The organism is Kitasatospora sp. NPDC001159, assembly GCF_053598235.1.
The window spans coordinates 1-115,343 of the sequence record NZ_JBSFJV010000006.1 but is presented as its reverse complement, the minus strand read 5'-3'; the positions used below and the strand labels follow the sequence as shown (position 1 = coordinate 115,343).

Genomic DNA, 115,343 nt, shown 5'->3' with positions numbered 1-115,343 from the left:
CCGGACGTCCGGCGGCTGGGCGGGGCGGTGGGTGGAGGCGGCGATCACGTCCTCGCCGATGGCCTCCGGGCCGGGGCCCAGGGTGAGGACCGTCGGCACGTCGACCAGGGCGAGCAACTCGGGTGCCGTCGCGTACCGTTCGACGTCCACCAGCAGGACGGCGGTGTCGACGCTGGTCACGATCTCGGCCAGGATCGGGGCGCTCATGCCGTCGTACAGGTTCACCAGGCGGGCGCCCGCGATGCCGGCGGCGTAGCGGGCGCTGAGCGCCTCGGCGGTGTTGCCGGTGAGCAGGGCGACGGTCATGCCCCGGGTCACGCCGCGGGCGATGAGCTCGTGGGCGAGGCGGTAGGTGGCGGCGGCGAACTCGCCGGCGGTGATCCTGACCCCGTCGGCGGTGGTGATGGCCGACCGGCCGGGGTCGGCGGAGAGAGACCGGAGGATCAGGGCGGGGGCGCTGATGAACTCCGCGTCGGGCATGGCCACTTCTTCTTTGTAGTTTGCAACCATGTCGACAGCCTAACCCCATCCTCCGCACCGGGGCGGGTAGTTGGTGATCAGGACGGTATCGGTGAACGCCAGGTCCGGGTGGAACTCGTCGGCGAACTCGTAGCCGGGCCCGCCGGTGCCGTTGCCCAGGGGGTCGCCGCCTTGGATCACGAGGCCGTCGATGATCCGGTGGAAGACCATGCCGTGGTACAGCGGCTCCCTGCTCGGCCGGCCCGTGTTCGGGTCGACCCACTGCCGGTTGCCCTGGGCGAGATCCACGAAGTTCCGGACGGTCTTGGGGGCGTGGTTCGGCGGCAGCCGGATCACGATGTCGCTCTGGTTGGTCTTCAGCGTCGCGTACAGCTCGTCGGCCATGACATTCCTTCGCCACGTCCAACTGGTCCGGCCAGTCTCCAGACCGGACGGCGGGCCCCGAAGCGGCGACACGGCAGCTCACCCGCACGGGTGGCACCGGGGCGAACAGGTGTCCGGCCCTGACACCTTCGGCGCCATCTCGGCGAGCATCCCCGCGACCGGGGGCCGGGGCGGGGATGGTGGCGTGGGCGGCCGGAGCTTCGGGGCCGCCGATCAACATTCGAGCGAGATTGGCGACAGCGTGAGCGAGCGAGTGACCGGCGTGGTGAAGTGGTTCAACGCGGAGAAGGGGTTCGGGTTCATCAGCCCGGACAGTGGTGGCGCCGATGTGTTCGTGCACTTCAGGGCCATCAAGAAGCAGGGGTTCAAGAGCCTTGAGGAGGGGGAGGCCGTCTCCTTCGAGATCACCCAGGGCCAGAAGGGGCCCCAGGCGGAGAACGTCGAGGGCGTGAACCCGTAGGCGCTTTCGCGGACGCTGCGCAGGAAGTCGGCCGCGCCGACTTCCTGCGCGCGGTGCGTCCTGCGCGTGCGGTCCCGGGCCACGAGCTGGTCGATGACGCGGCGGTCGCCCTCGGTCTTCAGGGAGTCCGGCGGAACACGGCCGTAGTTGTGGCCCAGGTGCCGAGCCAGGTCGAACAGCGATCATCTCCGCTGCTCAGGAGGCGAGTTCGGCTTGGCGAAGGCTGTGGAACATCGCGGGTGCCGCCCAGCCGCGCAGGGCAGCCTGGATCGCCGCTCGGAACGCGACGTCGGCCGTGCGGGCGTCGAGGGCTCCGGCCAGTTCGAGCGTCACAAGGCCGTGCAGGGTGACCCAGAGTGAGAGGGCGATCGACGTCGCCTCGCCGGCGAGGACGGAACGGGCCACGGCCCGGTCGATCGCCGCGATGAGCGGCCGGATGGGGTCACGGGTGCCGACGGCGCCCGACGGATCGAAGGATTGCGCCCCTCCGAACAGCACCGTGTACAGGTGGCTGTGTCCGCATCCCCATCGCCGGTAGGCGATGGCCAGGGCATAGAGGTCGTTGAGGGGTTCCTCCGAGGCCGGCACCGCTGACAAGTCCTGGAACAGGCCGGCGACAGCCCGGTCGCGCACCGCTCCGATCAGTCCGTCCTTGCCGCCGAACAGCGAGTACACCGCCGTCGTCGACGTGTCGGCGGCAGCCGCCACGGCGCGGACCGTGACCGACTCCCGCGGGCCCGTGGCCAGCATCTCGGTCGCACACGCCACAAGCCGCTCTTTGACCGCTTCGTCGTTCGTTCTCGGTCTGCCCATGAGGAGAAGCCTACCCTCTCTGATAACGTTGTTTTGAAACAGTGTTCTGAAACTTGGGGGGCACCATGGACACATTCGGCATGCGCCTCGTCCGCTTCGCCGGACGCTCACTGCTGGCGCTGACTGCCGTCGCGGCACTGGCTGTTGTCTTTCTCGCGTTGATCGTCCTCACGGACGGGGCCGGCTCGGGACTCGCCGCTTGGCTGACGACGCTCGGAGTCGCTTCTGCCGCCGCACTGTGGCGGAGCCGGGGCCGTAGCCGGGCGGCGAAGCTCAGGCTGTTCGGGTCAGTGGCCGTCGCGGCGGCGTTGACGGCGACGGTCTGTGTCCCGACCGCGCCCACGACCCGGCAGTACCCGCCCGACCTGCCCTTCGTGGCCGTACAGCACTGGACCCTGGACACCGGCAGCAGGGTCGCCGTGTACCACTACCCGCCTGCGGGCTCCGGCACCCGACACCCGATCCCGCTCGTGTACCTCAACGGGGGGCCGGTTCGCGGCGTGTCGCTGCTCGACCACCGGTTCCTGCAACTCCTGGCCGGCCGGGGCTACGACGTCTACGCCTACGAACAGGCCGGCGGCGGACGCAGCGACCTGCTCCCCATGGAGCAGTACACGATCTCCAGGTCGGTCCGTGACCTGGACGCCTTCATCCACCGCCTGGGCAACGGCGAGGCCGACGTCCTCGGATTCTCGTCAGGCGGGGTCGTACTCACCCGAGCCCTGGCCGACCCCTCCGTCGCCGCACAACTGCACCGGGCGATCATCGCCGAGCCCGGCCCGATGGACGGCCCCACATCGCGAATCACCGGAAACACGGGGCGTCCGTCCGCGCGCGACCTCGCACCGGGCGTGACCGGCCCGCGATCGACGCGCATCCCCCGGTACGCCGTGGCGTTCGGCCTCATGAAGCTCGGACTCCTCACCCCCGACACCGGACTGATCGGCCAGGCCGAAGGCGACAACGCGTTCACCGCCGCTGACCTCGGCAGCGATACCGCATCCGACTACTGCGCGCGCGACGCGCATCGCATCCCGTCCGAAGACACGCCACGGAACTTCTCCTTCAGCCCCGTCGCCAGCATGCGCGTCCAGCAGACGGTGAAGGACTCCCCCTCCATCGCCCCGCAACTGGGGCGATCGAAGACGCCCACCATGCTGATGATCGCTGAGTGCTCCCCCAAGGTGCGCCAACAGGAGACCACCATTCTCGCCGACGACCCCGCCGTCCAGCGCACCCAGTACATGCCCGGAGTCGGGCATCACATGTGGAACGGCCTGGACGACAACAACGACCGAGCCGCCGCTGTCATCACCGCTTTCCTCCAGGACGAGCCGGCACCTCTGCCGAACTACCCCACTCGCGAGGAAATCCCCGCCTTCCTGAGTGATCACAGGTGACGCGCCGGTAGACCGCCATCGGCATGAGGCGGCGAAGCCCGGAGCTGCGGGGCCCGGAACTGCCAACCGCAGTGCGCGGTCGACCCGCTGTCGGGGCCGGGTAGCGCGGTGCGGGTTCCTCCGGTGGCCACCCGGGACGTGACCACCGGTTGGACGGGCGCCCCTCGACCAGCATCGCGAGCCCTTCCCGTGATTCGAACGGGACCGGTTCTGCCCCCGTTCTCGGCCTTGCAGCGGATCAGCCGACGGCATCGAGGATCGGTGCCCAGGTGGCACCGGTGAGTGCGGCCACCACCTGCTGGTCGGAGAGCGGGGGAGCGGCACGGGTCGGCTTGGGTGCGTCGGCGTTACTGCCACCGCCGGTGCTGTTCCACTGCACCAGCTGAAGCTGCGCGCCGGTCGACTTCAGGGTCACCGTCACCGTCCAGCGGCGGGCGGTGTCGGCACGGGCCGGGTGCTGGGCGGCGTTCTGCTCCGACATCACCACGGCCCCGCCGGGAATCGCGGCACTGCTCGGCAGCTCGCTCAGCGTGCAGGTGTCACCTGCGGCACGCGCGGGCGTCCGCTCGCAGCTCAGCCCGTCGCCGTCCCTGAGCGGCAGCTTGAGCCGCACGGCCGAGACGCCGACCATGGCGGCGCCGTGCCCGTCGTCGACGACCAGTTCGCCGTTGGCGACGTACCCGCCGGACGGATCCGAGGGGTTGTTGCTCTGCCCGCTCTCCTGGCTGAACCGGCCCCCGGGGAACGTCAGCTCCAGAGCCCGGATCATCTGGGTGTCGGTGATCGCGGAACGGGGCATCGCCAGCGCCGCCGGCTCGATGTCGGACCCTGCGGAGTGGGTCCCGGCGAGCGCGCCGGGAATGACCAGGCCGGCTGCCGCGATCGCGGCGCAGGCGCCGACCCCGGCGATGACGCCGACGCTGCGCCGACGCCGACGGCTGCGCCCGCGCTCGACGGCTCCGCTCAGGAGCGTGGTGAGATCGGGTTCGAGGGAGTCGGTCGTGCGGTCCAGGGCATGGGCGAGGTCTGCTTCGAACGGCATGCTGGCGTCACCTTCTCTGTTGCTGATGGGGGCTTCGTGATGGTGTTGACCTGCGGGCACCGGTGCTCAGTGCGGAACCAGGTCGGACAGGCTGTCGCCGAGCAGCGCACGCACCCTGCCGAGTGCGCGGGTGCCCTGGGAGCGGACCGCGCTGCTGCTCAGCCTGAGCATCCGGGCGGTCTCCTCGATGCTGCGGTCCTCCCAGTAGCGCAGCAGCAGCACCGCCCGGTCACGGGGCGGCAGTTGGCCGAGCGCGTCCAGCAGGGTGAGCCGCAGCGCGGTGTCCGGGCCGGAGGCCGCACTGTCGGGCATGTTTCCGATGGGGCGCTCGGCGGTGCTGCGCCGACGCCGCAGGCTGAGGAAGGTGCGGACCAGTACCGTCTGGGCGTAGGCAACCGGATTGTCCGCACGGGCCACCCGCTTCCAGTGCACGTACACCCGGCTGAGGGTCTCCTGGACCAGGTCCTCGGCAAGGTGCGTGTCGCCGGCCGCGAGGACGTACGCCGAGCGGTACAGCGCCTTCGCCCTCGCTGCCACGAACTCCAGGTACTCGTCCTCCTGTGCTGATTTCACTCGGTTCCCGCCCGTTCGCTCGTCCTGTGATCGCCGTGCATACCCTTCATGACTACGTGAGGCGTCAGGATGTCGTGCGGGCAGCCGATTTCTCTTTCAGGGGGTGGTGGCCTGGGCGGCGCGGGCGCGGCAGTGGGTGAGGGCCGACTCGATGCGGGGGTCGGGGGTGGGGGTGTCGGAGAGCAGTTCGCCGGCGGTGACGAGGGCGGTCCAGTAGTGGGCCGGGTCGCCGGTGCGGGGGAGGGGCTGGGCAGCAGCCAGGGAGAGGTAGGCGGCGGTCAGGTTGCCGGTGGTGAACCAGCGGGCCAGGCCGTGCTGGTGGCCGGCCCGGATGCCGCCCATGGCGTCGATCGCGGCGAGGAAGAGGTCGACGACGGCGAGGTCGCGGGCGTCGAGCTGCTTGGGGACGTCGAACACCCCGAGGGCTTCCAGGAGTTCGCCCGTGTCGGCCTCGGAGTCGGGGCGGGGGTTGGCGAGCAGGGCGCCGTAGCAGTCGTCGAGGCGGCGGGTGGTGTCGGCCGCCGGGATGTCGAGGGCGGCGCAGATCGCACGGGCGGAACGCAGGGGGTCGCCGGTCCGGCGGGCGAGGGAGGCATAGGCCTCGGCGGGGGTGCGGCCAGTGCCGAGGAGGTGCCGGGCGGTGAGGGCGAGTCGCATGGGGGACACCTCCGTTCAGACCGCGAGGGCGGTGGCGGTGGCGGTGGCGGCGGCGGGGGAGAGCGAGGGCGCGACGAGGGCCCAGACGAACTTGCCGATGCCGCCGGCTCGGGGGCAGCAACCCCAGCGCTCGGCAAGCTCGTTGACGAGGAAGAGGCCACGGCCGTGCTCGTCGTCGGGGGAGGCGGAGTGGAGGGTGGGGCGACCGCTCCCGGCGTCGTGGACTTCCAGGCGCAGACGGGAGTTGACGAGGGCGAAGCGGATCTCGATCAGGCGGTCGGCCGGCGCGTCGGAGTGCTGGACGGCGTTGGCGAACAGCTCGCCGAGGAGGAGCTCGGCGATGTCGGAGTAGCGGTCGCCGGTGGGGAGCGCGGAGAGGTACGCGCGGAGGAGGTGGCGGGCGAGCGGGGTGCACTCCGTACGGGAGCCGAGGCGCGCGGCGAACGTGCGGGGGCGGTGGGTTTTGAGCATGGCGAAGTTCCTCAGGGGGCGGATGGGGGAGCGCGAAAGGCGCGCGTAATCACGCTACGCATGCAAATGATTGCGTTCTGGTGTCAATCATCGAGGCTGGAGAGGTACCGTGACGCCAGATCGACGTGCGGGACGTGCGGCGCACAACTGGGGGCAGCGATGGCACAGCGGAAGACCAGGCGGGGGACGACGGCGAGCTCCGCGATCATGTTCGGCGAGGAGATCCGCTTCGCGCGGGAGGCGGCGGGCTACACGCAGGAGGACGTGGGCAAGCTCCTGCACTGCGACCGGACGGTGATCTCGCGGACCGAGAGCGGAAAGCGGAAGCCGTCGATCGAGGAAGTAGAGGAGCTCGATCGCCTGTACAACACCGGCGACCTGTTGAAGCGGCTGTACGGTCGGGTCGACTGGAATGCATCGATCGAGTACCCGGACTGGTTCCAGGAATATGTGGACCTGGAGGCCATCGTCGTCGGGATGCGGGCGTACCAGGACGGCACGATGTATGGCCTGTTGCAGTGTCATCAGTACGCCCGTGCGCTCTTCGCCACTGGTGATGCAGCCGGAAACTTGGAGGAGATCGAGGAGCTGACTAGAGCCCGACTCAGTCGGCAGAGTCGATTCCTCGTGCCCGACGGGCCGTTGCTGCTCGTCATCCTTGACGAGAGCGCCATCCGTTCGGTCATCGGCGGACCTGGCGTGATGCGGTGCCAGATGGAGCACTTGCTGCGGGTGGCTCAGCTCCCGAACATCGTCATTCACGTGGCGCCGTTCTCGAATCGGCGGGCTCTCATCAAGACGGCTATGGTGTTGCTGGAGCTGCCGGACGGGCAGCGCTTGGTGTACTCGGAGAGCCTCGAACGAGGGCATCTGAGCGATGCTTCCGACGCCGTGGTCAGGAACCAGCGTCGCTATGATCAGCTCCGTGGCGAATGCCTGTCAGAGGTCGACTCGCTTCGGCTGATCGCCGACGCGCTGGAGGGGTTCAGAGATGATGAGCAACGAATTCGCCGCAGCCGCCTGGCGGAAGAGCAGCTACAGCGGCAACGACGGGGGCAACTGCATCGAGGTAGCCCTCGGATCCCTCCCCGGCGCCGTCCCAGTGCGTGACTCCAAGGACCCGAGCGGCCCGGCCCTCGTTTTCTCGACCTCCGCCTGGGAAGCCTTCGTAACGGCCGTCCGCGAGGGCGACCTTCCGGCGTAAGGCCTCCGAGGAGCTGGCTACGGTGACCTGGCGGAAGAGCAGCTACAGCGGCGACAACGGCGGCAACTGCATCGAGGTGGCCTTCGCCTGGCGGAAGAGCAGCTGCAGCGGGGACAACGCGGGCGAGTGCATCGAGGTGGCCCCCGGATTTCTCCCCGGCGCCGTCCCAGTGCGTGACTCCAAGGATCCGCATGGCCTGGTCCTCGTCTTTCCCGCCTCAGCCTGGGAGTCCTTCGTCTCCGGTGTCCAGGCCGGCGACTTCCCGGCGTAGCGACATTGTCGAGGCCGGTCAATCCGCTGGATTGACCGGCCTCTTCGCTTTCTCACACGCGGAAGCTCTCGATCTCCGACGTCGTACTGGTGAAGCCGTTGGTCGAGATGACCCTCACCCTCACCTCCGTCCCGGGCGGGAACTGAGTCCGATCAACCGTGAACTCGCACATGTCCTGGTGTCCACGAAGAAGACGTCATGGTTCTGCAGCAGCAGGTCCTGGGTGTCGGCCTCGGTGTAGCCCTCCAGCAGCTTCGGGCCGGGCACGCCGAACAGCTTGAGGCCGACGCCGAGGGTGGTCTTGAGGTCGGGCAGGCCGGCACTCCAATCGGCCAGCAGCGCTCGCCCGGGGGCGGGTGCAGGTGGCAGCGTCGTCGGTGACCGGCGTCGCCTGCTGGTCGTTCCAGGGTGGTCAGAGGCACCCCTCCAGATGGTCTATGCTTAACCCATCACCCAGATGCGCGGGTGGCGGAATAGGCAGACGCGCTGGATTCAGGTTCCAGTGCCCGAAAGGGCGTGGGGGTTCAACTCCCCCCTCGCGCACAGAGAGCGGCCGGTTGACTTTCGAGTCGACCGGCCGCTTCTTTTTCTTCGTCTTCTCTTTGGCCGCCCCTTCTCTTCGGCCCCGCCGTGGTTGGTCCGACGTCTCCCGGCTCAGCCGGCGCGGTGCAGGTCGCACTCCTGGTGGATGGCGGAGGGGGCGTCACTGCTGACGATCGCGATCCTCGGCGCCGGGCCGGCGGTCGGGGCGTCCTCGGCGGTGCAGACGAGCTGCTGGACGGCCGGGGCGGACAGCGACGCGGCGGACCAGGACAGCCGCAGGGTGACCGTGTCGGGGGTGACGGTGGCCTGGACGCGGCCGTTCGGCGGGAGGTTGCTGTAGAGGCCGGAGCGCTTCTCCGCCTGGTCGGGCCCGGCGACCAGGGTGTCCAGGGTCTGCTGGAGGTCCTCGCGCCGGGCGCTGGAGCGGATGGCCAGCCGGATGCCGTGCTGGTCGAGGAAGTACAGCCGGGTGCCCGGGTCGATGCCGGTGGCCGGCTGGCCGCTGCGCACCGGGCCGGTGGTGGAGATCGAGCAGCCGCAGGTGCCCAGCAGCAGGGCGGTGGCGGCTCCGGCCAGGCGAAGGCGTCGGCGGGTGGTCACTGGTCCTCCTCGGTGTCCAGACCGCGGGGCAGGAGGAGGGTGAAAACCGCGCCGCTGCCGGGCGAGTTGGCGGCCTCGATGACGCCACCGTGCAGCCGGGCGTTCTCCTGGGCGATGGCGAGGCCGAGACCGCTGCCCTCGGAGCGGGCGCGGGACTTGTCGGCCTTGTAGAACCGGTCGAACAGGTGCGGGAGTTCGGCGGGCGGGATGCCCGGACCGCTGTCCGTGACGGTGAGCACGAGGTCGTCGTCCGAGCCGCGCAGGGCGACCCGGACGGGCGGGCGGCCGTGCCGCAGGGCGTTGCCGACCAAGTTGGCGACGATGACGTCGAAGCGCCGCGGGTCCAGCCGTACGGGCAGGGCGGCGGGCAGCTCCAGCTCGACCTGGTCGATCCAGCCGCGCAGGTCGAGGGTCTCCCGGACGGCGGTGGCCGCGTCGATGGACTCGGCGCGCAGCGGGGCGGCCCCGGCGTCCAGGCGGGAGATCTCGATCAGGTCGTTGACCAGCCGGGTCAGGCGCAGTGTTTCGTTGCTGACCATGCGTAGGGCGGCGGCGGTGTCGGGCGGGAGCTGTTCGGCGTCCTCGTCGAGGATGTCGGTGACGGCGAGCATCGCGGCCAGCGGGGTGCGCAGTTCGTGCGAGACGTCGGCGGCGAACCGCCGGCCCTGGGACTCGACGGCGCGCAGCTCCTCGATGGTGCCCTGGAGGGTGCGGGCGGTGTGGTTGAAGGTCTTGGAGAGCTGGGCGAGTTCGTCGTGCCCGGTGACGGTCAGCCGGGTGTCCAGCTTGCCCTGGGCGAGGGCGTGGGCGGCGTCGCGCAGGGCCCGGACCGGGTGCAGGACCTGGCGGGCTCCCAGCAGCGCCAGCGCGGCGGCCAGGACCGCGACCAGCACCCCGGCCCCGGCGGCTCCGGCGAGCAGCGCGTTGGCGGCGCTCTGCTCGCGGTCGAGCGGCAGCAGGGCGTAGACGGTCAGCCCGGAGGGGGCGCCGGCCGGACCGGCGGGGCCGGAGGTGGCGTAGGTGACGGGGACGCCGACGGCGAGCCAGGGGTGGTCGTCGTCCGCGGTGAAGCGCTGGAACGCGGCGTGGCCGCGGCCGACGGTGGCCTCCAGGGTGGGCGGGACGGCCACGGGCTGGGTCCACTGGGAGTGCTCGGCGCCCGCGCCGGTGCCGTAGGAGGCCAGCACGCGCCAGTCGCGGAAGCCGCCGGTGCCGGACAACTGGCTCGCCAGGCGGTCCAGTTCGCCCTGGTTCGGGGGGAAGGGCAGGGCCGGCGCGAGGATGTCGATGCGGCGGCGCAGCTCGTCCAGGGCGGTGTCCTTGGTCAGGTCCAGGGTGGAGGTGGTCGCGGCCCGGTAGGTGAGCACGGCGGTGGCCAGGGCGCTCAGGGCGGCGACGGCGACGAAGGCGACCACCAGGCGCGGGCGCAGCCCGGCGACGGCGCGGCGAAGGCGGACCAGGCGGGGCGGGTGCGGGTCCGGGTGTGGCTTGGGACGCTCGGGTGGGGGAGCGGGGGTGTCGGCGATGGTCACAGCGGTCCGAAACGGTAGCCGAAACCGCGTTCGGAGTCGTCATCGATCAGCAGTGCCCGTGCCATGGCAGCCAGTATCGGGCCTTGACCTGAGAAGACGTGCCCTGGGGTGCCGTGCGGGCGCGGTCCTGGGCCGGTTCGGGCACCGGGCCGAGGCGCAGGGGGTTCTCGGCGGCGGGCTCTTATTGTACTGTCCGTCTAATAAGCGGGTGAGCGGGAACCCGCGGGGCAGGCACCTGGAGGCAGCCATGGCTCTCACCCGGCAGGCGGAGCACGGCCACACCGCGGCCGACGACGACGTCTCGAAGCGGCTGCTGGAGTCGGCCGCCACCCTCTCCTTCGACCCCTCCACCGAGATCAACTGGGACGCGCCCCTCCCCGAGGAGCACTACGGCCTCAACCCCGAGTGGAGCACGCTCTACGGCACCCGGCTCTGGGGCGAGATGACCGAGCAGCAGCGGATCACGCTCACCCGGCACGAGGTCTGCTCGATCATGAACACCGGCATCTGGTTCGAGATGATCCTCCAGCAGATGGTGCTGCGCGACCAGTACCTCAAGAACCCCGCCAGCGCCGAGTTCCAGTTCGCGCTCACCGAGATCGCCGACGAGTGCCGCCACTCGATCATGTTCGCCCGCGCCTGCGAGAAGATGGGCGTCCCCGCCTACCGGCCGAACAAGGTGATCGCCCAGGCCGGCCGTGCGTTCAAGGCGCTCGCCAAGGGCGAGCTCGCCTACGGCGGCATCCTGGTGGCCGAGGAGGTGCTGGACGTCATGCAACGCGACTGGATGCGCGGCGAGAACGTCCTGGAGATCGTCCGCGGCACCTCCCGGATCCACGTGGTCGAGGAGTCGCGGCACATGAAGTTCGCCCGGCAGGAGATCCGCGAGCGGATGCGCCACGCCGGCCCGGCCCGCCGCCGGACCTCGGCCACCGGCATCGCCGTCGGCGCGTACGTCATCGTCAGCAGCATGGTCCACCCGGGCGTGTACAAGGCCGCCGGGCTGGACGTCGGACGGGCGCTCGCCGAGGTGAAGGGCAGCGAGCACCGCAAGGCGATGATGCGCAACAGCTCCCGGCACCTGATGGCCTTCCTCGCCGAGGCCGGGCTGATCACCAGTCGCGCGGCGGCCGTCTACCGCCGCGTGCACATGCTCTGACGGACAATCAGTCGCGACGAGGGGCCCAACCCGGCCATGGCCTACGCAATCACCCAGACCTGCTGCAACGACGCCTCGTGCGTGTCGGTCTGCCCGGTCAACTGCATCCACCCGACCCCGGACGAGCCGGAGTTCGGCACCACCGACATGCTCCACATCGATCCGGATGCGTGCATCGACTGCGGCGCCTGCGCGGACGCCTGCCCGGTGGACGCGGTGTTCCCGGTCGACCGGCTGCGCGGGCCGGACACCGTGTTCGGCGACCTCAACCGGGGCTGGTTCCGCGACCACCCCACCGACCACGCCTGGGGCGCGCCCAGTTTCCCGCGCAGCCTGCCCGGCGAGCTCGGCACGCTGCGGATCGCCGTGGTCGGCACCGGGCCCTCCGCCGGGTACACCGCGCAGGAGCTGCTGCGCTGCACCAGCGCCGAGCTCACCATGATCGACCGGCTGCCGGTCACCGGCGGCCTGCTGCGGCACGGCGTCGCCCCCGACCACCAGTCCACCAAGCGGATCGCGGAGAGCTTCGCGAGCGTCTTCCACGACCCGCGGCTGCGGATGCACCTCAACCTGGAGGTCGGCACCGACGTCACCCACGAGGAGCTGGCCGCGCACCACCACGCGGTGGTGTACGCGGTCGGCGCCGCCTCCGACCGGCGGCTCGGCATCCCCGGCGAGGACCTGCCGGGCAGCCTGCCCGCGACCGCCTTCGTCGGCTGGTACAACGCCGACCCGACGGTGCCGGCCGACGCCGTGGAGCTGTCCGCCGAGCGCGTGATCGTGGTCGGTAATGGCAACGTCGCGGTGGACATCGCCCGGATCCTGCTCACCGACCCCGACCGGCTCGCCGCCACCGACATCGCCGACCACGCGCTGGCCGCGCTGCGCCGCAGCCGGGTGCGGGAGGTCGTGCTGCTGGCCCGGCGCGGGCCCGGGCAGGCGGCCTGGACCAGGCCGGAGTTCCTGGCGCTGCGTCGGCTGCCCGGCGTCGAGCTGGTGGTCGAGGACCACCCGCAGGTGCAGGCGGCGATCGAGACGGCAGCGCCGGACTCGCGGGCCGCACTGCTGGCCGGGCTGCCGCGGGTGCCGTACGACGGGGGCGCGGAGCCGGGGCCGGGACGGCGGATCGTGCTGCGCTTCCTGTCCGCGCCGGTCGCACTGACCGGGGACGGGCGGGTCGAGTCGGTGACCGTCGAACGGACGAGGATGACGGCGGCGGGGCGGCCCGAGGCCACCGGGGAGACCGACGCCCTGCGGGCCGCGCTGGTGGTGCGCTCCATCGGGCACCGGGGCGTGCCGGTGCCGGGGCTGCCCTTCGACGAACGGACCGGGACGGTCGCGCAGCGCGGCGGGCGGGTCGTCGACCCGGCGACCGGGCGGGCGCTGCCCGGGGCGTACGTGGTCGGGTGGGCCAAGCGCGGGCCGTCCGGCGGGATCGGCGCCAACCGGGCCTGCGCGCGGGAGACGGTGGACGCGCTGCTGGACGACGCGGTGGCCCGGGCGCTGCCCGTCCCGGCGGCGGGGCACCAGGACTTCGAGCGGCTGGTGCGACGGCGCCGGCCGGACGCGGTCGGGCTGCGGGAGCTGCGCGCGGTGGAGCGGGCGGAGCGCGAGCGGGGCGAGGCGCAGGGGCGGCCGCGGGTGAAGCTGGCCACGGTGGCGGAGCTGCTGGCGGCGGGGCGGCGGCGGTAGGCCGTACGGCCTGCGCGGGAGGTCGGCCGGTCCGACTTCCCGCGCACGGTCGGGAGCCCGGCCCGCGTGGGGTGTTAATTGGAACGGTTGATGCGCGTGCCGTCGGGTTGACGCGGCCGTGACCCGGGGCGCGTGGGGCGCGTTGGGCGAATGTGAGTAGTTCTGGGGTGATGCCGGTCCCGTGCTGTTGGCCGGCCGAGGAAACGATCCTGCAGGAATCGGGGCGCCCTCCGGAATGCGACCCGGAGGTGCCCATCTATGTCGAGCTGGCCCGGTTGTGGTTGTCGAAGGGGCGGACGGTCCCCGGGCTGCCCGACCCGCTCTGGGAGTCGCTGGCCGCCTCGGCGACGTCGTCGACCTCGGAGCCCTCGGGATAGAACTACTGTGCCCAGTGCCGGAACAGCCCGATCGCGCGCACCGCGCACCGCCCGGTCCGGTACGGCACCGCGTCCTCGCCCATCAGCCGGGCCGTGCGCACCCGGTCGTGGCGGCAGGTCCCGGGCGCGGCCGACGCAGAACCAGCCGCTCGGGTGCGGCGGCGGGGCGGAGCGCTCGTCGAGGCGGGGGTCACCTCGGTGGCTTGACGGCCGTGTGAACGTACCAGGCGACGTACTCGCGCACGTCGTACATCTCCACCGTGGAACGGAGATTGAGCCACTTCGCCGGGTCGCCGAAGCGGCGCAGCAGCTCCCAGGGCAGTCGGAAGTAGGTGTGCACGGCCTCGGTGGTGGGTGTGTAGTACGCCGTCGCGTCCAGTGCCTCCTCGATTTCGAAGCCGGCCTCGGTGAGCAGGCGCGGCAGGTTGCGGGCGTGGTAGAGCTTGGCGCCCGTCATCACCATGGCGTCCAGGTACGGTTCGAGCACCGCCCGGGCGCGCGGCGGCAGTTCGTCCAGCGGGGCGGTGCTCATCGGGCCGAGCAGCACCAGCCGGCCGCCGGGGCGCAGCACCCGGTGCAGCTCGGCCAGCGCGCGGGGCGGGTCGTAGGAGTGGACCAGCGTCTCCATCGAGTAGGCGCCGGTGAACTCATCATCGGGGAACGGAAGTTGATGGTAGTCGCCCCAGGAGAAGGCGGTCCGGTCGGCGAGTGCGGTGCGGGCGCTGAGGCGCCGGGCCTCGGCGAGGTGGAAGTCCAGCACGTCGACCCCGGTGACCCGCAGTCCGAACCGGTCCGCCATCGCCCGGGCCACCACGCCCGCCCCGCAGCCGGCGTCCAGCACCCGCGAACCGGGCGGCAGCGCCAGCTTGCGGCCGAGCACGTCCTCCAGCTGTCGCTGTGCCCGCCACAGCCGCCACTTCGACTGGCCCGGCTCCGTCCACCCCCAGTGCCGGGCGTTGCGGGCCACCCGGGTGTAGAACCAGCGGCTCCCGGCCCGCCCGTACACCCGGCGCAGTCCGGAGAGATCGAGTTCCTGAGCGCCCATGCGGACACGCTAGCGGCGGGCCCGCGGCTGCTCCCGGCGGCGCCACGGGGCCCACCCCGCCGGGAGCAGCCGTACGGTCGTAGGACTTGAGTGATCAGCTGACCAGGGGGCCTCGACCAGTCGGTCGAGGGCTCAGGCCGCCCCCGCCGCCCCGCGCAGGATGCCCTGCCCGGCCCGCCCGCGCAGCGCCAGCGCCGCCGGGAGCACCGCCGCCGGCAGCGCGGATCAGCGCCCGGGCGATGGCGACCCGCTGCTGCTGGCCGCCGGAGAGCTCGCCCGGCCGGTGCCCGGCCCGGTCGGCGAGGCCGACCGCGGCCAGCGCGGCGGTCACCTCGGCCGGTGCGGGGCGGCGGCCGGACAGCTTGGCCGGGAGCGCCACGTTCTGCGCCGCGGTCAGGGCGGGCAGCAGGTTGAAGGACTGGAAGACGAAGCCGATCCGCTCCCGGCGCAGGATCGTCAGTTCCTTGTCGCGCAGCCCGCCCAGGACGGTGCCGTCCACCCCACCTCGCCCCGGTCGATCGCCTCCAGCCCGGCGGCCGAGCGCAGCAGGGTCGACTTGCCGGAGCCGGAGGGGCCCATGACGGCGGTGAAGGTGCCGAAGGGGAACCCGACACTCACCTCGTCCAGGCCGACGACCGGCTCGGGCCCGCGCCGGCAGGTCCGGTGGACGGAGCGGAGTTCAACGGCAAAGTCCGTGGCGTTCATGATCACATCCCACCGCACGGGACCGGGGCGGCCCAATGACCGGGGGTTCAGTTCCGGGGGTGCAAAAGCCAACTACACCCCCGGAGCCGATGGGCGGTGGAGTCACCCGACGTCGCGGGCGGTGGTCCCCCGTGCTGCCAGGTTCCAGGTGATGACCCGGCGGGGGTGCACCCGGATGACGTCCTTGCTGAACGCGTCCGGTTGCACCGGCGGCACATCGATGGTCAGGAGCTCCGCGCGGCCCCTGATCTCGATGCCGCGGCCCCAACCGGCCGCCACCGGATCGTCGACGGGGGCCAGGTCGTCCACCAGCACGGAGACGTCGGGGCGGGCCTGGGCGTTGAGGTACTTGCGGCTGCGGGCGTTGTTCGGGCCGCCGATGTCGATGGTGCCGTCGGCGTTGAGCCGGAATCCCACCGGGCGGACGTGGGGGCCGCCGTCGGGGCCGATGGTGGCCAGGCGGGCCAACGGCTGGCCGATGAGGTACTCGTGCTCGCGTTCGGTGAAGGTCATGCGGTTGACCGTAGAACCTGAAGTGCACGTGAGATCAAGGCCGTTCGATCCGGTCCGTGTCACGCCAGGCGCGCTTCAGCTCCTCCCAGCGCTGCGCCTGCTCCGGCGTCAGGGCGCCGCGTAGCTCCGCGAGCTTCAGCAGCTGGGCCTCGGCGTCGGCGCCCAGCGGCTGGGCCTCGGCGCGGTAGTGGTCGGTGAGCAGGGCGTCGAGCTCGGGGCGGGTGAGCGCGGGGTCGAGGCGCTGGGCGAGCTTGGCCATGTTGCGGTAGGAGCCCTGGAGCAGGAACGGCGGCTCGGTGCGGCCGCGGTCGTCCTGGGCGGCGGAGGCGAGGTAGGCGCGGTTGACGGCCAGCACGGTGCCGCGCAGGTGCAGCAGCCCGGCCAGGACGGCGGTCATCCGCTCGACCTCGGCGCCCGGCCAGGCGCCCGCGAGCTGCCCGCCCGGGGTGCCGGCCGCGCGGGCCAGCAGGGTGTCCAGGTCGGCCCGCTCGGCATCGGCGAGCGGGGCCAGGTGCGGGTTGGCGGGCAGGGCGTTCTCGACGAAGCTGAGCGCGAAGAGGTCCTCGCGTCCGGCGACGGTGTCGCCGAGGTTCCACACGTCGGCGCGGTTGGCGAGCATGTCGGGCAGCCGGAAGAGCCGGCCGGACTCGGTGTACGGGTTGGCGGCCATCACCACGGCGAAGCGCTTGCCGCGCAGGTCCCACTCGCGGGCCTCGCCGTCCCAGACGCCGTCGATCCGGCGCTGGGCGTCGCACAGCGGGATGAAGCGCTGCAGGAACTCGGGCGAGGTGTGCTGGACGTCGTCCAGGTAGAGCAGCACGTTGTCGCCCGCGTGCAGCGCGAAGTTGAGCTTCTCCAGCTCGCGCCGGGCGGTGGCGTCCGGGGCCTCGGCCGGGTCCAGCGAGGTGACGCGGTGCCCGAGCGCGGGGCCGCTGACGGTGACCAGCAGCAGGCCGAGCCGCTCGGCGAGGTACTCGACCAGGGTGGTCTTGCCGTAGCCGGGCGGGGAGACCAGGAACAGTAGGCCGCTGCGGTCCACCGGCCCGCCGGAGCCCGCCGTACCGAGCTGCTTGGCGAGGTTGTCGCCGACCAGAGGCAGGTACACCTGGTCGATCAGCCGGTTGCGGACGAAGCCGTTGAGCGGTGCGGGCCGGTACTGGTCGAGCCGCAGCCGGGTGTGCTCGGCGGCCAGCAGCTCGCCGCGCAGCCGCTGGTAGGCCCGGTAGCCGGGGACCTCAACGGCCTCGAACTCCCGGACCCGGCCGAGCAGTTCGTCCAGTCGAAGGTCGAGCGAGCCGCCGGTCAGCCGCGGGTGGTCGCCGAGCAGCCCGGTCAGCCGGGCGGCGACGGCGCCCTCGGCGGCGCGGCGCGGCAGCGTCGGACAGAGCAGTACGGCCGCGGCCTCGGTGAGGTCGCCCGGGTCGGCGTCGGCGGCGCTCGACTCCAGCCAGGCCGCGGCGAGTTGGCGTCGCACCGGCAGCAGTGCCGGGTCCTCGGGCAGAGCGGCCAGCGCCTCGGTGAGCCCGGCCGACTCGGGGGCGGCGTGAAACTTGTCGAGCAGCGCGGCCGCTCCCGCCGAGTAGGCGAAGGCCGGTTCGTCGGCGGCGAGTTCGGCCACCAGGTAGGCGCCGGCCTGCTCCGCGCCGGGGACGAACCGGGCGACGGCGGCGCCGAGTTCGGCGGCCAGCGCGTCCAGCGCCGGGACCGGGCCGTACGCCTGCCGGGCGAGGTTTAGCGAGCGGGCCCGGGTGTGCCAGACCAGCCGCTGCCGCGGGTCCGTCCCGTGTGCCCAGTACAGCTGGGCCGCCGCCCGGGCGTCCGCCGGGTGGCGCAGCAGGCCGGCCTCGGCGCCGAGTTCGAGCAGGGCGCGGAGCACCAGCGCGGCGTCGTGGTCGTGCACCCCGCGCTGGTAGCCCTCGTCGGGTCGCTGCTCGACGGCCCGACGGACGTGCTCCAGCAGGTCCGCGTCCGGCGACAGGGTGCCCGGTTCGGCGGCCAGCAGCAGGCTCGCGGCCAGGTATTCGGCGCGGTAGAGCGCCGGGGTCTCCGAGGGCAGCGGCCGGGCCCAGTAGCGCTCGGTGGCGGCGAAGGCCGGGTCGGCGACGGGGGAGCGGTAGTCGGTGCCGGTGAGGGTGAAGGCGGGGCGGCCGCGCCAGGGCAGCAGGGTGAGTTCGGGCCGCTGGGTGGTGACGGCGAACAGGTGGCGGCCCAGCCGCAGGGTGCCGGGGCCGTCCCCGGCGAGTTCGGCCCGGTCGCGCAGCACGCGGTGGGCGCGGCCGCGGGCGGCGCGCACCCGTCCGGTCAGCTCCTCGGCCCGGACCCGGTCGCCCAGACCGGTCAACTGCCGGGCCAGGTCGCGGAGTTTGACGGCGCTGGGGTCGGCGGCCAGGGCGGCGTCGATCTCGACGGTGGTGTCGAGGGCGGCCAGGCGCCGGTGCAGGGTGTCCAGGATGCGCCCGGCGGAGGCGGCCAGCCGGTCGGCCCGGCGGGCCCGCTCCTCCAGCAGGTGCTGGCGGCGGCCGGTGAGCGCGTCGTGGATCTCGGTGCGCCGGTCGGCGAGCTGGTCGCCGAGCGCCGGGTCGGCGTCGGCGAAGCGGGTCTCCAACTGCTCGATCCGCAGCAGGAGTCGGCCGAGCTGGTCGTCGCAGGCCTGGGGGGTGTCGGCGGCGGCGAGCGCGGCGGTGGTGGCCTGGGCGAGCAGTGCGGTCTCGGCGGCGAACTCGGCGGCCGCCTCGCGGGTGCGCAGCTCCCGGCGCCGGACGGTCAGCGTGCTGCGGGCCCGGTTGAGCAGCCCGAGCACGTCGGCGAGCCGGTCCAGGATCGCGGTGCGGGTGGTGGCGTCGGCCAGGTCGAGGGTGCCGACCAGCTCCGAGACGGTCTGCAGGGCCTCGCTCTGCTCGCCGAGCCGGGCGAGCAGCGGCTCGGCCTCGGCCGCGGTGGCGATGGCCGCGCAGTGCTCGGCCAGCTCGCCCGCCCGCCGCCGGTGCGGCTCGAAGGCGGCGGGCGCGGCGAGTTGGACCACCGCCCGGTCGGCGGCCTCGGCCAGCCCCTGGGTGAGGTGCTCGGCGAGCGCGTCGATCCGCTCCTGGTCCGCCCGCGGCAGCTCGCGCAGCGCCTCGACCCGGCCCTGGGCGCGGCGCAGCCCGGCGAGCCGGTCGACCCACTCGGCGGCGTCGGCCAGGGTCTCGCCGCGCGCGGTGCGCAGCAGGCCCTCGACGTGCTCGGCGGTCTCCGCGGTCTGTCCGGCGGCGTGCGCGGTGAGTTGGGCGATCGCCTCGTACTCGGCGACGACCTGCCGGGCGGTGTCGCGGATCTCGGCGAGCGGCGCGGCAAGGTCGCCCAGGCCGCTCTGGCCGAGCCAGTGGTGCCGGTCGGCGGTACGGGTGCAGGCGGCCAGCACGGCCTGGTGGCCGGCCGGGGTGTCGGCGCCGGTGGCGGCCAGCCGGGCCAGGGCCAGGCAGTCGGCCAGGCCGCGGACCAGGTCGGCGTTGCCGATCCGGGCCAGCGGGCCGGTGCCGGGCGGCTGTTCGGCGGCGTGGCGCTCGCTGGTGAACGGGCTCTGCCAGAGCTGGACGGGGTGCAGCCGGGTGGGCCCGTCCTCGGCCGGGCGCAGGGCGATGAGGGTGCCGTCGGGGAGCAGTGCGTAGCCCTGGCAGACGAGCGGGGCGGCGGCCTCCTGGCGGACGCTGTTGTACGGCTGCAGCAGCGCGCGCCCGTCGGCGGCGGAGCGGAACTCGTACAGCACGTCCTCGCCGTTGGGCGAGAGGACGGTGCGCTCGTACGCCAGGCCGTCCACCGGCTGGTCGAAGGTGCGCACGGTGCCGTCGACGAGGTGGCAGCCGCCGGGGAAGGCCACGCCCTGGTCGGCGGGCAGCCGCAGGCAGGCCCGGCCGAGCGCGTCGATCCGGGTGACCCTCCCGGTGGGCAGGTGCACCACCAGGTGCCGGACGGCCTCCTCCTGGTACGGGCGCACCCGCACCAGCAGCAGGGTGCCGAGCCGGGCGTGGGCGATCTGCGCGTCGGCGAGGGTCTGCAGGGCCTCGGCCAGCGGCTCGTGGTGCAGCTCCCGGCCGTCGGGGGTGAGCAGGGTCAACCGGCCGCCGTCCACGCCGAGGTGGAGCTGCCCGGCGAGGTCGGCGCGCGGCGGGGTGCCGGGGGCGCCGGGCAGCTGGTCGTCCCGGGTCAGCGCCGTCCACTCCAGCTGCTGGCCGTCGGCGGGGACGTGGTCGCGCTCGCCGCGACCGTCCTGGTAGGCGGCCCGCTCCTCGTCGGCCTGGGAATCGAGCAGCCAGCGCAGCACCCGGACGTCGGCGGCGGCCGGGCCGGTGCGGAAGACCGCGAGCAGCCGGCCGCCGACCGGGCGCAGCCGCTCCAGCCGGGCGTCGCGGAAGTAGCGACGCAGGTCGGCGAGGTCCTGGCGCAGCCGCGGGTCGTCCAGCAGGGTGCCGTCGGCGGGGGCGGGGGAGAGGTCGGCGGGGTGGTGGAGGCCGAGGACGTCCGCGAAGTCCTCGGCGCCGTCCACGACTTCGGCCGGGCGGGTGCCGAGCAGCAGCAGCCCGCCGGTGGCGGTGAGGTCCTGCGGCAGGCAGGGCCGGGCGGTGGTCAGCCGCCCGGTGCCGGTGAGCCGCAGCTCCCCGCCGCCGAACTCGGCGACCCGGCGGGCATTCAACGCCTGTGCGCGGTCGGCGAGTTCGGCGGCGGCCCGGGCGAGCCGGTCGCGCAGGACCTCGTAGGTGCCGGCGTCGAGCCGGGCGTCGAGGGCGTCCACGGTCAGTTCCTCAGGGGCTCAGGTGTTCGGAAGGTCACTTGGAGCCGTTGACGGAGGCGCCGGCCAGCGCCCCGATCGGCGTCTCCGCGATGCCCAACTTCCGTGCGGAGTCCAGCAGCTGGCGCAGCTGACCGGCCTGCTCGCCGCCGGTGCCGATCATCCGCATCAGCAGCGCGGAGACCGTCAGGTTCTGCACGTCCGCGGTGGACACCGAGGACAGCACCCGGGTGAGGTCCTCGGTGAAGCTGGCCCGTCCGTCCAGCCAGGGCCCGGCCAGGGCCTGGGCGGTCTCCGAGTGGCCGACGAAGGCGTCCACGCTCTTGCCGGCCGTCACCGACTGCACCAGCCGGTCGAAGAACACCGAGTCCCCGCCGACGATGTCGATCTTCGCCTTCTCCAGCCCGGCGGCGACCAGCGCGGCCTGCGCCTCGGCGATCTGCCGCTGCGCGTCCAGCCCGGCCAGTCGGACGTCCTTCTCGGCGGCCAGGCGCAGCCGGTACTCCTCGTGCTCGCGCGAGGCCTCGTCCAGCTTGGCCATCGCCGCGGCCTTCTCGGTCAGGCCCTCGGCCTCGGCCTTCAGCTTGGCGCCGACCTCCAGGGCGGCGGCCTTCGCCTTCTCGGCCTGGACGGCGGCCTCGGCGCGGCCGACCTTCTCCACCGCCGCGGCCTCCTGCTCGCGCACCTGCACCCGGGCCAGCCCCTCGGCGGCGGCCTCCGCCCGGATGCCCTCGGCCAGCCGGACCTTGGCGGTCGCGTCCAGCTCGGCGGCCTGCTGCCGGGCCTCGGCCAGCACCAGCGCCTCGCGGGCCTTGTGCGAGGCGGCCTGCTCGGCGGCCTCGGCGGCCTTGATGTCCTTGACGAGCTTCTCCTGCGCCTCCGCCTCGGCCTGGATGACCACCGCCTTGCGCACGCGCTCGGCCTCCTCGGTGGCGCGCAGCGTCTTGACGGCCTCCTCCTGCTCGGCGACGGTGCGCTCGACCGCGACCCGCTCGCGGACCACGTCGGCGACCTCCCGCCGGCGGGACTCGACCTCCTTCTCCTTGGCCATGACCGCGAGTTCGGTCTCCCGCTCGCGGCCGACGACCTCCAACAGGCGGTCCCGCTCGATCCGCTCGTTCTCCACCGCGATCACCCGCTCGCGGTTCTTCTGCGCCACCGCGACCTCGCGGGCCTGGTTCTCCCGCTGCACCCCGAGCAGCTCCTCGGTGCGCAGGAAGGCGGTCTGGGCGTTGAGCCGCTCCTCCTCCTGCACCCGGGCGATCACCGCGTCCTCCTTGGCCCGCAGGGTCTCGATCTCGCGGCGCTGGCGGATCTCGGCGTCGGCCTGGCGGCGTTCGAGCTCCAGGACGGTCTCCCGGGCGTCGACGTTCTGCCGGGTGATCTCCTTCTCCTCGGTGCGCTGGTACTCGTTGGTGCGCACGTGCTCGATCGCGGTCAGCTCGGTGATCTTGCGGATGCCCTGGGCGTCCAGGATGTTGTCGCCGTCCAGCTGGCTCATCGGGGTCTGTTCCAGGTGGTCGATGGCCGCGTCCTCAAGGGTGTAGCCGTTGAGGTCGGTGCCGATGACCGCGATGATCTGGTCCCGGAACTCGTGCCGGTGGGTGTACAGGTCGGTGAAGTCCAGCTGTTTGCCGACGGTCTTGAGCGCCTCGGCGAACTTGGCCGCGAAGAAGTCCTGGATCGCCTGCGGGTCGCTGGCCCGTGCGGTGCCGATCGACTGCGCCACCTTGATGACGTCCTCGACGGTCTTGTTCACCCGGACGAAGAAGGAGATCCGGATGTCCGCCCGGATGTTGTCCCGGCAGATCAGCCCGTCCCGGCCGGCCCGGTGGATCTCCACCGTCTTCGCGGTGATGTCCATCAGCTCGGCCTTGTGCAGGATCGGCAGCACGATCGTGCCGGTGAAGGTGACGTCCACCTTCTTCGTCCGGGAGACGATCAGTGCCTTGCCCTGCTCGACCTTCTGGAACAGGCGGCCGACGAACAGCAGCAGGGCGAGCAGGATGAGCAGCACGACGGCGACGAGTACGCCGAAACCCACGGCGATGGTGTCCATCACGGTGTCCTTTGACGAGACGGTTGTGCGAAGCAGGCGAAAAACGCGGTGAGATGACGCTGCGGCAGGGATGGCGGGAGCGTCGTGGACGTCAGGGGCCCGGCGGCGACGGGTCGAACGGCGCCACCAGGAAGTGCTCGGCGGCCGCGTCGTAGTCGAAGATCAGGGCCGTACGGCCGACCGTCAGGCCCGGCTCGGCGTCGAGCACGCGGACCTGGACGGTCGCGGTGGAGCCGTCCTCGGCGGTGACCTCGGCCTGCCCGAAGTCGGCGGTCACCCGGCCGGTGCGGATCACGCAGACCCGGCCGACGAAGTCCCCCCGGGTGGTGGGCCGGTCCTCGGGGAACAGCCGCCGCAGCGGCCGGACGAGCACCCGGGTGCCCGCCCAGGAGGCGACCAGCGCGACGGCGAACACGCCGCCGCGCGCCGGTGCCCCCGAGGTGAGGACGGTGCCGGCCAGGCTGACGAACCAGGCGAGCGCGACCAGCAGCGACACCGCCACCGTCACGGGCACCCCGCCGAGCCCCAGCGCGTCCAGCACGCCCCCGTGGTGGACGGCGCCCTTCTCCCCGCGGGCGCCGTCACCACCGTGTGCGCCGTGAGCGCCGTGGGCGCCGTGCGCGATCCCCCCGCCGGGCGCCCCGTGGGCCACGCTCCCCCCGACACCGTGCCCCCCGACACCGTGTCCGACGTGACCCACCTGGCCCACATGCCCGGCGTGCCCGGCACCCAGGTCGTGCCCGGTGCCGTGCCCCCCGTGCAGGACACCGGGCACCAGGCCGCCGAGCAGCATCAGCAACCAGTACCCGACGACCACCACGAGCGCGAAGCTGAACAGCGCCGTCGGAAAGGCCAGCGCGGCCGCGAAGAATCCCCCCATCCCGGCCACGCTCCCCCGTCCTCCCCGCGACGCCGCGCTTCGGCGCAGGGGAGATCATGGCAGCGGGAGTGGCGTCCGCACATTGCCAGGATCCGGCAATCTTTACGGCCTTTTGACACCCTGGTACGCGCACTCCCCGTGACATTGCGACAACCGGGCAACAGGACGGCCCCGAGCAGGTCAGCCGGGGTTCGGGCGCGCCCCGGGGCCTGTCCGGCGGATCCTGCCGGGCCCGCGACAACATCCGCCGGACAGGCCCCTAGAGCGGCTGCTCCGGCCAGTTCAGCAGCCGCGCACCCATCGCCGCCGTCTCCAGGGTGAAGCGCTGCAGCGCGTCCGAGGGGTCGTACCCCGTGAGCGCCTTGATCCGCTCCAGCCGGTAGCCCAGGGTGCGCACGCTCAGCCCCAGCCGGCGCGCCGCCTCCGCGTTCACGTACGCCGCCTCCGCCTGCACCGCGATGGTGTCCAGCAGCGGCCGGGCGCCGCCGCGCGCCTCGGTCAGCGGGCCGAGCACGCTGCGCACCAGGTCGGCCATCGCCGCCCGGTCGCGCATCAGCACCGGGAAGACCAGCAGCTCCTCGGCCTTCAGCCGGTTGCCGGGCAGGGCCAGCCGCTGGGCGTAGTCCAGCGCGTCCAGCGCCTCCTCGTAGCTGCGCGGCACCCCGCTCGCGCCCGAGTGCCGGCGGCCGGTCGCCACCCGCAGCACCGGGCGGTAGCCGGGGCCGGGGCGCAGCGTCAGGTCCGCGAAGGCCTCCAGCACGGCCCGCTCGGAGTCCGGGGCGATGCAGACCAGCCGACCGTCCTTGCTGGCCAGGAGCACGTCCCGTTCGCCGAACCGCCCGGCCAGCTCCCGCTCCACCCGGTGCACCAGCGGATGCACGTCCGCGAACTGCTCGTCGCCCACCGCCACCGCCACCGTGTACGCGCCCGCCAGCCGCAGCCCGAACCGCTCCGCACGCTCCGCCAGGAGGCCCAGGTCGCTGCGGCCGAACAGCAGGTCGTCGATGAACTCCCGCCTGGCCGCCTCCTCCTGGCGGACCGCCAGACGCTGCGCCCGCTCGTGGCCCTCGCCGAGCGCGGCCAGCGCGGCGTCGGTGGCGGCCAGCACGGCGTCGCCCATCCGGCGCAGCTCGCCGACACTGCTCGCGGCGGTCGTGCCGGGCAGCGTCTGCCAGGCCCGCCGGGCCGTCGCCAGGCACTGCGAGACCACCTCGCGCAGCCCGTAGCCGGCCTCGGCGCAGTGCTCACCGAGCCGGCGCAGGCCCTCCAGCTCGTCCCGGCGCAGCAGGCGCCCGGTGCGGGAGACGTCGGCGAGCAGGTCGAGGTAGGTCTCGGCCAGTTCGGTGGATATGTCGCACTCGTTCGCCTCGGTCACCGTGTCCTGCCAACCCCCGTGCGGCCTGATTTTTCGGCGGTGGACTTTATCAGGATCCTTACGGGCGGGGGGCTGGCGCTGCCGCCGGTGTCAGCGCTCACGGAAGTGCAGCACGAAGCGCGCGCTGCTGCCGTCGATCCGGCGCCGGACGTACAGCGCGGGGGTGCCGTCCGGGGTGCAGCTCACCCCCTCGCGCACCAGCAGCGGGGTGCCCGCCGGGACGCCCAGCAGCTCGGCGTCCGCCAGGTCCGCGCCGATCGCGCCGAAGGCCCGCCAGTCGTACTCCAGTTCCACCCCGGCCGCCCGCGCCAGGTCCAGCACCAGGTTCCCGGCGTGGCCCGGCCGGACCAGCTCGGCAGGCAGTGGCCCGAACGGCACCCAGTAGCTGCACACCGCCCGGGCCCGCCCGCCGAGACGGATCACCGAGTCCACCCGGGACAGCTCCCGGGGCGTACGGCCCAGCTGGCGGGCCGCCTCCTCGTCCTCCGCCGAGCCGGTCACGGCGGGTGCCGCCACCACGAACTCGCCGTCGCCCCGGTCGCCGCCGCCCTGGCCGCCGTCCGGCAGGGCCTCGTGCACGCTGCCGAGGTCGAAGCGCTGGCTGCGCGGGTCCACCGCGATCGACACCCGCACCGCGGGCGGGCGGACGAAGGTGCCCACGCCCCGGCGGATCTCCACCACGGCCGCCCGCTCCAGCTCCGCCACCGCCTGCCGCACGGTCAGCCGGTTGACGCCGAACTCGGCGCTCAGCTCCGGCTCGCTCGGCAGCCGGGCGCCCGCCGGGTAGCCGCCGGCGTCGATCCGCTCCTGGAGCTGCCGGGCCAGCCGGCGGTACAGCGGGATGTTCGGGGGAGTGCTCGGGGGGTTCGTCGCCACGGACCCGATCCTACGAAGCCGACGACCCCGTCCCGGCTCGCCGTGGCCCGCCGACGGAGGTGGGATGGAGAGGTGCCCCGCGGGCTGCGGCTTGCCCGGCACCCCGGTGACAGGTTAGACATCTAGACGTCTAGATGTCTCCTCTGCTCGCCGTGCGGCTCCACCCGAAAGGCCCCTCGCCCATGTCCCTGGTCAACTTCCGCGACTCCGCCGCCTTCAGCGACCCCGAGGGCCTGCGGATCCGCCCCGGTGTGCTCTACCGCTCCGCCCAGCCCTACCCGGCCGCCGACGAGGCCGTCGTCGCCCAGCTGCGCTCCTGCGACATCCGCACCATCGTCGACCTGCGCGACCCCCGCGAGACCCACCCCGCCGACTGGGCCGCCGCCGAGGAGGCCGGGATAGCCGTCGTCGCCGCCCCGGTGAACCCCGCCACCGACGCCCTCACCGCCTGCATGGCGACCATGGCCACCGCCGCCGACCTCGGCGAGTTCTACGTGCTGCTCGCCGAGTCCGCCCCCGAGGCCGTCACCGCCGCCGTCGAGGCCGCCGCCCGCCCCGGCGCCGTCCTGCTCCACTGCGCCGCCGGCAAGGACCGCACCGGCCTGCTGACCGCCCTGCTGCTCGACCTCCTCGGCGTCCCCGCCGACCTCATCGTCGCCGACTACGCCCGCACCGCCGACGTCCTCCCGCAGATCTTCGCCAACCTCGCCGAACGCCACCGCACCGCCCTCAACGGGCAGGGCGCCACCCGCGTCACCGACTCCGGGGGCCGCCACCTGTCCATCCCGGCCCCGCTGCTGGAGGCCCCGGCCGAGGCCATGTCGGTCTTCCTGGCCAGCGTCCGCACGCGCCACGGCGGCGCCGCCGCCTTCCTCCCCGCCTGCGGCGTCGCCGCCGCCACCCTCGGTGCCTTCCGCGCCAAGGCGGCCGTCACCGTCGCCTGACGCACCCGCCCGGCGCCGCCGCCGGCTGTCGGCGGCGGCGCCTACGCTGCCGGGTCATGAGCTACTCCGGCATGTGGTTCCTGATCCCCGCGCCCGCCGACGCCGTCGAGCGGCACGGTCCGAGGCTGCGGGCGCTCCTCGCCGAGCACGCTGCGGACCCGGACAACCGGGAGCTGCTGCGCCGCTGGCGGCGGGACGGGCTGGGCCCGGAGGAACTGGAGTGGCTGGCGTCCGGCCCGCTCGGGCAGGACCTCGACGGGCTGTACGACGCCTGGAACGATTGTGGGAAGGACATCGGCCCGTACGTCTGCGTCTCCGCCCGCAACCGCTACCCGGTGCTCGGCCTGGCCCACGCCCTCGGCCACGAGCGGCTGGCGGGGCTTCCCGGCTGGTTCGGGGACATGGTCCTCACCCCGGAGGAGGCGGAGGCCGCCCTGCCCGCCGTCGAGGCGGTGTTCGACCTGGACGCCGCCGCCCGGGCGGCGGCGGACGAGCGGGCCCTGGAGGTCCTGCGCGGGGCGGACGACGACGTCTCCGGCCTCTTCGACGCCGTCGTCCCGGTCTGGCGCGCCACCGTCGAGGCCGGGCACGGCGTGATCGGTGCCCAGCTCATCCCGTAGCCCCGACGAGCCAGTGGTCCCGACAATCCCGTTGCGCCGCCCCCGTCCGCCCTGGCACCGTGCCCGGTCAGGAGGCTTCCCGATGGCCGCACTGCGCGAGATCCGCGCCGGCGGCCAGGCGGCGAAGGCGCAACGACTGCTGCCGCCCGAACGCCCGTACCAGCTGCCCGCCGGGACCGCGCGGCGCCTCGACCTCGGATAGGGCCTCAAACGTCCCGGCGTCGCACCACGACCACCGTCACGGCCACCGCGACCAGCGCCCACACCCCCATCGTGATCCAGGAGTCCAGCACGCTCGGCGCGTACTTGCCCATCGTGGTCGAGGAGTTGGGGTTGATGGTGAGCCGGCTGACGGTGGCCAGCGGCAGGTGGGTGCCGATCTCCTTCAGCCAGCGGTAGCGGTCCCCGCCGAACATCAGCGGCATGATGAACATCAGCATCACCAGCGACACGATCGAGGCGGTGGCGTGCCGCAGCAGCGCGCCAAGCGCCATCCCGATCAGCGCGCAGGTCGGCACGATCGCGGCGTAGCCGAGGACGGCCCGCAGGCAGCCCTCGTCGGTGATGGAGAGCCCGACGTGCCGGGAAGCCAGCATCGCGTTGATGCCGAAGAAGGACGCCGTCGACACCACCACCCCGGCGAGCCCGGCGATCCCGCCGATCAGCAGCACCTTGGCCGCGATCACGCCCCGCCGGTCCGGCACCGCGGCGAAGGTGGTGCGGATCATCCCGGTGGTGTACTCGCCGAACACGGTGATCGCGCCGAGACTGCCGGCCGCGACCGCCATCAGGTCACTGGCGATGCTGCTGAGGCCGTGGAACAGCGGGTCGTACTTGTACGGCTCCATGCCGGGCATCGGCGGCGGCGGGTGGTCGATGTAGGTCAGGTCGGTGTGCACGGCGTTGATGTTGATCACGATCGCCGCCAGCGAGGCGAGCGCCAGCACCCAGTACGTCGACCGCAGCGAGCGCAGTTTGATCCACTCGGCGGCGAGCAGGTCGGTGAACCGGGGCGCCGGTTCGGTGGCGCGGGCGGCCTCCGCGCGGATCGGGGTCATGGTGCTCATCGGGTCTCTCCAGCCAGGTACTCGACGCTGTCGGCGGTCAGGGACATGAACGCCGACTCCAGGGACGACGTCCGGGTGGCGAGCTCGTGCAGCACCACGCCGTGGCGCAGCGCGAGTTCACCGATCCGCTCGGCGGACATTCCGGTGACGATCCCGAACTGAGGCTCCACCAAGCCGACTTCGGCGCCCTCTGCGCGCAAGGCGGCGGCCAGCTGCGAGAGTTCCGGCGCGCGTACGACCACGCTCGACTCCGCGTTGCGGGCCGAGAACTCGGCCAGGCTCTCGTCGGCGATCAGGCGTCCGCGTCCGATCACCACCAGGTGGTCGGCGGTGTGCTCCATCTCGGCCATCATGTGGCTGGAGACGAAGACCGTCCGCCCCTCGTCCGCGAGTCGCCGGAACAGTCCGCGTACCCAGAGCACGCCTTCGGGGTCCAGCCCGTTCAGCGGCTCGTCGAAGAGCAGGACCGGCGGGTCGCCGAGCAGCGCGCCGGCGATGCCGAGGCGTTGCTTCATGCCCAGCGAGTAGCCGCCGATCCGGCGCCCGGCGGCCTTGCCCAGGCCGACCTCCGTCAGCACCTCGTCCACCCGTCCGAGCGGGATCCGGTTGCTGCGGGCCAGCGCCGACAGGTGCGCCCTGGCGCTGCGCCCGCCGTGCACGTCCCCGGCGTCCAGCAGGGCGCCGACGTGCCGCAGGCCGCGCGGCCGGTTCGCGAAGGGCACGCCGTCGACGGTGACGGCGCCCCCGGTGGGGGTGTTGAGGCCCAGGATCATCCGCAGGGTGGTGGACTTGCCCGCGCCGTTGGGGCCGAGGAAGCCGGTGACGGCGCCCGGCCGGACGGTGAAGGTCAACTGGTCGACGGCCGTGGTGGCGCCGTACCGCTTGGTCAGTCGCTCGATCTCGATCACGGGGACAACGGTGCCGGTCAGGCCCGTGGTCGGGCATCGGACGGCGGGACACAGCGAGGAGCGGCCGCACCCGCCCCCGGGATTACTCCCGCGGGCCAATGTGTCGCCGCACCGCCCGCCGCTACCATCGCGTCATGATCACCGAACCCCGCCCGCCCCTGCTCAGGCGCCTGCCCGCGGGCGTGTGGGTGACGGCGTTCTGGACGACCGTCGTGGTGTTCCGGTTCTTCACCAGGGACCGTGAGTTGAGCCTACTCTTCGACTACAACGGCAACACCGAGGACATGCCGCTGGTGGTCACCGCCGTGGACACCACCCTGGTCGCGTTCCTGCTGGTGCGGCTGCCGCTGGCGGCGGTCGCGGCGGTGCTGGCGGGCGGCGTCTACGCGCTCGGGATGTGGGGGGTCCCGGAGACGGCGCCGCTGCAGTTCCTGATCGCCGAGGTGGTGGTCGGCTACTGCGTGGTCACCCGCTCCCGCCTGGTCTCGGCGATCGCGGTGTCGATGCCGCTGACCGTGCTCGCCACTCTGTTCACCTGGGGCGCCGTCAACGGCTACGCCGTGAACCCGTACGCCTACCCCGGCCTCGCCGCCACCGTCCTGATCGCCTGGCTGATCGGCAACACCGTCCGCCAGAGCCGCGTGCACGCCGACGCCCTGCGCGGCCGCGCCACCGAGCAGGCCGTCACCGCCGAACGGCTCCGCATCGCCCGCGAGTTGCACGACATGGTCGCCCACAACATCGGCATCATCGCGATCCAGGCCGGCATGGGCAGCCGGGTCATGGACACCCAGCCCGCCGAGACCCGCAACGCGCTGAACGCCATCGAGGCCACCAGCCGGGAGACCCTGGCCGGCCTGCGCCGGATGCTGGGCGCGCTGCGGCAGGGCGAGGGGGAGTCGGCACCGCTCGAAGTCGCGCCGGGGCTCGACGAGTTGGACCGGATGGTGGAGAAGACGGCGGTTGCCGGAGTGCGGGTCGCGCTCACCCGGCGCGGCGACGCCCGCACCCTGCCGCCCGAGGTGGACCTCGCCGCCTACCGGATCGTCCAGGAGGCGGTCACCAACGTGGTCAAGCACTCCGGCACCCGCGACTGCCACGTCACCGTCGAGTATGGCGCCGAGCAACTCGCCGTCACCGTCGTCGATCTGGGCGCGGGCGCGCAGACGGCCACCCCCGGCACCGGCTACGGCCTGGCCGGCATGCGGGAGCGGGTCGCCCTGCTGCACGGCGAGTTCAGCGCCGGCCCGCGCTCCGAGGGCGGCTTCCGCGTCGCCGCCCGACTGCCGATCCCCGAAACAGCCGCCCTGGAGGTGGGACCGTGATCCGCGTCGTCCTGGTCGACGACCAGCCGCTCATCCGCACCGGCCTGCGGGTGCTCATCGCCGACGCCCCCGACCTGGAGGTGGTCGGCGAGGCGGGCAACGGTGCCGAGGCCGTCGAACTGGTCGCCCGGCTGCGCCCGGACGTCGCCGTGATGGACATCCGGATGCCCGGCATGGACGGCATCGAGGCCACCCGCCGGATCACCGCCGACCCCCAACTGCCCACCCACGTGCTCGTCCTCACCACCTTCGACGACGACGACTACGTGTACGGTGCGCTGCGCGCCGGGGCGAGCGGCTTCCTGGTCAAGGACCTCGCCCTGGAGACCATCCTGGACGGCGTGCGGGTCGTCGCCGCCGGGGACGCCCTGATCGCTCCCGGCATCACCCGCCGCCTGATCGGCGAGTTCGCCGCCCGCCCGGAGACCGCCGCCGCCGACCGGCCCCGGCGGGCCGTCGTCGAGGGCATCACCGAGCGCGAGCGGGAGGTGCTGACCCTGGTGGGCCGGGGCCTGTCCAACACGGAGATCGCCGAGGAGCTCACCATCAGCGTGGCCACCGCCAAGGCGCACGTCGCCCGGCTGTTCACCAAGCTGGACGCCCGTGACCGGGTCCATCTGGTCATCCAGGCCTACGAGTTCGGCCTGGTCTCGCCTTCCTAGGAACACTCCCCGGGAACGCGACGAGCGCCGGGGTGGGCCCGCACAACCCACCCCGGCGCTCTACCCCTGTGTCAGAGCGTCATAGGCGGTGCCTCAGGGGACGATCGCGTGCGAGATCTGGCAGGCGCTGACCGCGTTCGACCAGGTCGCCTGCATGGCGAAGGAGCCGGTCGAGAAGGCCACGTTCTGTGCGCCGCCGGTGCCGCCGGTGCCCTTCCAGGCGCACTTGTCGCCGTTCTCGGCGCCGGAGGAGTCGGTCCAACCCCCGGCCGGGTTCTGGTCGGTGACGGTCTCCGCGTACTCGTGGCCGTACACGATGGTCACGCCGTCCAGCGTGCCGGCGCTGCCGCTGTTGACGTAGTTCTGGCCGCAGGAGGTGCCCATGTCCGTCACGTACGGGTTGTTGCTGAACGCCACGTCACCGTACGGCGAGGCGGCGGCGCCGCCGCTCAGCGTGGTGTCGCCGTTCCAGTCGTGCCAGGCGCAGAAGTTGCCCGTGGAGGTGTTGAAGCCGTCCGGGTGGGTGCCGGTGGGCGAGAGCACGATGTACTGCGCGTTGCGGTTGGAGGCCGCGGTGGTGTTGCCGAAGTGCCCGGCGGCCTTCACGGCCTCGGCCGCGATCTGGTTGCCGGTGGCCTGGTTCGGCGCGGCGGCCGACTCGTCCACCCAGACGCCGGCCAGCGCGCCGCCGGTCGGGTAGCCGACGTGCGGGTTGGTGGACCCGCAGGTGGTGGAGCCCTTGGCGACGCCCTCGCAGTACTGGGTCAGAACGCCGGACCAGAGCTCGTTGTTGGTGCCCAGGCCCTTGTACAGCTGCTGCGCGCGGACGGCCTCGCCCGACGGGTCGCCGGACATCGTCGTGTACCCGTTGGCGTCGGTGCCCTGGGTGCCCCACTGGGAGCCCCAGATGACCAGGTAGACCTTCGGCGCGCCGGTGGTGACACCGATGCCGTCGACGCCGCCGCCGTACTTCAGGTTCGACGTACGGGTCGCGGCCGCGGAGGAGGCGTTGGCGTGCTCGGCACTCTCCTTGGTGGGGACGACGCCGTGCCGGTACGGGTGGCTGTTTCCGGCGAACTCGCTGCTCGGCTGGTCCGCCTGGGCGGCCGGAGCGGCGGCGAAACCGGTGGCGGCCAGCGCCAGCGCGCTGAGCCCGGTCAGGGCCCGGACTCGCGCCCGGCGGGAGGTGGGGGACATGCCCATCGTGAGGGTTCCTCTCTCATGCCGACCGCACACCGGTAGGGCGCGACGGCACTGTGGGGGGACAAATGGGGAGGAGCAACGACGGTGGCCCGGAGCCACTGGCGGTTCGTCATGAACAGTCAGTGAAGTGGGGATGGGGGACCGGTTCACTGCCGACGGCCGGAAGCAAAGCACCGCCGCCGAAACCGGGTCAACGACGGCGACAGTAAGACGAGCCCCAAGGAAACACCCGCTGAACGTACCGAAAGTCAAAAGGCCGCAGCTGGAGGGCGGTTGACACGCGTAGCGAAGCCGTATCTCAACAGTTGAGGGGACCGTTTACACCGTATTCGTCCCCCCGGGCCCTCCCCGTGACCCGCACCGAACGATCACAGCCGCCCCTTCCCGGCCCCCGAGCCGGTGCCCTACCTTGTCCGCATGCCCGTCCGGGTACACCCTGGTCCAGCACGCCGCCCGCGACTCCGTGCCGCCCGGGCCCCGCCGCTCGCGGCCGGCCGAGGCCGCCGCCCTCCTGAACCCTGAGCCGAGCGGACCGCCCCCTACTGCTCCTCGATCTCCGCGATCCGCGTGATCCGCCCGTGCGAGTCGAGCACCACGTCGTAGGCGTTGCCGTAGCAGGCGTACGGGTCGGCCGGGTCGCGGTCGGCGAGGCAGTCGTTGAGGTGGGTGACCAGTTCGTCCAGCTGGACGGGCTTCGCCGCGTCCTCGTGCGGGCGGTCGACCAGCGTCGCGGCCACGCCGGACGCCGCGAAGCCGTAGTGGACGGGCGTGCCGGTGGCTTCGTAGTGGGGCGGGCCGCAGGTGTGGCGGGCGGACTGGGCGGTGAGGTCGCCCGGGTCGGCGGAGACGATGATCAGCACCTGGTGGCCGGGCGCCGGGCACGGGTCGCTGGGGGCGGGGGCGGCGACGGTGCCCGCGACCGGGGAGTCGGCGGCCGCGTCGTCGGCGAGGTCGTCATCGTCGTCCAGCAGATCGTCGGCCCCGTCGTCGGCGAGGGCGGCGGCGGAGGAGGCCGCGGTCACCGTCGGGCGGGAGTCGGCGGGGGTGCAGCCGGTGAGGCAGGCCAGCGCGGTGCCGGTCAGCACGGCGGCGGCGAGGAGTATGCGGGGCACGGCCATGGCACAAGTCTCCCCGGGCGGCGGCGACGGGCTGCACTCGGGTACACGACCGGCGCGCGGTGAACGGTTCCCGTCCCCGCCGGACGTGCGGATCCGGCGGGGACGGGACGTCTCGGGGAGGCAGTGCGGGCGACGACCGGGAAGGCATCAGGCCGCGACCGGCCGCTGTGCCTCGTACGCCTCGCGCACCCGCGCCTGGGCCTTCGGGTCCCTGCCCAGGTGGTCGAGCCCGAGCAGCGCCGCGCCCAGGACGGGCGGCGCGACGACCACCCGCGGCTCGGCGAGCGGCGCGGCCACGGTCAGGCGGGCCGTGAGGTTGTCGAGCAGCAGCGGTTGTCGGGAGGCGAGCACCCCGCCGCCGAGCACCACCGGGGCGGGCGCGTCCAGCAGGTCCAGCCGTCTCAGCGCGACGACGGCCAGCCGGACGATCTCGTCCGCCTGCCGGTCGATCAGCTCCAGGGCGGTGGCGTCCCCCTCGCCCGCGACCGCGAACAGCACCCGGACGATCTCGTGCAGCCGGGTGCTCGGCAGGTGCCCGAGGTGGACGGCCTCGGCGACGGCCCCGGCGCTGGGCAGGCCGAAGTGCTCGGCGATGGCCCGGGCCAGCGCGGTCGGCCCGCCCCGCCCGTCCTCCGAGCGGACGGCGTGCCACATGCTGGTGATGGCGAGCCCGGAGCCGCCGCCCCAGTCGCCGGTGAGCTCGCCGAGGGCGGGGAAGCGGGCGGTGCGCCCGTCCGGGAGCAGGCCGACGCAGTTGATCCCGGCGCCGCAGACCACGGCGACCCCGCGCGGGCCGTCGGTGCCGGCCCGCAACAGGCCGAAGGTGTCGTTGACGACGGTGTTGCTGGCGCCCCAGGGGTGCGATTCGAGGGCGGTGCGCAGTGCCTCCTCCTCGACCGGGAGGTCGGCGTTGGCCAGACAGGCGCTGACGTGGCTGGTGAGCAGGCCGTGCCAGGAGGGGTGGCCGGCCGCCGCGGCGGCCTCCTCGACCAGCGGGGCGAGGCCGGCGACGGCTGCGGCGCCGCCGATCTTCTGGGGTGCGAAGCCGCCGCCGCGGGCGGTGCCCAGGACGGTGCCGTCGGCGCCGATCAGGGCGACGTCGGTCTTGGAGTTGCCCGCGTCGATGGCGAGTACGCCGGGCAGGAGAGGTTCGGGCTGGTGGGTCATCGGGTCCCCGCGGATCGTACGTGGCCCGGCCGTGAGCCCCGGCCGGGGTGCCCGGCCGTGAGCCCCGGCCGGGGTGCCCGGCCGTGAGCCCCGGCCGGGGATGGTCGGTCTCCTCGCGGTGCCCGGCCCGCGATCCGTGACGATCCGTGGCGGGCTGGGCACCGGACGCTCAGGCCCAGGCGAGGTGCTCGCGGTTGTGGGCGAGCAGCCGGTCCGCGAGCCGGTCGGCGAGTTCGATCTGGCCGACCAGCGGGTGGGCGAGCAGGGCGTCGAAGACCCGGTCGCGGCCGCCGCGCAGGGCGGCGTCGAGCGCGAGGTGCTCGTACGAGGTGACGGCGGCGATCAGCCCGGCGAACAGCGGCTCGACGGGACGCTGCGGCAGCGGCCGCACGCCGGCGGCGTCCACCTCGGCCGGGACCTCGATGACGGCGTCGTCCGGCAGGAACGGCAGCACGCCGTCGTTGCGGGTGTTCACCACCTGCACGGAGGTCCCGCCGCCGGTGCCCAGCAGCGAGGCGATGAGCTGGACGGCCGCCTCGGAGTAGAACGCCCCGCCGCGCTTGCCGAGCAGCTCGGGCTTGGTGTCCAGACCCGGGTCGGCGTACAGCTCCAGCAGCTGCCGCTCGATCTCGGCGACCTGCGCGGCCCGCGAGCCCTGCGCCCTGAGCTCCTCGACCACCGCGTCGTGCTGGTAGAAGTACCGCAGGTAGTACGAGGGCACCGCGCCGAGCCGCTGCACGAAGCCCTGCGGCAGGCGGAGGTCGTCCGCGATCTCCTTGCCGAGGTCCTGCAGCAGTGCGGGCAGCACCTCCTGCCCGGTGGCGGAACCGGGCGCGTCGAGCAGGGTGACCCCGCGCTCCCAGGTCAGGTGGTTGAGCCCGACGTGGTCCAGCCGGACCAGCTCCGGAGCCACCCCCAGGTGCGCCGCGAACTTGCGCTGGAAGCCGATCGCGACGTTGCACAGCCCGACGGCCCTGTGGCCGGCGTTCTGCAGGGCCCGGGTGACGATGCCGACCGGGTTGGTGAAGTCGACGATCCAGGCGTCCGGGTTGGTGCGGCGGACCCGTTCGGCGATGTCCAGCACGACCGGGACGGTGCGCAGCGCCTTGGCGAGCCCGCCGGCGCCGGTGGTCTCCTGGCCGACGCAGCCGCACTCCAGCGGCCAGGTCTCGTCCTGGTCGCGCGCCGCCTGCCCGCCGACCCGCAGCTGGAGCAGGACGGCGTCGGCGTCGGCGACCCCCGCCGTCAGGTCCGTCGTCAGGGTGACGGCCGCGCCGTGCCCCTGCTTGGCGAAGATCCGCCGGGCCAGGCCGCCGATCAGCTCCAGCCGCTCGGCGGCCGGGTCGATCAGCACCAGCTCGCCGATCGGCAGGGTGTCGCGAAGCCGGGCGAAGCCGTCGATCAGCTCGGGGGTGTACGTCGAGCCGCCGCCGACGATGGCCAGCTTGAGCGGGGAACTGCCGGACTTGAGTGTGGCGGACATCAGCCCTTGACCCCTGTCAGTGTCACGCCTTCGATGAAGGCCTTCTGTGCGAAGAAGAAGAGGACGATCACCGGCGCCATCACCAGCAGGGTGGCGGCCATGGTGAGGTTCCAGTTGGTGTGGTGGGCGGCCTTGAACGACTCCAGGCCGTAACTGAGGGTCCAGGCCTGGTGGTTGTTGCTGGCGTAGATCTGCGGGCCGAAGTAGTCGTTCCAGCAGTAGAAGAACTGGAACAGGGCGACGGCGGCGATGGCCGGCTTGGCCATCGGCAGGACCACCCGCAGCAGGGTGCGCAGGTCGCCGCAGCCGTCGATCCGGGCGGCCTCGATGTACTCCTTGGGGATGGTCATCAGGAACTGGCGCAGCAGGAAGATCGAGAACGCGTCGCCGAAGGCCATCGGGATGATCAGCGGCCAGAGCGAGCCGTCCATGCCCATCTGCTTGGCCCAGAACAGGTACATCGGGATGACGGTGACCTGCGGCGGCAGCATCATCATCGCGATGACCGCCATCAGTGCCAGATTGCGGCCGCGGAAGCGGAACTTGGCGAGGGCGTAGGCGACCGGCAGGCTGGAGACGACGGTCAGCAGGGTGCCGGCGCCGGCGTACACCAGGGTGTTGCGCCACCAGGTGAGGAAGCCGGGGGTGTCCCACACCTTGCCGTAGTTGCCCCACTCCCAGCGGGTGGGCCAGTAGTCGGTGGTGAGCGCCTGCTGGTCGTCCATCACCGAGGTGAGGAAGACGAAGACGAAGGGCAGCAGGAAGAACAGCGCGGCCGCGATGGCCAGCGAGTGCACGGCCACCCATTCGAGCACTGCGCGGCGCCGGGCCGCCCGGGCGGCGGGGCCGCCGGCCCGGGAGGCGCCGGCCCGGGAGGCGCCGGCCCGGGAGGGCGCCTCGGTGAGCGTGGAGCTGAGAGTCATGGTGGGGTCCTCAGGGGTCCGCTAGTCGTCGCTCGCCATGAAGCCGGAGCGGCGGCGGAGCAGGATCGAGGTGACGGCCATCGAGATGGCGAACAGCACCAGGGCGACGACGCAGGCCGCGCCGTAGTTGAAGCGCTGGAAGCCGAGGTTGTAGACCATCTGCGGCAGGGTCCAGGTGGAGCCCTGCGGGAAGCCCGGCTCGAACGGCTGGCCGGAGTTGCCCGCGATGCCGCTGGCGACCTTCCCGGCGACGATCGCCTGGGTGTAGTACTGCATGGTCTGGATGACCCCGGTGACCACCGCGAACATGATGATCGGCGAGATGTTCGGCAGCGTGACGTACCGGAACTTCTGGAACGGGCCGGCGCCGTCCAGCTCGGCCGCCTCGTACTGCTCCTTGGGGACGTCCAGCAGCGAGGCCATGAAGATGACCATCAGGTCTCCGACGCCCCACATGGCGAGCATGGTGAGCGCCGGCTTGGACCAGTCCGGGTCGGCGAACCAGCCGGGCTGCGGCAGGCCGAGCTCGCCGAGCAGGTGGTTGAGCGGGCCGGTGCCCGGGTTGAGCAGGAAGGCGAAGGCGACGGTGGCGGCCACCGGCGGGGCCAGGTAGGGCAGGTAGAAGACCGTCCGGAAGAACCCGACGCCGGTCTTGATCTTGGTGATCAGCAGCCCGATGCCGAGGCCGAAGGCGACCCGCAGGGTCACCATGACGACGACCAGCCACAGGGTGTTGCGCAGGCCCTGCCAGAACGTCGGCAGCTCGTTGAAGACGTAGTCCCAGTTCTTGAGCCCGTTGAAGCTGGGCGCGCCGAAGCCGTTGTACTGGGTGAAGGAGAAGTAGGCGGTCGAGATCAGCGGGTAGGCGAAGAAGACGCTGAAGCCGATCAGCCAGGGCGAGAGGAAGGCGAGGGCGCGGGCCGCCTCCCGGCGGCGCTTCCGGCGCAGCAGGTGCTGCGTGGAGGACGCCGCCGGGTCGGCCGGTCCAGTGCCCTTGGGCGCGCCGCCCTCGGGGGTGCTTCCCTTGCGGGTGCCGAACGCGATTGACATGGGAGCTCCGTGGACCGTTCCCGCCGCCTACTTGGCCTGGGCGATGTCGGTGTCGATCTGCTTGGCTGTGGCGGCCAGGCCGGCCTGCAGGTCGGTCTGCTTGCCGGACTCGTAGTCGTAGCCGAGGTTCTGCAGCGTGGAGATGTAGGCGCTGCCGTTGACGGCCGCAGGGGTGGTGCTCGAATGGGCGTTCTTGGCGACGTCCAGGAAGGTCTTGAAGTTCGGGTCGACCACCAGCTTCGGCGAGTTGAGCGCGTCGAAGGTGCTGGGCACGTTGTGGATCGCGTTGGCGAAGCCGACCACCGCGTCGGTGTCGGTGGTCAGGTACTTGACCAGCTCCCAGGCCGCGGCCTGCTTCTTGCTGGTGCTGGCGATGCCGACGATGGTGCCGGTCTGGTAGCCGCGGCCGTAGGTGTCGGCCTGGTCGTCCGGGACGGGGAACGGTGCGGTGGCCCAGTCGAAGTCGGGCTTGCTCTCGGCGAGCGAGGCGGTGCGCCACTCACCGTCGACGGCCATCGCGACCTGGCCGGTGAGGAAAGGGTTCTTGGCGCTGAACTCCTCGCCGAAGGTGGCGCGGTACTTCTCCAGCTTGGCGTAGCCGCCGAGCTGGTCGACCATCCCCTTCTGCCAGTTGAGCATCGCGGCGACCTTCGGGTCGGTGGCGATGTTGGACTTGCCGTCGGCGCCGAAGTAGGTGGCGCCGTACTGGCCGAGGAAGTGCTCGGTGGTGGACTCGTAGCCGTGGTACAGCGGCATGAACCCGAGCTGCTTGTACGAGTCGCCGTCGGGAAAAGTCAACTTCTTGGCGTCGTCGGCGAACTCGCTGAAGGTCCTGGGCGCGTCGGTGATGCCGGCCGCGGCGAAGGCCTTCTTGTTGTAGTACAGGCCGTAGGCGTCGCCGAGCAGCGGCAGCGAGCACTGGTTGCCCTGGAACTGCGTGTAGTTGAGCATCGTGGCCGGGAAGGTCTTGGCCGCGTCGATGCCGCTCTTCTGCAGCAGGGGCTTGAGGTCGATGAAGGCCTTGGTCGAGCAGAACATGCCGACGTTGTTGGTGGTGAAGGAGGACACCACGTCCGGCGCGTCGTCGCCGCCGGCCCGCAGGGCCTGGTTGAGCTTGTCGTCCGCGATGTTGCCCACGGTCTTGACGTGGATGTTGGGGTGGGCCTTCTCGAACGCGGCGATGTTGTCGTCGATCGCCTTGGTCTCGTTGTCCTGGCTCCAGCCGTGCCAGAAGGTGATGGTGACGTCCTTGCCGCTGGCCGAGTCGACGGCGGCGCCCGCGTCGTCGGAGCCGGTGCAGGCGGTGGCGAGCAGGGCCAGCACGGCGCTGCCGGCGACGGCGGCGATCGTCCGGCGGCCTCTGCGGGAGGTGGTGGCGTGCACTTCGGGGTCCTCCTGGAGGTGCGCGGGCAGGCGTCATTGCTTCTGGTCCCGCGTAGGGGTCGGGGGAGAGGTGGGTGCAGGTCGGAGGGTCGGGTGGCCGGGGGGAGCGTCAGTGGGTGGAGAAGACCGCCTCGCGGGCGTCGGCGAGGGCGCGTTGCAGGGCACCGAGCAGGACGGGTGAGCCGGGCAGGGCACTGCTGCGGACCTCCGGCCGGGCGAGGCAGATCCGGGCCAGCTCGTCCTCGACGAGCGCGCGCAGGCGTTCCCCGCCCGCGCTCGGCACCGCGCCGGAGAGGACCACCAGCTGGGGGTCGACCACGGCGACGATCACGGCCAGCCCGACGGCGAGCCGCCCGGCCAGCTCGGTGAGGAAGGTGTCGCCGGCACCCGGGGTGGCCAGGGCCTTGGCGATCGACTCCTCCGCGCTGGGTGCGCCGAGGCCGTGCTCACGGGCCAGTGCCCGGACGGCGGGCGCGCCGACCAGGGCCTGGAACCCGCCGAACTTGCGCCGGCGCGCGTCCCACTCGACCGGCGAGCCCGGCACCGGCATGTAGCCGACCTCCCCGGCGCCGCCGGTGAAGCCGCGGTGCAGCCGCCCGGCGATCACGATCGCGGCGCCGGTGCCCGCCCCGGCCCAGAGCAGGACGAAGTCCTCGAAGCCCGCCGCCGCGCCGGAGGCCTGCTCGGCGACGGCGGCCAGGTTCACGTCGTTCTCGATCGACACCGGCGTGCCGATCGCCTCGGAAAGCTCCTCGACCAGCCGCGGCGAGTGCCAGCCCGGCAGGTGGGAGGCGTAGCCCAGCTTGCCGGTGACCGGGTCGGGGGCGCCGCCGACGCCGATCGCGACGGTGCGCAGGCTCCCCTCGGCCAGCCCGGCGGCCCGGACCGCCTCGGCGACCGCGGCGGCGACTCTCGGGATGGTCTCGGCGGCCGGGACGCCTCTGGTCGGGACGCTGTGCTCGGTCAGCGTGGTGCCGGTGATGTCGGCGATCGCGACCCGGATCCCGCTGTTGGTGACGTCCAGCCCGGCGACGTACCCGGCGGCCGGATTCACCTGGTAAAGCTGCGCGTTGGGACCGGGTCCGCCCTCGGTGGTGCCGACCGGCAGGACCAGCCCGGCCGCCTCCAGGCGGGCCAGCAGCTGGGAGGCGGTGGGCTTGGACAGCCCGGTCAGGGTGCCGATCTGGGTGCGCGAGAGCGGGCCGTTCTCCAGCAGGAGTTCGAGGGCGGCGCGGTCGTTGATGGCGCGCAGGAGGCTCGGGGTGCCGGCGAGGGGGGCCTTGGCGGTGCTCTTGGTCATGCCCGGCATCCTTCCTCTTTCGGCTGGTCGGGGAAGCCCCGGGCGGCCGGTGGGGCCCGGGCCGGTGAACTGCCGCGAACTGTTAGGAAACTTTCCAGTCGCTTGGACAGGACCGTACGGGCCGCGTCAGCGGGGTGTCAATGGCCGGTGCGGCGGAGGATGCCGAAGCGTTACGGGACAGCGCGAAGCTCAGTCCGCCGGTTATCAGCCGTTGATCTTGCCGTGGCGCTAAAAAGATCGACAGGGCCTTCCACGCGACCTGCGTGTACAACCAGCTGCTGCGGTTCCGCCAGACCGAACTGCGCCGGGGCGACCTGACGCCCACCGAGCGGGCGAGCTTCCAGAGCGCCTACGACGAGGGCCTGCCGGCCGTCCTCATGCGCGAACTCGAACTCCTGCGTGAGCACTTCTCCCGCACGGGGTGGAGCTGCTGGCCGACCTGCGTCACCACACCGACCAGCTGTAGTGCCACGCTGAGCAGAACCGAACGAGGGAGGGGCCGGTGCTCCAGCACCTCATCACTCAAGATGCCGACCTGCGTATGGTCCCCAGAGACCGCGACGAGCTGACCACCGCGGTCGGCCAACTCCACGAGGAACTGAGGGCCTTGCCCGAGGGAACCGACCCCGCGCGAACTCGGCTCCTGACCAGGTGGATCGGCATCGGCCAGATGTGCCTGGGCAACCACGAGGAGGCCCGCACGTTCCTTCGGCAGTCGCTCGACCTGGCCGCAGCGGTTGGCAACACCCGGGCCGTCGTCGCCACCGGGCTCAACCTCGGCGACGCGCACCGCTACGCCGGTGACGTGCAGACTGCGGACGCGCTCTACCGCAGCGCTCTGAACACCGCGCGAAGCCACCACCCGGAACTGGTTGACTTCGCGCTCCAGCACACCGGCAAGTACTTCATGGAGCGCGGCGACCTCGCGGATGCCCAGGCCCATCTCCAAGAAGCGCTGCGGCTGCGGATCGCCAAGGGGGACGCCGGGCTGGTCGAGTCCACGCAGGCCGCACTCGCCCGGGTGGAGATGCTGATCGGCCAGGCCGACGCATCGGCGGCAGGTGGCGCGGTGCCGCGCCGGTGGAGCGGTCAGTGGACCTCATGGCTCCAGTCCCGCACCACGGCCCGGACGCCGGCCCGACGGGCAGAGGACTTCCCCAACCTCCGGGACGCTGTGCGCGGGCTCACCGCACACCAGCGCGTGCAACCGCGCCACCTGCGTGATCAGTCGTTTCCCGCTGAGCTGATCGCCGCTATGGCGGTGGAGGCCGAGAAAGCCGTCGCTGCCGGTGGATACCTGCACAACGGCAAGTGGAACGCGCCCGTCGGCGACGCCGCGAACCGGTTCGCCGCACAGATCGATCTCGCCGCAGTCGTAGCACGGTCCACCGGCCTGGAAGTCGAGCAGCCGCACGCTGGCGTTTACATCGGCTACGAGGAAGGGCAGTTCCCCGACTTCCACGTTGACGAGTCCGGCTTCGGTGAGGCCAACCTGATCCTCTGCCTCAAGCGCGCTCGCCTCACCGGTGCGCCCAGGGTCAGCACCACCGTGTTCATCAACGCCAACGGCTATCTCGAATGCGATCTCGGCGTGGGTGACTGTGTCGTGTTCGACGGCGCGCTCACGCCGCACGGCCGGACGCCGCTCAGCGCCGGAGAGAGCGTCACCCTCATCAGCTTCGGCTTCCGCGCGCGTGATCAGGCTCTGCGCACGCTCACGAACCTCCCGCCGGTCCCTCGGTAGGGAAGGTGTATTCAGCCGATCCGGTACCCACGTCCCGCTGCCTACTGACCAACTCGCACCCCCGCCGCCCTCAACCTCCAGCGGCGGGCCAGTCCCCGTTCTGTGGCTGCCCCTGGAAACCACCGGGGTGGGGGCGGGGCCATCGCCTGCCGAGGCCGAGCCGGCGGAGCCGGGCTTACGGCTTCGCCAGGTCGTCCGTCGGCGGCTTCGGCAGCGGGATCGGCTCGGCCGCCCGGTACCGCGGCGAGGTCGGGTCGGACAGCGCCGACGGCGGCGAGGGCTCGGCGATCGCCACCCCGGCGGCCACCGCCGTGGCCTCTTCCTTGACCTTGATCCCGGCCAGGTCGAAGGCCGACTTCAGCCGCTGGCGCAGCGCCCGGGAGACCACCGGCGCCTTGCCCGGGGCCGTCCGGGCCTCGACCCGCACCATCACCGAGTCCGCCGCCACCGACTCCACGCCCAGGATCGACACGGGCGCCCAGACCAACTCGTCGTACGGAGTCTCCTTGGCCAGCGACTCGGCCGTCTCCAGGATCAGGCCCTCGACCCGCTGCAGGTCCTCCTTGTACCCGACCTGCACGTCCACCGAGGCGGTCGCCCAGCCCTGGCTCATGTTGGCGATCCGCTTCACCTCGCCGTTGCGGATGTACCAGATCTCGCCGTTCGCCCCGCGCAGCTTGGTCACCCGCAGCCCGACCTCCAGCACCGTGCCGGTGGCCACCCCCGTGTCGACCTCGTCGCCGACGCCGTACTGGTCCTCCATGATCATGAAGACCCCGGAGAGGAAGTCCGTCACCAGGTTGCGGGCGCCGAAACCGATCGCCACACCGGCCACACCGGCACTCGCCAGCAGCGGCGCCAGGTTCACCCCGAGCGCGGAGAGCACCATCAGCGCCGCCGTGCCCAGGATGCTGAACGAGGCCACGCTGCGCAGCACCGAGCCGATCGCCTCCGACCGCTGCTGGCGCCGCTCCGGGTTCACCACCCCGTGGTTGGCCAGCAGCCCGCCGAGCCGGCTCTCCTCCCGGTGCTCGTGGCTGCGCGCCATCCGCGCGATCAGCTGGGTGATCAGCTTGTTCACCACGGTCCGCAGGATCATCGCCAGCACGACGATGAAGACGATCCGCAGCCCGCCCGCCAGCCAACTCTGCCAGTGCGTGTCGAACCAGCTGGCCGCCTGTTTGGTGGTGTCGGTGACCTCCTGTGCGCTGGTGGGGATGCGCAGGTCCAGCTGTGGCAGCGCAGGCGCGGTGGGGGAGGGGGCCGGCGTCGGGGTGGAGAGCGTCGAGGACGCGTCGGTCAGACCGGTGGCGCCGGAGCGGAACACGTGCGGGACCTTCCTTGCTGGGGGCGTGACGGGACCGCGCCGCCGCAAGCGGCCCGCGGACCGTGCGTGTCAGCCTATCCGTTGCCGAACACCCACCCGGCATGCCGAAGGGCGTACGCACCATCCCGGACGCCCGTCAATGCCCCGGTACGCTCCCCCCGCGCGCCGACCCCGCGCCACCCGGAGCGGTACCCGAACGGCCGGGTCGGCGCCGCCGGACGGCCCACGGCGCTGCTCCGACCGGCCGAGTCGTCCCCCGGGCGGGACACCGGGCCGGGCCCCGGCGGCACCGGGGTGCAGCCCAACCTTCCTCAGGGCATGCCGGGTATGACAGAGACCACACCCGGAGTTCGCGTCAGGTCCGTTACACAGGAGTGGTGGCGCCGTACGAAGGCGTAAGGCGACACTGGGGGAGATCGCGCACTCGTTGCGGGATCCAACCGCTCGTCCCGGCGCGAGCCACGCGCCGCAGGCGTCCAAGGAGGCATCCGTGCCGCATGTCCTGGTCCTCAACGCGTCCTACGAGCCACTCGGCGTCGTATCGATGCGCCGCGCACTCATCCTGGTCCTCAACCACAAGGCGGTCAGCCTGGAGGACTCGGGAGTCACTCTGCACAGCGCCACCAGCGCCCTTCCGGCGCCGTCCGTCGTCCGTCTGACCCGCTTCGTCCGGGTCCCCTTCTGCGGGCCCGTCCCGCTCACCCGCCGGGCGCTGTTCGCCCGGGACCACGGTCGCTGCGTCTACTGCGGGGCCGCCGCCACCAGCGTCGATCACGTCATCCCGCGCAGCCGGGGCGGCCAGCACCGGTGGGACAACGTGGTGGCGGCCTGCCGCCGCTGCAACCACACCAAGGCCGACCGCCACCTCACCGAACTCGGCTGGCGGATGAAGCGCCCGCCCGCACCGCCCAGCGGCCTCGCCTGGCGGATCATCGGCACCGGGATCAAGGACCCGCGCTGGCGGCCCTACCTGGAGCCGTACGGCGGCGGGGACCAGTTGCGCGCCCCACAGTGGGGCGAGTACGAGCACCACGACCATACCGAGCCGAACCACTCCGTCCCGATCGGCCGGGCGCACGGCGCCCACCCCGCCCCCGTCCGCCGCGGCGAGCAGCCCGAACCGCTCTCCGCCTGACCGAAGCTCCACAAGGGCCCGCCCGTCACAACGTCGGTACGCGCCTCATGGGCCGCCGCGCCCCCCACACTGGGGAGCCCGGCGGCCCGCCGCGTTCCGGCCGCCCTTTTTGAGCCCGGCTCGCCTCCGGGGCGCTCTGACCCGGTGCCGACGGTCGGCGCTCCGGCGCTCGTGCCTCGCTTGTCGCTTCTCCCTTTCGGCACCGGCGCGCGCCTTCGGCTCGCCGGGCCACGGGCCACCTTCCCCGGTGGCCTCCTACTGCTTCGGCGGCGCCGCCGGCGTCGTGGGCGCGGTCCCCGGCTGGCCCGGGTTCGGCTGGCCCGGCTGGGCTGGCGGGGCTGGCGGGGCGGTCGGCGGCTGTTGCGGCGGGGCGACCGGAGCGGTGACGGCGTACAGCTCGATGCCGTACAGCGAGTAGCCGAACTTGGTGGCCCGCGCCACGCCCTGCATCCGCACGAACCGGACGGCCGAGGCGTCGAAGCGCACCGTCTCGTCCCCGCCCTTGCCGTTGCCCACCGTCGCCGCGTCCGTCCAGGTGCTGCCGTCCGGCGACACCTGGATCTTGTACGAGGAGGCGTACGCGGACTGCCAGTGCAGCACCGCCGCGCCCAGGTGGACGGTCTGCGGCAGCTCCAGCTGCACCCAGGCGTCGTCCTTGGCCGGCGAGGACCAGCGGGTCTTCGGGTCGCCGTCGGAGACCGCCGAGGCCGGGAAGGCCGGGGTCTCGTCGCCCGAGGAGGTGGCGTTCGCGCCCACCGCCAGGTCCGGCCCGGAGGTCGGCGGCACCACGTGCACCTGCAGCACCTGCTTCACGGTGGTGCTGCCCGCCACGTACGACACCGGCACCTGGTACGTCCCGGACGGCGTCCCCGGCGCGGCGGTGACCAGCAGCGGCACGCCCACCCGGCCGCCGCGCGGCACGGTCACCGGGCCGGCCGGGGTCACGGTGAGGCCCTTGGCGGCGGCCGGCACCTCGGTGCGCAGCTCGCCGGTGGTGCCCTCGGGGCGGCCGGCCTCGACGGTGGCCTGGGTCTTGGCGGGCGAGGCCGCGCCGGTGACCACGTCCAGCGCCGGGTCGGCCAGGCCGAGCCGGGCCGCCGGGACGTCCGCGTACCACGGGATCACCTGGTTGACCACCGGCGGGTCGCCGCCGGGCTTCCAGGTCAGCCGGAAGGCGTCGGCCAGCTGCCCGCCGGCCTGCAGCTCGTTGTAGCCGGGTTGCACGGTGCCGATGTCGGTCCAGGTGCCGTCGGAGCGGCGCACCGCGACGGTGGCGGTGGCGTGCACGTTCGGGTCGGTCAGCACGGTCAGCCGGTCCAGCGGACGGGCGCTGCCGAGCTCGACGGTCAGCGGCTGGTCCAGCGCGGTGGGCGGCTTGGCGGCGCGGTAGGCGGTGTCCGGGTTGCCGTCCAGCACGGCCGCGGCCGAGGAGCCGGGCAGCGCGTCGGGCCCGCCGGAGACGCTGGCCGGGGCCTCGTCCGGGGCGGTCACGGTGAACTCGCGCACCGCGACGGCGGTCTTCTGCGCGGCGGTGGCCCGCAGCCGTACCGCTCGCACCACCGTGCCGGGCGGCAGCTGGGCACTGACCGTCTTCTGGTTCTTCACCACGGCGAGCTGCTGCCAGCCGCCCTCGCCGGTGCTGTACTCCAGCACGCCGTCGCGGATGTAGTCGTCCACGGCGGTCTGGGCGTCCGGGCCGTCGCCCCAGCCGCCCATCAGCACGGTGACGCCGCTGATCGGCCGCCCTGCGCCGAGGTCCACGCCGACCGAGTCGCCGGGCTGCGGGGGAGCGGAGCTCCAGTAGAAGGTGCCGGCCTGGCCGTCGGTCATCAGCGCGGGCAGGTGGTCGTGCGCGGTGCCCATGCTGCTGGTCGGGGTGACCCCGCCGCTGACCACGCCGGACCAGTTGTCGGCGGCGCGCACCGCGCGCTCCAGGAACGGGTCGAGCACTCCCGGGCCGATGGTCGCCGGGTACTGGGCGAGCTGGGCGCGCAGCCGGTTGAGCTGCACCCGGGCCTTCCAGGCCGCCCCTCCGTCGCCGCCCTTCTGGGCCAGCAGCATGTCCAGCGCGGCCTGCCCGGCCAGCCCGTAGTCGTGCAGCGGGCTCAGCCAGGGCCCGGCCTCGGCGGCCAGCTGGGCGGTGGCCTGGGTGCCGGAGAGGGTCTGCTGGGCGGTGGCCATCGCGGAGAAGGCGTCCCGCAGCGGGGCCGCGGCCTCTACCAGCTTGGCGAGGTCCGGGGTGGCGCCGGAGCTGGGCTGGGCGGCCGCCCAGAACCGGTCCAGCAGCGGCGTCAGGTAGCCGGACTCCTGCTTGGACAGCGGCGAGGAGGTGCTGTTGCCGGCCAGCGCGGTCACCGCGGACAGCGCCGACCCGGCGGGCGTGGCGCTGGCGCCGGTCGGCCCGGCCAGCGAGCGCACCGCGGCCTGCCAGGAGTCGTCGGGCTTGTAGCCGGTCGGGTTCCAGGCGAAGTCGCCGGCCGTGGCGAGCGCTATCCGGGAGGCCACCGGCTGCTGCATCGCGCCGGTCAGCAGCACCGCCGAGCGGGTGGCCACCTCCGGCTCGCGGCCGGTGTAGGCGCCGAGGAAGAGCCGGTCCGGGCTGGCGTCGTTGACCGGGTAGTTGTCCATGGTGACCAGCGGGTGCCCGTAGAGGCTCCCGGTGTCGGAGGTCTGGGCGCCGGTGATCTTCTCCGGGATCACCCCGCCGCCGCTCCAGGCCACCTGCACACCGCTCGGCAGCGCGTCGGCCAGCGCCTTGCGGTACGGCGTGGTGCCCTGCTTGTGGTACTCGGTCGGCACGATGGACAGCGGCGCCAGGCCCGGGTTCTTGGCGATCAGCCGGTCCTGCACCTTCTTGACCAGCGCGGCCTGCGCCTTGGCGGCCGCGGCCGGACCGCTGCCGTAGGCGTCGTGGTCGTCGTCGCAGTGCCACTCGTCGTAGCTGACGTCCAGGAACTGCAGCTGGAAGGCGGTGAAGCCGAGCTTGCGCAGCCCGTCCAGCTTCGAGACCAGCGCGTTGACGTCGTCGTCGGAGCTGAAGCAGAGCGACTGCCCCGGGTCGATCGCGTAGCCGAGGGTGACGTGGTTCTGCCGGGCCCGGTCGCCGAGCTCGCGCAGCTCCGACTGCTGGGCGGCCGGGTAGGCGTCGCGCCAGCGGGACAGCCGGAACGGGTCGTCACCGGGGGCGTACAGGTAGAAGTTCTGCTTGGAGCGGCCCAGGAAGTCGACCTGGTCGAGCCGCTGCTGGGCGCTCCACGGGGTGCCGTAGAACGCCTCCGCGGTGCCGCGCACCGCCGCCCCGCTCGGCCAGTCCCGCAGCGTGACCCCGGGCAGGCCGAGCCCGGCCGCGCCCGGCCCCTGGCCCTGCCCGGCCGGTACGGCGGCGAGCAGCTGGCGCAGGCTCTGCGCGGCGTAGAAGGTGCCGGCGGGGTCCACGCCCGCCAGCACCACCACGCCGTACGTGCCGCCGCCCTGGGCGGGCAGCTGACCCGCCGACAGCACGTAGCCGCCGGCCGTCATGCCGTCGGTCGAGGGCCCGGAGCCGTCCTTGGCGCCGGCCGCGGCGGCCAGCTGGCGCAGCGTCTGCTCCACCTCGCCCCCGGCGTCCTCGGCGGCCCCGCCGACGTACACCACCAGCGAGCCGGCGGCCGGCGTCCCGCCGTCCGGCTGCGGGGTCACCGAGGTGGCCCCGGCGACGGCCAGCACCTCGCGTACGGCGTCCACCGCGCCCCGGTCCACCTTGGGCGCGGGCACCAGCGTCACGGCGGCCGGCACCGTGACGGCCTTGCCCGCCACGGTCTGCTCCTGCGGGTGCGGGAACACCTGCGGGTTCGTCACGCTGCCCAGCGGCGTCTGCGGCGCGGTGCTCACCACGTCCGGTCCGGGCGTCGCCGCGTACGCCGCCGACGGCATCGGCCCGGCCAACAGCCCGCCGACCACCGCCGCGGCCGCGACCCCGGCCGCGATCTGCATCGCCCGCCGCCCGGGTCGCCCCGCCGCACGCTCCGCCCGTACCGACGCCAACAGCGGCTCCGTCCCCTTCAGATCGGCGATCAGCCGGTCCGCGGTCCTCGGCGCCAGCTGACGACACGTCCGTGCGGTGGCCCGCCGCGCACTCAGCGCGGCCGGATGCTGCAGCACCTCCCGCAGCGCCGGACTCTGCTCCAACTGCTGCCGCAGCCGCCGCCCGGCCACAACGGACACACGGGCTTGCACAGGAGCCTCCTCGAACAGGCCTGGACCACAACGCGAGCAACCCCACCAGCTACCCAACCCGGTGTCAACGTCGCCGACGACTATGCCGACTTTGCCCGGTTTCATCCCCCTGTTCCGGCCCTGGTGCGACGGCCGGAACCGGTGGCGCGGGGCGGCGATGCGTCAGTCGCACCGGGGGGGGCGGCCGGTGGGGCCGGACCTCCGGGCCTTCCACGCCGTCCCGCCGGACTCCCGGTCAGGGGCGCGCGTGCGCTGCGCCGCACAGGCCCGACTGATCCACCCCGCGCACTCGTGTCGCGCAGCGTCGCCGGACGGTTACCCGGGTAGGACTTGGGAGTCCTACCCGGGCGTTGCCGAGACATCGCAGGAGCCGCGAGTGGCCGCTTACCACGACAGTGACGGAGCCGACGGGCAGAAGGTGCCGCCGCAGGACGCACCGCCTCCGCCGGCGGACCTGGTGGCGCTGGCGCAGGCGTACGGGGTGGACACCCGGCACCCGGGCCCGGGCGGGCAGACGGTGGGGGCACGGACGCTGGTGGCGGTGCTGGGGGCGTTGGGGGTGGCGGCGGGGTCGCCGGAGGAGGTGCGGGAGGCGCTGGAGCGTCACCGGGCCGAGCAGCAGGGCCGGTTGCTTGCGCCGTGCGTGGTGGTCCGGCAGGGGCGGCGCACCGCGCTGGACGTGCCGGCCGACGCCCGACTGCGGGTGGAGCTTGAGGGCGGGGGCAGTTGGGAGCTGTCGCGCGGTCACTCGCACTGGCTGCCCGCGGACCTGCCGCTCGGGCGGCACAGGCTGAAGGCGGTGTGCGGCGACAAGGAAGCAACGGCACCGCTCATCGTCGCGCCGCAGAAGCTGCCCCAACTCCCCGGTCGCAGCTGGGGTTTCCTCGCCCAGCTGTACTCCGTCCTGTCCGAGCGCTCCTGGGGCATGGGCGACCTCGGCGACCTCGCCGAGCTGGCCCAGTGGGCGGGGGCCGGGCTCGGCGCGGGCTTCGTGCAGATCAACCCGCTGCACCAGGCGCTGCCCGGCGCCCCGGGCGTGCCCACCGACCCGTCCCCGTACCGCCCGTCCTCCCGCCGCTTCGCCGACCCGGTGCACCTGCGGATCGAGGCGGTCCCCGAGTATGCGTACCTGGACGCCGAACAGCGGGCGCAGGCCGACGACCTGGCCCGTCGCGCCGCGCGGCTGCGCGACGAGGTGCTCGTCCACGACGGCCTGATCGACCGGGACGCCGTCTGGGCGCTCAAGCGCGAGGCGCTGGAACTGCTGCACGAGGTGCCGTGCGGCCCCGGCCGCCGGGCCGCGTACGAGGCGTACCGGCGGCACGAGGGCGAGTGGCTGCGCCGGCACGCGCTCTGGAACGCCCTGGCCGAGGTGCACGGCCCCGACTGGCACCACTGGCCGAAGGGCCTGCGTCACCCGGACGGCCCACAGGTCGAGCAGGCCGCCAAGGACCTCACCGAGCGGGTCGAGTTCCACCGCTGGCTGGCCTGGCAGGTCGACCGGCAGCTTGCCCACGCCCAGCGCAGTGCCCGCGAGGCGGGCATGCCGGTCGGCCTGATCCACGACCTGGCGGTCGGCGTCCACCCCGACGGCGCGGACGCCTGGACGCTGCAGGACGTGCTGGCCGGCGGCATCTCGGTCGGCGCCCCACCGGACGCCTTCAACGCCCACGGCCAGGACTGGGGCCTGCCGCCCTGGCGCCCGGACGCGCTGGCCGCGGCCGGCTACGCCCCGTACGCGGAGCTCCTGCGAGCGACGACACGGCATGCCGGGGCCGTCCGGATCGACCACGTGATGGGCCTGTTCCGCCTCTGGTGGGTTCCGCGGGGCCACCCGCCCACCGAGGGTGCGTACGTGCGCTACGACGCCGAGGCGATGCTCGGCGTGCTGGCCCTGGAGGCGCACCGGGCCGGGACGGCGGTGATCGGCGAGGACCTGGGCACGGTCGAGCCGGGCGTACGGGAGGAACTGGCGGCGCGCGGCATCCTGGGCACCTCCGTGCTCTGGTTCGAGCGGGACTGGGACGCGGCCGGGCGGATCCTCGCCCCGGACCGCTGGCGGCCCGGCTGCCTGGCCACCCTCACCACCCACGACCTGCCGAGCACCGCGGCCCGGCTCTCCGGCGAGCACGTCGAGCTGCGGCACCGGCTCGGCCTGCTGGCCCGGCCGCTGGGGGAGGAGCAGGAGGAGGCCGCGACCGAGCTGGCGGACTGGCGGGCCGAACTGATCCGGCTGGGGCTGCTCACCCCGGGCGAGCCGCTGTCGATGCCGGTGCTGTACCGGTTCCTGCGGGCGACCCCGGCGGAGCTGGTCGGTGTCTGGCTGCCGGACCTGGTCGGCGACCCGCGCCCGCAGAACCTGCCCGGCACCTGGGACCAGTACCCGAACTGGCGCCTCCCGGTCGCCGACGGCGCCGGCGGCCCGGTCACCCTCGACCGCCTCGCCACCGTCCCGGCAGCCCGCCTCCTGGCCCACCTCCTCGCCCTGCCCAGCCCGCAGAACCCGTCCCGATAACCCGAGCGGGGCTCACAAACCGGAAGGCCGACCCCGACGCGCGCCCTCCCATAAGCGGCGGGTAGGTTGGAAACGTGGACAAGAGGAACGCTTTGCGAGCCGGCGCGGTCTCCGCAACGGTCACGCTGATGATGCTGCTGTCGTCGCCCGCCATGGCCCTCACCAGGGACGACGGCGACGACCCGGGTGCCGGTCTGAGCGTCGGCCAGACCCTCGGCCTGTACGTGCTGCTGCCGATCTTGGTCTTCGTCCTCATCGCGGCCCTGGCGGGCATGCCGTGGGGCAAGACGAAGAAGAAGTAGCCGTCGCGTCCCCCGGACCCAGCGTCCACCAGGACCCGTACAACCCCGAAGGGGCGCCGGACGATCCCGTCCGGCGCCCCTTCAGGCGTTACCGACGCCCGGTCAGCGAGCCCCCGCCGCCCGGTCCACAGCCTGGGCCTTGAGCGCGCGCTCGACCCCGGCCCGCGCCTCGACCACCTGGCGCCGCAGCGCCGGGGCCGGCTCGGCCGCAGTCAGCCAGGCGTCCGTGGCCGCCAGCGTCTCGGCCGACACCTGCAGCGAGGGGTACAGCCCGCCGATGATCTGCTGCGAGATCTCGTGGCTGCGGGTCTCCCAGATGCCCTTGACCGCCGCGAAGTACTTCGCCGCGTACGGCGCCAGCAGCTCGCGCTGGTCCGACTGCTGGAAGCCGGCGATCACGGCCTCCTGGACGTAGTTGGTCAGCTTGTCCGACTCCACCACCGCCGCCCAGGCCTCGGCCTTGGCCTCGGCGGTCGGCCGGGCCGCGCGGCAGGTGGCCGCGTGCTCCTGGCCGGCCGCGGTGTTGTCCCGCTCCAGCTCGGCCGCGATCAGGGCCTCGTCCGCCCGGCCGGTGGCCGACAGCCGGGTCAGCAGCGTCCAGCGCAGCTCGGTGTCCACCGCCAGGCCCTTGATCTCCACCGAGCCGTCCAGCAGCCCGGCCAGCAGCGCGAGCTGCCCGTCGGTGCGGGCGACGGAGGAGAGGGTGCGGGCCCAGGCGAGCTGGTGATCGCTGCCGGGCTCGGCGGCGCGCAGGTGCTCCTCGGCGGCGGCGGCCCAGCGGGCGAGGCCCTGCTCGCGCCAGTCCGGGTCGGCGTAGGCGTCCAGGGCCAGCTTGACCTGGCGGTGCACGGACTGCACCACGCCGATGTCGCTCTCGAGCCCGATGCCGGACAGCGCCAGCGACAGGTAGTCGCGGGTGGCCAGCTCGCCGTCGCGGGTCATGTCCCAGGCGGAGGCCCAGCACAGCGCGCGCGGCAGCGACTCGGTGAAGCCGCCGAGGTGCTCGGTGACCACGGCCATCGAGTCCTCGTCCAGCCGGATCTTGGCGTACGAGAGGTCGTCGTCGTTGAGCAGTACCACGGCCGGCCGGTGACGCCCGACCAGCTCCGGCACCTCGGTGCGCGGGCCGTCGACGTCCAGCTCGATCCGGTCGGTGCGCACCAGCGCGCCGTCCGCCAGCTCGTACAGGCCGATGGCGATCCGGTGCGGCCGCAGCACGGCCTCGCCCTTGGCGCCGGCCGGCAGTGCGGGGGCCTCCTGCAGGACGGCGAAGGACTCGATCTCACCATCCGTGTTCAGTGTGATGGACGGCCGCAGCACGTTGATGCCGGCGGTCTCCAGCCAGGACTTGGACCAGGCCTTGAGGTCGCGGCCGCTGGCCTCCTCCAGGGCGCCGAGCAGGTCGCTGAGCCGGGTGTTGCCCCAGGCGTGGCGCTTGAAGTACGCCTGCACGCCCTGGAAGAAGGCGTCCTGGCCGACGTACGCCACCAGCTGCTTGAGCACCGAGGCGCCCTTGGCGTAGGTGATGCCGTCGAAGTTGACCTGGACGTCCTCCAGGTCGTTGATCTCCGCCATGATCGGGTGGGTGGACGGCAGTTGGTCCTGCCGGTAGGCCCAGGTCTTCATCTGGTTGGCGAAGGTGGTCCAGGAGTGCGGCCACCGGGAGCCGGGCGCCTCGGCCTGGCAGACGGCCTCGGCGAAGGTGGCGAAGGACTCGTTCAGCCAGAGGTCGTTCCACCACTCCATGGTGACGAGGTTGCCGAACCACATGTGGGCGAGCTCGTGCAGGATCGTCGCGGCGCGTGCCTCGTAGGCGGCGTCGGTGACCTTGGAGCGGAACACGTACTGGTCGCGGAAGGTGACGGCGCCCGCGTTCTCCATCGCGCCGGCGTTGAACTCCGGGACGAAGAGCTGGTCGTACTTGGCGAAGGGGTACGGGTAGTCGAACTTCTCCTGGAAGTAGTCGAAACCCTGCCGGGTGACCTTGAAGATCGCCTCGGCGTCCAGGAATTCGCGCAGCGACGGACGGCAGTACACGCCCAGCGGCACGCGCTGCTCGCCGTTCTCGTAGACGTCGAAGACGCCCACGTACGGGCCGGCGATGAGCGCGGTGATGTAGGTGGAGATCCGGCCGGTGGGCTCGAACTTCCAGACCCGGGTGTCCCCTTCGCCGACCGGCTCCGGGGTGGGCGCGTTGGAGACCACGACCCAGCCCGCGGGAGCGGTCACGGTGAACGCGAACGTGGCCTTCAGGTCCGGCTGTTCGAAGCTGGCGAAGACCCGGCGGGCGTCCGGCACCTCGAACTGGGTGTACAGGTAGGTTTCGCCGTCGACCGGGTCCACGAACCGGTGCAGGCCCTCACCGGTGTTGGTGTAGGCGCAGTCGGCGACCACGCGCAGCTCGTTCTCGGCGGCCAGGTTCGGCAGCGGGATGCGGCTGTCCGCGAAGCTGGCCGGGTCGAGCGGGGCGCCGTTGAGGGTGATCTCCTCGACGCTCGGGGCGACGAGGTCGATGAAGCTGTCCGCGCCGGGCGTGGTGGCGGTGAACCGGACCACGGTGGTGGACCGGAAGGTGCCACCCTCGCGGGCCGAGCCGAGGTCGAGCTCGATGTCGTACGCGTCCACCCGGAGGAGGTCGGCCCGGGTGCGGGCCTCCTCGCGGGTCAGGTTGGTGCCGGGCACTCGCTGCACTCCTTTGTCAGGCTGATGGACCGAATCCTCGCATGCCCAACGGTTGAGCCCCCCGGAAAATCACAGGCGGGGCGGGCCCGGACCGCAGGGGCTGTCTCAGACAGTCCCGGCCCGTGCCCGCCCCGCCGGACGAGTGCCCGCGACCCGGGGTCAGACCCCCGAGGTCACGCCCGGTGTCACCACCGGCGTCACTTCGACCACTTGGTCATCGGCGACGCGTAGCTGCTGCCGCGCCGGTAGGCGATGACCGCGCTGTTGTCGTCGGTGACGAAGTACTCGGCCATGCCCATGCCGATGTCCATGCCGTCCGGCATCGCCATGGTGCCGATGTCGCTCATCGAGCCGTCGGTCGGCGACAGCGTCACCAGCTTGGCCGGCTTGTCGTAGCCCTGGCCGACGATCGCCCGGACCTTGCCGTCCTTGGTGGTGCCGGAGACCAGTCGCATGTCGTTGCTTATCGACGAGGAGGCGGTGGACCACAGGCGCTTGCCGCTGTTCAGGTCGTACGCGTTGATGCCCGACTTGCTGCCGGTGACCTGGACGTACAGCGTGGTGCCGCTAACCACGTTCTGGTCGATGGCGTCGCCCTGGCCGGACAGGCGCAGGCTGTCCGAGCCGGCCTCCTTGGTCGACATCTGGTTGCCGGGCTTGTTGTCCTTGTCGAACGGCAGGATGTAGTCGCCGTTCGGGCCGCCGGACATCAGTACCACCAGGGGCTGGGAGCTGACGACCTTGTCGATCCGCTCGATGCTGCCGGTGAGCGTGATCGGCTGGCTGGTGGGCTGGCCGGTGTCGGCGTTGACGATCTGCAGCACCGACTTCGGGCTGGTGTCGTAGCAGCGGTCGGTGATCGCGATCTGGGAGCCGGCGGTGGCGCCGTACACGGTGCAGTCCTTGCCGCGTCCCTTGAACTGCCAGACGGGCTGGCCGTTGTCGATGTTCAGCCCGCCGACCGGGCCGACGGCGACCACCTTGTCGGTGACGCTCAGGGTCGGCGAGGACAGCCGGTCCGCGGTGGCCTTGACGGTCCAGAGCAGCTTGCCCTGGGCGATGTCGACGGCACCGATGGTGGAGCAGTCGTAGTCACCGGTGTTGAAGGAGACTGCGACGATGTTCTTGGAGTTGTGCGAGTAGGAGGCGGTGCACAGTTCCTTGGAGCCGGACGGCACCGGGATGTTCCAGGCCTCCTTGCCGTCAGAGAGGTTGTAGGCCCGGATGCCGGTGCTGTCCGCGCGCACGGCGGTCTGGCCAGCGCCCCAGACCCCGAGCAGCTGCGAACTGGAGTCCGAGTTCTGCGGCTTGTCGGCGTTCCAGGCGACCTTGTACGTGGCGTTGCCCGGGGCGGGCGTGGGGCCCCCGTCGGTGCCGACGGAGGTGCTGCCGCTGTTGGAGGTGCTGGTCGTGGTGCCGCCCGAGTCGGCCACCGGCCCCGGGTTGGGCTTGGGGTTGTTCCCCTTGAGCAGGACGACCAGCCCGATCACGATGGCGATCACCAGCACACCGCCGATGACACCGCCCCACAGCATCACCGGGTTGCGCTGCGCGGGCGCGGCCGGCACCGGCGCACCCGGGTAGGTGTACCCGGGCTGCTGCTGGTAGTCGTACCCGCCGGTGTTGTAGTCCGGCGCGGCGAAGCCGCCACCGGGCGTGCCACCGGGCACCGGGTCGTACGGGCCGACGGGCGCGCCGCCCGGAGGCGGCGGGGCCTGGGCGGGGAGGCCGGCCGCGGTGGGCGCGTACGCCGCGTAGTCGACGCCGCCCGGCGGCTGTGCGGGCGGTGCCGGCGGCTGGGCCGGCGGGCCGGCGGGCGCGGCCTGGCCCGGAATGGCCGAGCCGTCGAGCTGCGTCATCTGGTCCGCGACGGCGGCCGGATCCACGCCGCCGCCTGCGGGGCGTCCCAACGAGACGCCCCGGTTCCCCTGCGGGCCACTGCCGGGCGCTTCGCCCGCACCCGGCGTAGGGTGATCCCCTGCCATCTGATTCCCCGTCATGTCTGGAAGCGTCCCCGTGCCGTACCGTCTGCGGTCCGGCGGGACGGGTGAGATTCGGCACCATGCTAGTGGTGGGTGGTTTTCGGACGTCGCCAGGACCGCCGAACCCCGCCCTCGCGGGCCCTGACCGCGCAACACTTTCACCGGCCACCCACTCTGCCGCCACGGTCGCACACCCCTTCCCCGCGGGCGCTGCAGGACGAAGCCGCGTGCCCCGCCTCCACCCGCCGCTCACCCGGTCGAGCGAGAGGACGCCCCGTACCCGCCCTCCCGGGAACCCACCCCCCACACGAACACTCCTTGCGCCGTAGGCTTCAGGAGTTGAAGGGGACGCCCGACGGAGGGGGTCCCCGCCCCTGGGAGGGTGGATCATGTCGACGGACACACCGGGCTCGCAGTCGTCCCTGCACCGGGCGAACCTGGAGCGGGTGCTCCGGGCGGTGCGGATGGCCGGTTCGCTCACCCAGGCGGAGATCGCCCGCGGCACCGGTCTCTCCGCGGCCACCGTCTCCAACATCGTGCGGGAACTGAAGGAGAGCGGCACCGTCGTGGTCGCCGACACCTCCTCCGGCGGCCGCCGCGCCCGCAGCGTCTCGCTCAGCGGCGACGCCGGCATCGTGGTCGGCATCGACTTCGGCCACACCCACCTGCGGGTCGCGGTCGGCAACCTGGCGCACCGGGTGCTGGCCGAGGAGAGCGCCCCGATCGACGTGGACGTCTCCGCCGCGCAGGGCTTCGACCGGGCCGAGGCGATGGTCGAGCGGCTGCTGGAGCAGGCCGGCTTCCGCCCGGAGAAGGTGATCGGGGTCGGCCTCGGCGTGCCCGGCCCGATCGACGTGGAGACCGGCGCGCTCGGCTCCACCGCGATCCTGCCCGGCTGGACGGGCATCGCCCCGGGCCGGGAGCTGGCCGAGCGGCTCGGCATGCCGGTGCACGTGGACAACGACGCCAACCTGGGTGCGCTCGGCGAGCTGGTCTGGGGCGCCGGCCGCGGGCTGAGCGACCTCGCGTACATCAAGATCGCCAGCGGTGTCGGTGCCGGCCTGGTGATCAACGGCCAGATCTACCGCGGCCCGGGCGGCACCGCGGGTGAGATCGGGCACATCACCCTGGACGAGGCCGGCCCGGTCTGCCGCTGCGGCAACCGGGGCTGCCTGGAGACCTTCGTCGGCTCCCGCTACCTGCTCTCGCTGCTCACCTCCACCCTCGGCCCCGACCTCACCGTGCCCCGGGTGGTCGAGCTGGCCCACCAGGGCGACCTCGGCTGCCGCCGGGTGATCGCCGACGCCGGCCGGCAGATCGGCACGGGCGTGGCCACCCTGTGCAACCTGCTCAACCCCCGCCGGGTGATCCTCGGCGGCGACCTCGCCGAGGCCGGTGAGCTGGTGCTCGCCCCGATCCGCGACTCGGTGGCCCGCTACGCGATCCCCAGCGCCGCCCGCCAGCTCTCGGTGGTCCCCGGCACCCTCGGCGGCCGGGCGGAGGTGCTCGGCGCGCTGGCCCTGGTGATGAGCGAGATGGGCGAGTCCGGGGCCCTCGGCCGGCACTGAGAACCCCTGGCGCAGAGCGGCCCGCTCGCGCGACCGGAACGCCCATTCGTCAATGCCACGTTGACCCGCGCCCCCGGCTCCGCCTCCCGGAATGGCGGTAACCGATCGGTGGCACCGGGCGTGCCGCTCGGTGTCCGGCAAGCGGACATTAGACTCGACCGGTCGGCACCGACCGCGACCGCCGGCCTGCCGCCGGACCGGGCAGCGACGCCCGCTCGGACCGTCCGCGGTCCGTGAACACTGAACGAGGAGGAACGGGTGGCCCTGCTGACCCGCATTCGGGGACCGCGCGATCTCGACCGGCTCACGCCCGGACAGCTGGCCGCACTGGCCCAGGAGATCCGGACCTTCCTGGTGACCGAGGTCTCCAAGACGGGCGGCCACCTCGGCCCCAACCTCGGCGTGGTGGAGCTCACCATCGCGCTGCACCGGGTCTTCGACTCGCCGCGTGACCGCATCCTCTTCGACACCGGCCACCAGAGCTACGTCCACAAGCTGCTCACCGGCCGCCAGGACTTCTCCCGGCTGAAGATGAGCGGTGGCCTGTCCGGCTACCCCTCGCGCGCCGAGTCCGAGCACGACGTGATCGAGAACTCGCACGCCTCCACCGTGCTGTCGTACGCCGACGGCCTGGCCAAGGCCAACCAGTTGCTGGGCAAGAACGACCCGGTCGTCGCGGTGATCGGTGACGGTGCGCTGACCGGCGGCATGGCCTGGGAGGCGATCAACAACATCGCCGACGCCAAGGACCTGCCGGTCGTCATCGTCGTCAACGACAACGAGCGCTCCTACTCGCCGACCATCGGCGGCCTGGCCAACCACCTCGCCACCCTGCGCACCACCCAGGGCTACGAGCGCTTCCTGTCCTGGGGCAAGGACGCGCTGCAGCGCACCCCGGTGGTCGGCCAGCAGCTGTTCGAGACGCTGCACGGCGCCAAGAAGGGTCTCAAGGACTTCATCGCCCCGCAGGGCATGTTCGAGGACCTCGGCCTCAAGTACATCGGCCCGATCGACGGCCACGACCTGACCGCCCTGGAGTCCGCGCTGACCAAGGCGCGCGGCTTCGGCGGCCCGGTGATCGTGCACTGCCTGACCGAGAAGGGCCGCGGCTACCACGCCGCCGAGAACAACGACGAGGACCGCTTCCACGCCGTCGGGGTGATCCACCCGGACACCGGCCTGCCGGTCAAGAGCTCGGGCAAGGACTGGACCTCCGTCTTCGGCGAGGAGATGGTCGCGCTCGGCCGCGAGCGCGAGGACATCGTCGCCATCACCGCGGCCATGCTCCACCCAGTCGGCCTGGCCCCGTTCGCCAAGGCCTTCCCGGACCGCATCTTCGACGTCGGCATCGCCGAGCAGCACGCCGTCACCAGCGCCGCAGGCCTGGCCACCAACGGGCTGCACCCGGTGTTCGCGGTCTACGCGACCTTCCTCAACCGGGCCTTCGACCAGGTCCTGATGGACGTCGCCCTGCACAAGCTGGGCGTCACCTTCGTGCTCGACCGGGCCGGTGTCACCGGGACGGACGGCGCCTCGCACAACGGCATGTGGGACATGTCGATCCTCCAGGTCATCCCTGGCCTGCGGCTGGCCGCCCCGCGCGACGCCGACCAGGTGCGCGCCCAGCTGCGCGAGGCCGTCGAGGTCAAGGACGCCCCGACCGTGGTCCGCTACTCCAAGGGCACGGTCGGGCCGGCCGTCGCGGCGGTCGGCAGGGTCGGCGGCATGGACGTGCTGCGCGCCGCCGAGGAGCCGAGCGGTGCGCACCGCGCCGACGTTCTGATCGTCTCGGTCGGCGCGATGGCCCCCACCAGCCTGGAGGTCGCCGACCTGCTGGCCGCCCAGGGCATCACCGCCACCGTGGTGGACCCGCGCTGGGTCAAGCCGGTCGACCCGGCCCTGCCGGGCCTGGCCGCCGAGCACCGGGTGGTCGTCACGATCGAGGACAACGGCCGTACCGGTGGCGTCGGCGCGGCCGTCGCGCAGGCGCTGCGGGACGCGGACGTGGACCTGCCGGTGCGCGACTTCGGTATCCCGCAGGAGTTCCTGGACCACGCCAGCCGGAACGAGATCCTGGCCGAAATCGGCCTGAACGCCCCCGACATCGCCCGCAAGGTGACCGCCCTGGTCGCCAAGCTGGACGCGGCGCCGGTCCAGGCCTGAGAAAGGCCGGCGCGGCCCCGACAGTACGTGGGGCCGCAACCCGTTCCGCTGACGACTGTTTGTCGTAGCCCCGTAACAGTTCGTCACGGAACAAGCTGACAATCGCACTGAAAGGCGGGACCGGCGCCACCCGCGCCGATCCCGCCCGGTAGGTTGTCAACCGTGCCGACCCCCACCCGCCTCCGCCCCGCCGGACTGGCCGAGCGCCTGCCCGAGCGCGCCCGTACCCACCTTCGTCAGGGGTACTGGACCAGGCTGGTGCCGGTGCTCGCGCTGGTCGCTCTGCTCACCCACATCCCCTCCTTCGCCCGGCCCGTCTGGAGCCCGGACGAGGGTTTCCTGGCCACCCAGGCCCGGATGCTGGCGGACGGCGGGGTGCTGTACGACACCGTGGTGGACCGCAAGCCGCCACTGCTGCCCTGGCTCTACCAGGCCTGCTTCGCCGTCTTCGGCTCCGCCTCGCTGTGGCCGCTGCGCACCCTCGCGGTGGTGGCCCACCTGGTGACCGCGATCCTGCTGGCCTCGATCGCCCGCGGCCGCTGGGGCAACCGCGCCGGGGCCGGGGCCGGACTGCTCTACCTGCTGGTGTCCATCGGGCTCTCCCCGGAGGACACCCAGGCGGCGACCTTCGAGGTCTTCATGCTGCCCGCCATGGTGGCCGCCTTCCGGTACGCCGAACGGCGCCGCTGGCTGGCCGCGGGCATCGCGGTCGCGCTCTGCTCACTGACCAAGCAGACCGGCGGGGCCGTGCTGCTGCCGGTGCTCTGGATGCTGCTGCAGGACGCCCGCCGACGCGGGGTGCGCTGGCCGCCCGCGCTGTTCAAGATCGGCTTCGGCTTCGCGGTGCCGATAGCGCTGGTCGCGGTCATCCTGACCAAGCCCAAGGGCTTCCTCTTCTGGGTGGTCACCGGCAGCGGCGACTACGCCACCTTCGGCGGCGCCTGGCTGCAGATGCTCGGCCGGGCCTTCGGCAACCTGGGCATCCTCGCCGCGGCGGGTCTCGGCTTCCTGTACCCGGTCGGCCGCCGGCTCTGGTTCAAGCACCGCCACCGCCCACTGCCGGTGGCCGGCGAGGAGCACGGCTCGACCACCGACCTGTGGGTCTGGCTGTTCTCCTCGGCCGTCGCGGTCAGCGTGGGCTTCCACTTCTTCGGCCACTACTACCTGCAGCTGATCCCCCCGCTGGTGCTGCTGGGCACCGGCGCGGTCGCCACCTCGGCGATCCGCTGGAAGCCCGTCCTGGTGTACACCACGGTCGCCGCGACGGTCTTCTGGGGCCTGGCGCTGGCCTGGCCGGGGGAGCAGATGAACCGCAACACCGAGGTCGCCACCGCGGTCGCCGCCCAGACCACCCCCAAGGACACCGTGCTGGTCTGGGGCATGCACCCCGAGCTGTACTGGCTGGCCGACCGCAAGCCCGCCACCCGCTACCTGACGGCGGGCTTCCTCACCAACTACAGCGGCGGCAAGGACGGCAGCCAGACCGTGGGCGAGCAGTTCAGCGTCAACAACGCCTGGCAGACCTTCGACAAGGAGCTGGCCAACGGCCTGCCCGAGGTCTTCGTGGACGACTCCGGCATCGCCCCGTACCAGCCGGTGATGATCCCCCGGATCGAGAACCTGCTGGACACCCACTACGAGATGATCGGCGTCATCGGCGACACCGTGGTGTACCGCCTCAAGCACTGAGCACCCACGCTCAGGCCCCGAGCACACCCCCGAACACCGAGCACGTGCGGAAGGAGCCCCCGGCGACCAGGTCGCCGGGGGCTCCTTCCGTAGCGCTACGCCTTACGCGGGCACCGAGGCCACGCCGGGGGCGAGGAACTTCTTGCCGGTCACGCGCTCCGAGACGCCCTCACGGTCCAGGTACGGGGTGATCCCGCCCAGGTGGAAGGGCCAGCCGGCACCGGTGATCATGCAGAGGTCGATGTCCTGCGCCTCGGCGACGACACCCTCCTCCAGCATCAGACCGATCTCCTGGGCCACGGCCTCCAGGGCGCGGTTCAGGACCTGCTCCTCGGTGAGCACCGAGTCGCCGAAGGACAGCAGCTCCAGCACCTCGGGGTCGAGGACCTGCTTGCCGTCGACCCAGGTGTAGAAGCCGCGCTTGCCGGCCTTGACCACCTTGCCGAGGTTCTCGGAGACGGTGAACCGCTCCGGGAAGGCGCCGTGCAGGGTCTCCGAGACGTGCAGGGCGATGGCCGGGCCGACCAGCTCCAGCAGCACGATCGGGGACATCGGCAGGCCGAGCGGTTCGACGGCCTTCTCGACGCTGGCGATCGGGGTGCCCTCGTCGATGATGCTCTGGATCTCGCCCATGAAGCGGGTCAGGATCCGGTTCACCACGAACGCCGGGGCGTCCTTGACCAGGACCGAGGTCTTCTTCAGCTTCTTCGACACGGCGAAGGCGGTGGCCAGCGACGCGTCGTCGGTCTGCTCGCCGCGGACGATCTCCAGCAGCGGGAGGATCGCGACCGGGTTGAAGAAGTGGAAGCCGACGACCCGCTCGGGGTGCTTCAGCTTCGAGGCCATCTCGGTGACCGACAGCGACGAGGTGTTGGTCGCCAGCACACAGGTCGGCGAGACCACGTTCTCCAGGTCCGCGAAGACGGTCTGCTTGACGCCCATCTCCTCGAACACGGCCTCGATGACGAAGTCCGCGTCGCCGAAGGCGGCGGCCTTGTCGAGCGAGCCGGAGACCAGGCCCTTGAGGCGGTTGGCCTTGTCCTGGCCGATCCGGCCCTTGCCGAGCAGCTTGTCGATCTCGGCGTGGACGTAGCCGACGCCCTTGTCGACGCGCTCCTGGTCGATGTCGGTGAGGACCACCGGCACCTCCAGACGGCGGGCGAACAGCAGCGCCAGCTGCGAGGCCATCAGACCGGCGCCGACGACGCCGACCTTGGAGACCGGGCGGGCCAGCGACTTGTCCGGCGCGCCGACCGGGCGCTTGGCCCGACGCTGCACCAGGTTGAAGGCGTAGATGCCGCTGCGCAGCTCGCCGCTCATGATGAGGTCGGCCAGGGCCGCGTCCTCGGCGTCGAAGCCGGCCTGCAGGCTGGCCTTGTCGGCGAAGTCGGCGTCCTTGACGGCGGCGATGATGTCCAGCGCCTTGTAGGCGGCCGGGGCGGCGCCGTGCACCTTGCCGTCGGCGACCAGACGGCCCCAGGCGACCGCGTCGTCCCAGGCCTTGCCGCGGTCGATCGCCTCGCGCTCGACGACGACGTCGCCCTTGAGGACCTTGGCGGCCCACAGCAGCGACTGCTCCAGGAAGTCGGCCGGCTCGAAGATCGCGTCGGCGATCCCCAGCTCGAACACGTCCTTGCCCTTGAGCTGCTTGTTCTGGTTCATCGAGTTCTCGATGATGACCTTGACGGCCTTACCGGCACCGATCAGGTTCGGCAGGATGGTGCAGCCGCCCCAGCCGGGGACGAGGCCGAGGAAGACCTCGGGCAGCGAGAAGGCCGGGACGCCCGCCGACACCGTGCGGTAGTCGCAGTGCAGGCCGACCTCGACGCCGCCGCCCATGGCCGCGCCGTTGTAGAACGCGAAGGTCGGGACGGGCAGCGCGGCGATCCGCTTGAAGACCTCGTGGCCGCCCTTGCCGATGGCCAGCGCGTCGGCGTGCTGCTTGAGCAGCTCGACGCCCTTGAGGTCGGCGCCGACCGCGAAGATGAACGGCTTGCCGGTGATCGCGGCGCCGACGATCTTGCCTTCGGCGGCCTCGGCCTCGACCTGGTCCAGCGCCTCGGACAGCTTCAGCAGCGAGCCCGGGCCGAAGGTGGTCGGCTTGGTGTGGTCGAAGCCGTTGTCCAGGGTGATCAGGGCCAGCTTGCCGGCCTGCAGCGGCAGGTCCAGGTGGCGGACGTGCGCGGTCGTGACGACCTCGCCCGGGAACAGCTCGGCGCCGTGCTGGAGCAGCTCAGTGGTGCTCGTCATGGTCACTTACCACCCTCGAAGTGCGGGTTCTCCCAGATGATGGTGCCGCCCATGCCGAAGCCGATACACATCGTGGTGAGGCCGTAGCGGACGTCCGGGCGCTGCTCGAAGCGGCGGGCCAGCTGGTTCATCAGGCGCACGCCCGAGGAGGCCAGCGGGTGGCCGAAGGCGATCGCGCCGCCGAACGGGTTGACCCGCTCGTCGTCATCCGCGATGCCGTAGTGGTCCAGGAAGGACAGCACCTGGACGGCGAAGGCCTCGTTGACCTCGAAGGCCTGGATGTCGTCGATGGTCAGACCGGCCTTGGCCAGCGCCTTCTCGGTGGCCGGCACCGGGCCGATGCCCATGACCTCGGGCTCGACGCCCGCGAAGGCGTACGAGACCAGGCGCATCTTGACCGGGAGGCCGAGCTCCTCGGCGACGTCCTCGGCGGCCAGCAGCGAGGCGGTGGCACCGTCGTTCAGACCGGCCGAGTTGCCCGCGGTGATGTTGCCGTGCGGGCGGAACGGGGTCTTGAGGTTCGCCAGGCTCTCCATCGTGGTGCCCGGGCGCATCGGCTCGTCCACGGTGGCCAGGCCCCAGCCGGTCTCGCCGACCTCGGGGTTGGTGTTGCGGATCGAGATCGGCACCAGGTCGGGCTGGATGTCGCCGTTGGCGTACGCCTTGGCGGCCTTCTCCTGCGAGCGCACGGCGTAGGCGTCGCAGCGCTCCTTGGTCAGGTGCGGGAACCGGTCGTGCAGGTTCTCCGCGGTCATGCCCATGAACAGGGCGGACTCGTCGACCAGCTTCTCGGAGACGAAGCGCGGGTTCGGGTCGACGCCCTCGCCCATCGGGTGGCGGCCCATGTGCTCGACGCCGCCGGCCACGACCACGTCGTACGCGCCGAAGGCGATGCCGCCAGCGGTGGTGGTCACGGCGGTCAGCGCGCCGGCGCACATGCGGTCGATCGCGTAGCCCGGGACGGACTTCGGCAGGCCGGACAGCAGGGCGGCGGTGCGCCCGATCGTCAGACCCTGGTCGCCGATCTGCGTGGTGGCCGCGATGGCGACCTCGTCGATGCGCTCGACGGGCAGGTTCGGGTTACGGCGCACGAGCTCCCGGATGCACTTGACGACGAGGTCGTCGGCGCGGGTCTCGTGGTAGATGCCCTTCGGGCCGGCCTTGCCGAACGGGGTGCGGACGCCATCGACGAAGACGACGTCCCTCGCGGTACGAGGCACGGGGGCTCTCCTCCCAGGGACCAACATTTCGAGGTGGGCAGGCTGCCGCCGGTAAAGACCCGAGCGGCGCCGCATCACGGTCATGCTACCGGTCGGTAACCAACCTGCCCAGGCCCCTCGGAGGGTTCGGACCATGTGTCCCGCGACACGTCCGACCAGGAAGGCTTCCCGGAGACGCCGAAGGGGATGTCGTCCGTACGGACGACATCCCCCTTTCGGAGCCCTGCCTCGAAGTTGTGCTGCCAGGTCAGCTCTGGGCCGCGGCGGCGGCGACGAACGCGACGGCCACCGGCGGCGCGACCAGGTCGACCTGCCACTGCCGGGCGCCGAGCCGGCGCAGCGCGGCGGCCACGCCGCCGGCGTTCAGCTCGGCCGGCGGCTCCCAGGAGACCCGGCGCACCAGGTCCGGAGTGATCAGGTTCTCGGCCGGCAGGCGGTGGCGCTCGGCCAGCTCGCTGACCGCGGCGCGGGCGCCGGACAGCCGGGCGGCGGCCACCGGGTCCTTCTCGGCCCAGGCCCGCGGCGGCGGCGGTCCGTCGTGCGGCGCGGCGGCCGGCGGCAGCTGGTTCTCCGGGATCTCCCGGCCGCGCTGCACCGCCGCCAGCCACTGGTCCAGCTGGCGCCGGTGGAGCCGCGGCCCGAAGCCCTGCACGGCCTGTAGCCCGGCGATGTTCAGGGGCATGGCCAGCGCGGCGTTGACGATCGCGGCGTCCGAGAGCACCCGGCCGGGGGAGACGTCGCGCTCCTGCGCCATCCGGTCGCGGGTCAGCCACAGCTCGCGCACCACGGCCAGCTGGCGGCGCCGGCGGACCTTGTGCAGCTGCGAGGTGCGCCGCCACGGGTCGGTGCGCGGCGCCGGGCGGGGCGCGGCGGCGATCGCGGCGAACTCCTCCAGGGCCCAGCCGAGCTTGCCCTGGGCGTCCAGCTCCTGTTCGAGTGCGTCGCGCAGCTCGACCAGCACCTCGACGTCCAGAGCCGCGTAGCGCAGCCAGGGCTCGGGCAGCGGGCGGGTGGACCAGTCGACCGCCGAGTGCTCCTTGGCCAGGCTCAGCCCGAGCACGTTCTCGGTCATCGGCCCGAGGCCGACCCGGGCGAAGCCGGCGATCCGCCCGGCCAGCTCGGTGTCGAACAGGCGCTGCGGTCTCATGCCCACCTCGGCCAGGCAGGGCAGGTCCTGGGTCGCGGCGTGCACCACCCACTCGGCGTCCGCGATGGCGGCGCCCAGCCCGCTGAGGTCGGGGCAGGCGATCGGGTCGATCAGGGCGGAGCCGGAGCCCGCGCGGCGCAGCTGGATGAGGTACGCGCGCTGCCCGTAGCGGTAGCCGGAGGCCCGCTCGGCGTCGACGGCGACCGGTCCGGTGCCCGTAGCGAAGGCGGCGACCGTGGCGGCCAGCGCCTGCTCGTCCGCCACGACGGGCGGGATCCCCTCCTTCGGTTCGAGGAGCGGGACCGGGGCTGCTTCTTCTGGGATGGCTGCTACGGCGTCGGTCACCCCCCAAGGGTACGACGGTCCCCGGAACTGGGAGTGTTGTCGGACTGGTCAGACCCTTGCCGGCGGAGGCGGCGGGTCCCTCCGCGCACGGCTGCGGAGCCCTCACTCGTACCTGCGGCAGCTCCTGTTACGCCTGCGGCGTCCCACTTCTCACGCCTGCGGCGGCTCAGGAGGAAACGTTCCTCCTGAGCCGCCGCAGTGGTTCAACAAGTCCGGCCCCGATCGGCTCAGTGAATGATGCCGGTGCGCAGCGCGACCGCGACCATCCCGGCGCGGTCACCGGTGCCGAGCTTGCGGGCGATCCGGGCCAGGTGGCTCTTCACAGTGAGCGCGGACAGGCCCATGGCCACGCCGATCGCCTTGTTCGACTGGCCCTCGGCGACCAACCGCAGCACCTCGACCTCGCGGCCGGACAGCTCGCGGTAGGCGGCCTGCTGCGGGCCCGGGGCACCGGGGGCACCGGGAGCACCCGGTGCGCCGGCGGCACCCGGCATGCCCGGCATCCCGGGGCGGCGCATCCGTCCGGCCAGTCCCGCGGTGCCGAGCGGCAGGCCCGGGCGGCCGGACATCGCGACATTGGTGCGGGTGCCGGTGACCACGTAGCCCTTGACGCCGCCGGCCAGGGCGGAGCGGACGGCGCCGATGTCGTCGGCGGCGGACAGGGCCAGACCGTTGGGCCAGCCCGCGGCGCGGGTCTCGGCGAGGATGGTCAGCCCGGAGCCGTCGGGCAGGTGCACGTCGGCGACGCAGATGTCGCGCGGAGTGGAGACCCGGGGGCGGGCCTCGGCGATTGAGGACACCTCGATCACGTCGCGGACGCCGAGCGCCCATAGGTGGCGGGTGACGGTGTTTCGGACGCGGGGATCGGCGATGACCACCATGGCGGTGGGCTTGGTCGGGCGGTAGGCGACCACGTTTGCGGGGTGCTCAAGAAGGACCGACACCAGGCCTCCTGCGGGGAGTGGCGGACGGAACCCCGATGGGGGCGGTCGGAGTGTTCCGCGTTTGGAAAGGGTCACAGTCTGCTTCGGCAGCTACCGTGCCCGGCTTTAGCGAAAGATCACGATCTAGTGAGTGGCAATATGGACAAGTCGCGCATATGACTGATGCGACATGCTTCGAATTCGTACAAAATCGATCAGAAACGTCGCTGATCAGTCGATTCTGACCAGTTAATTGACGCAGAGCGGGATAGAAGTCACACTCCGTCAGCCCTGGGGGTGGCGTCCGGGCGGGAGGTGCCGCCCGGCCCGGCCGCCACTCGTCAGTGCGACCGCGGGCGTCGCCGGGACGGCATCGGGACCACCCCGCCGAGTGACGTGACCTCGGCCGGTGGCTGCGGGTCCGGGGTGGCCGGCGGCAGCCCGGCGCTGATGCAGAGCAGGTCCCCCCAGGCCGCCAGGTGCCGCTCGAACCGGCCGTCGGCCGGCGTCCAGGAGGCGCGGATCTCGATCTCGGTCGAGGACGGGCGGTCCGCCAGACCGCCGAAGTACTGCGAGGCGCAGCGGGTCACCGTGCCGGACGGCTCCGCGTACCCGGCGCCGTGTGCCTGCAGCGCGTCCATCAGCCAGGCCCAGCCGACCTCGGAGAGCATCGGGTCGCCGGCCATCTCCGGCTCCAGCTCGGCCCGGGTCATGGTGACCACCCGGAACTCCCCGTTCCAGGCCTCCTGCCCGGCCGGGTCGTACAGCAGCACCAGCCGGCCGTCGGCCAGCTCCTCGCCGTCCACCTCCACGGTGGCGGTCAGCGCGACCGCGTGCGGGGCGAGCCGACGCGGGGCCGGCGCGGGGGAGAGCTGGATCTCGGGCCGAAGCCGCGCCCCGTTCAGGGCCTCCACGGCGGCCCGGAACTCACTCGGCGCCCCCTCCCGACCCGTTCCGCCACCTGCTCCGCCACCCTGCGTGGGGTGCCCGCCGACCGCTGCCATGACCCGAAGACTAGGTCGAAAACCCGGGTTATCGCCGCAACTTCCGTCCGAGCGGCGTGCCGGAACGCAAACCCGGCCAGATCTTGGAGGAAGCGACGAGGCCGCCCGGGAAGTGCGGCCCGAGGCGCATGCGAAGATTTGACCCGTGAGCGAGACTACGGCAGACACGACGGCGGCCTCCATCGACGGCCGACCCACCCCCGCGCGCCGCGGCGCCGCGCACGACTCCGCGTTCCTGCGCGCCTGCCGGCACGAGCCGGTGCCGCACACCCCGGTGTGGTTCATGCGCCAGGCGGGCCGCTCGCTGCCCGAGTACCTGAAGGTCCGCGAGGGCATCCCCATGCTGGAGTCCTGCATGCGGCCCGAACTGGTCAAGGAGATCACCCTCCAGCCGGTGCGCCGGCACAAGGTGGACGCGGCGATCTTCTTCAGCGACATCGTGGTGCCGCTCAAGGCCGTCGGCATCGACGTGGACATCAAGCCCGGCATCGGTCCGGTCATCGCCGATCCGATCCGCACCTTCGAGGACCTCAAGCGGCTGCGCCCGCTGGAGCCCGACGACGTCCCGTACATCACCGAGGCCGTCGGCCTGCTGGTGGACGAGCTCGGCGAGACCCCGCTGATCGGCTTCGCCGGTGCGCCGTACACCCTGGCCAGCTACCTGGTCGAGGGCGGGCCCTCGAAGAACCACGAGAACACCAAGGCCATGATGTACGGGCAGCCCGAGCTGTGGGCCGCCCTGGTGGACCGGCTCGCGGAGATCACCTCGGCCTTCCTGAAGGTGCAGATCGAGGCGGGCGCCTCGGCGGTCCAGCTGTTCGACTCCTGGGTCGGCTCGCTCGCGCCGGACGACTACCGCCGCTCGGTCATGCCGGCCAGCACCAAGGTCTTCGACTCCGTCGCCCACTACGGGGTGCCGCGGATCCACTTCGGCGTCGGCACCGGCGAGCTGCTCGGACTGATGGGCCAGGCCGGTGCGGACGTCGTCGGCGTCGACTGGCGGGTGCCGCTGAACGTCGCCGCCGAGCGGGTCGGCCCCCGCAAGGGCCTGCAGGGCAACCTCGACCCGGCGGTGCTGTTCGCGCCGACCAAGGTCGTGGAGACCAAGGCCCGCGAGGTGCTGCACGCCGCCCAGGCGCTCGGCACCAGCGGCCACATCTTCAACCTCGGCCACGGCGTGCTGCCGTCCATGGACCCGGACGCGCTCTCCCGCCTGGTCGCCTTCGTGCACGAGGCCAGCGCGCGCTGACGCACGGACGCGTCGGCGTACCGACGTACGGCGGTGGCGGGCCCTTCGACTACGGCGGGCCCGCTACCCGCCCGGGAGATCGTCACTCCGTCACGGCTCGGCTCCCGGACGGGCACGATCCATGCCGTCGTGACCTCGATCCCCGCCCGGCGCAACAGCGCCGCCGCCACCCCCTCCCGGGGGCACAGCTCCCCGGTGGACGTCCCGTCGTACACCCGCCCGCAGCCGCACGACGGACTGCGCGATCAGCAACGCCCGCCGCGCCCCCGCCGCTTCGGCCGCCCCGAGCGCCGCCCGGGTGCCGGCGACGAACTCCTCGGTGCAGTGCACCATGGCGCCTCCGTACCACACGCTCCGAGTGGCGGCTCACAGCTACCCGGGGCTCGCTATCTTGGACCCATGAGCGAGCTGCCGGACTGGATGTACGCGCCCAGGGACGAGGGCTGGTTTGCCGACGACCTCGACCACTTGCCGCAGGCGCCGCGGCACACCGAACTGATCGACGGAGCCCTGGTCTTCATGATGTCCCCGCAGCGTTCGTGGCACAGCCAGGTCGTGTCGAGGCTGACCGCCGCGCTGGAGGAGTCGGTTCCTGACGGGACGATCGCCGAGCGCGAGATGACGATCAAGCTTGACCCGCGCAACCGGCCAGAGCCCGACGTGGTGGTGGCCACAGCGGCGTACGACCCAGACCGCACCTGGTACGCCCCCGCTGACGTGGTGCTCGTCGCGGAGGTCGTCTCCCCGGAGTCCGCGCACCGCGACCGCACGGTCAAGGTTCGCAAGTACGCCGAGGCGGGCATCCCGCACTACTGGATCGTAGAGGAGGAGGACGGTCTGCCAGTCGTGCACGTCTACGAGTTGGACGGCCCGACCTCCGCGTACGTGGCCGCCGGGATCTTCCGGGGCAAGCTGGAGCGGCCCGTGCCGTTTCCCGTTGCCATCGACCTCGGCAGACTCGTACCCAAGTGGAAGCGTGCAGCGGATTGAGGGTTCGGCGTAAAGACCTGCGAGACTGCGAAGCATGTCGGATGCACAGGTCGTCGTCGTCGGTGGTGGGATCGCGGGGCTGGCTGCGGCTGCCTTTCTGAGCGGGGCGGCCGGGGGGCCGGCGCGGGCTCGGGTGACGGTGCTGGAGGCGTCGGGGCGGGTCGGCGGGAAGCTGTGGGGCGGTGAGGTCGGCGGGGTCCGGGTGGACCTCGGGGCCGAATCGGTGCTGGCGCGGCGGCCGGAGGCGGTGGAGCTGGCGCGGGCGGTCGGGCTGGGGGAGGAGCTGGAGCCGCCGACCACCGCGAAGGCGGCGATCTGGACCCGGGGCGCGCTGCGGCCGCTGCCGGGCGGGCAGGTGATGGGCGTCCCGGGTGACCTGGCGGCGCTGGCGGCCTCCGGGGTGCTGACCGCCGAGGGGCTGGAGCGGGCCCGGCACGAGCGGGGGACCGAGGTCGGGGCGGATGTCGCGATCGGCCGCTACGTCGCCGACCGGCTCGGCCAGGAGGTGGTGGACCGGCTGGTCGAGCCGCTGCTGGGCGGCGTCTACGCCGGGCGCTCCGACGAGATCTCGCTGCGCGCCGCGGTACCGCAGCTGCTGCCGATCGCGCAGGGCGGCGGCTCGCTGGTCGAGGGGGTGCGCGAGCTGGCCTCCCGGCCGCAGGTGGCCGGCACCCCGGTGTTCCAGGGCCTGCGCGGCGGCCTCGGCACCCTGCCGGAGGCGGTCGCCGCGGCCTGCGTCAAGGCGGGCGTGGACCTGCGCACCGGCACCCCGGTGGACGAGCTGCGCCGCACCCCCGAGGGCTGGCGCGTGGTGGCCGGCGGCGAGGTGCTGCACGCCGACGCCGTGGTGCTGGCCGTCCCGGCCCCGGCCGCGGCCCGGCTGCTGCGCACGGACGCCCCGGCGGCCGCCGTCGAGCTGGACTCCGTCGAGTACGCGGGCATGGCGCTGGTGACGCTGGCGTTCCGCCGGGCCGACCTGGCCGAGCCGCCGAGCGGCAGCGGCTTCCTGGTGCCGCCGGTGGACGGCCGGCGGATCAAGGCCTCGACCTTCTCCTCCAACAAGTGGGGCTGGCTGGAGCGCTCCGCCCCGGACGCCTTCCTGCTGCGCACCTCGCTGGGCCGTTACCGCGAGGACGAGGCGCTGGAGCTGCCGGACGAGGAGCTGGTGGCCCGTTCGCTGGCGGACCTGGAGGAGGCGATCGGGCTGACCGCCCGACCGTACGACACCTTCGTTTCGCGCTTCACCGCCGGCCTGCCGCAGTACCCGGTGGGCCACCTGGACCGGGTGGCCCGGGTACGGGCGGCGGCGGAGGCGGTGGGCGCGCTGGCGCTGTGCGGCGCCGCGTACGACGGGGTGGGCATTCCGGCCTGTATCGGTTCGGCGGCCGCGGCGGCGGCGGCCGTCGACAAACTGTTGACCCCGGCGACCGGGGAAGGTTCCACGGAGAGGACAATGGGCGCATGACTGAGACCGTTGAGCAGCAGCCCGAGAAGAAGAAGGCGCGTGACCTGAACCAGGTCATCCGCTACACCATGTGGTCGGTGTTCAAGCTCAAGGGCGCCCTGCCCGAGGACCGCACGGCCCTGGCGGCCGAGGTGGACGAGCTGTTCGCCCAGCTGGCCGCGAAGGACGTGACCGTCCGCGGCACGTACGACGTGTCCGGTCTGCGCGCGGACGCCGACATCCTCGTCTGGTGGCACGCCAGCGACTCGGACGACCTGCAGGAGGCGTACAACCGCTTCCGCCGCACCGGCCTGGGCCGCCACCTGGAGCCGGTCTGGTCGAACATGGCGCTGCACCGCCCGGCCGAGTTCAACAAGTCGCACATCCCGGCGTTCCTCGCCGACGAGCGCCCGCGCGACTACGTCTGCGTCTACCCGTTCGTCCGCTCCTACGAGTGGTACCTGCTGCCGGACGCCGAGCGGCGCGCGATGCTCGCCGAGCACGGCCAGATGGCCCGTGGCTACCCGGATGTGCGGGCCAACACGGTCGCCTCGTTCGCCCTCGGCGACTACGAGTGGCTGCTCGCCTTCGAGGCGGACGAACTGCACCGCATCGTCGACCTGATGCGCGACCTGCGCCCCTCCCGGGCCCGGCTGCACGTCCGCGAGGAGGTGCCGTTCTTCACCGGTCGCCGCAAGCCGGTGAGCGAGCTGCTGAACGGCCTGGTCTGACCGCTTCGGCCGTGACGACGGAGGCCGCCTCCCCCTGCTCCGGCAAGGGGGAGGCGGCCTCCGGTCGTTTCCGGGGCCGTGCCCGGTTCACGTCCGGTGCGGGCGGAGGGCGGCGCGCAGGCGGGCGTCGGGGAGGGCGGCGGGGCCGTTCATGGCGACGGCTGTGAGGAGTTCGCGTTCCTCGTCGTCGGCGAGGCCGCGTTGGCGGGTGGGGCGGACCTCGCGGAGGACTTCCTGGCCGATGGGGGAGGCCCAGCGGGTGTAGGGGTAGACGTCGACGCGGGCCATCAGCAGGGTGCCCGAGGTGAGGACCAGGGGCAGCGAGAACCAGGCGAGCGGGGCGATGGTGTCGCCGCCGGTGAAGCCGCCGAGCGAGAGGGCGGCGGCGAGCAGGACCAGGGTCAGCAGCATGGCGTGCCGGACCTGGCGGACCACCACCACGGTGTTGCGCTGCACCGGGGCCGGGGTGGCCAGGCCGGCCAGGGCGAGTCGGGCGCCGATCTCCAGCACGGTGGGGTGCTCGCCCATCGCCCGGCGCAGTTCGTCCGTCCGGCACTGGCCCTCGGGGCCGACGGTGGCGATGATCGCGCGTTCCAGGCGGCTGCGGCCCTTGGGGTCGACCACGGTGGTCCAGCCGGTGTGCGCGAGGTGCAGGCGGCCCCGGCCTGCCATCAGGACCAGGGCGAGTTCCACCACCCGGTCCGGGCCGCCGGCCAGGTAGGCGGTCTCGTACAGCCCGATGCCGACGGCCTCCGGTGGGCGCAGCCGCTCCTCGTCGGCCAGGGCGTCGGCGGTGGCGGTCATCCGCACCAGCCGGAGGCAGGACAGCACCGCCGCGACACAGGCCGGGATCAGGAACAGCAACCACATGGGCTTGTTGTATGCCTGGGCCGACGGCGTGGGGAACGGATTGCCGGACCGCGATACCGAACTGTGACGTCACGAGCCGCCGCAGCTGCTCCCGCAGCTGGACCCGCAGCTGGAGGACGAGGAGCCGCAGCTCGACGAGGAGCCGCAGCTGCTGGAGTGCGACGAACCGCAGCTGGAGTGGTGTGACGACCCGCAGCTGGAGTGGTGCGAGGAGCCGCAGGAGGAGGAGGAGCCGGAGTCGGGGGAGCCGAACCAGGTGGTGGAGGTGCCGCAGGAGGAGGAAGTCGACGAGGAGGACGTCGAGGAGGACGAGGAGAAGAAGGACGAGGAGAAGAAGGAGGACGAGGAGGCCTGCCGGATCACCTCCTCCTCGGCCGCCGCGGCCAGCATCGCCTGCTCCAGCTCCTGGTTCCCCAGCGCGGCCCCGGCCAGCCCGCCGAGCGCGACCGCGCCCAGCATCGCGCCGCCCGTCAGCTTCGGCGAGACACCGGACTTGGGCGTCCACGGGGAGCCCTGCATCAGGATCAGCTGACGCTGCCCGGCCGGGGTGATCCGGCCCTTGGCCGGCGCGCTGGAGGCCAGCGCGACGGCGCCGGCGAACAGCAGGAAGCCCGGGATGGAGAGGTTGGGGCGGTCGGCGAGGAGGCCGCCGTCGTCGAGCAGCAGGGAGACCGGGATGGAGGCCGCGACGAGGAGCAGGGCCTGCCAGAGCAGACGACGGGCCTTGCGGGCGCGCTCCAGCCGCTCGGGGCGGCGCATCAGGCCGCGGTCGGCGAGCCGGTCGCCGATCTCCTGCACGGCGGCCGAGCGCATCACCATCCGGCGCAGCGGGGCGAGTTCACGGCTGCCGGTCCGACCCACGGCGTCGTGGATCGCCTGGTCGACGGCGTCGTACGGCTTGCCGCCGGTGAGGGTGACGAGGCCGGAGCGGCTGATCACGGCCTGCTCGCCGAGGTGCATCCGGACCATCGCGGTGTCGAAGACCCGGCCAGGGCCGCCGGCCAGGAACGCGGTGTCCAGCAGCGGCAGTCCGCGGCCGGGCAGGCCCTGCGGGTACGGGACGTGGCCGACCCGCTGCCGGGTCTGGAGCGCGTACAGGGCGGCCGCGGCCAGTAGGACGGCCGGGATCAGGAAGTAGATGTCGTGCCACATGGGCGGTTCCCCCGAGATGACGTTGGATCAGTGTCCGCGCAGAGCCCGGCGCAGGCGGGTGAGCGGGCCGGGCGGCCGCTCAGGTGCCGGGTGGAGCCACTGCTCCAGGGCCCGGCGGCGGTCGGCGGCGAGTGGGCCGCCGTCGTCGCGCACCCACTCGGCGAAGGCCCGGGCGTCGGCGCGGTAGCCGCCGGTCTGCGGTTGGGTGCGGGCGTAGTCGAGGAAGAGCGGCCCGTACTGGGCCCCGAGCAGCCGGGGCAGATCGGGGACGACCTTCGCAGTGGTGTCGCGTCGTTTGGCGGCGAGGCCGGTGGACTGGGCGCGGACCTGGTCCGGGTCGAAGCCGGGCGGGACGGGCCCGCCGGCCACCAGGGCGGTCAGCAACTCCGCCTGGCGCCGGGCGAGCCTCTCCCGAGCGCTGCCGGTCGCACACTCGCCTCCGAGACGCTCCGAATCCGGTGCCGACGGTCGGCGCTCCGATGCCCTTCGTTCCCCGGGGCCTCCTCGCTTCTCCCTTTCGGCACCGGCGCGCCTCTTCGGCTCGGCGCGGTCCAGGTCCTTCATCGCGGGGTGCTCCCCTCCAGCACCCGGCGGATGGCGTCCAGTTCACCGGCCAGCTCCGAGGGCGGCGGGAAGTCGGCGTCCCGTTCCAGCAGGACGCCGGGTGGTGCGACCCGCGCGCAGAGTTCGGCCAGGACTTCCAGCACCGGTTCGGTGACGGGGTGGGCGTGGGTGTCGTGCCAGACGCCGTCGACCAGGGTGCCGCCCGCGACGTGCACGTAGGCGAGCGCCTCCAGTGGCAGGCGGTCGAGCTCGGCGGCCGCGTCGACGCCCAGGTTGACCCGGTTGGTGTGCAGGTTGGCGACGTCGATCAGCAGCCGGACGCCGGTGCGCTCGACCAGTTCGGCGAGGAACTCGCCCTCGGTGAACTCGTCGTCCGGCCAGGCGAGCTGGGCGGCGATGTTCTCCAGGGCGAGCGGTACCGGCAGCTGGTCCTGGGCGATCCGGACGTTCTCGGCGATGACCCGCAGCGAGTCCCGGGTGCGGGGCACGGGCAGCAGGTGGCCGGCCTCCAGGCCGCCGGCCCGGACGAAGGCCAGGTGCTCGGTGACCAGCGGGGAGCCGAGCGCGAGTGCCGCCCCGGCGAGTTTGCCGAGCCGGTCGGGGTCGGGCAGGTCGGCGCCGCCGAGGCCGAGGCCGACGCCGTGCGGGACGACGGTGACGCCGCGTTCGCGCAGCACGGTGAGCGAGGTGGGCAGGTGGTCGGCGCAGATGTTCTCGGCGACCACCTCGACCCAGTCCAGGCCGGGTTGGCGCTCGACCACGGTGTCGATCTCGCTGCGCCAGCCGAGACCCACGCCGAGCCGGGTGGCGGCGGCGGAGCCGGGCAGGTCCAGGGCAGGGGAAGTCATCGGTTCGCCCCCTTCGGAGGGCTGGGCGGGGAGGCCGTCGGGCGGTGCGGGCGTCGTCGCCAGGACCGCGCGGCCATGCTGCTGAGGATGTCCCCGAGTGGGGTGGCTGCCAAGCCTCACCCGGTCTTCTCAGAGCATTATTTGAGCTTGCCGCCCTGGCGAGGAGGGACTCCGGCCCCCGGCCCGGCGGTGGGGTGGCCTGCGGACGGGAAATTCGGAGGCGTCGGCTGGGAGCCCCGGATAGCGTGCGAACCCATGACTTCGACCGAACTGACGATCCGAGACTTCCGCCCCGAGGACGCCGAGGCGGTGGCGGCCGCCCACCGGGCCGGGCGCGAGCACCTGGTGATGACCGCCGAGGCCCTGCTCTGGATGAACGCCCGGCAGAATCCCGACGAGCACTTCCGGACCATCGTCGCGGAGTTGGACGGCCGGGTGGTCGGCGCGGTGCGCTGCGGCCTGGTGCTCGGGACGACGACCACCGGCGTCGGCTACGCCAACGGCAGTGTGCTGCCGGGGTTCCGGCGGCGCGGCGCGGCGACCGCGCTGCTGGCCGCGGCCGAACGGCACCTGGCCGGGCACGGGGTGACCGAGCTGCACAGCTGGCTGGACGAGGAGCCCGACTCGCTGGCCTTCGCCTCCGCCCGGGGCTACGAGCTCAGGAGCACGGCGCAGTTCGGCGGGAGGGACCTGACGCTGCCGCTGCCCCAGGCGCCGGTACGGCCGGCCGGTGTCGAGCTGTGCCCGGCCACCGACTGGGCGGACGATCCGCGCGCGCTGTTCCTGGTGGAGGCGGAGGCCATCCGGGACGAGCCCGGCGAGGTGTCGATGGACGCCCTGGACTACGAGGAGTGGCTTCAAGACGACTGGGCCCGACCGGACCTGGACCGGGGGCTGACCGTGGTGGCCGTGGTGGACGGCGAACCGGCCGCGTTCACCATGGTGCGGACCGACGGGGTGGACCGCTACTGGTCCGCGTTCACCGCCTGCCGCCGGGAGTTCCGCGGCCGCGGCCTGACCAAGCTGGCCAAGCTGGAGTCGCTGCGGCTCGCGGCGGCGGCGGGCTACCGGCACGCGTACACCAGCAACGACATGACCAACGCGCCGATGCTGGCGATCAACGCCTGGCTGGGGTACGAGCGCTGCGCGGGGGAGCGCAAGGGGATCAGGCGGCTGCCAACCAGCTGACGGGCGTGGCGCGGTGGTAGCAGGCCTCTCGCCGAATTCATGGTCCTGCAATCGAGGATCGCAGGATCATGCCGCTCTCCCGTCTGTTTCTCGAAGTCGCCGAACCTGCCGCCCAGGGTGACTGGAAGAATTCGTTCACCAATTCACCGTGCCGGTTGATGGGTTCAGCCTCGCCGACCAGCCGATGCGCAGCGGGCTCACCACCTGCTGATGCGCATTCGCTCCGGCCGCGAGTCCGGTGCGCCGAACACGCGGCCGGAGCCGTGTCCCTGACGGTTCGAAGCGTCCACGTGTCGTCCCATTCCCTGGGGCAATCGGTCTCGACCAGAGGGTGCGAAAGTGGACGGTTCGGGAGCGTCTGGGGCGGGAACTCTCTGCGATCGCAACGTCTTTGCCCCCGATCCGGCGCAACGCGGGCATAATCGCGCGCATGACGATCAACCGCGCGAACGTGAGCGCGATTGCCCAGGACCTGTACGTGTGGCTCCCCCCGAAGCGGGGCTGGGGCCTGGCCAACTGCGGCCTGCTGGCCTCCGACACCACCGCGCTCTGGATCGACACCCCGTACGACCCCTCGCTGGCCGGGGAGTTCCTCGCCGCGAGCCGGCGCCTGCTGCCGACCGGGGTGGAGATCGACCGGGTGGTCGTCACCCACGCCAACGGCGACCACCTGTGGGGCGCCGGAGTGCTCCCGGACGCCGAGGTGATCGCCACCCGCGAGGCGCTGGACCACATCCACTGGGAGCCCTCCCCGCAGCAGCAGCACGCGCTGATCGCGGGCAGCGACCCGGAATCCCCGCTCGGTGGCTACCTGCGGGAGCACTTCGGGGCCTTCGACTGGTCCGAGACCGAGCCGGTGCACCCGGACACCGTCTTCACCGGCGAGCTGGAACTCAAGGTCGGCCGCTATCCGGTGCAGATCACCAGCCTGCCCGCCGCCCACACCGGCGGCGACCTGATGGTCCACCTCCCGCACCAGCGCACGGTGTTCACCGGCGACGTGGTCTTCTCCTCGACCCCGGAGCAGCCGGGCGACCACCCCTCGCACTGGGCCGGACCACTGGCGAACATCATCGGCGCCTGTGAGCAGGCCCTCGCCACCGGCGCCGAGATCTTCGTCCCCGGCCACGGCCCGGTGCTCGACCGTGACGGCGTCCACCAGCACATCGGCTACCTCGACTACGTCCGCGAGCGCGCCCACGCCCTGCACGGCGCCGGGATACCCGCGCTGGACGCCGCCCGGCGGGTGATCGCCGAGCAGCGCTACCCCGAACTCGGGCTGCCCGAGCGGCTGGTGCTCACCGTCGGGGCCGAGTACCGGCACCTGGACGGCTCCACCAAGCCCGGCATCCTGGAGTCGATGGGCCAGGTCGCCCTGGTGGCCCGCGAACTGGCCGAGGACACCGCCCGCGTCCCGCGGCCCCGCTCCGGCCGGAACTGACGCTCCGGCCCAGGGCCTGCCGTACGCCGTCGCCGTCAACCGCTTCCCCGACTCCCCGGACCACCCGGTCGAGGTGCTCGATCACCGGCATCAGCTGGGCGGCTTGTCCCTCTACGTTGTGGAGTGCCGCAGGGCATGCGGTGCGAGGGCGTGGAGATCTCGGGTTGCCCGGTCCGTGAAGCGCCAACCACCGGCTGTGCGTACCGAATCGACGGTACGCACAGCCGGAAGCCTCGCTGATCGATGCGAGGCGGATGCCGAGGTGTGCCGCTGGTCGGCTCAGCCTTCAGCGGGCTTCAGCGTCAGAGAGACGCTGTTGATGCAGTACCGGAGGTCGGTCGGCGTGCCATAGCCCTCGCCCTCGAAGACGTGGCCGAGGTGTCCGCCGCACCGCTTGCAGCGCACCTCGACACGTCGCATACCAAGGCTGTTGTCCTCCAGCAGCTCCACCGCCTCGGAGTTGCGTGCATCGTAGAACGACGGCCAGCCGCAGTGGCTGTCGAACTTGGTCTCGGAGCTGAACAGTTCCGCCCCACAGGCGCGGCAGCTGTAGACGCCGACCGTCTTGGTGTCGGTGTACTCACCGGCGAACGGGCGCTCGGTGCCCGCCTCGCGGAGCACGTGGTACTCCTCGGGGCTGAGCTGGGCGCGCCACTCGGCCTCGGTCTTCTGGATCTCGTAGCTCATCACGACTCCCGCTCGGCGTACGTCAGACGTTGGAGGCAACGTTCGTGAGGTGGTTGAGGCTTCCCCCCAGCTCGTCAAGGATGGCGGGCCCGAGGTTGGTGACGTCGCCCGCGCCCATGGTGAGCAGCAGGTCGCCCGGGCGGGCCAGACCGGCCAGCAGGGCGGGGGCGGCGGCGAAGTCGTGCTCGGCGGTGACGTCGGCGCCGGCCCGGCGGGCGGCGTCGATGATCAGCTCGCTGGTCACGCCCGGGATCGGGTCCTCACGGGCCGGGTAGATGTCCAGCACGACCGAGGCGTCGGCCAGCGCGAGGGCCCGGCCCATCTCCTCGGCGAGCTGCTGGGTGCGGCTGAACAGGTGGGGCTGGAAGACCACCAGGACGCGGCCCTCGCCGTCCAGGCCCTCGCGGATCGCCTCCAGGTCGGCGGTCATCTCGGTCGGGTGGTGGGCGTAGGAGTCGATCACCTGGACACCGGCCGCCTTGCCCTTGAGCTGCAGCCGGCGGCGCACGCCGGTGTAGGCGCCGATCGCCTTGGCCAGGTCGGCGGCCGGGACGCCCAGCGCGACACCGGCGGCCAGCGCGGCCACCGCGTTGTGGGCGTAGTGGCGGCCCGGGACGGAGACGGTGAAGGCCAGCTCGGCGCCGTCCAGCAGCACGGCGACCTCGCTGGTCATGCCGCGGGCGACCACCGAGAGGACCCGGACGTCGGCGTCCTCGGCGGAGCCGACGGTCACCACGTTGAGCCCCTCGCGGCCGGCCACCCGGGCGGTCAGCTCGCGGGCGCCGTCGTGGTCGGCCGAGACCACCAGGGTGCCGCCGGGGGTGATCCGGCCGACGAAGGTCTCGAAGGACTCGTAGATCTCCTCGATCGAGGCGTAGTTGGCGTGGTGGTCCAGCTCCACGTTGAGCACGATCGCCACCTCGGGCGCGTACTTGTGGAAGCTGCGGTCGCTCTCGTCGGCCTCGGCGACGAAGATCTCGCCGGTGCCGTGGTGGGCGTTGGAGCCGGGCGCGTCGAGGTCGCCGCCGATCGCGTAGGACGGGTCCAGGCCCAGCTCGCCGAGGGCGACGGCCAGCATGCTGGTGGTGGTGGTCTTGCCGTGGGTGCCGGCCACCGCCAGCGCCCGGCGGCCGCCCATCAGCGCGGCCAGCGCGTCGGAGCGGTGCACCACCGGGATGCCGCGCTCGCGGGCGGCGGCCAGCTCCGGGTTGTCGGCGCGGATCGCGCTGGAGACGACCACGCTGCTGGTGCTGTTCGGCACGTGCTCGGCGGCGTGGCCGACGTGCACCGTCGCGCCGAGGGCGCGCAGCGCGAGGACGGTCTCGGACTCCTTGGAGTCGCTGCCGGAGACGCTGGCGCCGCGCACTGCGAGGATCTTCGCCAGGCCGGACATCCCGGCGCCGCCGATGCCGATGAAGTGCGGGGCGTGCAGGTCGTGCGCGGCGTCGTTCAAGGCGTGGCTCCGTACGGGCGATGGGCCCCTCCTGCCCGGCGGCGGGCAAGGAGGGCTGGTGGGCAGGTGGGTCCGGCAATGTGCGAATCGTCCTCGCGGGCGGACCGCAAGGACGATTCTGCACCACCGGCGCGCGGAGCTAGGAGTCGCTGGCGAACAGCCTCAGCACCGGTACCCCCACCTTGTGCCTGGCCTGGGAGGCCCAGTCGCGGTGGAAGAACTCCTCCACGAAGTGCGGCGAGGTGAGCACCACCACCTCGTCCGCCCGGTGCTCCTCGACCGCCGCGCGCAGCCGGTCCAGCGGCTTCTCCTCGACCAGCTCGCCGATCGCCTCGGCCCCGGCCTGGCGCAGGTGGCGCAGGCTGTGCTCCAGCGATTCGCTGGCCACGGTCGGGCCGCTCTCGGACTCGTCGTGCTCGTGCACCGCCTTGTCGAGGTGGCCGAGGGCGACGTCGTCCAGCGCCCGCAGCAGTTCGTCCTGCTTGCCGCGCGGCTGCATCAGGACGACGAAGGACACCTTCTCGTCGCTGTGGAGCGTGGTGACGAGTTCCACGTCCGCGTCGGAGAGAGCCTTTTCGATCATCAGTACCGTCTTGAACACGTGAGTCCCTTCCAGTGGCCGGCCCCGGGCCCCGGCATCGCATAACGGGATCACGATCGGGGGGTCACGGGGTCATCGAACCCAGGTGACGCAAGTAGCGGGTGAAGAGGAATCCTTTCTGCTCGATCAATGAGACCAGCCGCATCCGTTGCACGTCAGGCATTTCCGCATCGTGGATGATGCGCGGCGCGTCGCCGCCCGTGATCAACGGGGCCAGCGACAGGCACAGCTCGTCCAGCAGACCCGCGGCCGCCAGCTGTCCCAGCAGCCGCGGGCCGCCCTCGCTCAGCAAGCGGGTCCAGCCCCGCTCCGCCAGGGCAGCCACCCCCGCCCGCAAGTCCACCGAACCCCGCCCGGCGAGCACCAGGTCGGCCACCTCGGCGACCGCCCGGCGGCGCTCCTCGGGGGCGTCCTCGACGGTGATCACCACCGTCCTGACCAGCGGTTCCGTGAACAGCGGCGCGCCCAGGTCGAGGTCCAGCGAGCGGCTCACGATCGCGATCGCCGGAGCCGGGGCCTGCCCCGCCGCGGCCCGCGCCGCCGCGAACTCGTTCCGGGCCCGGGCCGGCCGGTAGCCCTCCGCGCGGACCGTCTCGGCGCCCACCAGCACCACGTCCGACAGGGCGCGCAGCACACCGAAGATCCGCTTGTCCGCGTCGCCGGACAGGCCCTCGGACAGACCGTCGAGCTTCGCCCCGCCGTCCAGGCCCGCCACCATGTTGGCGCGCAACCAGGGCCGCCCCCGATTCACCTGGTCGGGGTACGCGTAGACGGCGGCGAGCGACTCCAGCGCGGCCGGATCGGCGACCGGCTCGCCCAGCGGGCTGATCAACTGTTGCATGTCCTCAGTGTTCCACCGCTGGGCCGTCCGGGGCCGTCCGGAGGCTGTTCGGGGCCGGTTCTGGGCCGGTTCGGAGCCGGTTCGGGGGCTGCGGGGACCAGGCGTACCCTCTACTGATGTGCCCGCAGCCTCCCGCCCCGCCACCGCGACCGAGTCCATAGCCGCCGCGAGCCCGGCCGGCAACTCGATCGCGCTCACCGACCGCCGCCCCGTCGTGCCCGCCGAGCGGCTGGTCGCCGAGATGGTCCCGCCGCCCCGGTTCGCCGACGTGAGCTTCGGGACGTACATCCCGGACCCGACCCAGCCGAGCCAGTACGAGGCCGTCCAGGTCCTGGAGCAGTTCGCGGGCACCCTCGGGGGAGGAAACGGTTCCGCGCCCAAGCGCAGCTGGTTCCGCCGCTCCGCCCCCGTGCCCACCGGCCCGGCCGGGGTCTACCTCGACGGCGGCTACGGCGTCGGCAAGACCCACCTGCTCGCCTCGCTCTGGCACGCCGCCCCCGGCCCCAAGGCCTTCGGCACCTTCGTGGAGCTGACCAACCTGGTCGGCGCGCTCGGCTTCCAGCAGGCCGTCCGGACCCTCTCCGGGCACACGCTGCTCTGCATCGACGAGTTCGAGCTGGACGACCCGGGCGACACCGTCCTGGTCTCCACCCTGCTCGGCCGCCTGGTCGAGAACGGCGTCAAGCTCTGCGCCACCTCGAACACCCTGCCGGAGAAGCTCGGCGAGGGCCGCTTCGCCGCCGCCGACTTCCTGCGCGAGATCCAGGGCCTGTCCGCGCACTTCCGCCCGATGCGGATCGACGGCCAGGACTACCGCCACCGCGGCCTGCCCGACGCCCCGCCGCCGTACACCGACGACACCGTCGAGGCCGTCGCCGACCGCACCCCCGGCGCTTCGCTGGACGACTTCGACGCGCTGCTCGCCCACCTCTCCGCCGTCCACCCCAGCCGCTACGGCGCGCTGCTGGACGACGTCACCGCGGTCTGCCTGCGCGGCGTGCGGCAGGTCGACGACCAGTCCACCGCGCTGCGCCTGGTCGTGCTGGCCGACCGGATGTACGACCGCGAGCTGCCCATCACCGCCTCCGGCCTGCCCTTCGACCAGGTCTTCCCGGAGGACATGCTGCGCGGCGGCTACCGCAAGAAGTACCTGCGGGCCATCTCCCGCCTGGTCGCCCTGGCCCGGGACAGCGAGAAGCTGGGGTGAACCTCTTCGAGGGCGGGGGCCGCGAGCTGGAACTGCGCAACGGCGCCACCGAGGTGCTGGTCGAGGTCCTGATGCTCGCGGTCACCGCCCTCGCCCGGGAGGACTGGGACCACGCCTTCGCCGCCGAGCTCGCCCGCCAGGACCAGAACCTGATGGGCCGCGGCATGGTCGGCCTGCGGCTGGAGGACCTGGACTGGGGCCCCGACCCGGAACGCGGCCGCGCCTTCGCGCTCGCCGTCGTCGACCTCGCCCTCACCCGGCACCGCTGGGACGAACTCGACCACGAGCCCCCGTACGCCGAGGACCACCTGCGCACCCTCCGCCTGCTGATCGAGCACACCCGCCCCGCCCCCGTCCCGCCCGCCGACCCCACCGAGGTCATGGCCGCCAGCTGCCGCCGCCACCGTGTGCTCACCCCGATCGCCTGGTACCCCGCCTGCGTCCGCTGCGGCCCGGCCTGACCGAAGGGGCCTCGGGCGGGGCGGAAGCGGCCACGGCTGTCGGTCGTGGGTCGTACGGTGGAGTCGTGCGTCCCATCACGAGTATTGAGCGGTCCGTGGCGCCCTTCGAGGTCGTCAGTCCCTTCCAGCCGAACGGCGACCAGCCGGCGGCGATCGCCGAGCTGGAGCGGCGGATCAGGGGAGGGGAGAAGGACGTCGTGCTGCTCGGTGCCACCGGTACCGGCAAGTCGGCCACCACGGCCTGGATGATCGAGAAGCTGCAGCGCCCCACCCTGGTGATGGCGCCGAACAAGACGCTGGCCGCGCAGCTGGCGAACGAGTTCCGCGAGCTGCTGCCGAACAACGCGGTCGAGTACTTCGTCTCGTACTACGACTACTACCAGCCCGAGGCGTACGTCCCGCAGACGGACACCTACATCGAGAAGGACTCCTCGATCAACGAGGAGGTCGAACGGCTGCGGCACTCGGCCACCAACTCGCTGCTCACCCGCCGCGACGTGATCGTGGTCGCCTCGGTCTCCTGCATCTACGGCCTGGGCACCCCGCAGGAGTACGTGGACCGGATGGTGCCGCTCAAGGTCGGCCAGGAGATCGACCGCGACGTGCTGCTGCGCCGCTTCGTCGACATCCAGTACGCGCGCAACGACGTGGCCTTCACCCGGGGCACCTTCCGGGTCCGCGGCGACACCATCGAGATCTTCCCGGTCTACGAGGAACTCGCCGTCCGGATCGAGATGTTCGGCGACGAGATCGAGGCGCTCTACACCCTGCACCCGCTCACCGGCGAGATCATCAGCCAGGACGAGCAGATCTACGTCTTCCCCGCCTCGCACTACGTGGCCGGCCCCGAGCGCATGGAGCGGGCGATCACCGGCATCGAGCAGGAACTGGAGCAGACGCTCGCCAAGCTGGAGAAGCAGGGCAAGCTGCTGGAGGCCCAGCGGCTGCGGATGCGCACCACCTACGACATCGAGATGCTGCGCCAGATCGGCACCTGCTCGGGCGTCGAGAACTACTCGATGCACTTCGACGGCCGCGAGCCCGGCTCCCCGCCGAACACCCTGCTGGACTACTTCCCGGAGGACTTCCTCCTGGTCATCGACGAGTCGCACGTCACCGTCCCGCAGATCGGCGCGATGTACGAGGGTGACGCCTCGCGCAAGCGCACCCTGGTCGAGCACGGCTTCCGGCTGCCGTCCGCGATGGACAACCGACCGCTGAAGTGGGAGGAGTTCCTGGGGCGGATCGGTCAGACGGTGTACCTGTCGGCGACGCCCGGCCCGTACGAGCTGTCCCGCGGCGACGGCCAGGTCGAGCAGATCATCCGCCCGACCGGCCTGATCGACCCCGAGGTGATCGTCAAGCCGACCGAGGGCCAGATCGACGACCTGGTGCACGAGGTCCGCAAGCGGGTGGAGCGGGACGAGCGCGTCCTGGTCACCACGCTGACCAAGAAGATGGCCGAGGACCTCACCGACTACATGCTCGGCCTGGACATCCGGGTCCGGTACCTGCACAGCGACGTGGACACCCTGCGCCGGGTAGAGCTGCTGCGCGAGCTGCGCGCGGGCCGGTTCGACGTGCTGGTCGGCATCAACCTGCTGCGCGAGGGCCTGGACCTGCCCGAGGTGTCGCTGGTGGCGATCCTGGACGCCGACAAGGAGGGCTTCCTGCGCTCCGGCACGTCACTCATTCAGACGATCGGCCGCGCCGCCCGTAACGTCTCCGGCCAGGTCCACATGTACGCGGACCGGATCACCCCCTCGATGGAGAAGGCGATCGAGGAGACCAACCGCCGCCGGGCCGTCCAGCAGGCCTACAACAAGGAGCACGGGATCGACCCGCAGCCGCTGCGGAAGAAGATCGGCGACATCCTGGACACCCTCGCCCGCGAGGACGTGGACACCGACGAGCTGCTCTCCACCGGCTACCGCGGCGCGGGCCAGAAGGGCGGCAAGGCCCCGGTGCCGATGCTGGGCTCGGAGCGCAAGCCCGCCAAGTCGATGCCGGCCGCCGAGCTGGCGGACCTGATCCAGGAGATGACCGACCGGATGCACGCGGCCGCCGCCGATCTCCAGTTCGAGGTCGCGGCACGGCTGCGCGACGAGGTGAAGGAGCTGAAGAAGGAGCTGCGGCAGATGCGCGAGGCCGGTGTGGCCTGACCTGTCCACCGGTGCGTCGGGCTTGGCCGGTTCTTGCACCGGTCAAGCCCTGCGGTGTCTCAGCCTTGCCACAAACCGGGTAACCCGGAGGAGTCGAGGGTGCCGCAGGCCCTAGGCTGGCCTGCGGCATCGCGCCCTCGAACGGGGCGGCGGGCCGTATTGCAGAGGGGGCCTCAGCCGGGGGACGGCGACGGGGTGTTCCACCGGGAGCCGTGCGGGTGTGACCGCGTGGCCGGCAGAGAGGACAACGTCGTGTCGGTGAACCTTGCCAAGGGGCAGCGGGTCAGCCTCCAGAAGGGGGCGGGCGCCACCCTGACCGTGGTCCGGATGGGGCTCGGCTGGCAGGCCGCCCCCAAACGGGGCCTGTTCGGCAGCCGGACCAGGAAGATCGACCTGGACGCCTCGGCGCTGCTGTACGCCGAGAAGACCCCGTCCGACGTGGTGTTCTTCCAGCACTTGGAGTCCACTGACGGCTCGGTGCGGCACACCGGGGACAACCTGGTGGGCGGCACCGGCGCCGAGGACGACGAGGCGATCCTGGTCGACCTGCTGCACGTGCCGGCACACATCACCCAGGTGGTGTTCACGGTCAGCTCGTACACCGGACAGACCTTCGCCGAGGTGAGCCGGGCGCACTGCCGGCTGCTGGACGAGACCACCGGGGTGGAGCTGGCCCGGTACGAGCTGGCGGGCGGCGGGCCGCACACCGGGCAGATCATGGCCAAGGTGGTCCGGGATGGCAGCGGCGGCTGGGAGATGCAGGCGATCGGCGCCCCGGCCAAGGGGCGGACCTTCCAGGACCTGCTGCCGGCGATCGAGCCGTTCCTCTGACGGTTCTTTACCTTCTTTACCCATCCTTGCCTCCCCTGTTACTCTCGACGGCAGCGGAGGGGAGTATTCCTCGACAGCCGACCCCGTCATCACGGGTGCCCGTCGTGGCACCCCGGGGCGCTGGCCCGATGGGCGGAAGAGACCTCCGGCAGTGACGACCTGTCTCGCCTAGCTGCCGGAGGAGCAGTAATGGACGTTTCCGTAATCATGTGGGTCACTACGATCGGTGTGCTGATCGCACTGGTCGTGGCCGACTTCTTCATCGGGGGGCGCAAGCCGCACGAGGTCTCGATCAAGGAGGCCGGGATCTGGACGGCCGTCTGGATCGTGCTGGCGGTGCTCTTCGGCGGGTTCCTCTGGTGGCACTCCGGTGGGCAGCCGGCGGGCGAGTTCTTCGCCGGGTACATCACCGAGAAGTCGCTCAGTGTCGACAACCTCTTCGTTTTCATCCTGATCATGGGCAAGTTCGCGGTGCCCAGGATCTACCAGCAGCGCGTGCTGATGTTCGGTGTGATCATCGCCCTGGTGCTGCGCGCAGCCTTCATCGCGGGCGGCGCGGCGCTGGTGGCGCAGTTCTCCTGGGTGTTCTTCGTCTTCGGCGGCTTCCTGATCTGGACGGCCTGGAAGCTGATCAAGGAGGCCCGGGCCGAGGAGGAGGACGACGAGTACGAGGAGAACCGCCTGCTCAAGTCGATCACCCAGCGCTTCCCGTCGACTGGTCGCTATCACGGCACGAAGCTCTTCATCCGGGAGAACGGCCGCCGGCTGATCACCCCGATGCTGATCGTCATGCTGGCGATCGGCACCACGGACGTGCTGTTCGCCCTGGACTCGATCCCGGCCATCTTCGGCCTCACCCAGGACCCGTACGTCGTCTTCACCGCCAACGCCTTCGCCCTGATGGGCCTGCGCCAGCTGTACTTCCTGATCGGCGGCCTGCTGAAGAAGCTGGTCCACCTCTCGTACGGTCTGTCGGTGATCCTCGGCTTCATCGGCGTGAAGCTGGTGCTCCACGCCGCCCACGAGGCCGGCGTGCACGTCCCGGAGATCGGTATCCCGTTCTCCCTCGGCTTCATCGTGGTGGTCCTGGCCGTGACGACGGTGACCAGCCTGATGGCCTCGAAGGGGCAGGAGCAGGCCGGGCGTGAGCCTGAGAAGCTCAACGCCTGACCGGAGTTGAATCGCCCGAGGCCCGCCGCCGGACGCGACATCCGGCGGCGGGACTCGACTCTGGCCACGCTTCGGTCAGCGGGTGTCGGTGCGCTTTTCGAGGCGGGTGCCGCGGCGAAGGGTGATCGACATGAGGTCGCTCGGAGCGTCCAGTTCCAGGCGGTGCCAGCGGCCGCGGGGAACGATCACGGCGGCGCCCGCGGGCAACGGCACTGCCTCACTGGATTTGCCGGGTTCGGTGGGACGGAGGTAGAGCCGCACGCCGCCCGCCAGGCAGCACACCGCCTCGTCTGCCTCCGGGTGCATTTCCCAGTGGTCGGCGTGGACGTCGGCGTCTGTCTCCACGTGGAAGGTCGCGATCTGCCATGCGCCCGAGTCGCTGCTCGCCATTCGGCGTTCGGCGGCTCGGACGTCGCCGTCGGGGTGGAACAGAAGTGCCGAGGCGAACAGGTCGATGGGGGTCGTTGTCATGACGGTGTTCCTTCCGGTTGATTCTCTGTGAGGGTGGCGGCTTGCGGGGTGGTTGCCGCAGCGCGGTGGCGGGGCAGTACGGCGATCGCCACGGCCGTGGCGAGCAGGAAGAGCGCGGCGGTGACCGCCAGGCCCAGGGCGTAGCCGTCGTTCAGTGCGGCGGGGCTGGTGGCCGCGCCGGTGCGGTGCGCCGCGACGGTCGCGAGGACGGCCAGGCCGACGCAGCCGCCGAGTTGGCGGGAGCTGTTGAAGACTCCTGAGGCCATGCCGGCCTCGCGGGGGGTGACGCCTGTGGTCGCGGCGGCGGCGACCGGAGCCAGGACCAGTCCGGTGCCGATGCTGGTGAGGATGGAGGGGCCGAGTACGTCGGCGAGGAAGCTGCCGTCCGGTCTGACGGTGGCGAACCAGGCCAGCCCTGCGGCGGCCAGCAGAGCGCCGGGCATCAGGGCTGCGCGCGGGGAGCGGGAGGAGGTGATACGGGTCGCGGCGACGGTGCCTGCGACCAGGCCGGCGGTGAAGGGCAGGAAAGCGGTGCCGGTGGCGGCGGCGCCCATGCCCAGGACCTGTTGCAGGTACAGGGACACGAAGTAGAAGGCGGTGAACTGCCCGGCCGCCGCGAGGAACACCAGGACGTTGGCGCCGGCGACCCAGCGGCTGCGCAGCAGCCCGAGGCGCAACAGCGGTGCGGGGGTCCTGGATTCGGCGACGAAGAAGGCGGCCAGTAGTACGGCGGAGGCGGCGAGGGCCACCAGCGTGGCCGGGGAGGTCCACCCGACGGTGTCGGTGCGGACGACGCCGAAGACCAGCAGCCCGATTCCGCCGGTTGCCAGGACGGCGCCGAGCACATCCGGATCCTCGCGCCGGGTGGGAGGTGCGTCGGCGGGTACGCCCGCGGGGACCAGGGCGAGAGCCGCCGCGACGATGGGCAGGTTGACCAGCATGACCCACCGCCAGCCCGCGTACTGCGTCAGCAGCCCGCCCGCGAGTACACCCAGGGCACCGCCCGCCGCGTTCGCCGCGCTCCACACCCCGAGCGCCCGGGTGCGCTGCGGGCCTTCGGGGAACGTGGCGGTCAGCATGGCCAGCGCGGCTGGAGCGGCTGCGGCGGCACCCAGGCCCTGGCCGGCTCGGGCAGCGACCAGTTGCCAGGGCGCCTGGGCCAGCCCGCCCGCCAGTGAGCACAGTCCGAAGACCGCCAGGCCCAGTACGAAGAGCCGACGCCGACCGTAGAGGTCGCCGGCCCGGCCACCCAGCAGCAGAAGTCCGCCGAGTGCGAGTGCGTAGATGTGCACGACCCAGGAGAGGCCGAGCGGGGTGAATCCCAGTGCGAGGCGGATTGCGGGCAGCGCGACGTTGACCACCGACATGTCCAGGGCGACGACGAACTGCGCGACGGCAGCCGCCGCCAGCACAGCTCCGGGGCCACCCCCTAAATTTCTGTACATGTACGAAAACTAGCGCCGACTACGCCCGCTGTCGACACCCGGGGAAGATGGGGGCATGCCGCAACCGCCCGCACCGCGCAAAACTCCCGGCCGACCTCCCCGGATCTCTCGCGAGGAGATCATCGGTGCGGCCCTACGGATCCTGGACGAGGGGGGCGTGGACCGACTGACGATGCGTCGGCTGGCCACGGAGATCGGCAGTACGCCCATGGCGCTCTACCATCACGTCCGCAACAAGGACGAGCTGCTCGTGCTGCTGCTGGACGACTATGCGACGCGGACACTGCGCCGGCCCGAACTGCCTGCCCAGCCCCGCGAGCGGATCATCGTCGCCGCGGAGGCGATCCACGAGGTACTGGCCGCCTGCCCCTGGATCGTGGCGGTGCTGACCGCTGACGACCTGCTGTCCAGGACCGCGCTGTGGTTTGTCGAGCAGATCGTGGACGGGTTCGTCGACTGCGGGCTGACCCTCGACCGGGCCGTGCACGGTTACCGCGCGATCTGGTACTACACCGCCGGAGAGATCATGGTCCGGGCGGCAGCGGTCCGGCGACGCGCGGACGACGACCGGCCCGTCTACCGGGATGTCGTCTTCGCCGACCTCGACCCCGACGAGGTTCCCCGGTTGGCGCAAGTCGCCGACCGATGGGAGGCGCTGACCGCCCGGGACACCTATTCGGACGGGCTCCGAGCCCTGGTGGACGGCCTCGCCGCCCGGTAGCGACACGCCACCGCCACCACGTCGCTCACCGGCAACCACGCACTCCTGTGATCACCACGGAGGAAGGCGTCCCGTCGCCTCGGTCACCTCCCTTGACCTGCGGCCTCACGCGTAAACGTAACGGCGTTGTCGGGGTTCCCCAGTCCTGATGTCCGCGAAGAAGCAGGAACAGGCCGAGCGCGAGAAGCTGAACGCCTCATTGCGCAATGATCCGGGCTGGTCGGCTCCAGGCGGAGCCGACCACCCCGGAAATCGTCACCAGCCGCGCTCGCGCCACTCGTCGAGGTGGGGGCGCTCGGCGCCGACGGTGGTGTCGTTGCCGTGGCCGGGGTAGACCCAGGCCTCGTCCGGGAGGACGTCGAAGATCTTCTCGTTGACGTCCCGGAACAGGCTCCTGAAGGCCTCCGGGTCGCCCCAGGTGTTGCCGACGCCGCCCGGGAAGAGGCAGTCGCCGGTGAAGACGTGCGGGTGGCCCTGCGGGTCGTCGTAGATCAGCACGATCGCGCCCGGGGTGTGGCCGACCAGGTGGCGGACGGTGAGCTCGACGTCGCCGACCCGCAGCTTGTCGCCGTCGGCGAGCAGCAGTTCGGTGGGCACGTCGATGCCTTCGGCGTCGTGCCGCCCGGCGGCGGTGCGGGCGCCGGTGGTGGCGACCACCTCGGCCAGCGCGCCCCAGTGGTCGTGGTGCCGGTGGGTGGTGACCACCGTCTCCAGGTCGTCGCCGACGGTCTCCAGCAGCACCGGGGCGTCGGCGGCCGCGTCGATCAGCAACTGCTCGTCGGTGGCCCTGCAGCGCAGCAGGTAGGCGTTGTTGTCGTACGGGCCGACGGCCACCTTGGTGATGATCAGGTGGGCCAGCTCCCGCACGTCCGGCGGCCCGCCGACCTTGACCGCTCCGTGGTACGTCATCCGTCCGCTCCTCGTCCGGGTCCGGCTACAACAGGGTTCAGGATCATCCTGGCCCCGTCAGCCCAGCGGGGGAAGCTGGGGGAGCGCGGTGTCGGGCGTGCGGCGCAGGTCCGCGCCGTCGGAGCGGCCGGTCAGCCAGGCGAGCAGGGCGCGGAGGGGGCCGTGGACGGCCAGGGAAACCGGGCCCGAGCCGATCAGGCCGAGGTCGCCGGTGTCCTCGGCGACCAGCTCGATGCGGGGCAGCTCGGTGCCGTGCAGCTTGAGGGCGAGCTTGTGGAACTCGGTGACGGCGAACTCCTCCGGCCACTCGGCGGGGGAGTAGCCGCCGGCCAGGTCGACCAGGTGGTACTCGACCTCGGCGAGGCGCTTCCAGACCAGGTCGCAGGCGGGGAAGACGGCGCCGGAGCGGTGGCGCACCTCGGCGGCCCAGTCCTCGTCGGTCATCAGCGCGGCGGCCGCGGCGAAGCCCTCGTGCGACTCGCGCAGGTCGGCGAGCTGGGTGTCCAGCGGGCGGCCGGCGCCGTCCTCGATGCCCTGGTCGCGGGCCTGCTCGCTGGCGTACTGCGGGATGTCGGTGCCGGTGCGGGCGCCGGTCAGCAGGTTGACCAGGGAGTCGGCGTTGCGGGCGATGTGGGCCAGCACGTGGCCGCGGGTCCAGCCGGGGAGCGCGGAGGGCTCGGCGACGGCCTCCGGCAACAGCGCGGAGACGCTCTCCAGCATGCGTCGGGTGCTTGCCTCGACCAGGTTCAGTCGCTCGGTGGCTAGAGCGGCGGCGGAGTGCGAGTCGGACATCGAATCTGCCTTCTGTGCGAGACGGCGCGTTGCCCGAGGAGGGCTTCGCTCGTTGACCAGGCGACGCTATCGCCGAATCCGGCCTCTGAGCAGGGCCCTTTTCGGTCCGGGTGCGGACGGCCCCGGGGCGGCCCTCACTCGTTCGGGTGGTCTCCACTGGACAGAGTCGAGATTCGAACGTCTGAGCTATAGGCTGGCTGCCGCATCCTGGAAGAAGACCGAATCTCACCGCAAGCCATCTCGCCCCGGAGAAAGGCGCCAGAAGCAGTGGCCGACCGCCTCATCGTCCGCGGTGCTCGCGAGCACAACCTCAAGAACGTCTCGCTCGACCTGCCCCGCGACTCCCTCATCGTCTTCACGGGCCTCTCCGGCTCCGGCAAGTCCTCGCTCGCCTTCGACACGATCTTCGCCGAGGGTCAGCGCCGCTACGTCGAGTCGCTGTCCTCGTACGCCCGCCAGTTCCTCGGGCAGATGGACAAGCCCGACGTGGACTTCATCGAGGGCCTCTCCCCGGCCGTCTCGATCGACCAGAAGTCCACCAACCGCAACCCCCGTTCGACCGTCGGCACCATCACCGAGGTCTACGACTACCTGCGCCTGCTGTTCGCCCGGATCGGCAAGCCGCACTGTCCGCACTGCGGCCGCCCGATCGCCAAGCAGTCGCCGCAGGCGATCGTGGACAAGGTGCTGGAGCTCGCCGAGGGCACCCGGTTCCAGGTGCTCAGCCCGGTGGTGCGCGAGCGCAAGGGCGAGTTCGTCGACCTCTTCGCCGACCTCCAGTCCAAGGGCTACTCCCGCGCCCGGGTGGACGGCGAGACGATCCAGCTCGCCGAGCCGCCGAAGCTGAAGAAGCAGGAGAAGCACACCGTCGAGGTGGTGGTCGACCGCCTGACCGTCAAGGAGAGCGCCAAGCGGCGGCTCACCGACTCGGTGGAGACGGCCCTGCGGCTGTCCGGCGGCATGGTCGTGCTCGACTTCGTCGACCTCCCGGAGGGCGACCCGGAACGCGAGCGGATGTACTCCGAGCACCTCTACTGCCCGTACGACGACGTGTCGTTCGAGGAGCTGGAGCCGCGCTCGTTCTCCTTCAACTCGCCGTTCGGCGCCTGCCCGGACTGCTCGGGCCTGGGCAACCGGATGGAGGTCGACCCCGAGCTGGTCGTGCCGGACCCGGAGCGCTCGCTGGACGAGGGCGCGATCCACCCGTGGTCGGCCGGGCACGCCAAGGAGTACTTCCAGCGCCTGATCGACGCGCTGGCCGAGGAGCTCGGCTTCCGCACCGACATCCCCTGGGCCGGGCTGCCCGCCCGCGCCAAGAAGGCGCTGCTGTACGGGCACAAGCACCAGGTGCAGGTCCGCTACCGCAACCGCTTCGGCCGCGAGCGCTCGTACAGCACCGGCTTCGAGGGCGCCGTCCCGTTCATCCAGCGCCGGCACACCGAGGCGGAGAGCGACAGCAGCCGCGAGCGCTTCGAGGGCTACATGCGCGAGGTGCCCTGCCCGACCTGTGAGGGCACCCGGCTCAAGCCGGTGGTGCTCGCGGTCACCGTCGAGGAGAAGTCGATCGCCGACGTCTCGTCGATGTCGATCAGCGACTGCGCCGAGTTCCTGGGCGCGATGAAGCTCAACGACCGGGACAAGCAGATCGCCGAGCGGGTCCTCAAGGAGGTCAACGAGCGGCTGCGCTTCCTGGTCGACGTCGGCCTGGACTACCTCTCCCTGGACCGCGCGGCCGGCACCCTGTCCGGCGGCGAGGCCCAGCGCATCCGGCTGGCCACCCAGATCGGCTCCGGCCTGGTCGGCGTGCTGTACGTGCTGGACGAGCCGTCCATCGGTCTGCACCAGCGGGACAACCACCGGCTGATCGAGACGCTGGTGCGGCTGCGCGACATCGGCAACACCCTGATCGTGGTCGAGCACGACGAGGACACCATCAAGACCGCGGACTGGGTGGTGGACATCGGCCCGGGCGCCGGCGAGCACGGCGGCAACGTGGTGCACTCCGGTTCGCTGAAGCAGCTGCTCGGCAACAAGGAGTCGCTGACCGGCCAGTACCTCTCCGGAAAGAGGTCCATCCCGATCCCGGCCGCCCGTCGCGACCGGGACAAGAAGCGCCAGCTGACCGTCCACGGTGCCCGCGAGCACAACCTCAAGGACGTCACGGTCGGCTTCCCGCTCAGCACCCTGACCGCGATCACCGGTGTCTCCGGCTCCGGCAAGTCGACGCTGGTCAACGACATCCTCTACACCCACCTCGCCCGGGAGCTGAACGGCGCCCGCAGCGTGCCCGGCCGGCACACCCGGATCACCGGCACCGACCTGGTGGACAAGGTGGTGCACGTCGACCAGTCGCCGATCGGCCGCACCCCGCGGTCGAACCCCGCCACCTACACCGGGGTGTTCGACCACGTCCGCCGACTCTTCGCGGAGACCCAGGAGGCCAAGGTCCGCGGTTACCTGCCCGGCCGCTTCTCCTTCAACGTCAAGGGCGGCCGCTGCGAGAACTGCACCGGCGACGGCACCATCAAGATCGAGATGAACTTCCTGCCGGACGTCTACGTGCCGTGCGAGGTCTGTCACGGCGCCCGGTACAACCGGGAGACGCTGGAGGTCCACTACAAGGGCAAGTCCATCGCCGAGGTGCTGGACATGCCGATCGAGGAGGCGCTGGGCTTCTTCGAGGCCGTCCCGGCGATCGCCCGCCACCTCAGGACGCTCAACGACGTCGGCCTCGGATACGTCCGGCTCGGCCAGTCCGCGCCGACGCTCTCCGGCGGCGAGGCCCAGCGCGTCAAGCTCGCCTCGGAGCTGCAGAAGCGCTCCACCGGGCGGACGGTCTACGTGCTGGACGAGCCCACCACCGGTCTGCACTTCGAGGACATCAGCAAGCTGATCAAGGTGCTCAGCGGGCTGGTTGACAAGGGCAACACGGTGATCGTCATCGAGCACAACCTCGATGTGATCAAGACCGCCGACTGGATCGTCGACATGGGCCCCGAGGGCGGATCCGGCGGCGGCACGGTGGTCGCCGAGGGCACCCCGGAGCAGATCGCGGCCGTCCCGGAGAGCCACACCGGCAAGTTCCTGCGGGACATCCTGCCGGGTGACTTCGCGGACGCCCCGGTCGCGCCACCCGCCAAGAGGGCGCCGCGCAAGCGGGCCGCCGCCAAGAAGTAGGCCGGATCGCGCCCCGCCGCTCCCACCCCGGGAGCGGCGGGGCGCGTGCCGCATAGACTTCCACGGGCCCACCCAGTCGCGGCCCGTCCCGCACGAACCCGCCAGGAGCGCACCGATGTCCGAGGCCCCCGAGACCAGCACCGCCACCTCCCGTCGCACCCTGCTCTGCGGGGCCGCGGCCGCCCTGGCGGTCGGCGGCACCGTGGCGGTCACCGGCTGCAGTTCCTCCTCCGGCTCCTCCGACTCCAGCAGCGCACCCAAGGGCCCGGTGGACCTCGGCCCGGCCTCGGCGATCCCGGAGGGCGGCGGCAAGGTCTTCCGCGAGCAGAAGATCGTGGTCACCCAGCCGACCGCCGGCCAGTACAAGGCCTTCAGCGCCAAGTGCACCCACGCCGGCTGCATCGTGGACCAGGTCAAGAAGGAGCAGATCCAGTGCCCCTGCCACGGCAGCCGGTTCGGCATTGCCGACGGCGCGGTGCAGGACGGCCCGGCCCCCAGCCCGCTGCCCGCCTACACCGTCACGGTCGAGGGCGGGAACCTCAAGGTCACCCCGAGCTGAAGCAGTTGAGCTCCTCTCGATTGATCTTGTCCCCACGGCCCCGACCGCACTCGGTACGGTGGACTCATGGCTGACCCGAGCACCTACCGCCCGGCGCCGGGCGCGATCCCGACCTCCCCGGGCGTCTACAAGTTCCGCGACGCCCACGGCCGGGTCATCTACGTCGGCAAGGCCAAGAGCCTGCGGCCGCGCCTGTCGTCCTACTTCCAGGACCTGGCCGGCCTGCACCCGCGCACCGCGACCATGGTCACCACCGCCGCCTCGGTGGAGTGGACCGTGGTCGGCACCGAGGTCGAGGCGCTCCAGCTGGAGTACTCCTGGATCAAGGAGTTCGACCCGCGGTTCAACGTCAAGTACCGCGATGACAAGAGCTATCCGGAACTCGCCGTCACCCTCAACGAGGAGTACCCGCGGGTCCAGGTGATGCGCGGGGCGCACAAGAAGGGCGTGCGCTACTTCGGCCCGTACGGGCACGCCTGGGCGATCCGCGAGACGGTCGACCTGCTGCTGCGCGTCTTCCCCGTCCGCACCTGCTCCAACGGCGTGTTCAAGCGCGCCCGACAGGTCGGCCGCCCCTGCCTGCTGGGCTACATCGGCAAGTGCGCCGCGCCCTGCGTCGGCAAGGTCTCGGCGGACGAACACCGGGCGCTGGCCGAGGACTTCTGCGACTTCATGGCCGGGCGCACCGGCAACTACCTGGGCCGGCTGGAAGAGCAGATGCAGGAGGCGGCCACCGAGATGGAGTACGAGAAGGCGGCCCGGCTGCGGGACGACATCGGCGCCCTCAAGCGCGCGATGGAGAAGAACGCCATCGTGCTCGCCGACGCCACCGACGCCGACCTGCTGGCCCTCGCCGAGGACGAACTCGAGGCCGCCGTGCAGATCTTCCACGTCCGCGGCGGCCGGGTGCGCGGCCAGCGCGGCTGGGTCACCGACAAGGTCGAGGACGTCGACACCGCCGGCCTGGTCGAGCACGCCCTCCAGCAGCTCTACGGCGGTGCCACTGCGGATGAACGCAGTGAGTCGGTCCCGCGCGAGGTGCTGGTCCCCGCCCTGCCCGAACCGGCCGCCCCGATAAAGGAGTGGCTGAGCGACCTGCGCGGCAGTCAGGTCGACCTGCGCATCCCGCAGCGCGGCGACAAGAGGGACCTGATGGCCACCGTGCAGCGCAACGCCCAGCAGGCGCTGGCGCTGCACAAGACCAAGCGCGCCTCCGACCTGACCACCCGCAGCCGCGCCCTGCAGGAGATCGCCGACGCGCTGGAGCTGGACTCCGTCCCGCTGCGCATCGAGTGCTACGACATCTCCCACCTCCAGGGCGAGGACGTGGTCGCCTCGATGGTCGTCTTCGAGGACGGCCTGGCCCGCAAGAGCGAGTACCGGCGCTTCCAGATCAAGGGCTTCGAGGGCCAGGACGACGTCCGCTCGATGCACGAGGTGATCGGCCGCCGCTTCCGCCGCTACCTCCAGGAGCGCGAGCAGACCGGCGAGTGGGCCGTCCCCGAGGAGGACCAGCCCGCCACCTCCGAGCTTGGCAGTGGCACCGCCGCCCGGGACGAGGAGGGCCGCCCCAAGCGCTTCGCCTACCCGCCGCAGCTGCTGGTGGTAGACGGTGGCCAGCCGCAGGTCGCCGCGGCCAAGCGGGCCCTGGACGAGCTCGGCATCGACGACGTCGCGCTGTGCGGCCTGGCCAAGCGCCTGGAGGAGGTGTGGCTGCCGGGCGAGGACGACCCGGTCGTGCTGCCGCGCTCCAGCGAGGGCCTCTACCTGCTCCAGCGGGTCCGCGACGAGGCCCACCGCTTCGCGATCAGCTATCAGCGCAACAAGCGGTCCAAGCGACTCACCGCCGGGGAACTGGACTCCGTCCCGGGCCTCGGCGAGACTCGCCGCCAGGCGCTGCTCAAGCACTTCGGCTCGCTGAAGAAGCTCCGGGCGGCCACCGTCGACGAACTCTGCGCGGTACCCGGTATCGGACGCCGCACCGCGGAGACCGTTGCGGCAGCGTTGTCGTCCCGTACACCCGCCGCTCCCGCGGTCAACACCGCGACCGGCGAGATCATCGAGGACGGGGCCGACCAGGCCGCCGAGCCGGTGGCCGCAGCACCCCAGACCGCACCATCCCAGGAGACGCCATGACGGCCGACGCCGCCCGTCTGTCGGCGCGCCCCGACTCCGCCCGCCTGTCCGGGACGGGGAAGGGCGGCCGTGCCGTGCGCGTTCTCCCCAGCAGAAAGACCGAGAGCGGGGAACCGAAGTGACCGTGTCAGACGTGGCCGAGAACGCGCCGGAGCTGGTGATCATCTCCGGCATGTCCGGAGCCGGCCGCTCCACCGCCGCGAAGTGCCTGGAGGACCTCGGCTGGTTCGTGGTGGACAACCTCCCGCCGGCCCTGATCCCCACCATGGTCGACCTGGGCGCCCGCTCCCAGGGCAACGTCGCCCGGATCGGCGTGGTCGTGGACGTCCGCGGCCGCCAGTTCTTCGACGACCTGCTCACCTCGCTGGACGAGCTGGAGAAGCGCGGCGTCCGCCTCCGGGTGGTCTTCCTCGACTCCTCCGACGAGGCCCTGGTGCGCCGCTTCGAGAGCGTGCGCCGCCCGCACCCGCTGCAGGCCGACGGCCGGATCGTGGACGGCATCGCCCGGGAACGCGACCTGCTGCGCGACCTGCGCGGCGAGGCCGACCTGGTGATCGACACCTCCAACCTCAACGTGCACCAGCTGCGCGCCAAGCTGGACGCCCAGTTCGCCGACCACGACGAGCCCGAGCTGCGCGCCACCGTGATGTCCTTCGGTTTCAAGTACGGCCTGCCGGTCGACGCCGACCTCGTGGTGGACTGCCGCTTCCTGCCCAACCCGCACTGGGTGCCCGAGCTTCGGGCCCGTACCGGCACCGACGCGGACGTCGCCGACTACGTGTTCCAGCAGCCCGGTGCCAACGAGTTCCTGAACGGTTACGCCGAGCTGCTCCGGATCGTTACCGAGGGCTACCGGCGGGAGGGGAAGCGCTACATGACGCTTGCCGTAGGCTGCACCGGTGGCAAGCACCGCAGCGTCGCCATGTCCGAGCGTCTGACCAAGCGTCTCATCGCCGACGGAGTCGAGACGGTGCTCGTCCACCGTGACATGGGACGGGAGTAACCGCCGCCTTCCCTGCCGGCCCCCCGGCGGAGCCGGTGGCGGGGCCGAGGAACGCGAGGTGAGTGTGGCGGGATACGTGCCCGGGCGACAGCCGCAGAGCAGGGCCGGCGAACGGGCGGGCAGCCCGACGCCGGGCCGTCCGCGCAGCAGTCCCGCCCGGGCCAACCCGGCTCCCCGGATCACCGCGCTCGGCGGCGGCCAGGGCCTGTCCGCCTCGCTGTCCGCGTTGCGCCGGCTCACCAGCGACCTCACCGCCGTGGTCACCGTCGCCGACGACGGCGGCTCCAGCGGCCGGCTGCGCGAGGAACTGGGCGTGCTGCCGCCGGGAGACCTGCGCAAGGCGCTGGCCGCGCTGTGCGGGGACGACGACTGGGGCCGCACCTGGTCCGAAGTGATCCAGCAGCGTTTCACCGGCAACGGTGAGCTGGGCGGGCACGCGGTCGGCAACCTCCTGATCGTCGCGCTCTGGGAGAAGCTCGGCGACCCGGTGGCGGCGCTGGACTGGGTCGGCCGGCTGCTGAACGTCCAGGGCCGGGTGCTGCCGATGTCGGCGGTGCCGCTGGACATCGAGGCGAGCGTGCGCGGCCACGACCCGGCCCGCCCGGCCGAGGTCACGGCCGTGCGCGGCCAGGCCAGCGTGGCGGTCACCCCCGGCACCGTGCAGTCGATCCGGCTGCTGCCGGACGAGCCGCCGGCCGTCCCGGAGGCGGTCACGGCGGTCCGGGAGGCGGACTGGGTGGTGCTCGGCCCCGGCTCCTGGTTCACCAGCGTGCTGCCGCACCTGCTGGTGCCCGAGCTGGCCAAGGCACTGACCGAGACCCGCGCCCGCCGTCTGCTCACCCTCAACCTGGCCCCGCAGCCCGGGGAGACCGAGGGCTTCACCCCACAGCGTCACCTGGAGGTCATCGCCGACCACGCTCCGCAGCTCGCCGTGGATGCGATCCTGGTGGACGAGCGTGCCGTCACGGGTGGCGCCTTCGGCCAGGCGGACCTGGCCGGTCTGGAGAAGGCCGCCGAACGGATGGGTGCCGCTCTGGTGCTCGGCACGGTGGCCCGCACCGACGGCACCCCGCGACACGACCCGGAGCTGTTGGCGGCCGCGTACGACCGGATTTTCCGGACACATGGAAGGATCGGGCCATGGCGATGACTCCAGCGGTGAAGGACGAGATCAGCCGGCTCCCGGTCACCCGGGCCTGCTGTCGCAAGGCGGAGGTGTCGGCGATCCTGCGGTTCGCGGGCGGACTGCACATCGTGAGCGGCCGCATCGTGATCGAGGCGGAGCTCGACACCGGGGCGGCGGCGCGCCGGCTGCGCAAGGACCTCCTGGAGATCTTCGGGCACTCCTCCGACCTCGTGGTCATGGCCCCGGGCGGACTGCGGCGCGGCAGCCGCTTCGTCGTCCGGGTGGTCAAGGACGGCGAGCTGCTCGCGCGCCAGACCGGCCTCGTGGACGGGCGCGGGCGCCCGATCCGGGGTCTGCCCCCGGCGGTCGTCTCCGGTGCCACCTGCGATGCCGAGGCGGCCTGGCGCGGAGCCTTCCTGGCGCACGGCTCGCTCACCGAGCCGGGCCGCTCCTCCTCGCTGGAGATCACCTGCCCCGGCTCCGAGGCCGCCCTCGCCCTGGTCGGCGCGGCGCGCAGGCTCGGCATCCCGGCCAAGGCCCGCGAGGTGCGCGGCGTGGACCGGGTGGTGATCCGCGACGGCGACGCGATCGGCGCGCTGCTGACTCGCCTCGGCGCGCACGAGTCGGTGCTCGCCTGGGAGGAGCGCCGGATGCGGCGCGAGGTCCGGGCCACCGCCAACCGCCTGGCCAACTTCGACGACGCCAACCTGCGCCGCTCGGCCCGCGCCGCGGTCGCGGCCGGCGCCCGGGTGCAGCGCGCGCTGGAGATCCTCGGCGAGGAGGTGCCCGAGCACCTGGCCGCGGCCGGCCAGCTGCGGATGCAGCACAAGCAGGCCTCGCTGGAGGAGCTGGGCGCGCTCGCCGACCCGCCGTTGACCAAGGACGCGGTGGCCGGCCGGATCCGCCGACTGCTGGCGATGGCCGACAAGCGCGCCGCCGAGCTCGGCCTGCCGAGCACCGAGGCCAATCTGACCGACGAGATGGCGCTCAACTGACGATCACGCTCCGTGAGCGCTCCCGCCCCTTCGACTCGGAGGCGAGTGGGCGAATCACAGCGGCCGGTGTCCGGATGACGGACACCGGCCGCGGTCGTTTCCGGGCCGGCCCGGAAGTCCGAAATTGGTAGAGACCACTGGCCTGGGATCAACTGCCCGCCGGGCCATGGTCGGACGGCCTGAAATCGGGTTTACGGTGCGCCACGCCAAGTCTCACGAGGTGGCGCGATGTGCCCTCCCAGCGCTGGGAGGGGTAGGGTCATAGGCGGTCGGGGACTTCCCAAATCTCATCCCCGTCGGCTTCACGCCGGCGTACCTAACGAGGAGATCGGTTCGTGACGATCCGGGTAGGCATCAACGGCTTCGGCCGCATCGGCCGCAACTTCTTCCGCGCGGTCAAGGCCCAGGGCGCTGACATCGAGATCGTCGGTGTCAACGACCTCACCGACACGAAGACCCTGGCTCACCTGCTCAAGTACGACACCACCCTGGGCACCTTCCCCGGCGCGGTCTCGCACACCGAGGACAGCATCACCGTCGACGGCCACACCTTCAAGGTGACCGCCGAGCGTGACCCCGCCAACCTGCCGTGGGCCGAGCTGGGCGCCGACATCGTCGTCGAGTCCACCGGCATCTTCACCAAGGCCGAGGCCGCGAAGAAGCACCTCGCCGCCGGCGCGAAGAAGGTCATCATCTCGGCGCCCGCCACCGACGAGGACGTCACCATCGTCCTGGGTGTGAACGACGACAAGTACGACGCCGCCAAGCACGACATCATCTCCAACGCCTCCTGCACCACCAACTGCGTGGCGCCGATGGCCAAGGTGCTGAACGAGAACTTCGGCATCGTCAAGGGTCTGATGACCACCGTCCACGCGTTCACCAACGACCAGGTGACCCTGGACTTCCCGCACAAGGACCTGCGCCGCGCCCGCGCCGCGTCGCAGAACATCATCCCGACCTCGACCGGTGCCGCCAAGGCGACCGCCCTGGTCCTGCCGGAGCTGAAGGGCAAGCTGGACGGCACCTCGCTGCGCGTCCCGGTCCCGACCGGCTCCATCACGGACCTGGTCGTCACCCTGGAGCGTGAGGTCACCAAGGACGAGGTCAACGCGGCCTTCCAGAAGGCCGCGCAGGAGGGCCCGCTCAAGGGCATCCTGGCCTACACCGAGGACCCGATCGTCTCCTCGGACATCGTCAACGACCCGGCCTCCTGCATCTTCGACTCCAGCCTGACCATGGTCCAGGGCAACCAGGTCAAGGTGCTCGGCTGGTACGACAACGAGTGGGGTTACTCGAACCGCGTCGTCGACCTGGTCGCCCTCGTCGGTGGACAGCTCTGACGCAGTGGGAGCTGACGTGATGTAGGGGCGAGGGCCCGGACGGCGAAACGGAGCCGACCGGGCCCTCGCTCTGCGTACAAGGACTTCTCAGGCGGCCCCTGCGCCGTGCCGCCTCTGCGCATCAACCATCTCCCCGGGAGACCGAAGAACCAGTGAAGACCATCGAAGACCTGGACGTCGCCGGCAAGCGCGTCTTCGTGCGCGCCGACCTGAACGTCCCGCTGGACGGCGAGACCATCACCGACGACGGCCGGATCCGCGCCGTCGCGCCGACCATCGCCAAGCTCCTTGAGCGCGGTGCCAAGGTCGTCGTCGCCTCCCACCTCGGCCGCCCCAAGGGCGAGCCGGACCCGAAGTTCTCGCTCGCCCCGGCGGCCAAGCGTCTCGGCGAGATCCTCGGCAAGAGCGTCGCGTTCGCCACCGACACCGTGGGCGAGAGCGCCGCGGCCACCGTGGCCGCGCTGGCCGACGGCGAGGTCGCGCTGCTGGAGAACCTGCGCTTCAACGCCGGTGAGACCAGCAAGGACGACGCCGAGCGCAAGGCCTTCGCCGAGCAGCTGGCCGTCCTGGCCGACCTGTACGTGGGTGACGGCTTCGGCGCCGTGCACCGCAAGCACGCCTCGGTCTACGACCTGCCCAAGCTCCTGCCGCACGCGGCCGGCGACCTGATCGCCACCGAGGTCGGTGTGCTGAAGAAGCTCACCGAGGACGTCGCGCGCCCCTACGTGGTCGTGCTCGGCGGGGCCAAGGTCTCGGACAAGCTCGGTGTGATCGACAACCTACTGAAGAAGGCCGACCGGATCCTGATCGGCGGCGGCATGGCGTACACCTTCCTCGCGGCCAAGGGCCACGAGGTCGGCATCTCGCTGCTGCAGGCGGACCAGAAGCCGAAGTGCCTGGAGTACCTGGCCGAGGCCGAGAAGCGCGGCGTCGAGTTCGTCCTGCCCGTGGACGTCCTGGTCTCCGCCGAGTTCCCGGACCTCAAGGGCAAGACCCCGGCCAACCCGGACACCGTCGCCGCGGACGCGATCCCGGCCGACAAGGAGGGCCTGGACATCGGCCCGAAGACCCGCGAGCTGTACGCGGCGAAGCTGGCCGACGCCGGCACCGTGTTCTGGAACGGCCCGATGGGCGTCTTCGAGCACCCGGACTACGCGAACGGCACCAAGGCCGTCGCGCAGGCCCTGATCGACAGCAGCGCGTTCACCGTGGTCGGCGGCGGCGACTCCGCCGCGGCCGTCCGCACCCTGGGCTTCGACGAGAACGCGTTCGGACACATCTCGACCGGCGGCGGCGCGAGCCTTGAGTACCTGGAGGGCAAGACCCTCCCCGGTCTCGCCGCTCTGGAGGACTGAAACCACATGACCGACCGTCTCCCGCTGATGGCGGGCAACTGGAAGATGAACCTCAACCACCTTGAGGCCATCCAGCACACCCAGAAGCTGGCGTTCGCGCTGGCCGACAAGGACTACGAGGCCGTCGAGGTCGCCGTCCTGGTGCCGTTCACCGACCTGCGCTCGGTGCAGACCCTGGTCTTCGGCGACAAGCTGAAGATCAAGTACGGCTCGCAGGACATCTCGCAGCACGACGGCGGCGCCTACACCGGCGAGGTCTCCGGCCCGATGCTGGCCAAGCTCCAGTGCACCTACGCGGTGATCGGCCACTCGGAGCGCCGCCAGTACCACGGCGAGAACGAGGAGATCGTCAACGCCAAGGTGAAGGCCGCCTACCGGGCCGGGGTCACCCCGATCCTGTGCATCGGCGAGCCGCTGGACATCCGCAAGGCCGGCACCCACGTCGAGTACACCCTGGCCCAGCTGGACGGCGCGCTGGAGGGCATTCCGGCCCACCAGGCCGAGTCCATCGTGGTCGCGTACGAGCCGGTCTGGGCGATCGGCACCGGCGAGGTGGCCACTCCGGAGGACGCGCAGGAGGTCTGTGCCGCCATCCGCAAGCGGATCGCCGAGCTGTACGACGCCGAGCTGGCCGACAAGGTCCGCGTGCTGTACGGCGGTTCGGTGAAGTCGTCGAGCGCGGCCGGTCTGATGGCCAAGCCCGACATCGACGGCGGCCTGATCGGCGGTGCCTCGCTGGACGCCGACGAGTTCGTCAAGATCGTGCGCTACCGTGAGCAGGCAGTAGGCTAACGCCGCCGCAGCAACGTAGGCTTTGGGGCCGGACCGCCGTACGCGGCCCGGCCCCTTCGCCGAAGATACGAGAGAGTTGGTCCCGTCGTGGTTCTCGGGTTCTCGATTGCCCTGATCATCTTCAGTCTGTTGATGGTCCTGCTGGTGCTGCTGCACAAGGGGAAGGGCGGCGGCCTGTCGGACATGTTCGGCGGTGGCGCGATGTCGACCGGCGGCGGTTCGGCGGTGGCCGAGCGCAACCTGGACCGCATCACCATCGTGGTCGGCCTCGGGTGGTTCGCCTGCATCATCGTGCTGGGCCTGGTCCTCAAGTACCAGAGCTGACACAACCCTGACGCCCCGTCGCCCGAGCGCCTATCCTGGGAAGGTCGGGGCGGAGGCGATGGTGGCGGATGCTTAAGTCCTGCTTACACTAGGACGACTTTCGCCACCGACGCGCACCGCGGCGGGGCGGCGCACCAGCACGCAGGGAGTCAGACCGTGGCAAGTGGCAACGCCATCCGTGGCAGCAGGGTCGGGGCCGGCCCGATGGGGGAGGCGGAGCGCGGCGAGTCCGCCCCGCGCAGCCGGATCTCCTTCTGGTGCGCCAACAAGCACGAGACCCGGCCCAGCTTCGCCGCCGAGGCCGTCATCCCGGACACCTGGGACTGCCCGCGCTGCGGCTTCCCGGCCGGGCAGGACGAGCACAACCCGCCGGCGCCCTCGCGCAACGAGCCGTACAAGACCCACCTCGCCTACGTCCGTGAGCGGCGCACCGACGCCGACGGCGAGGCGATCCTCGCCGAGGCGCTGGCCAAGCTGCGCGGCGAGATCTGACCCGCGGGAGCGAGCCGAAGGGGCGCGCCGGTGCCGAAAGGGAGAAGCGACCAGCGAGGTACGAGCGCCGGAGCGCCGACCGTCGGCATCGGGTCGGAAGCGCCCCGGAGGCGAGCCGAGCGCCAGACAGGCAGAAAGGGCGCCACCGTCGAGTGACGGTGGCGCCCTTCGGCGTTCGCGGCTGCTACGCCGAGGCCGGCGGGTACAGCTGCGGCGGGATCCGCTCCGCGGCGGCGCGGTCCAGCAGCCACAGGGTGCGGCTGCGGCCGCGCGCTCCGGAGGCGGGCGCCTGGAGCTCGCCGGGGCCGGACAGGGCCAGCGCGACCGCGCCCGCCTTGTCCTCACCGGCGGCCAGCAGCCAGACCTCGCGGGCCGCCCGGATCGCCGGGAGGGTGAGCGAGATCCGGGTCGGCGGGGGCTTGGGGGCCCCGCGCACGCCGACCACGGTCAGCTCGGTCTCCCGCACACCCGGGTGTTCCGGGAAGAGCGAGGCGACGTGGGTGTCCGGGCCGACGCCGAGCAGCAGCACGTCGAAGGCCGGGACGCCGAGCCGGTCGCCCGGCCCGGCGGCCTTCGCCAGCTCCTCCGCGTAGCGTGCGGCGGCCGACTCCACGTCCGAGCCGTCCACCCCGTCCGAGGCGGGCATCTCGTGCACCCGCGCCGGGTCGAGCGGGACGGCGTCCAGCAGCTCGGCGCGGGCCTGGACGGCGTTGCGGTCCGGGTCGGCGGCGGACACGAAGCGCTCGTCGCCCCACCACAGGTCCAGCCGGCCCCAGTCGACCGCGTCGCGCGCCGGGGAGGCGGCGATCGCGGCCAGCAGGGCGTTGCCGTTGCGACCGCCGGTGAGTACCACCGAGGCGGTGCCGCGGGCGGCCTGGGCGTCCACGATCCGGGTGATCAGCCGGGCCGCGGCCGCCTGGGCCATCAGCTCCTTGTCCCGGTGGACGACCAGCTGCGGGGGCGTGGCGGTCATGCGCTCCCCTTGGCGGCGCGCTTGCCCGGGGCCTTCTTCACGGCATTCTCCGCACCGTCGGCGGTCACCCGGGAGGGGTTGGCCACTGCGGCGTCGGTGACGGCCCGGGCGGCCTGCTCGGCCGCCGCCTGCTCGGCGCCCGCCGGCTCGCGCAGCCGCTCGACGGGCGTTCGCACGGCCGTCGCGTAGATGTCGTCCGGGTCCAGCCGGCGCAGCTCCTCGGCGATCAGCTCCGAGGTCTCGCGCCGCTTGAGCGCCACCTGGCGGTCCGGCGAGCCGGGCATGGAGAGCGTGCCCATCAGGCCGTCCGGGCGGTCCAGGGTGATGTCCCCGTCCTTGGTGCGCAGGTGCACCGCGGTGATGCCCGGGCCGCCGGTGACGACCCGCTCGACCGGCACGTGCAGCCGGTTGGTCAGCCAGAGACCGAGCAGCTCGACGCTGGGGTTGTAGGACTCGCCCTCGACCGCCGCAGAGGTGATCCGGGACGGCCGCTGGTCCAGCGCGGCGGCCAGCATCGAGCGCCAGCCGGTGATCCGGGTCCAGGCCAGGTCGGTGTCGCCCGGGGTGTAGCTCTCGGCCCGCTGGGCGAGCTGGCCGACCGGGGACTCGGCGGTGACCGCGTCGGTGATCCGGCGCTGGGCGAGCGAGCCCAGCGGGTCCTGCGCCGGGTGCAGCGGCGCGTTGTCCGGCCACCAGACGACGGTCGGGGCGTCCGGCAGCAGCAGCGGCAGGACCACCGACTGGGCGTGCGCGACGAGTTCGCCGTGCATGCGCAGGATGACCGTCTCGCCGGAGCCGGCGTCCGAGCCGACCAGGATCTCGGCGTCCAGGCGGGTCTCGGCGCGCGCCCGGGGCGAGCGCCCGGCGCGCTTGATCACCGCGAGGGTGCGCATCGGGTGCTCGCGGGAGGCGTCGTAGGCGGCCTTGAGGGCGTCGTAGGCGCTGCCCTCGTCGGTCACGATCACCAGGGTGAGCACCATGCCGGCGGCGGTGGAGCCGCTGGTCCGGCGCGCCGCCATGAGCGCGGCGTTGATCTTGCTGGACGTCGTGTTGGTGAGGTCGATCTTCATGGCCGGCGCCAGCTCCTGCCGTCTCGTGCGAGCATCTCGTCCGCCTCGGCGGGGCCCCAGGTCCCCGCCGCGTACTGGGCGGGCTTGCCGTGGGTGTCCCAGTACCTCTCGATCGGGTCGAGGATCTGCCAGGAGAGCTCGACCTCCTGGTGGCGCGGGAACAGGTTCGACTCGCCGAGCAGTACGTCGAGGATGAGCCGCTCGTACGCCTCCGGGCTGGACTCGGTGAAGGACTCGCCGTAGGCGAAGTCCATCGTCACGTCCCGGACCTCGAAGGAGGTGCCCGGCACCTTGGAGCCGAACCGCACCGTCACGCCCTCGTCCGGCTGGACCCGGATGACCAGGGCGTTCTGCCCCAGCTCCTCGGTCGCGTAGGAGTCGAACGGCAGGTACGGGGCGCGCTGGAAGACCACCGCGATCTCGGTGACCCGGCGGCCCAGCCGCTTGCCGGTGCGCAGGTAGAACGGGACGCCCGCCCAGCGGCGGTTGTTGATCTCCAGCTTGATGGCCGCGTAGGTGTCGGTCTTGGAGTCGGGGTTGATGCCGTCCTCGTCCAGGTAGCCGACGACCTCCTCGCCGCCCTGCCAGCCGGGGGCGTACTGGGCGCGCACGGTGTGCTTGCCGAGGTCGGCCGGGAGCCGGACGGCGCTGAGCACCTTGAGCTTCTCGGCCACCAGCGCCTTCGGGTGGAAGGACGCCGGCTCCTCGATGGCGGTGAGCGCCATCAGCTGCAGCAGGTGGTTCTGGATGACGTCACGGGCGGCGCCGATGCCGTCGTAGTAGCCGGCCCGGCCGCCGATGCCGATGTCCTCGGCCATGGTGATCTGCACGTGGTCGACGTACGACCGGTTCCAGATCGGCTCGAACATCTGGTTGGCGAAGCGCAGCGCCAGGATGTTCTGGACCGTCTCCTTGCCCAGGTAGTGGTCGATCCGGAAGACCTCGTCCCGGGGGAAGACCTCGTGGACGACCTTGTTGAGTTCCTGGGCGCTCTCCAGGTCGTGGCCGAAGGGCTTCTCGATGACGGCTCGGCGCCAGGAGCCCTGCGGCGGGTCGGCCAGGCCGTGCTTCTTGAGCTGCTGGACGACGGTGGGGAAGAACTTCGGCGGGACGGACAGGTAGAAGGCGAAGTTGCCGCCGGTGCCCTGGGCCTTGTCCAGCTCCTCGATGGTCTGACGGAGCTTGTCGAAGGCGTCGTCGTCGTCGAAGGTGCCCTGGACGAAGCGCATGCCCTTGGCGAGTTGCTGCCAGACCTCCTCCCGGAACGGGGTCCGGGCGTGGTCCTTGACCGCGTCGTGGACCTCCTTGGCGAAGTCCTCGTCCTCCCACTCGCGGCGGGCGAAGCCGACCAGGGAGAAGCCCGGCGGCAGCAGACCGCGGTTGGCCAGGTCGTAGATGGCCGGCATCAGCTTCTTGCGGGACAGGTCGCCGGTGACCCCGAAGATGACCAGGCCGGACGGCCCCGCGATGCGCGGGAGCCGCCGGTCGGAGGGGTCACGAAGCGGGTTGACGGGGGCGGGCGGGAGGTCGTCCGCGTCCGATTCCGGAGTCAACTCAGGGAAATCAGTGCTCACTTGATGGGCTCCGCTTTCGTGCGCTGGCTGTGAGCAGGGGTCACTTCTGGTCGGCGAAGGACGCGAGCGAGGCGGTGACGGTGTCGAGCAGTTCCTTCCAGGACTGCTCGAACTTCTCCACGCCCTCGTCCTCCAGGACCTGGACCACGTCGTCGTAGTCCACGCCGGCGGCCGCGATGGCGTCCAGGACGGCCTTGGCGTCGGCGTAGTTCGGGACGATGGTGTTGCCGGTGACGACGCCGTGGTCGCCGGTGGCGTCCAGGGTGGCCTCGGGCATCGTGTTCACGGTGCCGGGGGCGACCAGCTCGGTGACGTACAGGGTGTCCGGCAGGGCCGGGTCCTTGACGCCGGTGGAGGCCCAGAGCGGGCGCTGCGGCTTGGCACCGGCGGCCTCCAAGGCCTTCCAGCGGGCGCTGCCGTCGGTCTTGCCGTCGACCGAGCCGAAGACCTCCTCGTACGCCTGGTAGGCGAGGCGGGCGTTGGCCAGGGCGGCCTTGGAGCGCAGGTTCCTGGCGTCGCCGCCGATCTTGTCCAGGCGCTTGTCGATCTCGGTGTCCACGCGGGACACGAAGAAGGACGCGACCGACTCGATCTGGGAGAGGTCCAGGCCCTTGGCCTTGGCGGCCTCCAGGCCGGTCAGGTAGGCGTTCATGACGGCCTTGTAGCGGTCCAGGGAGAAGATCAGCGTGACGTTGACGCTGATGCCCAGACCGATGACCTCGCTGATGGCGGGCAGGCCGGCCTTGGTGGCGGGGATCTTGATGAAGACGTTCGGGCGGTCGACCAGCCACCACAGCTGCTTGGCCTCGGCCACGGTGGGGGCGGTCTCGTGCGCCAGGCGCGGGTCGACCTCGATGGAGACCCGGCCGTCGCGGCCGTTGGAGGCGTCGTAGACCGGGCGCAGCACGTCGGCGGCGTCGCGCACGTCCGAGGTGGTGATCATGCGGATCGCCTCGTCGGTGGTGACCTTGCGGACCGCGAGGTCGCGCAGCTGGCCGTCGTACGAGGTGTCGCCGCTGCCGGCGATGGCCTTCTGGAAGATGGTCGGGTTGGTGGTGACGCCCACCACGTGCTTGTTCTGCACCAGCTCGGCCAGGTTGCCGGAGTTCAGCCGCTTGCGGCTGAGGTCGTCCAGCCAGATCGCAACGCCTTCGTCGCTGAGGCGCTTCAGTGCGTCAGTCATGGTGCTTCAGTCCTTCGTCTTCTTCTGCTTCGTGGGGTAGTCAGAGGGGCCGGGCCGTCGACGTGCGGGTCTCGGGCCCGGCTGCTGTTCCGCACTCGCTGCCAGGCGCTCGTGCGGGTGAGCGCGCTAGCGGTTGACGGCTTCGAGGGAGCGCAGGGCGTTGTGGGCCTCGGCCACCACGCGCTCGGCGGTCAGGCCGAACTCCTCGAACAGCACCTTGTAGTCGGCGGAGGCACCGAAGTGCTCCAGCGAGACGATCCGGCCGTGGTCGCCGACCAGCTCGCGCCAGCCCTGGGCGATGCCGGCCTCGACCGAGACGCGGGCCTTGACGGACGGCGGCAGCACGCTGTCACGGTAGGCCTGGTCCTGCTCCTGGAACCACTCGAAGGACGGGACCGAGACCACGCGGGTGGCGATGCCCTCGGCCTCCAGGACCTCGCGGGCCTGGACGGCCAGCTGGACCTCGGAGCCGGTGCCCAGCAGGATCACCTGCGGGTCGCCGTTGGAGGCCTCGGCCAGGATGTAGCCGCCCTTCGCGGTGCCCTCGGCGGAGGCGTAGACCTCGCGGTCGAAGGTCGGGACGTTCTGGCGGGTGAGCGCCAGGCCGACCGGGCCGGGGTGGGTGGTCTGGCGCTCGATGACGGTGCGCCAGGCGACGGCGGTCTCGTTGGCGTCGGCCGGGCGGACCATGGCCAGGCCCGGGATGGCGCGCAGCGAGGCCATGTGCTCGACCGGCTGGTGGGTCGGGCCGTCCTCGCCGAGACCGATCGAGTCGTGCGTCCAGACGTAGGTGACCGGCAGCTTCATCAGCGCGGCCAGGCGGACGGCCGGGCGCATGTAGTCGGCGAAGACCAGGAAGGTGCCGCCGTAGACGCGGGTCTTGCCGTGCAGCGCGATGCCGTTCATGGTCGAGCCCATGGCGTGCTCGCGGATGCCGAAGTGGATCGTCCGGCCGTACGGGCTGGCGGACTTCAGCGGGTTGCCCTCGGGGAGGAACGAGCTGTCCTCGTCGATGGTGGTGAGGTTGGACTCCGCGAGGTCGGCCGAACCGCCCCACAGCTCCGGGATCACCGCGCCGAGCGCCTTGAGGGTCTCGCCGGAGGCCTTGCGGGTGGCGACGTCCTTGCCGGCCGGGAAGGAGGGGACGGCCTTCTTCCAGCCCTCGGGCAGCTCGCCGGCCTGGATGCGGTCGAACTCGGCGCCGCGCTGCGGGTTGGCGGCGCGCCAGGCGTCGAAGGACTGCTGCCACTGGTCGCGGGCGGCCTTGCCGCGCTTGATGACCAGGCGGGCGTGCTCGATGACCTGGTCGCTGACCTCGAAGGTCTTCTCCGGGTCGAAGCCCAGGACCTTCTTGGTGGCGGCGATCTCCTCGGCGCCGAGCGCGGAGCCGTGCGCCTTGGCGGTGTCCTGGGCGTTCGGGGCCGGCCAGGCGATGATGGTGCGCATCGCGATGATCGACGGGCGGGAGGTCTCGGCCTTGGCGGCGGCCAGCGCCCCGGCGAGGGCCTCGACGTCGATGTCGCCGTTGGCCTTCGGGGTCACCCGCTGCACGTGCCAGCCGTAGGCCTCGTAGCGCTTGAGGACGTCCTCGGAGAAGGCGGTCTCGGTGTCGCCCTCGATCGAGATGTGGTTGTCGTCGTACAGAGCGACCAGGTTGCCCAGCTTCTGGTGGCCGGCCAGCGAGGAGGCCTCGGCGGAGATGCCCTCCTCCAGGTCGCCGTCGGAGACGATGGCCCAGATGGTGTGGTCGAAGGGGGACTCGCCGGCCGGGGCCTCCGGGTCGAACAGGCCGCGCTCGTAGCGGGCGGCCATCGCCATGCCGACCGCGTTGGCGATGCCCTGGCCGAGCGGGCCGGTGGTGGTCTCGACGCCGGCGGTGTGGCCGTGCTCGGGGTGGCCGGGGGTGCGGCTGCCGCCCACGCGGAAGGCCTTGAGGTCGTCCAGCTCCAGGCCGTAACCCGAGAGGTACAGCTGGGTGTAGAGGGTCAGGCTGGTGTGCCCGGGGGAGAGGACGAAGCGGTCGCGGCCGGCCCAGGCCGGGTCGGTCGGGTCGTGGCGCAGGAAGCGCTGGAAGATCAGGTACGCCGCGGGGGCCAGCGACATGGCCGTCCCGGGGTGTCCGTTGCCGACCTTCTGGACAGCGTCCATGGCCAGGACGCGCGCCGTGTCAACCGTGCGCTCGTCCAGTTCCGTCCACTCGAATGCGTTCGTCGGCGCAGTGCTCACCCTGTCTCAGGGCTCCTTCCATTGTGAAGAGTGACCCCGTGAATGGGGACCGGGTCGGCCACGGCGCTGTGGTCCCGACTATGGGTGGTGCCGGTCACGGAGGGTAGATCCCGCTTCTGCGTGGGAGCCTACCGTCCGGCCCGGGGCTCACCCTCCGTGCCGAGACAACCGGGATTTCCGCATGGTGATTCCCACTAGGGCGTTCTGACCGATTTTGTCCCAGGCTCAACCGGTTTGCTGCCCCGCGTCGCCCAGGTCGTCGGCACGGGCCGCGAGGGCTCGCCGGAAGCGGTTCGTGGCTTCACCCAGTCGGCTCACTCCGAGGTGTGCCATCCGCCTCGCCGGGGGACCCCGGAGCCGGATGGGATATACGGAGCGTCTATGGTGGCGTGGTACGCGCAGAGCGGACGATTCGGGACCCTTCGTTCCTGTGGACGCCTGCGAGGATTCATCTTCAGTTGGGGTGTTAGTGACCGCCGTCGAAACCCGTCCCGCCGGGGTCACCGGGGCGACGCCTGCGCATCACCGGCCGATCGGGGCCCGTGTCGGCGCCTTCGTCGCACTGACCAAGCCTCGGATCATCGAGCTGCTGCTGATGAGCACCGTGCCGGTGATGTTCCTGGCCCAGCAGGGTGTGCCGAACATGCTGCTGGTGCTGAAGGTCGTGGTCGGCGGCTACCTCTCGGCGGGCGGCGCCAACGCCCTCAACATGTACATCGACCGGGACATCGACGCGCTGATGTCCCGTACCGAGCGGCGGCCGATCGTCACCGGGATGGTGTCGCCGCGTGAGGCGCTGGTGTTCGGCGTCGCGCTCGCGGTCATCTCCACCCTGCTGCTGGGCTTCGGTGTCAACTGGCTCTCCGCCGGGCTGGCGCTGGGCGCGCTGTTGTTCTACGTGTTCGTCTACACGCTGGGGCTCAAGCGGCGCACCTCGCAGAACATCGTCTGGGGCGGCATCGCCGGCTGCATGCCGGTGCTGATCGGCTGGTCCTCGGTCACCGACTCGGTGTCCTGGGCTGCGGTCGCGCTGTTCCTGGTGGTGTTCTTCTGGACCCCGCCGCACACCTGGGTGCTGTCGATGAAGGTGCGCGACGACTACCTGCGCGCGGGCGTGCCGATGCTGCCGGTGGTCAAGGGCAACGTCGCGGTGGGCAAGCAGGTCGTCGTCTACTCCTGGGTGATGGTGGCGACCTCGCTGGCGGTGTGGCCGCTGGGGAACATGAGCTGGCTGTACCCGGTGGCGGCGGTGGTGCTCGGCGCGGCGTGGCTGCGCGAGGCGCACGCGCTGTACGGGCGGGCCAAGGCCGGGATCGTGGGCGCCAAGCTGAAGGAGATGCGGCTGTTCCACTGGTCGATCACCTACCTGTCGCTGCTGTTCGTGGTCTGCGCGATCGACCCGTTCGTGAAGTGAGGCTGAAGCGCGAGAGAGCCCCGGTCCGGCGGACCGGGGAGACGCCGCCCTCGTCGGTGCCGAGGAAGTACCGGTCCCCGGTCTGCGGCGCCTCGAAGGAGGGCAGCAGCACGAGCTCGGTGCCCTGCGCGGT

Annotated in this window: 94 protein-coding genes, 1 tRNA gene and 3 pseudogenes (1 of these 98 running past the window's edge); 44 read left to right on the top strand and 54 right to left on the bottom strand. The window is 72.2% G+C overall.

Annotated features, from left to right (window positions below; genetic code table 11):
• Positions 1 to 510 carry the beginning of an AMP-binding protein gene (locus ACWC9T_RS05485; RefSeq protein WP_449819732.1) on the bottom strand. Its footprint begins 1,053 nt before the window's first position, so only the first 510 of its 1,563 coding nucleotides appear in the window; its start codon is at positions 508 to 510; the stop codon falls past the left edge of the window.
• Positions 511 to 555: 45 nt separating this feature from the next.
• Positions 556 to 864: pseudogene (locus ACWC9T_RS05480) on the bottom strand (peptidylprolyl isomerase); the annotation flags it as partial.
• 241 nt (positions 865 to 1,105) lie between these two features.
• On the opposite strand from ACWC9T_RS05480, the gene ACWC9T_RS05475 reads away from it, so the two are divergent.
• On the top strand, positions 1,106 to 1,324 hold the full coding sequence (locus ACWC9T_RS05475; RefSeq protein WP_449819731.1) for a cold-shock protein: 219 nt from the start codon (positions 1,106 to 1,108) through the stop codon (positions 1,322 to 1,324).
• 195 nt (positions 1,325 to 1,519) lie between these two features.
• Here ACWC9T_RS05475 and ACWC9T_RS05470 read toward each other — a convergent pair whose 3' ends face one another.
• The gene (locus ACWC9T_RS05470; protein WP_449819730.1) at positions 1,520 to 2,137 is read right to left on the bottom strand and encodes a WHG domain-containing protein; all 618 of its coding nucleotides are present in this window, start codon (positions 2,135 to 2,137) and stop codon (positions 1,520 to 1,522) included.
• A 65-nt stretch (positions 2,138 to 2,202) separates the two neighbouring features.
• Here ACWC9T_RS05470 and ACWC9T_RS05465 point away from each other — a divergent pair, with 65 nt between their 5' ends.
• Positions 2,203 to 3,537, top strand: coding sequence for an alpha/beta fold hydrolase (locus ACWC9T_RS05465; RefSeq protein WP_449819729.1), 1,335 nt, complete (start codon positions 2,203 to 2,205; stop codon positions 3,535 to 3,537).
• Positions 3,538 to 3,775: 238 nt separating this feature from the next.
• Here ACWC9T_RS05465 and ACWC9T_RS05460 read toward each other — a convergent pair whose 3' ends face one another.
• From ACWC9T_RS05460 to ACWC9T_RS05445, 4 genes are all read right to left on the bottom strand, one after another.
• Positions 3,776 to 4,579, bottom strand: coding sequence for a hypothetical protein (locus ACWC9T_RS05460; protein WP_449819728.1), 804 nt, complete (start codon positions 4,577 to 4,579; stop codon positions 3,776 to 3,778).
• Between the two features lie 66 nt (positions 4,580 to 4,645).
• On the bottom strand, positions 4,646 to 5,152 hold the full coding sequence (locus ACWC9T_RS05455) for a SigE family RNA polymerase sigma factor (RefSeq protein WP_449819727.1): 507 nt from the start codon (positions 5,150 to 5,152) through the stop codon (positions 4,646 to 4,648).
• Between the two features lie 96 nt (positions 5,153 to 5,248).
• Positions 5,249 to 5,809, bottom strand: coding sequence for a hypothetical protein (locus ACWC9T_RS05450; protein ID WP_449819726.1), 561 nt, complete (start codon positions 5,807 to 5,809; stop codon positions 5,249 to 5,251).
• 15 nt (positions 5,810 to 5,824) lie between these two features.
• On the bottom strand, positions 5,825 to 6,280 hold the full coding sequence (locus ACWC9T_RS05445; protein WP_449819725.1) for an ATP-binding protein: 456 nt from the start codon (positions 6,278 to 6,280) through the stop codon (positions 5,825 to 5,827).
• A gap of 207 nt (positions 6,281 to 6,487) precedes the next feature.
• Here ACWC9T_RS05445 and ACWC9T_RS05440 point away from each other — a divergent pair, with 207 nt between their 5' ends.
• From ACWC9T_RS05440 to ACWC9T_RS05430, 3 genes are read left to right on the top strand one after another with little or no spacing between them, the layout of a single operon-like run.
• Positions 6,488 to 7,390, top strand: a complete 903-nt coding sequence (locus ACWC9T_RS05440; RefSeq protein WP_449819724.1) for a helix-turn-helix domain-containing protein — start codon at positions 6,488 to 6,490, stop codon at positions 7,388 to 7,390.
• Positions 7,344 to 7,484: a DUF397 domain-containing protein gene (locus ACWC9T_RS05435; protein ID WP_449819782.1), complete on the top strand. Its 141-nt coding sequence runs from the start codon at positions 7,344 to 7,346 to the stop codon at positions 7,482 to 7,484. The genes ACWC9T_RS05440 and ACWC9T_RS05435 overlap by 47 nt, the downstream gene beginning before the upstream one ends.
• Positions 7,485 to 7,506: 22 nt before the next feature.
• A complete protein-coding gene (locus ACWC9T_RS05430; RefSeq protein WP_449819723.1) occupies positions 7,507 to 7,755 on the top strand; it encodes a DUF397 domain-containing protein in 249 nt (82 codons plus the stop codon).
• A gap of 120 nt (positions 7,756 to 7,875) precedes the next feature.
• Here the strand turns inward: ACWC9T_RS05430 and ACWC9T_RS05425 are convergent, their stop codons facing one another.
• Positions 7,876 to 8,022 carry a hypothetical protein gene (locus ACWC9T_RS05425; RefSeq protein ID WP_449819722.1) on the bottom strand — a complete coding sequence of 49 codons (147 nt, stop codon included), beginning with the start codon at positions 8,020 to 8,022 and terminating at the stop codon, positions 7,876 to 7,878.
• A 192-nt stretch (positions 8,023 to 8,214) separates the two neighbouring features.
• Between ACWC9T_RS05425 and ACWC9T_RS05420 the strand changes: the two genes are divergently transcribed.
• Positions 8,215 to 8,298: transfer RNA gene (locus tag ACWC9T_RS05420), tRNA-Leu, on the top strand.
• Positions 8,299 to 8,409: 111 nt separating this feature from the next.
• Here the strand turns inward: ACWC9T_RS05420 and ACWC9T_RS05415 are convergent.
• On the bottom strand, positions 8,410 to 8,898 hold the full coding sequence (locus tag ACWC9T_RS05415) for a GerMN domain-containing protein (protein ID WP_449819721.1): 489 nt from the start codon (positions 8,896 to 8,898) through the stop codon (positions 8,410 to 8,412).
• Positions 8,895 to 10,430, bottom strand: a complete 1,536-nt coding sequence (locus tag ACWC9T_RS05410; protein WP_449819720.1) for an ATP-binding protein — start codon at positions 10,428 to 10,430, stop codon at positions 8,895 to 8,897. The genes ACWC9T_RS05415 and ACWC9T_RS05410 overlap by 4 nt, the downstream gene beginning before the upstream one ends.
• 247 nt (positions 10,431 to 10,677) lie before the next feature.
• Between ACWC9T_RS05410 and ACWC9T_RS05405 the strand changes: the two genes are divergently transcribed.
• From ACWC9T_RS05405 to ACWC9T_RS05395, 3 genes are all read left to right on the top strand, one after another.
• Complete coding sequence (locus ACWC9T_RS05405; RefSeq protein WP_449819719.1) at positions 10,678 to 11,589, top strand: AurF N-oxygenase family protein; 912 nt, start codon at positions 10,678 to 10,680, stop codon at positions 11,587 to 11,589.
• Positions 11,590 to 11,625: 36 nt separating this feature from the next.
• A complete protein-coding gene (locus ACWC9T_RS05400) occupies positions 11,626 to 13,281 on the top strand; it encodes a 4Fe-4S binding protein (RefSeq protein WP_449819718.1) in 1,656 nt (551 codons plus the stop codon).
• 248 nt (positions 13,282 to 13,529) lie between these two features.
• Entirely contained in the window at positions 13,530 to 13,658 is a 129-nt protein-coding gene (locus ACWC9T_RS05395; protein ID WP_449819717.1) for a hypothetical protein, read from the top strand.
• 190 nt (positions 13,659 to 13,848) lie between these two features.
• Here ACWC9T_RS05395 and ACWC9T_RS05390 read toward each other — a convergent pair whose 3' ends face one another.
• The 8 genes and pseudogenes from ACWC9T_RS05390 to ACWC9T_RS05355 form a co-directional block, all read right to left on the bottom strand.
• Positions 13,849 to 14,703 carry a methyltransferase domain-containing protein gene (locus ACWC9T_RS05390; RefSeq protein WP_449819716.1) on the bottom strand — a complete coding sequence of 285 codons (855 nt, stop codon included), beginning with the start codon at positions 14,701 to 14,703 and terminating at the stop codon, positions 13,849 to 13,851.
• A 190-nt stretch (positions 14,704 to 14,893) separates the two neighbouring features.
• Positions 14,894 to 15,408: pseudogene (locus tag ACWC9T_RS05385) on the bottom strand (ABC transporter ATP-binding protein); the annotation flags it as partial.
• A gap of 102 nt (positions 15,409 to 15,510) precedes the next feature.
• Positions 15,511 to 15,921: a PPOX class F420-dependent oxidoreductase gene (locus ACWC9T_RS05380; protein WP_449819715.1), complete on the bottom strand. Its 411-nt coding sequence runs from the start codon at positions 15,919 to 15,921 to the stop codon at positions 15,511 to 15,513.
• Positions 15,922 to 15,955: 34 nt separating this feature from the next.
• Positions 15,956 to 20,689, bottom strand: coding sequence for a DNA repair ATPase (locus ACWC9T_RS05375; RefSeq protein WP_449819714.1), 4,734 nt, complete (start codon positions 20,687 to 20,689; stop codon positions 15,956 to 15,958).
• 34 nt (positions 20,690 to 20,723) lie between these two features.
• The gene (locus tag ACWC9T_RS05370) at positions 20,724 to 22,745 is read right to left on the bottom strand and encodes a flotillin family protein (RefSeq protein WP_449819713.1); all 2,022 of its coding nucleotides are present in this window, start codon (positions 22,743 to 22,745) and stop codon (positions 20,724 to 20,726) included.
• Between the two features lie 91 nt (positions 22,746 to 22,836).
• Positions 22,837 to 23,625, bottom strand: a complete 789-nt coding sequence (locus ACWC9T_RS05365; protein ID WP_449819712.1) for a hypothetical protein — start codon at positions 23,623 to 23,625, stop codon at positions 22,837 to 22,839.
• A 259-nt stretch (positions 23,626 to 23,884) separates the two neighbouring features.
• A complete protein-coding gene (locus tag ACWC9T_RS05360; protein WP_449819711.1) occupies positions 23,885 to 25,000 on the bottom strand; it encodes a PucR family transcriptional regulator in 1,116 nt (371 codons plus the stop codon).
• 90 nt (positions 25,001 to 25,090) lie between these two features.
• Positions 25,091 to 25,876, bottom strand: coding sequence for a GntR family transcriptional regulator (locus tag ACWC9T_RS05355; protein WP_449819710.1), 786 nt, complete (start codon positions 25,874 to 25,876; stop codon positions 25,091 to 25,093).
• Between the two features lie 182 nt (positions 25,877 to 26,058).
• On the opposite strand from ACWC9T_RS05355, the gene ACWC9T_RS05350 reads away from it, so the two are divergent.
• The gene (locus ACWC9T_RS05350; RefSeq protein ID WP_449819709.1) at positions 26,059 to 26,820 is read left to right on the top strand and encodes a tyrosine-protein phosphatase; all 762 of its coding nucleotides are present in this window, start codon (positions 26,059 to 26,061) and stop codon (positions 26,818 to 26,820) included.
• Between the two features lie 56 nt (positions 26,821 to 26,876).
• Positions 26,877 to 27,440: a hypothetical protein gene (locus ACWC9T_RS05345; RefSeq protein ID WP_449819708.1), complete on the top strand. Its 564-nt coding sequence runs from the start codon at positions 26,877 to 26,879 to the stop codon at positions 27,438 to 27,440.
• A 206-nt stretch (positions 27,441 to 27,646) separates the two neighbouring features.
• On the opposite strand, the gene ACWC9T_RS05340 is transcribed toward ACWC9T_RS05345, so the two are convergent.
• Positions 27,647 to 28,507: an ABC transporter permease gene (locus tag ACWC9T_RS05340; protein ID WP_449819707.1), complete on the bottom strand. Its 861-nt coding sequence runs from the start codon at positions 28,505 to 28,507 to the stop codon at positions 27,647 to 27,649.
• A complete protein-coding gene (locus tag ACWC9T_RS05335) occupies positions 28,504 to 29,415 on the bottom strand; it encodes an ABC transporter ATP-binding protein (RefSeq protein WP_449819706.1) in 912 nt (303 codons plus the stop codon). Before ACWC9T_RS05335 ends, ACWC9T_RS05340 begins: the two co-directional genes overlap by 4 nt.
• A gap of 134 nt (positions 29,416 to 29,549) precedes the next feature.
• Here ACWC9T_RS05335 and ACWC9T_RS05330 point away from each other — a divergent pair, with 134 nt between their 5' ends.
• Positions 29,550 to 30,740, top strand: coding sequence for a sensor histidine kinase (locus ACWC9T_RS05330; protein ID WP_449819705.1), 1,191 nt, complete (start codon positions 29,550 to 29,552; stop codon positions 30,738 to 30,740).
• Positions 30,737 to 31,402, top strand: coding sequence for a response regulator (locus ACWC9T_RS05325; protein ID WP_449819704.1), 666 nt, complete (start codon positions 30,737 to 30,739; stop codon positions 31,400 to 31,402). Before ACWC9T_RS05330 ends, ACWC9T_RS05325 begins: the two co-directional genes overlap by 4 nt.
• Positions 31,403 to 31,495: 93 nt before the next feature.
• Here the strand turns inward: ACWC9T_RS05325 and ACWC9T_RS05320 are convergent, their stop codons facing one another.
• From ACWC9T_RS05320 to ACWC9T_RS05285, 8 genes are all read right to left on the bottom strand, one after another.
• Complete coding sequence (locus tag ACWC9T_RS05320; protein ID WP_449819703.1) at positions 31,496 to 32,605, bottom strand: hypothetical protein; 1,110 nt, start codon at positions 32,603 to 32,605, stop codon at positions 31,496 to 31,498.
• A 539-nt stretch (positions 32,606 to 33,144) separates the two neighbouring features.
• Positions 33,145 to 33,723, bottom strand: a complete 579-nt coding sequence (locus ACWC9T_RS05315; protein ID WP_449819702.1) for a hypothetical protein — start codon at positions 33,721 to 33,723, stop codon at positions 33,145 to 33,147.
• 147 nt (positions 33,724 to 33,870) lie between these two features.
• The gene (locus ACWC9T_RS05310; RefSeq protein ID WP_449819701.1) at positions 33,871 to 34,890 is read right to left on the bottom strand and encodes an N-acetylglucosamine kinase; all 1,020 of its coding nucleotides are present in this window, start codon (positions 34,888 to 34,890) and stop codon (positions 33,871 to 33,873) included.
• 169 nt (positions 34,891 to 35,059) lie between these two features.
• Entirely contained in the window at positions 35,060 to 36,373 is a 1,314-nt protein-coding gene (locus tag ACWC9T_RS05305) for a 6-phospho-beta-glucosidase (RefSeq protein ID WP_449819700.1), read from the bottom strand.
• Positions 36,373 to 37,296: a carbohydrate ABC transporter permease gene (locus tag ACWC9T_RS05300; RefSeq protein WP_449819699.1), complete on the bottom strand. Its 924-nt coding sequence runs from the start codon at positions 37,294 to 37,296 to the stop codon at positions 36,373 to 36,375. Before ACWC9T_RS05300 ends, ACWC9T_RS05305 begins: the two co-directional genes overlap by 1 nt.
• Before the next feature lie 21 nt (positions 37,297 to 37,317).
• Positions 37,318 to 38,346 (bottom strand): carbohydrate ABC transporter permease, encoded by a 1,029-nt coding sequence (locus ACWC9T_RS05295; protein ID WP_449819698.1) that lies wholly within the window; start codon positions 38,344 to 38,346, stop codon positions 37,318 to 37,320.
• 27 nt (positions 38,347 to 38,373) lie between these two features.
• Positions 38,374 to 39,729, bottom strand: coding sequence for an ABC transporter substrate-binding protein (locus ACWC9T_RS05290; protein WP_449819697.1), 1,356 nt, complete (start codon positions 39,727 to 39,729; stop codon positions 38,374 to 38,376).
• A gap of 109 nt (positions 39,730 to 39,838) precedes the next feature.
• On the bottom strand, positions 39,839 to 41,029 hold the full coding sequence (locus tag ACWC9T_RS05285; RefSeq protein WP_449819696.1) for an ROK family transcriptional regulator: 1,191 nt from the start codon (positions 41,027 to 41,029) through the stop codon (positions 39,839 to 39,841).
• Between the two features lie 502 nt (positions 41,030 to 41,531).
• Here ACWC9T_RS05285 and ACWC9T_RS05280 point away from each other — a divergent pair.
• The gene (locus ACWC9T_RS05280; RefSeq protein WP_449819695.1) at positions 41,532 to 42,773 is read left to right on the top strand and encodes a tetratricopeptide repeat protein; all 1,242 of its coding nucleotides are present in this window, start codon (positions 41,532 to 41,534) and stop codon (positions 42,771 to 42,773) included.
• A 175-nt stretch (positions 42,774 to 42,948) separates the two neighbouring features.
• Here the strand turns inward: ACWC9T_RS05280 and ACWC9T_RS05275 are convergent, their stop codons facing one another.
• Entirely contained in the window at positions 42,949 to 44,013 is a 1,065-nt protein-coding gene (locus tag ACWC9T_RS05275) for a mechanosensitive ion channel family protein (protein WP_449819781.1), read from the bottom strand.
• Positions 44,014 to 44,590: 577 nt separating this feature from the next.
• Between ACWC9T_RS05275 and ACWC9T_RS05270 the strand changes: the two genes are divergently transcribed.
• A complete protein-coding gene (locus ACWC9T_RS05270; protein WP_196948741.1) occupies positions 44,591 to 45,235 on the top strand; it encodes an HNH endonuclease in 645 nt (214 codons plus the stop codon).
• Positions 45,236 to 45,490: 255 nt separating this feature from the next.
• On the opposite strand, the gene ACWC9T_RS05265 is transcribed toward ACWC9T_RS05270, so the two are convergent.
• Positions 45,491 to 49,450 carry a beta-N-acetylglucosaminidase domain-containing protein gene (locus tag ACWC9T_RS05265; RefSeq protein WP_449819694.1) on the bottom strand — a complete coding sequence of 1,320 codons (3,960 nt, stop codon included), beginning with the start codon at positions 49,448 to 49,450 and terminating at the stop codon, positions 45,491 to 45,493.
• A gap of 376 nt (positions 49,451 to 49,826) precedes the next feature.
• On the opposite strand from ACWC9T_RS05265, the gene malQ reads away from it, so the two are divergent.
• Both malQ and ACWC9T_RS05255 read left to right on the top strand, forming a co-directional pair.
• Positions 49,827 to 51,965 carry a 4-alpha-glucanotransferase gene (gene malQ / locus ACWC9T_RS05260; protein WP_449819693.1) on the top strand — a complete coding sequence of 713 codons (2,139 nt, stop codon included), beginning with the start codon at positions 49,827 to 49,829 and terminating at the stop codon, positions 51,963 to 51,965.
• 74 nt (positions 51,966 to 52,039) lie between these two features.
• Positions 52,040 to 52,267, top strand: a complete 228-nt coding sequence (locus ACWC9T_RS05255) for a hypothetical protein (RefSeq protein ID WP_449819692.1) — start codon at positions 52,040 to 52,042, stop codon at positions 52,265 to 52,267.
• A 102-nt stretch (positions 52,268 to 52,369) separates the two neighbouring features.
• On the opposite strand, the gene pepN is transcribed toward ACWC9T_RS05255, so the two are convergent.
• Both pepN and ACWC9T_RS05245 read right to left on the bottom strand, forming a co-directional pair.
• Positions 52,370 to 54,949 (bottom strand): aminopeptidase N, encoded by a 2,580-nt coding sequence (pepN, locus tag ACWC9T_RS05250; protein ID WP_449819691.1) that lies wholly within the window; start codon positions 54,947 to 54,949, stop codon positions 52,370 to 52,372.
• Positions 54,950 to 55,146: 197 nt separating this feature from the next.
• The gene (locus ACWC9T_RS05245) at positions 55,147 to 56,859 is read right to left on the bottom strand and encodes an outer membrane protein assembly factor BamB family protein (protein WP_449819690.1); all 1,713 of its coding nucleotides are present in this window, start codon (positions 56,857 to 56,859) and stop codon (positions 55,147 to 55,149) included.
• Positions 56,860 to 57,320: 461 nt separating this feature from the next.
• On the opposite strand from ACWC9T_RS05245, the gene ACWC9T_RS05240 reads away from it, so the two are divergent.
• The 3 genes from ACWC9T_RS05240 (at position 57,321) to ACWC9T_RS05230 (ending at position 62,351) form a co-directional block, all read left to right on the top strand.
• Complete coding sequence (locus ACWC9T_RS05240; RefSeq protein ID WP_449819689.1) at positions 57,321 to 58,499, top strand: ROK family transcriptional regulator; 1,179 nt, start codon at positions 57,321 to 57,323, stop codon at positions 58,497 to 58,499.
• Positions 58,500 to 58,757: 258 nt separating this feature from the next.
• Positions 58,758 to 60,662 carry a 1-deoxy-D-xylulose-5-phosphate synthase gene (dxs, locus tag ACWC9T_RS05235; protein ID WP_355671789.1) on the top strand — a complete coding sequence of 635 codons (1,905 nt, stop codon included), beginning with the start codon at positions 58,758 to 58,760 and terminating at the stop codon, positions 60,660 to 60,662.
• Positions 60,663 to 60,824: 162 nt separating this feature from the next.
• Positions 60,825 to 62,351 (top strand): ArnT family glycosyltransferase, encoded by a 1,527-nt coding sequence (locus ACWC9T_RS05230; protein WP_449819688.1) that lies wholly within the window; start codon positions 60,825 to 60,827, stop codon positions 62,349 to 62,351.
• 102 nt (positions 62,352 to 62,453) lie between these two features.
• Here the strand turns inward: ACWC9T_RS05230 and ACWC9T_RS05225 are convergent, their stop codons facing one another.
• From ACWC9T_RS05225 to ACWC9T_RS05205, 5 genes are all read right to left on the bottom strand, one after another.
• Positions 62,454 to 64,601, bottom strand: a complete 2,148-nt coding sequence (locus ACWC9T_RS05225) for a 3-hydroxyacyl-CoA dehydrogenase NAD-binding domain-containing protein (RefSeq protein WP_449819687.1) — start codon at positions 64,599 to 64,601, stop codon at positions 62,454 to 62,456.
• 2 nt (positions 64,602 to 64,603) lie between these two features.
• Positions 64,604 to 65,821, bottom strand: coding sequence for a thiolase family protein (locus ACWC9T_RS05220; protein WP_355671792.1), 1,218 nt, complete (start codon positions 65,819 to 65,821; stop codon positions 64,604 to 64,606).
• A gap of 247 nt (positions 65,822 to 66,068) precedes the next feature.
• Positions 66,069 to 67,313, bottom strand: coding sequence for an HRDC domain-containing protein (locus ACWC9T_RS05215; protein ID WP_449819686.1), 1,245 nt, complete (start codon positions 67,311 to 67,313; stop codon positions 66,069 to 66,071).
• A gap of 227 nt (positions 67,314 to 67,540) precedes the next feature.
• Complete coding sequence (locus tag ACWC9T_RS05210) at positions 67,541 to 68,257, bottom strand: LuxR C-terminal-related transcriptional regulator (RefSeq protein ID WP_449819685.1); 717 nt, start codon at positions 68,255 to 68,257, stop codon at positions 67,541 to 67,543.
• A 320-nt stretch (positions 68,258 to 68,577) separates the two neighbouring features.
• Complete coding sequence (locus ACWC9T_RS05205) at positions 68,578 to 69,240, bottom strand: DUF3000 domain-containing protein (protein WP_449819684.1); 663 nt, start codon at positions 69,238 to 69,240, stop codon at positions 68,578 to 68,580.
• A 181-nt stretch (positions 69,241 to 69,421) separates the two neighbouring features.
• On the opposite strand from ACWC9T_RS05205, the gene hemE reads away from it, so the two are divergent.
• Positions 69,422 to 70,489: a uroporphyrinogen decarboxylase gene (gene hemE, locus ACWC9T_RS05200; protein ID WP_449819780.1), complete on the top strand. Its 1,068-nt coding sequence runs from the start codon at positions 69,422 to 69,424 to the stop codon at positions 70,487 to 70,489.
• A 90-nt stretch (positions 70,490 to 70,579) separates the two neighbouring features.
• Here hemE and ACWC9T_RS05195 read toward each other — a convergent pair whose 3' ends face one another.
• Entirely contained in the window at positions 70,580 to 70,822 is a 243-nt protein-coding gene (locus tag ACWC9T_RS05195; RefSeq protein ID WP_449819683.1) for a hypothetical protein, read from the bottom strand.
• A gap of 66 nt (positions 70,823 to 70,888) precedes the next feature.
• Between ACWC9T_RS05195 and ACWC9T_RS05190 the strand changes: the two genes are divergently transcribed.
• From ACWC9T_RS05190 to hemQ, 3 genes are read left to right on the top strand one after another with little or no spacing between them, the layout of a single operon-like run.
• Complete coding sequence (locus ACWC9T_RS05190) at positions 70,889 to 71,479, top strand: Uma2 family endonuclease (protein ID WP_449819682.1); 591 nt, start codon at positions 70,889 to 70,891, stop codon at positions 71,477 to 71,479.
• Between the two features lie 34 nt (positions 71,480 to 71,513).
• Positions 71,514 to 72,944 (top strand): protoporphyrinogen oxidase, encoded by a 1,431-nt coding sequence (gene hemG, locus ACWC9T_RS05185; RefSeq protein ID WP_449819681.1) that lies wholly within the window; start codon positions 71,514 to 71,516, stop codon positions 72,942 to 72,944.
• Positions 72,941 to 73,654: a hydrogen peroxide-dependent heme synthase gene (hemQ, locus tag ACWC9T_RS05180; protein ID WP_449819680.1), complete on the top strand. Its 714-nt coding sequence runs from the start codon at positions 72,941 to 72,943 to the stop codon at positions 73,652 to 73,654. Before hemG ends, hemQ begins: the two co-directional genes overlap by 4 nt.
• An 87-nt stretch (positions 73,655 to 73,741) precedes the next feature.
• Here hemQ and ACWC9T_RS05175 read toward each other — a convergent pair whose 3' ends face one another.
• The 3 genes and pseudogenes from ACWC9T_RS05175 to ACWC9T_RS05165 form a co-directional block, all read right to left on the bottom strand.
• Positions 73,742 to 74,524, bottom strand: a complete 783-nt coding sequence (locus ACWC9T_RS05175) for a TIGR04222 domain-containing membrane protein (RefSeq protein WP_449819679.1) — start codon at positions 74,522 to 74,524, stop codon at positions 73,742 to 73,744.
• 69 nt (positions 74,525 to 74,593) lie between these two features.
• Positions 74,594 to 75,676, bottom strand: a complete 1,083-nt coding sequence (locus ACWC9T_RS05170; protein WP_449819678.1) for a TIGR04222 domain-containing membrane protein — start codon at positions 75,674 to 75,676, stop codon at positions 74,594 to 74,596.
• Positions 75,677 to 75,703: 27 nt separating this feature from the next.
• Positions 75,704 to 77,088: pseudogene (locus ACWC9T_RS05165) on the bottom strand (DUF692 domain-containing protein).
• Positions 77,089 to 77,343: 255 nt separating this feature from the next.
• On the opposite strand from ACWC9T_RS05165, the gene ACWC9T_RS05160 reads away from it, so the two are divergent.
• Positions 77,344 to 78,276 (top strand): GNAT family N-acetyltransferase, encoded by a 933-nt coding sequence (locus ACWC9T_RS05160; protein ID WP_449819677.1) that lies wholly within the window; start codon positions 77,344 to 77,346, stop codon positions 78,274 to 78,276.
• 430 nt (positions 78,277 to 78,706) lie between these two features.
• Positions 78,707 to 79,717, top strand: coding sequence for an MBL fold metallo-hydrolase (locus tag ACWC9T_RS05155; RefSeq protein WP_449819676.1), 1,011 nt, complete (start codon positions 78,707 to 78,709; stop codon positions 79,715 to 79,717).
• 279 nt (positions 79,718 to 79,996) lie between these two features.
• On the opposite strand, the gene msrB is transcribed toward ACWC9T_RS05155, so the two are convergent.
• The 4 genes from msrB to ACWC9T_RS05135 all read right to left on the bottom strand — a co-directional run bounded on the left by msrB (position 79,997) and on the right by ACWC9T_RS05135 (position 83,299).
• Complete coding sequence (gene msrB / locus ACWC9T_RS05150) at positions 79,997 to 80,404, bottom strand: peptide-methionine (R)-S-oxide reductase MsrB (RefSeq protein WP_449819675.1); 408 nt, start codon at positions 80,402 to 80,404, stop codon at positions 79,997 to 79,999.
• 22 nt (positions 80,405 to 80,426) lie between these two features.
• Positions 80,427 to 81,857 carry a UDP-N-acetylmuramate--L-alanine ligase gene (gene murC, locus ACWC9T_RS05145; RefSeq protein ID WP_449819674.1) on the bottom strand — a complete coding sequence of 477 codons (1,431 nt, stop codon included), beginning with the start codon at positions 81,855 to 81,857 and terminating at the stop codon, positions 80,427 to 80,429.
• 139 nt (positions 81,858 to 81,996) lie between these two features.
• The gene (locus ACWC9T_RS05140) at positions 81,997 to 82,458 is read right to left on the bottom strand and encodes an indole-3-glycerol phosphate synthase (RefSeq protein ID WP_449819673.1); all 462 of its coding nucleotides are present in this window, start codon (positions 82,456 to 82,458) and stop codon (positions 81,997 to 81,999) included.
• A 64-nt stretch (positions 82,459 to 82,522) separates the two neighbouring features.
• Entirely contained in the window at positions 82,523 to 83,299 is a 777-nt protein-coding gene (locus ACWC9T_RS05135) for a pyrimidine reductase family protein (protein WP_449819672.1), read from the bottom strand.
• Between the two features lie 157 nt (positions 83,300 to 83,456).
• On the opposite strand from ACWC9T_RS05135, the gene zapE reads away from it, so the two are divergent.
• The 5 genes from zapE to ACWC9T_RS05110 all read left to right on the top strand — a co-directional run bounded on the left by zapE (position 83,457) and on the right by ACWC9T_RS05110 (position 89,130).
• Entirely contained in the window at positions 83,457 to 84,506 is a 1,050-nt protein-coding gene (zapE, locus tag ACWC9T_RS05130) for a cell division protein ZapE (protein ID WP_449819779.1), read from the top strand.
• On the top strand, positions 84,503 to 84,967 hold the full coding sequence (locus tag ACWC9T_RS05125) for a hypothetical protein (RefSeq protein WP_449819671.1): 465 nt from the start codon (positions 84,503 to 84,505) through the stop codon (positions 84,965 to 84,967). The genes zapE and ACWC9T_RS05125 overlap by 4 nt, the downstream gene beginning before the upstream one ends.
• Positions 84,968 to 85,032: 65 nt before the next feature.
• Positions 85,033 to 87,129 (top strand): excinuclease ABC subunit UvrB, encoded by a 2,097-nt coding sequence (gene uvrB / locus ACWC9T_RS05120; protein WP_449819670.1) that lies wholly within the window; start codon positions 85,033 to 85,035, stop codon positions 87,127 to 87,129.
• Positions 87,130 to 87,381: 252 nt separating this feature from the next.
• Entirely contained in the window at positions 87,382 to 87,960 is a 579-nt protein-coding gene (locus ACWC9T_RS05115) for a TerD family protein (RefSeq protein WP_449819669.1), read from the top strand.
• 189 nt (positions 87,961 to 88,149) lie between these two features.
• Entirely contained in the window at positions 88,150 to 89,130 is a 981-nt protein-coding gene (locus ACWC9T_RS05110; protein WP_449819668.1) for a TerC family protein, read from the top strand.
• Positions 89,131 to 89,205: 75 nt separating this feature from the next.
• Here the strand turns inward: ACWC9T_RS05110 and ACWC9T_RS05105 are convergent, their stop codons facing one another.
• Both ACWC9T_RS05105 and ACWC9T_RS05100 read right to left on the bottom strand, forming a co-directional pair.
• Positions 89,206 to 89,601 (bottom strand): cupin domain-containing protein, encoded by a 396-nt coding sequence (locus ACWC9T_RS05105; protein WP_449819667.1) that lies wholly within the window; start codon positions 89,599 to 89,601, stop codon positions 89,206 to 89,208.
• The gene (locus tag ACWC9T_RS05100; RefSeq protein WP_449819666.1) at positions 89,598 to 91,046 is read right to left on the bottom strand and encodes an MFS transporter; all 1,449 of its coding nucleotides are present in this window, start codon (positions 91,044 to 91,046) and stop codon (positions 89,598 to 89,600) included. Before ACWC9T_RS05100 ends, ACWC9T_RS05105 begins: the two co-directional genes overlap by 4 nt.
• 55 nt (positions 91,047 to 91,101) lie before the next feature.
• On the opposite strand from ACWC9T_RS05100, the gene ACWC9T_RS05095 reads away from it, so the two are divergent.
• Complete coding sequence (locus ACWC9T_RS05095; protein ID WP_449819665.1) at positions 91,102 to 91,767, top strand: TetR/AcrR family transcriptional regulator; 666 nt, start codon at positions 91,102 to 91,104, stop codon at positions 91,765 to 91,767.
• A gap of 255 nt (positions 91,768 to 92,022) precedes the next feature.
• Here the strand turns inward: ACWC9T_RS05095 and ACWC9T_RS05090 are convergent, their stop codons facing one another.
• Positions 92,023 to 92,676: an MBL fold metallo-hydrolase gene (locus tag ACWC9T_RS05090; protein ID WP_449819664.1), complete on the bottom strand. Its 654-nt coding sequence runs from the start codon at positions 92,674 to 92,676 to the stop codon at positions 92,023 to 92,025.
• A gap of 57 nt (positions 92,677 to 92,733) precedes the next feature.
• The gene (locus ACWC9T_RS05085; RefSeq protein WP_449819663.1) at positions 92,734 to 93,468 is read right to left on the bottom strand and encodes a maleylpyruvate isomerase family mycothiol-dependent enzyme; all 735 of its coding nucleotides are present in this window, start codon (positions 93,466 to 93,468) and stop codon (positions 92,734 to 92,736) included.
• A gap of 267 nt (positions 93,469 to 93,735) precedes the next feature.
• Between ACWC9T_RS05085 and uvrA the strand changes: the two genes are divergently transcribed.
• The 11 genes from uvrA to ACWC9T_RS05030 all read left to right on the top strand — a co-directional run bounded on the left by uvrA (position 93,736) and on the right by ACWC9T_RS05030 (position 106,770).
• Complete coding sequence (gene uvrA / locus ACWC9T_RS05080) at positions 93,736 to 96,645, top strand: excinuclease ABC subunit UvrA (protein WP_449819662.1); 2,910 nt, start codon at positions 93,736 to 93,738, stop codon at positions 96,643 to 96,645.
• Between the two features lie 115 nt (positions 96,646 to 96,760).
• Positions 96,761 to 97,204, top strand: coding sequence for a Rieske (2Fe-2S) protein (locus tag ACWC9T_RS05075; protein WP_449819661.1), 444 nt, complete (start codon positions 96,761 to 96,763; stop codon positions 97,202 to 97,204).
• Positions 97,205 to 97,270: 66 nt separating this feature from the next.
• Positions 97,271 to 99,340: an excinuclease ABC subunit UvrC gene (gene uvrC, locus ACWC9T_RS05070; protein WP_449819660.1), complete on the top strand. Its 2,070-nt coding sequence runs from the start codon at positions 97,271 to 97,273 to the stop codon at positions 99,338 to 99,340.
• Positions 99,341 to 99,458: 118 nt separating this feature from the next.
• Complete coding sequence (gene rapZ, locus ACWC9T_RS05065) at positions 99,459 to 100,343, top strand: RNase adapter RapZ (RefSeq protein WP_449819659.1); 885 nt, start codon at positions 99,459 to 99,461, stop codon at positions 100,341 to 100,343.
• A 64-nt stretch (positions 100,344 to 100,407) separates the two neighbouring features.
• Positions 100,408 to 101,493, top strand: coding sequence for a gluconeogenesis factor YvcK family protein (locus ACWC9T_RS05060; protein WP_449819778.1), 1,086 nt, complete (start codon positions 100,408 to 100,410; stop codon positions 101,491 to 101,493).
• Complete coding sequence (gene whiA / locus ACWC9T_RS05055) at positions 101,484 to 102,464, top strand: DNA-binding protein WhiA (protein ID WP_188308910.1); 981 nt, start codon at positions 101,484 to 101,486, stop codon at positions 102,462 to 102,464. Before ACWC9T_RS05060 ends, whiA begins: the two co-directional genes overlap by 10 nt.
• 335 nt (positions 102,465 to 102,799) lie before the next feature.
• Positions 102,800 to 103,807, top strand: coding sequence for a type I glyceraldehyde-3-phosphate dehydrogenase (gene gap / locus ACWC9T_RS05050; RefSeq protein ID WP_449819658.1), 1,008 nt, complete (start codon positions 102,800 to 102,802; stop codon positions 103,805 to 103,807).
• Between the two features lie 152 nt (positions 103,808 to 103,959).
• The gene (locus ACWC9T_RS05045; RefSeq protein ID WP_449819657.1) at positions 103,960 to 105,162 is read left to right on the top strand and encodes a phosphoglycerate kinase; all 1,203 of its coding nucleotides are present in this window, start codon (positions 103,960 to 103,962) and stop codon (positions 105,160 to 105,162) included.
• Positions 105,163 to 105,168: 6 nt separating this feature from the next.
• Positions 105,169 to 105,954 (top strand): triose-phosphate isomerase, encoded by a 786-nt coding sequence (gene tpiA, locus ACWC9T_RS05040; protein WP_449819656.1) that lies wholly within the window; start codon positions 105,169 to 105,171, stop codon positions 105,952 to 105,954.
• A gap of 87 nt (positions 105,955 to 106,041) precedes the next feature.
• Entirely contained in the window at positions 106,042 to 106,278 is a 237-nt protein-coding gene (secG, locus tag ACWC9T_RS05035; RefSeq protein ID WP_393026151.1) for a preprotein translocase subunit SecG, read from the top strand.
• Between the two features lie 204 nt (positions 106,279 to 106,482).
• Complete coding sequence (locus tag ACWC9T_RS05030) at positions 106,483 to 106,770, top strand: RNA polymerase-binding protein RbpA (protein WP_030288292.1); 288 nt, start codon at positions 106,483 to 106,485, stop codon at positions 106,768 to 106,770.
• A 184-nt stretch (positions 106,771 to 106,954) separates the two neighbouring features.
• On the opposite strand, the gene pgl is transcribed toward ACWC9T_RS05030, so the two are convergent.
• From pgl to tkt, 5 genes are all read right to left on the bottom strand, one after another.
• A complete protein-coding gene (gene pgl, locus ACWC9T_RS05025; RefSeq protein ID WP_449819655.1) occupies positions 106,955 to 107,743 on the bottom strand; it encodes a 6-phosphogluconolactonase in 789 nt (262 codons plus the stop codon).
• Positions 107,740 to 108,813: a glucose-6-phosphate dehydrogenase assembly protein OpcA gene (gene opcA, locus ACWC9T_RS05020; protein WP_449819654.1), complete on the bottom strand. Its 1,074-nt coding sequence runs from the start codon at positions 108,811 to 108,813 to the stop codon at positions 107,740 to 107,742. Before opcA ends, pgl begins: the two co-directional genes overlap by 4 nt.
• A complete protein-coding gene (gene zwf / locus ACWC9T_RS05015; protein ID WP_449819777.1) occupies positions 108,810 to 110,366 on the bottom strand; it encodes a glucose-6-phosphate dehydrogenase in 1,557 nt (518 codons plus the stop codon). Before zwf ends, opcA begins: the two co-directional genes overlap by 4 nt.
• A gap of 61 nt (positions 110,367 to 110,427) precedes the next feature.
• Positions 110,428 to 111,570 (bottom strand): transaldolase, encoded by a 1,143-nt coding sequence (gene tal / locus ACWC9T_RS05010; RefSeq protein ID WP_449819653.1) that lies wholly within the window; start codon positions 111,568 to 111,570, stop codon positions 110,428 to 110,430.
• Between the two features lie 126 nt (positions 111,571 to 111,696).
• Entirely contained in the window at positions 111,697 to 113,796 is a 2,100-nt protein-coding gene (tkt, locus tag ACWC9T_RS05005) for a transketolase (RefSeq protein ID WP_449819652.1), read from the bottom strand.
• A 463-nt stretch (positions 113,797 to 114,259) separates the two neighbouring features.
• On the opposite strand from tkt, the gene ACWC9T_RS05000 reads away from it, so the two are divergent.
• On the top strand, positions 114,260 to 115,210 hold the full coding sequence (locus tag ACWC9T_RS05000) for a heme o synthase (protein WP_449819651.1): 951 nt from the start codon (positions 114,260 to 114,262) through the stop codon (positions 115,208 to 115,210).
• Positions 115,211 to 115,343 lie beyond the last annotated feature (133 nt).

Excerpts from the sequence above, each read along its gene's own strand:
- ACWC9T_RS05085 (WP_449819663.1), bottom strand. The coding sequence starts at position 93,468 with ATGTCCGACTCGCACTCCGCCGCCGCTCTAGCCACCGAGCGACTGAAC.
- ACWC9T_RS05205 (WP_449819684.1), bottom strand. The coding sequence starts at position 69,240 with ATGGCAGCGGTCGGCGGGCACCCCACGCAGGGTGGCGGAGCAGGTGGC.
- hemG (WP_449819681.1), top strand. The coding sequence starts at position 71,514 with ATGTCGGATGCACAGGTCGTCGTCGTCGGTGGTGGGATCGCGGGGCTG.
- ACWC9T_RS05440 (WP_449819724.1), top strand. The coding sequence starts at position 6,488 with ATGTTCGGCGAGGAGATCCGCTTCGCGCGGGAGGCGGCGGGCTACACG.
- ACWC9T_RS05190 (WP_449819682.1), top strand. The coding sequence starts at position 70,889 with ATGAGCGAGCTGCCGGACTGGATGTACGCGCCCAGGGACGAGGGCTGG.
- ACWC9T_RS05160 (WP_449819677.1), top strand. The coding sequence starts at position 77,344 with ATGACTTCGACCGAACTGACGATCCGAGACTTCCGCCCCGAGGACGCC.
- ACWC9T_RS05135 (WP_449819672.1), bottom strand. The coding sequence starts at position 83,299 with ATGCAACAGTTGATCAGCCCGCTGGGCGAGCCGGTCGCCGATCCGGCC.
- ACWC9T_RS05400 (WP_449819718.1), top strand. The coding sequence starts at position 11,626 with ATGGCCTACGCAATCACCCAGACCTGCTGCAACGACGCCTCGTGCGTG.
- tal (WP_449819653.1), bottom strand. The coding sequence starts at position 111,570 with ATGACTGACGCACTGAAGCGCCTCAGCGACGAAGGCGTTGCGATCTGG.
- ACWC9T_RS05195 (WP_449819683.1), bottom strand. The coding sequence starts at position 70,822 with ATGGTGCACTGCACCGAGGAGTTCGTCGCCGGCACCCGGGCGGCGCTC.
- pgl (WP_449819655.1), bottom strand. The coding sequence starts at position 107,743 with ATGACCGCCACGCCCCCGCAGCTGGTCGTCCACCGGGACAAGGAGCTG.
- ACWC9T_RS05300 (WP_449819699.1), bottom strand. The coding sequence starts at position 37,296 with ATGACTCTCAGCTCCACGCTCACCGAGGCGCCCTCCCGGGCCGGCGCC.
- ACWC9T_RS05295 (WP_449819698.1), bottom strand. The coding sequence starts at position 38,346 with ATGTCAATCGCGTTCGGCACCCGCAAGGGAAGCACCCCCGAGGGCGGC.
- ACWC9T_RS05370 (WP_449819713.1), bottom strand. The coding sequence starts at position 22,745 with ATGGACACCATCGCCGTGGGTTTCGGCGTACTCGTCGCCGTCGTGCTG.
- ACWC9T_RS05315 (WP_449819702.1), bottom strand. The coding sequence starts at position 33,723 with ATGGCCGTGCCCCGCATACTCCTCGCCGCCGCCGTGCTGACCGGCACC.
- ACWC9T_RS05285 (WP_449819696.1), bottom strand. The coding sequence starts at position 41,029 with ATGACCAAGAGCACCGCCAAGGCCCCCCTCGCCGGCACCCCGAGCCTC.
- ACWC9T_RS05170 (WP_449819678.1), bottom strand. The coding sequence starts at position 75,676 with ATGTGGCACGACATCTACTTCCTGATCCCGGCCGTCCTACTGGCCGCG.
- ACWC9T_RS05445 (WP_449819725.1), bottom strand. The coding sequence starts at position 6,280 with ATGCTCAAAACCCACCGCCCCCGCACGTTCGCCGCGCGCCTCGGCTCC.
- uvrC (WP_449819660.1), top strand. The coding sequence starts at position 97,271 with ATGGCTGACCCGAGCACCTACCGCCCGGCGCCGGGCGCGATCCCGACC.
- ACWC9T_RS05075 (WP_449819661.1), top strand. The coding sequence starts at position 96,761 with ATGTCCGAGGCCCCCGAGACCAGCACCGCCACCTCCCGTCGCACCCTG.
- ACWC9T_RS05365 (WP_449819712.1), bottom strand. The coding sequence starts at position 23,625 with ATGGGGGGATTCTTCGCGGCCGCGCTGGCCTTTCCGACGGCGCTGTTC.
- ACWC9T_RS05100 (WP_449819666.1), bottom strand. The coding sequence starts at position 91,046 with ATGTACAGAAATTTAGGGGGTGGCCCCGGAGCTGTGCTGGCGGCGGCT.
- ACWC9T_RS05390 (WP_449819716.1), bottom strand. The coding sequence starts at position 14,703 with ATGGGCGCTCAGGAACTCGATCTCTCCGGACTGCGCCGGGTGTACGGG.
- ACWC9T_RS05460 (WP_449819728.1), bottom strand. The coding sequence starts at position 4,579 with ATGCCGTTCGAAGCAGACCTCGCCCATGCCCTGGACCGCACGACCGAC.
- ACWC9T_RS05225 (WP_449819687.1), bottom strand. The coding sequence starts at position 64,601 with ATGACGAGCACCACTGAGCTGCTCCAGCACGGCGCCGAGCTGTTCCCG.
- msrB (WP_449819675.1), bottom strand. The coding sequence starts at position 80,404 with ATGAGCTACGAGATCCAGAAGACCGAGGCCGAGTGGCGCGCCCAGCTC.
- ACWC9T_RS05350 (WP_449819709.1), top strand. The coding sequence starts at position 26,059 with ATGTCCCTGGTCAACTTCCGCGACTCCGCCGCCTTCAGCGACCCCGAG.
- ACWC9T_RS05155 (WP_449819676.1), top strand. The coding sequence starts at position 78,707 with ATGACGATCAACCGCGCGAACGTGAGCGCGATTGCCCAGGACCTGTAC.
- ACWC9T_RS05465 (WP_449819729.1), top strand. The coding sequence starts at position 2,203 with ATGGACACATTCGGCATGCGCCTCGTCCGCTTCGCCGGACGCTCACTG.
- ACWC9T_RS05095 (WP_449819665.1), top strand. The coding sequence starts at position 91,102 with ATGCCGCAACCGCCCGCACCGCGCAAAACTCCCGGCCGACCTCCCCGG.
- opcA (WP_449819654.1), bottom strand. The coding sequence starts at position 108,813 with ATGAAGATCGACCTCACCAACACGACGTCCAGCAAGATCAACGCCGCG.
- ACWC9T_RS05030 (WP_030288292.1), top strand. The coding sequence starts at position 106,483 with ATGGGGGAGGCGGAGCGCGGCGAGTCCGCCCCGCGCAGCCGGATCTCC.
- ACWC9T_RS05330 (WP_449819705.1), top strand. The coding sequence starts at position 29,550 with ATGATCACCGAACCCCGCCCGCCCCTGCTCAGGCGCCTGCCCGCGGGC.
- ACWC9T_RS05340 (WP_449819707.1), bottom strand. The coding sequence starts at position 28,507 with ATGAGCACCATGACCCCGATCCGCGCGGAGGCCGCCCGCGCCACCGAA.
- ACWC9T_RS05320 (WP_449819703.1), bottom strand. The coding sequence starts at position 32,605 with ATGGGCATGTCCCCCACCTCCCGCCGGGCGCGAGTCCGGGCCCTGACC.
- hemQ (WP_449819680.1), top strand. The coding sequence starts at position 72,941 with ATGACTGAGACCGTTGAGCAGCAGCCCGAGAAGAAGAAGGCGCGTGAC.
- ACWC9T_RS05110 (WP_449819668.1), top strand. The coding sequence starts at position 88,150 with ATGGACGTTTCCGTAATCATGTGGGTCACTACGATCGGTGTGCTGATC.
- ACWC9T_RS05470 (WP_449819730.1), bottom strand. The coding sequence starts at position 2,137 with ATGGGCAGACCGAGAACGAACGACGAAGCGGTCAAAGAGCGGCTTGTG.
- ACWC9T_RS05175 (WP_449819679.1), bottom strand. The coding sequence starts at position 74,524 with ATGTGGTTGCTGTTCCTGATCCCGGCCTGTGTCGCGGCGGTGCTGTCC.
- ACWC9T_RS05310 (WP_449819701.1), bottom strand. The coding sequence starts at position 34,890 with ATGACCCACCAGCCCGAACCTCTCCTGCCCGGCGTACTCGCCATCGAC.
- ACWC9T_RS05450 (WP_449819726.1), bottom strand. The coding sequence starts at position 5,809 with ATGCGACTCGCCCTCACCGCCCGGCACCTCCTCGGCACTGGCCGCACC.
- whiA (WP_188308910.1), top strand. The coding sequence starts at position 101,484 with ATGGCGATGACTCCAGCGGTGAAGGACGAGATCAGCCGGCTCCCGGTC.
- ACWC9T_RS05305 (WP_449819700.1), bottom strand. The coding sequence starts at position 36,373 with ATGTCCGCCACACTCAAGTCCGGCAGTTCCCCGCTCAAGCTGGCCATC.
- ACWC9T_RS05405 (WP_449819719.1), top strand. The coding sequence starts at position 10,678 with ATGGCTCTCACCCGGCAGGCGGAGCACGGCCACACCGCGGCCGACGAC.
- tpiA (WP_449819656.1), top strand. The coding sequence starts at position 105,169 with ATGACCGACCGTCTCCCGCTGATGGCGGGCAACTGGAAGATGAACCTC.
- ACWC9T_RS05090 (WP_449819664.1), bottom strand. The coding sequence starts at position 92,676 with ATGACGTACCACGGAGCGGTCAAGGTCGGCGGGCCGCCGGACGTGCGG.
- ACWC9T_RS05380 (WP_449819715.1), bottom strand. The coding sequence starts at position 15,921 with ATGACCTTCACCGAACGCGAGCACGAGTACCTCATCGGCCAGCCGTTG.
- ACWC9T_RS05345 (WP_449819708.1), top strand. The coding sequence starts at position 26,877 with ATGAGCTACTCCGGCATGTGGTTCCTGATCCCCGCGCCCGCCGACGCC.
- ACWC9T_RS05240 (WP_449819689.1), top strand. The coding sequence starts at position 57,321 with ATGTCGACGGACACACCGGGCTCGCAGTCGTCCCTGCACCGGGCGAAC.
- ACWC9T_RS05105 (WP_449819667.1), bottom strand. The coding sequence starts at position 89,601 with ATGACAACGACCCCCATCGACCTGTTCGCCTCGGCACTTCTGTTCCAC.